Origin of the sequence: Nostoc flagelliforme FACHB-838, from assembly GCF_014698065.1 — a bacterium.
Classification (GTDB): domain Bacteria; phylum Cyanobacteriota; class Cyanobacteriia; order Cyanobacteriales; family Nostocaceae; genus Nostoc; species Nostoc flagelliforme_B.
On the sequence record NZ_JACJSI010000027.1, the window covers coordinates 1 to 84,824 of the forward strand.

70 protein-coding genes, 1 tRNA gene, 4 pseudogenes and 1 riboswitch are annotated in these 84,824 nt (G+C 40.7%); of the genes and pseudogenes, 37 read left to right on the top strand and 38 right to left on the bottom strand.

The window, feature by feature from the left end:
* From H6G97_RS15395 to H6G97_RS15425, 7 genes and pseudogenes are all read left to right on the top strand, one after another.
* Positions 1-144, top strand: a pseudogene (locus H6G97_RS15395) (photosystem II D2 protein (photosystem q(a) protein)); the annotation flags it as partial.
* 756 nt (positions 145-900) lie between these two features.
* The gene (locus H6G97_RS15400) at positions 901-1,182 is read left to right on the top strand and encodes a 4a-hydroxytetrahydrobiopterin dehydratase (RefSeq protein WP_190941613.1); all 282 of its coding nucleotides are present in this window, start codon (positions 901-903) and stop codon (positions 1,180-1,182) included.
* Positions 1,183-1,769: 587 nt separating this feature from the next.
* Positions 1,770-3,509, top strand: coding sequence for an iron uptake porin (locus tag H6G97_RS15405; RefSeq protein WP_190941615.1), 1,740 nt, complete (start codon positions 1,770-1,772; stop codon positions 3,507-3,509).
* Positions 3,510-3,896: 387 nt separating this feature from the next.
* Positions 3,897-4,334, top strand: a complete 438-nt coding sequence (locus H6G97_RS15410) for an Rrf2 family transcriptional regulator (protein ID WP_190941617.1) — start codon at positions 3,897-3,899, stop codon at positions 4,332-4,334.
* A 77-nt stretch (positions 4,335-4,411) separates the two neighbouring features.
* Positions 4,412-5,374: a cysteine synthase A gene (gene cysK / locus H6G97_RS15415; protein WP_190941618.1), complete on the top strand. Its 963-nt coding sequence runs from the start codon at positions 4,412-4,414 to the stop codon at positions 5,372-5,374.
* A 15-nt stretch (positions 5,375-5,389) separates the two neighbouring features.
* A complete protein-coding gene (locus H6G97_RS15420; RefSeq protein WP_190941619.1) occupies positions 5,390-6,091 on the top strand; it encodes a J domain-containing protein in 702 nt (233 codons plus the stop codon).
* 135 nt (positions 6,092-6,226) lie between these two features.
* Entirely contained in the window at positions 6,227-7,099 is an 873-nt protein-coding gene (locus H6G97_RS15425) for a 6-carboxytetrahydropterin synthase (protein WP_190941620.1), read from the top strand.
* A 226-nt stretch (positions 7,100-7,325) separates the two neighbouring features.
* Here the strand turns inward: H6G97_RS15425 and H6G97_RS15430 are convergent, their stop codons facing one another.
* From H6G97_RS15430 to H6G97_RS15445, 4 genes and pseudogenes are all read right to left on the bottom strand, one after another.
* Positions 7,326-7,883 carry a Uma2 family endonuclease gene (locus H6G97_RS15430; RefSeq protein ID WP_190941621.1) on the bottom strand — a complete coding sequence of 186 codons (558 nt, stop codon included), beginning with the start codon at positions 7,881-7,883 and terminating at the stop codon, positions 7,326-7,328.
* Between the two features lie 32 nt (positions 7,884-7,915).
* Positions 7,916-8,884: pseudogene (locus H6G97_RS15435) on the bottom strand (PrsW family intramembrane metalloprotease).
* Complete coding sequence (locus H6G97_RS15440; protein ID WP_190941622.1) at positions 8,877-9,800, bottom strand: class I SAM-dependent methyltransferase; 924 nt, start codon at positions 9,798-9,800, stop codon at positions 8,877-8,879. Before H6G97_RS15440 ends, H6G97_RS15435 begins: the two are co-directional and overlap by 8 nt.
* 139 nt (positions 9,801-9,939) lie before the next feature.
* Complete coding sequence (locus H6G97_RS15445; RefSeq protein ID WP_190941624.1) at positions 9,940-11,622, bottom strand: DUF3352 domain-containing protein; 1,683 nt, start codon at positions 11,620-11,622, stop codon at positions 9,940-9,942.
* Between the two features lie 550 nt (positions 11,623-12,172).
* Between H6G97_RS15445 and H6G97_RS15450 the strand changes: the two genes are divergently transcribed.
* The 4 genes from H6G97_RS15450 to H6G97_RS15465 all read left to right on the top strand — a co-directional run bounded on the left by H6G97_RS15450 (position 12,173) and on the right by H6G97_RS15465 (position 18,729).
* Positions 12,173-14,815 carry a M1 family metallopeptidase gene (locus H6G97_RS15450; RefSeq protein WP_190941626.1) on the top strand — a complete coding sequence of 881 codons (2,643 nt, stop codon included), beginning with the start codon at positions 12,173-12,175 and terminating at the stop codon, positions 14,813-14,815.
* Positions 14,816-15,371: 556 nt separating this feature from the next.
* The gene (locus H6G97_RS15455) at positions 15,372-17,096 is read left to right on the top strand and encodes a lipopolysaccharide core heptose(II) kinase RfaY (protein ID WP_190941628.1); all 1,725 of its coding nucleotides are present in this window, start codon (positions 15,372-15,374) and stop codon (positions 17,094-17,096) included.
* 26 nt (positions 17,097-17,122) lie between these two features.
* Positions 17,123-17,491 carry a hypothetical protein gene (locus H6G97_RS15460; protein ID WP_190941630.1) on the top strand — a complete coding sequence of 123 codons (369 nt, stop codon included), beginning with the start codon at positions 17,123-17,125 and terminating at the stop codon, positions 17,489-17,491.
* Between the two features lie 356 nt (positions 17,492-17,847).
* Positions 17,848-18,729 (top strand): hypothetical protein, encoded by an 882-nt coding sequence (locus tag H6G97_RS15465; protein ID WP_190941632.1) that lies wholly within the window; start codon positions 17,848-17,850, stop codon positions 18,727-18,729.
* A gap of 54 nt (positions 18,730-18,783) precedes the next feature.
* Here H6G97_RS15465 and H6G97_RS15470 read toward each other — a convergent pair whose 3' ends face one another.
* The 9 genes from H6G97_RS15470 to H6G97_RS15510 all read right to left on the bottom strand — a co-directional run bounded on the left by H6G97_RS15470 (position 18,784) and on the right by H6G97_RS15510 (position 29,699).
* Complete coding sequence (locus H6G97_RS15470) at positions 18,784-19,818, bottom strand: Npun_R2821/Npun_R2822 family protein (protein WP_190941634.1); 1,035 nt, start codon at positions 19,816-19,818, stop codon at positions 18,784-18,786.
* A gap of 17 nt (positions 19,819-19,835) precedes the next feature.
* Positions 19,836-20,726 carry an Npun_R2821/Npun_R2822 family protein gene (locus tag H6G97_RS15475; protein ID WP_190941636.1) on the bottom strand — a complete coding sequence of 297 codons (891 nt, stop codon included), beginning with the start codon at positions 20,724-20,726 and terminating at the stop codon, positions 19,836-19,838.
* A gap of 9 nt (positions 20,727-20,735) precedes the next feature.
* Positions 20,736-21,707 (bottom strand): Npun_R2821/Npun_R2822 family protein, encoded by a 972-nt coding sequence (locus H6G97_RS15480; protein ID WP_190941638.1) that lies wholly within the window; start codon positions 21,705-21,707, stop codon positions 20,736-20,738.
* A gap of 3 nt (positions 21,708-21,710) precedes the next feature.
* Positions 21,711-22,670, bottom strand: coding sequence for a glycosyltransferase family 10 domain-containing protein (locus H6G97_RS15485; RefSeq protein ID WP_190941640.1), 960 nt, complete (start codon positions 22,668-22,670; stop codon positions 21,711-21,713).
* Positions 22,671-22,715: 45 nt separating this feature from the next.
* Entirely contained in the window at positions 22,716-23,930 is a 1,215-nt protein-coding gene (locus H6G97_RS15490; protein ID WP_190941641.1) for a glycosyltransferase family 4 protein, read from the bottom strand.
* A gap of 65 nt (positions 23,931-23,995) precedes the next feature.
* The gene (locus H6G97_RS15495) at positions 23,996-26,236 is read right to left on the bottom strand and encodes an ATP-binding cassette domain-containing protein (RefSeq protein WP_190941643.1); all 2,241 of its coding nucleotides are present in this window, start codon (positions 26,234-26,236) and stop codon (positions 23,996-23,998) included.
* Between the two features lie 166 nt (positions 26,237-26,402).
* Positions 26,403-27,560 carry a glycosyltransferase family 4 protein gene (locus tag H6G97_RS15500; RefSeq protein ID WP_190941645.1) on the bottom strand — a complete coding sequence of 386 codons (1,158 nt, stop codon included), beginning with the start codon at positions 27,558-27,560 and terminating at the stop codon, positions 26,403-26,405.
* Between the two features lie 12 nt (positions 27,561-27,572).
* On the bottom strand, positions 27,573-28,616 hold the full coding sequence (locus H6G97_RS15505; RefSeq protein WP_190941646.1) for a glycosyltransferase family 2 protein: 1,044 nt from the start codon (positions 28,614-28,616) through the stop codon (positions 27,573-27,575).
* A gap of 75 nt (positions 28,617-28,691) precedes the next feature.
* Positions 28,692-29,699: an ATP-grasp domain-containing protein gene (locus tag H6G97_RS15510; protein ID WP_190941647.1), complete on the bottom strand. Its 1,008-nt coding sequence runs from the start codon at positions 29,697-29,699 to the stop codon at positions 28,692-28,694.
* Between the two features lie 375 nt (positions 29,700-30,074).
* On the opposite strand from H6G97_RS15510, the gene gloB reads away from it, so the two are divergent.
* The 3 genes from gloB to dnaB all read left to right on the top strand — a co-directional run bounded on the left by gloB (position 30,075) and on the right by dnaB (position 33,031).
* On the top strand, positions 30,075-30,848 hold the full coding sequence (gloB, locus tag H6G97_RS15515) for a hydroxyacylglutathione hydrolase (protein ID WP_190941648.1): 774 nt from the start codon (positions 30,075-30,077) through the stop codon (positions 30,846-30,848).
* 233 nt (positions 30,849-31,081) lie between these two features.
* Positions 31,082-31,540 carry a 50S ribosomal protein L9 gene (gene rplI / locus H6G97_RS15520; protein ID WP_190941649.1) on the top strand — a complete coding sequence of 153 codons (459 nt, stop codon included), beginning with the start codon at positions 31,082-31,084 and terminating at the stop codon, positions 31,538-31,540.
* 129 nt (positions 31,541-31,669) lie between these two features.
* Complete coding sequence (dnaB, locus tag H6G97_RS15525; RefSeq protein ID WP_190941650.1) at positions 31,670-33,031, top strand: replicative DNA helicase; 1,362 nt, start codon at positions 31,670-31,672, stop codon at positions 33,029-33,031.
* A gap of 54 nt (positions 33,032-33,085) precedes the next feature.
* On the opposite strand, the gene H6G97_RS15530 is transcribed toward dnaB, so the two are convergent.
* The 3 genes from H6G97_RS15530 to H6G97_RS15540 all read right to left on the bottom strand — a co-directional run bounded on the left by H6G97_RS15530 (position 33,086) and on the right by H6G97_RS15540 (position 34,762).
* Positions 33,086-33,607 (bottom strand): FKBP-type peptidyl-prolyl cis-trans isomerase, encoded by a 522-nt coding sequence (locus H6G97_RS15530; protein WP_190941651.1) that lies wholly within the window; start codon positions 33,605-33,607, stop codon positions 33,086-33,088.
* Positions 33,608-33,685: 78 nt separating this feature from the next.
* Positions 33,686-34,012, bottom strand: coding sequence for a phasin family protein (locus H6G97_RS15535; protein ID WP_190941652.1), 327 nt, complete (start codon positions 34,010-34,012; stop codon positions 33,686-33,688).
* Positions 34,013-34,351: 339 nt separating this feature from the next.
* On the bottom strand, positions 34,352-34,762 hold the full coding sequence (locus tag H6G97_RS15540) for a 2TM domain-containing protein (RefSeq protein ID WP_190941653.1): 411 nt from the start codon (positions 34,760-34,762) through the stop codon (positions 34,352-34,354).
* Positions 34,763-35,228: 466 nt separating this feature from the next.
* On the opposite strand from H6G97_RS15540, the gene H6G97_RS15545 reads away from it, so the two are divergent.
* Together H6G97_RS15545 and H6G97_RS15550 are read left to right on the top strand one after the other, a co-directional pair.
* Positions 35,229-36,113, top strand: coding sequence for a ParA family protein (locus H6G97_RS15545; protein WP_190941690.1), 885 nt, complete (start codon positions 35,229-35,231; stop codon positions 36,111-36,113).
* Positions 36,114-36,440: 327 nt separating this feature from the next.
* Complete coding sequence (locus H6G97_RS15550; protein ID WP_190941654.1) at positions 36,441-39,824, top strand: amino acid permease; 3,384 nt, start codon at positions 36,441-36,443, stop codon at positions 39,822-39,824.
* Between the two features lie 73 nt (positions 39,825-39,897).
* Here H6G97_RS15550 and H6G97_RS15555 read toward each other — a convergent pair whose 3' ends face one another.
* Both H6G97_RS15555 and ileS read right to left on the bottom strand, forming a co-directional pair.
* Positions 39,898-41,049, bottom strand: coding sequence for a histidine decarboxylase (locus H6G97_RS15555; RefSeq protein WP_190941655.1), 1,152 nt, complete (start codon positions 41,047-41,049; stop codon positions 39,898-39,900).
* A gap of 416 nt (positions 41,050-41,465) precedes the next feature.
* Positions 41,466-44,372, bottom strand: a complete 2,907-nt coding sequence (gene ileS, locus H6G97_RS15560) for an isoleucine--tRNA ligase (protein WP_190941656.1) — start codon at positions 44,370-44,372, stop codon at positions 41,466-41,468.
* Positions 44,373-44,725: 353 nt separating this feature from the next.
* Here ileS and H6G97_RS15565 point away from each other — a divergent pair, with 353 nt between their 5' ends.
* From H6G97_RS15565 to H6G97_RS15590, 6 genes are all read left to right on the top strand, one after another.
* Complete coding sequence (locus H6G97_RS15565; protein ID WP_190941657.1) at positions 44,726-45,094, top strand: Crp/Fnr family transcriptional regulator; 369 nt, start codon at positions 44,726-44,728, stop codon at positions 45,092-45,094.
* Between the two features lie 141 nt (positions 45,095-45,235).
* A complete protein-coding gene (locus H6G97_RS15570; protein WP_190941658.1) occupies positions 45,236-45,604 on the top strand; it encodes a Lin0512 family protein in 369 nt (122 codons plus the stop codon).
* A 694-nt stretch (positions 45,605-46,298) separates the two neighbouring features.
* Positions 46,299-46,637: a hypothetical protein gene (locus tag H6G97_RS15575; protein WP_190941659.1), complete on the top strand. Its 339-nt coding sequence runs from the start codon at positions 46,299-46,301 to the stop codon at positions 46,635-46,637.
* 462 nt (positions 46,638-47,099) lie between these two features.
* A complete protein-coding gene (locus H6G97_RS15580) occupies positions 47,100-48,284 on the top strand; it encodes an AbrB family transcriptional regulator (protein WP_190941660.1) in 1,185 nt (394 codons plus the stop codon).
* Between the two features lie 52 nt (positions 48,285-48,336).
* On the top strand, positions 48,337-48,996 hold the full coding sequence (locus H6G97_RS15585) for a phosphoribosylanthranilate isomerase (RefSeq protein WP_190941661.1): 660 nt from the start codon (positions 48,337-48,339) through the stop codon (positions 48,994-48,996).
* Between the two features lie 80 nt (positions 48,997-49,076).
* Entirely contained in the window at positions 49,077-49,892 is an 816-nt protein-coding gene (locus tag H6G97_RS15590) for a DUF1838 domain-containing protein (protein ID WP_190941662.1), read from the top strand.
* 100 nt (positions 49,893-49,992) lie between these two features.
* On the opposite strand, the gene glsA is transcribed toward H6G97_RS15590, so the two are convergent.
* The gene (glsA, locus tag H6G97_RS15595; protein ID WP_199349393.1) at positions 49,993-50,970 is read right to left on the bottom strand and encodes a glutaminase A; all 978 of its coding nucleotides are present in this window, start codon (positions 50,968-50,970) and stop codon (positions 49,993-49,995) included.
* A gap of 895 nt (positions 50,971-51,865) precedes the next feature.
* Here glsA and H6G97_RS15600 point away from each other — a divergent pair.
* The 6 genes from H6G97_RS15600 to H6G97_RS15625 all read left to right on the top strand — a co-directional run bounded on the left by H6G97_RS15600 (position 51,866) and on the right by H6G97_RS15625 (position 58,943).
* Positions 51,866-52,969 (top strand): septal ring lytic transglycosylase RlpA family protein, encoded by a 1,104-nt coding sequence (locus H6G97_RS15600; protein ID WP_190941663.1) that lies wholly within the window; start codon positions 51,866-51,868, stop codon positions 52,967-52,969.
* 172 nt (positions 52,970-53,141) lie between these two features.
* Positions 53,142-54,749, top strand: coding sequence for a bifunctional pantoate--beta-alanine ligase/(d)CMP kinase (locus H6G97_RS15605; RefSeq protein WP_190941664.1), 1,608 nt, complete (start codon positions 53,142-53,144; stop codon positions 54,747-54,749).
* 624 nt (positions 54,750-55,373) lie between these two features.
* Positions 55,374-55,976: a superoxide dismutase [Fe] gene (sodB, locus tag H6G97_RS15610; RefSeq protein WP_190941665.1), complete on the top strand. Its 603-nt coding sequence runs from the start codon at positions 55,374-55,376 to the stop codon at positions 55,974-55,976.
* Positions 55,977-56,369: 393 nt separating this feature from the next.
* Entirely contained in the window at positions 56,370-56,576 is a 207-nt protein-coding gene (locus tag H6G97_RS15615) for a hypothetical protein (protein ID WP_190941666.1), read from the top strand.
* A 264-nt stretch (positions 56,577-56,840) separates the two neighbouring features.
* Entirely contained in the window at positions 56,841-57,782 is a 942-nt protein-coding gene (locus H6G97_RS15620; protein ID WP_338421723.1) for an AIR synthase related protein, read from the top strand.
* A 474-nt stretch (positions 57,783-58,256) separates the two neighbouring features.
* The gene (locus tag H6G97_RS15625) at positions 58,257-58,943 is read left to right on the top strand and encodes a PHP domain-containing protein (protein ID WP_190941668.1); all 687 of its coding nucleotides are present in this window, start codon (positions 58,257-58,259) and stop codon (positions 58,941-58,943) included.
* A gap of 83 nt (positions 58,944-59,026) precedes the next feature.
* On the opposite strand, the gene arsH is transcribed toward H6G97_RS15625, so the two are convergent.
* From arsH to H6G97_RS15685, 12 genes and pseudogenes are all read right to left on the bottom strand, one after another.
* Positions 59,027-59,716 (bottom strand): arsenical resistance protein ArsH, encoded by a 690-nt coding sequence (gene arsH, locus H6G97_RS15630; protein ID WP_190941669.1) that lies wholly within the window; start codon positions 59,714-59,716, stop codon positions 59,027-59,029.
* Positions 59,713-60,183, bottom strand: a complete 471-nt coding sequence (locus tag H6G97_RS15635; RefSeq protein WP_190941670.1) for a phosphatase domain-containing putative toxin — start codon at positions 60,181-60,183, stop codon at positions 59,713-59,715. Before H6G97_RS15635 ends, arsH begins: the two co-directional genes overlap by 4 nt.
* Before the next feature lie 50 nt (positions 60,184-60,233).
* Positions 60,234-60,647 (bottom strand): arsenate reductase, glutathione/glutaredoxin type, encoded by a 414-nt coding sequence (gene arsC, locus H6G97_RS15640; RefSeq protein ID WP_190941671.1) that lies wholly within the window; start codon positions 60,645-60,647, stop codon positions 60,234-60,236.
* A gap of 173 nt (positions 60,648-60,820) precedes the next feature.
* Positions 60,821-61,972, bottom strand: coding sequence for an ACR3 family arsenite efflux transporter (arsB, locus tag H6G97_RS15645; protein ID WP_190941672.1), 1,152 nt, complete (start codon positions 61,970-61,972; stop codon positions 60,821-60,823).
* Positions 61,973-62,001: 29 nt separating this feature from the next.
* Positions 62,002-62,605, bottom strand: a pseudogene (locus H6G97_RS15650) (substrate-binding domain-containing protein).
* A gap of 239 nt (positions 62,606-62,844) precedes the next feature.
* On the bottom strand, positions 62,845-63,171 hold the full coding sequence (locus H6G97_RS15655) for an ArsR/SmtB family transcription factor (protein WP_190941692.1): 327 nt from the start codon (positions 63,169-63,171) through the stop codon (positions 62,845-62,847).
* A 280-nt stretch (positions 63,172-63,451) separates the two neighbouring features.
* The gene (locus H6G97_RS15660; RefSeq protein ID WP_190941673.1) at positions 63,452-64,156 is read right to left on the bottom strand and encodes a precorrin-2 C(20)-methyltransferase; all 705 of its coding nucleotides are present in this window, start codon (positions 64,154-64,156) and stop codon (positions 63,452-63,454) included.
* Positions 64,157-64,158: 2 nt separating this feature from the next.
* On the bottom strand, positions 64,159-64,785 hold the full coding sequence (locus tag H6G97_RS15665; RefSeq protein WP_190941674.1) for a precorrin-8X methylmutase: 627 nt from the start codon (positions 64,783-64,785) through the stop codon (positions 64,159-64,161).
* 126 nt (positions 64,786-64,911) lie between these two features.
* Complete coding sequence (cobG, locus tag H6G97_RS15670) at positions 64,912-66,498, bottom strand: precorrin-3B synthase (RefSeq protein WP_190941675.1); 1,587 nt, start codon at positions 66,496-66,498, stop codon at positions 64,912-64,914.
* A riboswitch (adenosylcobalamin-variant (AdoCbl-variant) riboswitch) is annotated at positions 66,485-66,567 on the bottom strand. Its footprint overlaps the gene before it by 14 nt.
* A gap of 499 nt (positions 66,568-67,066) precedes the next feature.
* A complete protein-coding gene (locus tag H6G97_RS15675; protein WP_190941676.1) occupies positions 67,067-67,552 on the bottom strand; it encodes a molybdenum cofactor biosynthesis protein MoaE in 486 nt (161 codons plus the stop codon).
* Positions 67,553-68,092: 540 nt separating this feature from the next.
* Positions 68,093-68,509, bottom strand: coding sequence for a KTSC domain-containing protein (locus H6G97_RS15680; protein WP_190941677.1), 417 nt, complete (start codon positions 68,507-68,509; stop codon positions 68,093-68,095).
* A gap of 308 nt (positions 68,510-68,817) precedes the next feature.
* Positions 68,818-69,783 (bottom strand): class I SAM-dependent methyltransferase, encoded by a 966-nt coding sequence (locus H6G97_RS15685; RefSeq protein ID WP_190941678.1) that lies wholly within the window; start codon positions 69,781-69,783, stop codon positions 68,818-68,820.
* Between the two features lie 427 nt (positions 69,784-70,210).
* On the opposite strand from H6G97_RS15685, the gene H6G97_RS15690 reads away from it, so the two are divergent.
* Complete coding sequence (locus H6G97_RS15690) at positions 70,211-71,191, top strand: aldo/keto reductase (protein ID WP_190941679.1); 981 nt, start codon at positions 70,211-70,213, stop codon at positions 71,189-71,191.
* 370 nt (positions 71,192-71,561) lie between these two features.
* Here the strand turns inward: H6G97_RS15690 and H6G97_RS15695 are convergent, their stop codons facing one another.
* Positions 71,562-71,957 (bottom strand): hypothetical protein, encoded by a 396-nt coding sequence (locus tag H6G97_RS15695; protein WP_190941680.1) that lies wholly within the window; start codon positions 71,955-71,957, stop codon positions 71,562-71,564.
* 666 nt (positions 71,958-72,623) lie between these two features.
* Between H6G97_RS15695 and H6G97_RS15700 the strand changes: the two genes are divergently transcribed.
* Together H6G97_RS15700 and H6G97_RS15705 are read left to right on the top strand one after the other, a co-directional pair.
* Complete coding sequence (locus tag H6G97_RS15700) at positions 72,624-72,878, top strand: type II toxin-antitoxin system ParD family antitoxin (protein ID WP_190941681.1); 255 nt, start codon at positions 72,624-72,626, stop codon at positions 72,876-72,878.
* Between the two features lie 17 nt (positions 72,879-72,895).
* A complete protein-coding gene (locus H6G97_RS15705) occupies positions 72,896-73,195 on the top strand; it encodes a type II toxin-antitoxin system RelE/ParE family toxin (protein ID WP_338421724.1) in 300 nt (99 codons plus the stop codon).
* Positions 73,196-73,300: 105 nt separating this feature from the next.
* On the opposite strand, the gene H6G97_RS15710 is transcribed toward H6G97_RS15705, so the two are convergent.
* Positions 73,301-74,047: a Uma2 family endonuclease gene (locus H6G97_RS15710; RefSeq protein ID WP_190941682.1), complete on the bottom strand. Its 747-nt coding sequence runs from the start codon at positions 74,045-74,047 to the stop codon at positions 73,301-73,303.
* A gap of 64 nt (positions 74,048-74,111) precedes the next feature.
* Positions 74,112-75,338: a tetratricopeptide repeat protein gene (locus H6G97_RS15715; protein WP_190941683.1), complete on the bottom strand. Its 1,227-nt coding sequence runs from the start codon at positions 75,336-75,338 to the stop codon at positions 74,112-74,114.
* Positions 75,339-75,550: 212 nt separating this feature from the next.
* On the opposite strand from H6G97_RS15715, the gene H6G97_RS15720 reads away from it, so the two are divergent.
* Positions 75,551-76,141 (top strand): chromophore lyase CpcT/CpeT, encoded by a 591-nt coding sequence (locus tag H6G97_RS15720; protein ID WP_190941684.1) that lies wholly within the window; start codon positions 75,551-75,553, stop codon positions 76,139-76,141.
* A 239-nt stretch (positions 76,142-76,380) separates the two neighbouring features.
* Positions 76,381-76,451: transfer RNA gene (locus tag H6G97_RS15725), tRNA-Cys, on the top strand.
* Positions 76,452-77,313: 862 nt separating this feature from the next.
* Here the strand turns inward: H6G97_RS15725 and cas12k are convergent.
* Positions 77,314-79,224, bottom strand: coding sequence for a type V CRISPR-associated protein Cas12k (cas12k, locus tag H6G97_RS15730; protein ID WP_190941685.1), 1,911 nt, complete (start codon positions 79,222-79,224; stop codon positions 77,314-77,316).
* A 70-nt stretch (positions 79,225-79,294) separates the two neighbouring features.
* Here cas12k and H6G97_RS15735 point away from each other — a divergent pair, with 70 nt between their 5' ends.
* The gene (locus tag H6G97_RS15735; protein WP_190941686.1) at positions 79,295-79,732 is read left to right on the top strand and encodes a MerR family transcriptional regulator; all 438 of its coding nucleotides are present in this window, start codon (positions 79,295-79,297) and stop codon (positions 79,730-79,732) included.
* A 149-nt stretch (positions 79,733-79,881) separates the two neighbouring features.
* On the opposite strand, the gene H6G97_RS15740 is transcribed toward H6G97_RS15735, so the two are convergent.
* On the bottom strand, positions 79,882-80,136 hold the full coding sequence (locus H6G97_RS15740; protein ID WP_190941687.1) for a helix-turn-helix domain-containing protein: 255 nt from the start codon (positions 80,134-80,136) through the stop codon (positions 79,882-79,884).
* A 102-nt stretch (positions 80,137-80,238) separates the two neighbouring features.
* Between H6G97_RS15740 and H6G97_RS15745 the strand changes: the two genes are divergently transcribed.
* The 3 genes and pseudogenes from H6G97_RS15745 to H6G97_RS51230 all read left to right on the top strand — a co-directional run.
* On the top strand, positions 80,239-81,174 hold the full coding sequence (locus H6G97_RS15745) for a pentapeptide repeat-containing protein (protein WP_190941688.1): 936 nt from the start codon (positions 80,239-80,241) through the stop codon (positions 81,172-81,174).
* A gap of 613 nt (positions 81,175-81,787) precedes the next feature.
* Positions 81,788-82,411 (top strand): type I restriction-modification system subunit M N-terminal domain-containing protein, encoded by a 624-nt coding sequence (locus H6G97_RS15750; protein WP_190941689.1) that lies wholly within the window; start codon positions 81,788-81,790, stop codon positions 82,409-82,411.
* Positions 82,401-83,408: pseudogene (locus tag H6G97_RS51230) on the top strand (restriction endonuclease subunit S); the annotation flags it as partial. The gene H6G97_RS15750 and the pseudogene H6G97_RS51230, both read left to right, overlap by 11 nt.
* A gap of 22 nt (positions 83,409-83,430) precedes the next feature.
* Here the strand turns inward: H6G97_RS51230 and H6G97_RS52465 are convergent.
* Together H6G97_RS52465 and H6G97_RS15765 are read right to left on the bottom strand one after the other, a co-directional pair.
* The gene (locus H6G97_RS52465; RefSeq protein ID WP_242054942.1) at positions 83,431-84,150 is read right to left on the bottom strand and encodes a TniB family NTP-binding protein; all 720 of its coding nucleotides are present in this window, start codon (positions 84,148-84,150) and stop codon (positions 83,431-83,433) included.
* Between the two features lie 114 nt (positions 84,151-84,264).
* Positions 84,265-84,666 carry a hypothetical protein gene (locus H6G97_RS15765; protein WP_242054943.1) on the bottom strand — a complete coding sequence of 134 codons (402 nt, stop codon included), beginning with the start codon at positions 84,664-84,666 and terminating at the stop codon, positions 84,265-84,267.
* Positions 84,667-84,824: the final 158 nt, after the last annotated feature.

The window sequence follows — 84,824 nt, forward strand, 5'->3', positions numbered from 1 at the left end:
GCGGAAGACCCTGAGTTTGAAACCTTCTATACCAAAAACATTTTGCTGAACGAGGGTATCCGCGCTTGGATGGCTCCTCAAGATCAACCCCACGAACAATTTGTATTCCCTGAAGAAGTTCTACCTCGCGGTAACGCTCTCTAAGTATTAAAAGGCACCACAACCTCAATAAGGGTTGTAGTTGCCGAAAATTGACATCACCCAGATTAAATAATCTCCTTGACATAAGCCAAGAAAGTGTCAATAATCCCCATTCTTTAGTCATCTCCCACCAAAAGGCGGGAGATTTTTTTATATATTTTCTATATGGTTAATATCTCTAAATTTATGTGTTATGTTAGATAAAGGTTATAAACCCGGAGTAAAAACTCTGCCCTTTTAAAACTAAGACCGCTTAGGCAATAAGGAGGTGATGCCCATGATAAAAAGTAGTAAATGCATGGGTCATCAGGTTGCAGTTAGCCGGCTGCGCGCCGGGGCTGTTCTCTAAAAGTTAGCCTTAGTTATCTTTGAGATACTAAGTTAGCTCAATTAGCTAGGCAAGCTCGGAGTTCCTTCCGGCAGTCTGGTTGCAACCTGAAGACCCGCTAGACCGCTCTGATTTAGATCGTCCGATCTAAATCAGAGCGGATAGTTTTTTAAGGGTAACTTTTATTTTACCAAAGGTTGCTTTTGAAAAATTAGATGGGAATTCTTATATTTTAGAGTTTGCTTAATAAAGAAGAATATCTTGCATCAAACCTTGGGGTTTGACCAAATGTAAGCAATAAAGTCTATTTACCACACACAGGATTTATGCCCTGGTTTATCCTCCCATCCTTTTTCTATGGAGAACAATAGGGGTTTAATTTTATTAAATACATAATGTAATCAAGACAACACAACTAGGAATTTTTTGATATGGCACAACGACTGACTGAAGCGGAAATTCAAGAAAGTGCAAAAGTTCTGTCAGGTTGGACTGTTGAAGGCTCCAAGTTGGAGATTACCCGTAAATTTAAAGATTTTATCCAAGCAATTGAGTTTGTCAATAAGTTGGTGGAGCCTGCTGAGTCGGCAGGACATCATCCAGATATAGAGATTTCCTACAACAAAGTGAAGATTACACTCACAACACATGATGCAGGCGGGCTAACGCAGGCTGACTTTGATGTAGCGCAGGCGATTTCTCAAATTAATTAAGTGATTTATTCTGACATCTTGCACGCAGTAACTGGAAGTCAGTGGAACAAAAGACATAGCGCGTAGCAATCTTTAAGAGGATAATTACGGGTTTTACTTTGAAGTGGATTTCAAAAGCCTTAATTCCTAAGATCGCAATAGCTGACAAACTTCCTTTGTATAGCCAAGCCAGTGTCTTTTAACTACTGTGCAATTTTTACTAGCGCAAGTGCAAGAAGTGATTTTTACTGACAAGTTGCTGAGTGTCTAAAGCTTTGAGTAATTTAGCCAAGTATGGAGCGAATGCCCTAAACCATACTCCCTGCTTAGATATATAGATAACTCTGTGTGACAGTTATTAAGGCGATCGCTCCAATCTTGCCATCTAAATCAGATGTTTTATAATGTTATGATATAAAGATATGTTTTTGCATAAGTTAATTAGATAAGTTTTTAACCCTAAGTTAATCGTTTATTAGCTTTGCAAAAACTAGAATTGTAGTAGTGGCTAATATGCCTCATCCACAGGTTTCAATGAGATGTCGCATTTTTGAAAATTAGGTGGATGAAACCAATTATCTAAATAAGGTGTGAGGAGTAAAGTGAAAATGTCTAATCTATTGTGGAAATCCTTAGTGGTTAGCCCAGCAGTTTTGGGAGCAACATTGTTAGTTTCGACAACAGCGATTGCGTCTCCAAACACAACCACTGAAGTATCGCCAGCGGAAAAAGCAAGTGTAGCTGAAGTTGTCCAACAGCCAGAAATATTGGCGCAAACAACGATAGATCAAGTTAATCGCTACAGCAACGAAGGCAACCAAAACAACTCTCAGTCTCAAGTAACATCGGTTTCTCAATTTTCCGACGTACAACCCACCGACTGGGCATTCCAAGCATTGCAGTCCTTGGTTGAGCGCTATGGTTGTATTGCAGGTTATCCGAATGCAACTTATCGCGGCAACCGTGCTTTGACCCGTTATGAGTTTGCGGCTGGTTTGAATGCCTGTTTAGATCGGGTTAACGAATTGATTGCTACAGCAACAGCTGACTTGGTGACTAAACAAGATTTAGCTACCTTACAAAGGTTGCAAGAAGAGTTCTCGGCAGAATTGGCAACTCTACGCGGTCGCGTAGATTCCCTAGAAGCGCGGACTGCTGAATTGGAAGCTAATCAGTTCTCCACAACCACAAAACTAGTCGGTGAAGCCATTTTTGCCGTGACTGATGCGTTTGGCGGAACTACTGGTGACAACAACAATACTGTCTTCCAAGATCGGGTACGTTTAGACCTACAAACCAGCTTCACTGGTAGAGATGTTTTGCATACCCGTCTTGCAGCCGGTAATGCACAAGCCTTTCTGCTAACGGATGATGCTGGTTTTGGTATCAATAGTGCCGAAGGTACACAAACCTTTGAAGTTAGTAGTACTGGTAATAACAGTGTCAGAATAGACCGATTGACCTATGAAGCTCCTATAGGGCCAGCCCAAGTTTACCTTGCAGCTAGTGGTGGACGACACAGCCATTATGCTGCTGTGAACAATCCTTACTTTTTTGACACCACTGATGGCGGTAACGGCGCTTTATCTACCTTTGCTTCTGAAAGCCCCATCTATCGGATTGGTGGTGGTGCTGGTATAGCGCTCAATGTACCTCTTGGTAGAGGTCAGGGTATTTTAGGAAATAGCTCAATCACTGCTGGTTACTTGGCGTCACAAGCTAATAATCCTGGTCTTGGTCAAGGTCTGACCAATGGCGACTATGCAGCTTTAGGGCAGTTGAACTTTAGTGTTGGCGATCGCTTGGCTTTAGCTGCTACCTATGTACATGGATATAGTGCCAGTGGTGCTTTATTCGACTCTGGTACAGATGGAGCAGTTGGTACTGCGGCAGTAGGTACTGGACAAGCTAACTTTTTAGGTAATGCAGCAGGTCTTGCTACAGGTGTTGCAACCCCATCTTCAAGCAATTCCTACGGTGTGTCGGCTGCGTTTAGACCCAGCGACAAACTATCCATTAGTGGCTTCATCTCTTACCATGACGTTGCAGGTGTTGGTGCAGGTGATGATTATGAAGCTTGGAGCTACGGTCTTGGGGTAGCCTTACCTGATTTCGGTAAAAAGGGTAACGTTTTAGGTGTTTTTGCTGGTGCAGAACCCTATTCCTTTAACCGCCCAGGTTTTGGCGGTAATAATGATATACCCTATCACTTTGAAGGCTTCTACAAGTATCGTGTGTCCGATAACATCTCTGTTACTCCTGGTGTAATCTGGTTGACCTCTCCTGGCCAAAACAGCGATAACGATGATGCTATTATCGGTACCCTGAGAACAACTTTCACCTTCTAGAGGGTTGACTATCCACTAACAATTTTTAACTCTATTTCTCCCCGCCATGAGGCGGGGCTTTTTGTTTTCAGTAGTAGCAATAGATAAACTCCTGTAGTTAACCGGAGTATACTAGAAAAGTTAGGAGTGGTGGCGGGTTTGATATGAATAGGCCAAAGTAGGCTAGTCATTGTAATGCCCACTCTACAAGTGGCTTACCCGTGAGCAACTTTTTATGAACAATCTTTTCTAATAGAGGTTGGCTGTATAAAGTTACAGATTGTGTAATATCCTAACTCTGCCAATTTTAGATTTTGAATTTGGGATTTTTAGATTTAAAGAAAAATCTGAAATCAAAATTGAATAACTTCTAACTCCTAACTTTTAACTCTTAACTTACTACTGCTTGTGGAACTATCGTGTAAATCAGAATACGCAATTTTGGCCTTATTAGAGATGGCCGCTCATTACGAAAGCGGCGAACCGCTGCAAATTCGACAAATTGCAGCACAACAAAACATACCTGACCGCTATCTGGAACAGCTATTAGCAACCTTAAGGCGTGGGGGCATAGTCAAGAGTCAGCGTGGGTCAAAAGGTGGCTATCTGTTAACGCGAGAACCCCGAAAAATTATCCTTTTTGAGATTTTAGAATGTTTAGAAGGCTTAGAGGTGCGGACTGGTGAAGAAAACGTTAATTCCAAAACAGTAGACAGTTCGGTTATAGAAGAAGTTTGGCAAGAAGCAAGTCATGCGGCAAATTCAGTGTTACAAAAATATACGCTCCAGGATCTTTGTGAAAAACGAAATTCCCGGCGGCAGTTGGATATCATGTACTACATTTAGTCAAGAGTCATTTGTCATTTGTTGATGACTAATGACCAATGACGAGTAACTAATAATTAATAACTAAGGACTAAATTATGCGAATAGCTCGTAACATTACAGAACTGGTTGGTCGTACTCCCCTGGTGCAATTAAACCGTATTCCTCAAGCAGAAGGATGTGTTGCGGAAATTGTGGTGAAACTGGAAAGTATGAACCCATCGGCATCAGTCAAAGACCGGATTGGAGTGAGTATGATTAACGCCGCAGAGGAAGAGGGGTTGATTACTCCTGGAAAGACAGTATTGGTAGAACCCACTTCTGGAAACACAGGAATTGCCTTAGCAATGGCAGCAGCAGCAAAGGGTTATAGATTAATTTTGACAATGCCAGAGACGATGAGTGGAGAGCGTCGGGCAATGTTGCGAGCATACGGGGCAGAACTGGAACTAACGCCAGGTATGGAAGGCATGAGTGGGGCAATTCAACGGGCGCAGCAAATAGTTAACACTACACCAAATACCTATATGTTGCAGCAGTTCCGCAATCCAGCTAATGCAAAAGTGCATCGAGAAACTACATCTCTTGAAATCTGGGAAGATACCGATGGACAAGTAGATATAATCGTCGCAGGGGTAGGCACAGGTGGTACGATCAGTGGTATAGCAGAAGTGATTAAAGCACGCAAGCCTAGTGCCAAAGCGATCGCAGTTGAACCAGCCAATAGTCCAGTCTTATCTGGGGGACGACCAGGGGCACACAAAATCCAGGGAATTGGTGCTGGGTTTATTCCCCAAGTTCTCAAGATAAAATTGATTGATGAAGTAATTACCGTCACCGATGAAGAAGCGATCGCCTATAGTCGGCGTTTGGCGAAAGAAGAAGGGCTACTATCTGGTATTTCTAGCGGAGCAGCTTTATGTGCAGCAATTCGCGTCGCCCAACGTCAAGAAAATAAGGGACGTTTAATTGTGATGATTCAGCCCAGCTTTGGTGAGAGATATTTGAGTACACCGTTGTTCCAAGACCTGGAAACAAGGTTAGCCGCTAGCATCAGCTAACGATAAATTGAATTAATGGTCAATTCTAAGCACGTTTCTAACCATTACGAAACTCTCAAAGTTAGTCCAAGTGCAAGCCAAGCGGAGATTAAACAAGCTTATCGCCGCTTGGTTAAGTTGTTTCATCCTGACAGCAATCAGGAAACAGCCGATCGCGAACAGATAATTAGCATTAATGCAGCCTATGAAGTCTTAGGCGACAACCAAAATCGCCGCAATTATGACCAACAACTGCAAGATGACTCTCAAAAATTAAATAGCGATCGCCAACAGCGTACAGCATCAGCGCAAAGTCATTACCAGACAAGACGAAAAACCGGACGGGATGTTGACGAGCAAGTTGAAGAATGGCTGCGCCAAGTTTACCAACCTGTAAATCGCTTGCTTTGTAACATTCTCTATTCGTTAGAAGAACAAATGGATCAATTAGCTGCTGATCCCTTTGATGATGAGTTGTTAGATGAGTTTCAGGAATACTTAAAGGCCTGTCGAGATGACCTTAAGCAGGCACAAATTACTTTTCGCTCTCTGCCAAATCCGCCTAGTTTAGCAAGAACCGCGGCTCACCTCTACTACAGCCTTGATCAAGTAGGAGATGGACTCGATGAATTAGGTTATTTTCCTTTGAACTACGATGAGCGTTATTTACACACAGGTCATGAACTATTCCGCATAGCTTCGAGATTGCACTGTGAAGCACAAGCATCTGTTACATAATTATTGGGCATAGGTCAATATCGCTGGATATCAAAGGATAGATGACTAATGACTAATGACACATAACTTAGGATTTAGTTTATGCTGGAAACAGAAAAAGATTAAGAAATTTTAAATTCTGCTCATAGTGTACTCATGCAATGTATTGTTAATCGCCGCGCCCAGTTTTCGGCAAGTCATCGCTATTGGTTGCCAGAACTGAGTGAAGCCGAAAATATTGAAAAATTTGGTGCTTGCTCTAGATTTCCTGGACACGGACATAACTATGTTGTATTTATCTCCCTTGCCGGGGAATTGGATGAATATGGCATGGTGCTGAACTTGTCTGATGTAAAACAGGTAATTAAACGGGAAGTTATAAGTCAATTGGACTTCTCTTATCTCAACGATGCGTGGGCAGAATTTCAAGAAACTCTGCCCACCACCGAGAATATTGCACGGATTATTTGGCAGCGACTAGCACCTCACTTACCTTTAGTCCGTGTGCAGTTATTTGAACATCCTGAACTTTGGGCAGATTATACGGGAAACGCAATGGAAGCCTACCTCACCATCAGTACTCACTTTAGCGCCGCCCATCGGCTAGCTCATCCTAACCTCAGTAACGAAGAAAACAATGAGATTTATGGTAAGTGCGCCCGTCCTCACGGTCACGGACACAACTATCATCTAGAAGTTACCGTGAAAGGGGAAATTGATCCACGCACTGGCATGATTGCCGATTTAGGGGCATTGAACCAAGTAATAGAAGATTATGTAGTAGAGCCATTTGATCACACCTTCTTAAACAAAGACATTTCTTACTTTGCTGAAGTTGTGCCCACTGCTGAGAATATCGCACTTTACATTAGTAATCTACTGCGATCGCCTATTCAAGAATTGGGAGCTAAACTTTACAAGGTGAAGCTTATTGAAAGTCCCAATAACTCCTGCGAAATTTACTGTACTGAATCTGAATCAAATTCAGTCAGCGCAGCCGCGAGTCAACCAGTATTAGCAAGGATTTAGGCAATTGAAAATTTAGGCATTTTTAATAATTCGCAATTCGTAATGACGCTCGATGACTCGCTAACGCTGCGCTAACGTAATTCGTAATTATTAAAATTAGTCCTTTCAAAGTGACTTGTAAAATTTATTTGATTCTGTCTGTGTCTTTGCGGTCTAAAAGTAATTTATTTAACCGCAGAGTCACAGAGGACACAGAGTAAAAAAGATGAGTGGAAAGAATCCAAGGCTAGAACAGTTTGCTGACTAAGCAGTTGAAACCAGGTAGCAAAGGACTTGTTAACTCATCTTGACTAAATAAAGTAGCTGCTAACTTTAATGCAGCTTGTTCACGGCGATAAACTTCAACTTTCTTCTGTATAGAATCGCAAATCCAATATTCTTGAACCCCTTGGACTGAGTACAGCTTTAGCTTTGTTTCTTTGTCACGTTTTTCGTTTTTTTCACCGGGGGATAAAACCTCTACAACTAACTCCGGTGCGCCCGTGAGATGTCCAGCTTCATCTAGCAAGTTTTTTAAGCGTTCATGACTTGCCCATACCACATCAGGGATCACATTGTCAGAATCTGAGAAAATAATTCCAGGTGCGATCGCAGCTTTACCTAAACCAGTTTCATCTGACCAATTGTTAAGAACTGTAACAATATTGCCACAACTTGATTGATGATCCCAACTAGGTGATTTGGTCACAAAGAGTTCTCCGTCTATAATCTCATAACGATTTTTGCGATCGCCAGCAAATAGTTCTAAATCAGCAGTCGTCCAACGCACTGGAGTTGTTTGCATAGAAACCCCCTAGCATTTTTCTAAATCATATTTTAAAAATACCGACGACGAGCGGAATGTCGCAAATAGCGATAAATGCCCCAAGCTAAAACTCCGAAAAAGAGATTTAGTAAAGAGCGATTAAATATAAACCACAAAATCTCAGGATCAAAAAGCTTCGACGGACTTAAGGGACTAAGAATCCTGGCTAAGAGAAACAGCCCAAAAATAGCATTTCCACCCAGCACGAGGGCAAACAGCACTAAACTCCTCTGCCAGTAACGGTGTTGGGGTGTATAACCTGAAATCAGGGTAATTGCGGCTTTGCCTTGCACTTTTCGCAGTAATTGCTCTAGTCGCCAAAACATCCACAAGAGAAACGGGAATAAACCATAACTTAGGAAACCTAAAGGTAGTGAGTAACGCCAAGCACTAGATAAGACATTAACTAGGGCATGACAGATTACAGAATTTAGCCAAGCCCTAAAAATGAACTTTTTGTCTCGATTTAAGCGACTATTAGAGGAAATATAGATTCCTAATGCATATCCCCAAGGTGCAGAGAACATGGCGTGGACTGGCATACCGATAGTACGGTCAAGAATTGATGCTGTACCGTGGAAAAGGTAAATCCAGTTCTCTTCGGCAGTGAATCCAAGGGCAACGGCTATGGTGAAGAGGAAAACGGTAGACTAAAGTAATCGATACGTGCGTTGCAGATAGTAGGTTGGGACAACAACCGCAGCGAACTTGCAACCTTCTTCAATTGGCCCTATTTCCACAAGCTGCCGCAAGGCTATACCAGGAAGCCAACGTTTCATCTGCTGCCAGTCTACAAACCAGTTGGCTACAATTTCAAAAACCCATTCGAGGCTAAGGGCTAAAATCCCAGATATTGCCCCGATGACAAAGAACATCAGCAACCTTAAAAGAGGTGGAGCAAATGGCACCCGAAAATAGTAGTAGCCTAGCAGCAGCAATGGTGGTATTGCTGCCCACAAAATTAGAGATAAATCAACCACTCACCTGAGCAATTACTGTACGGTGACGGTGGGTGTTGTTGGTGATAGTGGGAGTTTGGAAACCCGCCTCAACAATAGCTTGCTCAATGTCTAAAGCAAAATATTCATCTAAATACGGTTCAGTACTTTTGAGCAAAGTCAAAATGTAGGCTGGCATTTTTTTGTAAACTTCAGATTTAGGATTCATATCCATGATTGCCAAGTAGCCACCTGGACGCAGCAAGCGCCGCATTTCAGCTAAAATTTGTCGGGTTGCCGATTGTGGTAATTCGTGGCACATCAGGAAAATGGAAACTAAATCAAAAGAGGCATCAGGTAGCCCGGTAGATTCCGCTTGGGCATGAAGCCAGTTAATTTTGGCTTGACGTTGCCCAGCGCGATAATTGGCAACGGCTAAGAAGTAGGGAGATAAGTCCAAGCCTGTAATTTTGGCATGACGATAAACTGCTTGTAGGGCAAAACTACTCAAGCCAACACTACACCCTACATCTAAGATGTCTTGCGGCTCATTGGCGATTTGATTTTTCAGGATATCGTGGTAACTTTGGCGCAGCATGGCATCGCCTTGCGCTTCTTCAGTGCCCTGCAAAATCTTAGCGTGGACAGCGTAAGCAGCAGGTTCTACCTCAAAAGCGGCTTGCCAACTGAGATTTCCGGTTTCGTAGGCATGGAATGAAGTGACGTAGTAATCGGGGTAGGAAAGCTGAGGATTTTGTACTTGAGCGAGATCGTCCTTCCAATCAAGTGCCTGTAGTGTTTCGACTTCTTGCGTCCAAGACACACCAATTCTCTCGGCACGTTTAATCATCATTTGTCTAGCTTGATGCTTGGCTAGGTTAGCTAAAGGCTGGATTGCCAGTATGCCATTTACCAAGCGGGAAGCTAAATCAAGATTAGTGTTTACAGCAGCAGTCATAAATCAGTTCGCATTGAACAGCCTTTTCTACTTATGACATAGTTGCTGGAGGCCAGTCTAGATGTAAATTAAAAAACATTTTCGGGAATGGGGAGTAGGGGAGAGTTTTCCCCTCTGCCTCTTTTCAATGTCTAATGCCCTACTTTGCCGTAGGCTTGAGAGCTAACAGCATCTCCAATTTACTAGTTGATTTATCGGGGCTAGTGGCGGTAAAACCAAGACCACGAATGGAACTCAGGATGGTGATTGTATCGGCGTTAGATGAGATCAAACTATTGATCAGGGGCACACTTTTAGTTTTATCCATATCCAGGTAGAAATAGCCGCCGTTGGGCTTTTGCAAAGAACCAGTAACGGCTTTGAAAGCGTCGCTATTGTTGAGAGATGAATTCTTGCCATCGGCAACTGCGTCAGCAATTGGGCCACCAAGAGCTACAAATACGGTATCTTGATCGAGCCAACCATGTGCCAATAAAGCTCCTTGTCGGGGAATTTGCCATTCAGTTACGTCTTTACCACCAATATTTCTGTTGGCGACGTTGATTTGTTGGGTTTTGGCAAGGGTATCCAATTTTGTTAAGGTGGCTTCAGCAGTTTTGCGATCGCTAGTATCAAATACTAAAGCGCCTCCAAAACCAACACTCGCTAATACCCCTTGATTTGATGGAATCACACCAAAGGCGAATTCCCCATTCATCCAGCCAAAAATATCCTTATCTAGGTCTATATTGACAAATTTCAGTTGTCCTCGCGCTTGTTCCAGAGCTTGCTTCATTTCTGGATAATCTTTTGACTGTTCTAGTAGCACTTCCCAGCCACGGCTGATGCCATTTCCGCTAACCAGAGCAAAGGTATTAGTGGGAAATTGCCCGACTATATTTCCAGGACTTGATTGATACTGAAATTTATTTAGTTGTGGATCTAAATTAGCGATCGCTTTTACCCGCACTCCCGCATCATCAATACCAATACCCGCTACCACAGATTTTATCTGCTTGAGTTGCGTCAGGGTTTGTGGAGGTAACTGCTTTGCCTGCGGATTTCCCGCCGTTAATTGTTGTATCATCCCGGCATAGTCTGGTACATAAATTTGGGCGAGGCTGTTTTTAACATCCACTCCTTTAAGAATGCTGCTAGCACCTTCTTTACTAGCGAAAGAAGATTGTCCCTTAAATGTATCAATTGCTTTTTCTACAGCTTGCTTTTCGGGGGCTAATACCAACTGATTATTATTTAAAACTACGCTATAGGTAGGCTTGCCATTTTGTGTAGTTTCGATAATTTTTTGACCTTGATAGTCAGATTCTTGTAATTTCACCCCTTTTTGTGACTTCAATTTGTTAGCAAAATTCAAAGCGCTGAGTTTGTCCTTGATTCCTACCACGATCAGGATATTTGATTCCTGCTGTAAATTTGTTGGTATATTATTAGGTTCCCCAGCAGAAGGCAGGTTTAACTGTGCTGGTTTTAAAGGATTTGGTGGCAGTACAGCAATCATGACACTATCAGCCCAAGGCTTTATGTCTTTTTCATAAGAAACATTGCTGTCACTGAACATTTGCCTATTAAAATCTTCTAGATTTTTTGCCACTAACTTTTGTGCTTCTGGAGTGCCAAACTGCTGTAACTTTGCCCAAGCTTTAGGGTCAGTAGTAATATAAGTTGCCATCAATGCTGTTGAAGGTACTACTTTCGCACTGCCTAGAGCGTCTGAACTACCTCCTGATGGGCCTTTAAAATAGGTATAAGCCGCTATACTTCCTGCTACAACTACAGCAGCACCAACAGCAGGTATGAGAAATTTTGATTTACTTTCAGGCATTTTGTTATCCTCTTTTGCTCAGATTGTCACCGAGATTTATACAAGTGTCATTGTAGAGTTTTCGGATTTATTAATAATTTCCGCTCATTGATCGGTATTTACTGATAAAATTAGTAGTCCTATAAGTTAGCAGTCTAAAATTACTCTCAAAAATACTTCAAAGGGATAATGAGCAAATCCGTAAATGATATGCTGTTCATCTCAAACAAAATAGCCTGATCAGAAGCAGCAAGCTATCCTAAGTTATAAGAATAGTTAGGAGTATTTGTACTTAATGAGAATTTCCCGAGGTGCAAGAGGCTCTTGACTCAATGACAAAAAAGTGCAAAACATCAGGAAAAATAAATGCGGTAGGGATATGGAAAAAAGCTCCGGGATCGCCAGCCGATCTTCGGCAGTTCGGGTGAGATTAATTTCAATCCCCCAATCCCAAAGGTGAGTTATCACCTCCATAAAGCCCTATTGATTTGGGAAATACAGACACCGCTATTTAGCTTAACAACATCCAGCCAAGCCAGACTTTTCAGGATTACAAGGTCAGTAAGGATCAATGTCGAAGTCTTATTTTGATACAGATAATAACGGGCACAAACCTTTTGAGTTACCGGGAGCAAGACCACACTACAACCCCGATCGCCCCGGACAGGTAGAACATATTTTTCTCGATCTCAGCTTGGATATTCCCAAGCAAAGCTATCAGGGCAGTTGTAGCATTCGCCTCTTACCAATCCGTAATGGCATTGATCGTTTAACTTTGGATGCTGTCAACCTGAATATCGAATCTGTGCGGGTGGACGATGTGCCACAAAATTTTGACTACGACGGGGAACAGCTTTCCATTCAACTGTCTGAGACGACCCAGATCGGTAAACGCTTGCTGATTGCGATCGCCTACTCGGTGGCAAAACCGCAACGCGGTATTTATTTTATTCAACCAGACAAGCATTACCCGAACAAGCCTACTCAAGTTTGGACTCAGGGAGAAGACGAAGACTCTCGCTTTTGGTTCCCCTGCTTTGACTATCCAGGACAACTGTCTACTTCGGAAATTCGCGTCCGCGTTCCTAACCCTTTCGTGGCAATTTCCAACGGCGAATTGATTGACACCACAGAAGATGGTGATGACAAAATATACCACTGGTTACAGCAACAAGTTCATCCTACCTATTTGATGACTTTAGCAGTAGGCGATTTTGCTGAAATTCGGGATGAGTGGAAGGGAAAAGCAGTCACCTACTATGTAGAAAAGGGACGGGAAGAAGATGCCCAACGCAGCATGGGCAAAACTCCCCGGATGATCGAATTTTTGAGCCAAAAGTATGGTTATCCATACCCTTTTCCGAAATACGCCCAAGTTTGCGTTGATGACTTCATCTTTGGCGGGATGGAAAACACTTCCACAACCTTGTTAACAGATAGATGTTTGCTGGATGAACGCGCCGCCTTAGATAACCGCAACACCGAAAGCTTAGTCGTCCATGAACTAGCGCACCAGTGGTTTGGTGATTTGGTGGTGATTAAGCATTGGTCTCATGCTTGGATTAAAGAAGGGATGGCTTCTTACTCTGAAGTGATGTGGACAGAACAGGAATATAGTCTCCCAGAAGCAGCTTACTATCGTTTATTAGAAGCTCGTCGTTACTTAAGTGAAGATAGCAGTCGTTATCGCCGGCCGATGGTAACGCATATTTATCGAGAAGCAATTGAACTTTACGATCGCCACATCTACGAAAAAGGATCTTGTGTCTATCACATGATTCGAAGCCAATTGGGAGATGAATTATTTTGGCAGGCAATCCAAACATTTGTCCAAGATAATGCTCATAAAACTGTCGAAACAGTAGACTTACTCAGGGCGATTGAAAAAGCAACCGGGCGTAATCTTTTGTTTCTATTTGACCAATACGTTTATCGTGGTGGTCATCCCGATTTTAAAATAGCTTACTCTTGGGATGGGAATGCTAATTTAGCAAAAGTTACAATAACTCAAACCCAAGCTGCTGAAGGTACAAATGGCAGTAAAGATTTGTTTGATTTAAAAATACCTATTGGTTTTGGCTATACCCAACAGGAAGAACTCAAGAGTGAGGAGTTAGGAGTTAAAAACAATTCCAAACTCATAACTCCTAACTCACAACTCAAAATTTTTACTGTGCGGGTAAATGAACGCGAACAAAGCTTCTACTTTCCCCTAGAAAATAAGCCCCAATTTATCAGCTTTGATGTTGGAAATAATTACCTGAAAACAGTAGCTTTGGAGTATCCGATAGCAGAGTTAAAGGCACAGTTAGAAATTGATCCTGACCCGATTTCGCGTATTTATGCAGCAGTAGCTTTGGCAAAAAAAGGCGGGTTAGAAGCAACAAAAGCACTATCTGCGTCGCTGAAAAATGACTCATTGTGGGGTGTGCGTGTAGAAGTAGCGAAACAACTAGCCCAGATTAATTTAGATCAAGCCTTTGATGGCTTACTTGCTGGGTTAAAAGATAAAAATGCTTATGTGCGACGAGCTGTAGTAGAAGCACTTACTCAAATCAAAACTGCTGAAAGCTATAAAGTTGTAAGAGGGCTGTTGCAAAAGGGTGATCCCAGTTACTACGTGGAGGCAGCAGCTTCTCGTGTAATCGGGGCAATCGCCTCGGCAAACTTGGAAGAAAAACCCAAGGAAGACAAGGTATTAAAGCTGCTGAAATCCGTTTTAGAAGAAAAGGCGGGTTGGAATGAAATCGTGCGGAGTGGAGCGATCGCGGGTTTAGCTGAATTCAAAACTTCGGAAGCAGCTTTAAATCTACTAATCGAATACACCAAACTCGGTGTACCACAACCTTTACGTTTAGCCACAATTCGCGCTTTAGGAAAGATTTCTGTCGGTCAAAGTCCGGTTAATTTGGAACGGATTTTAAACAAATTAACAGAATTAGCCAAAGAAACCTTCTTTTTAACCCAAGTGGCAGTAGCCGCAGCATTAGGGCAAATGGAAACACCCAAAGCAGTGGGGATTTTGCAATCGCTAGTTGACCAAACAGCCGATGGGCGTGTACGTCGCTATGCTGAAGAAGAAATTTCCAAGGTGCAAAAGAATATTGGTTCAGAAAAAACCCTGCGTCAACTGCGTGAAGATTTCGACCAACTCAAACAACAAAACCAGGAATTGAGAAGCCGTTTAGAAAACTTGGAGGCCAAATCTAAATAGCACTAGATGATAATTCAAAGTAGGTAATTGGTAATAGTGGCAAAGCTATTACCAATTACCAAGGTTTTGGTTGACGCTGTAATTTTTATTGTGGACGCATAGAATATTTTATTTTCCACTTAAATTACAGGGTATAAATAAGCATAGTATTAAGATCCCCGGCTGCTCACAGAAGTCGGGGTTTTATGTTTAATTAACTTGATCTACTTAGTTTTGGTAGATTTAGTTGATACCAAACATGATTATTTGGTTGTCATATCCTCCTCAAATTTTCATATATAGGTAAATATTTATATTTATATAAATTAAAGTTAAGAAAAGATAAAATCATCTAAAGCTTGGATAATTAGTTGTAGTTTTATAAAGTATAATTAAGAAAAAGACAAATAAATCTAGGCAATAACATAGGCTGTAATCGCCTCGAACATTATCTCCAAAGGGTAAAGTTCTAATTGTTTTAGATAAAATGCTGACGCTATCCTGAACTTGCAATTAACTTGTCGGTCAGGAGAAAAGAATCGTTGTAAATTTTTCAGTTGAAGAGGCAAAAAAAGGCGTGGGTCAGTATCAACCTGCTCAACTAAAACTCTATAATCCAGATGCGATCGCTCGCTATTATAGTTACCGTCCTTGGCTAGCTTGGGGCCGACTACTGAGAATTATCTCCTCTTTTGTAGGATTTATATTCAGTCTGAAGTGGGATGAATGGCAAGATCAAGTTGAGCAGAACAAGGGTAAACGAGCTATCCAGTTGCGAGAACTGCTCACCCGCCTCGGCCCGACATTTATTAAAGTTGGTCAAGCCCTCTCCACTAGGCCTGACTTAATACGCAAAGATTTTTTAGAAGAACTGGTAAAGTTACAAGACCAGTTACCACCATTCGATAATGCGATCGCTTACCAGATTATCGAAACTGAACTAGGCCGTCCCATCCACGAAAGCTTTAGTGAACTGTCACCTAGACCAGTAGCTGCTGCTAGCTTGGGTCAAGTATACCGGGGTCGTCTTGTCACTGGTGAAGAAGTCGCGGTGAAAGTGCAACGCCCCAACTTACACCCGGTTATTACACGCGACTTATATTTAATGCGTTGGGCAGCAGGTTGGCTAGCTCCTTGGTTGCCTTTAAATCTCGGTCACGACCTAACTTTAATCGTGGATGAGTTTGGCACAAAGTTATTTGAGGAAATTGACTATATTAATGAAGGCCGCAACGCCGAAAAATTTGCTAGCAACTTCTACAACGACCCGCAAGTTAAAGTTCCAGGTATTTACTGGCGTTATACCAATACCCACGTTTTAACCCTGGAATGGATTGATGGCTTCAAGCTGACAGATACTCAGCGCATCCGCGAAGCAGGTTTAGACCCAGAAGAAATCATCCAAATTGGTGTAACATCAGGATTACAACAGCTTTTAGAACATGGTTTCTTCCATGCTGACCCCCATCCTGGCAATCTTTTTGCTGTGCCCGATGGTCGTATGGCTTACATCGACTTCGGCATGATGGATCAGTTAGAAGAAAACACCAAAGAAACACTGGTAGATGCGCTAGTGCATTTGGTGAATAAAGACTACACCGACTTAGCCGAAGACTTTGTAAAATTAGGGTTTCTGACTCCAGATACGGATATTTGTCCGATAGTGCCAGCATTAGAAGCAGTGCTAGGAAATGCTATTGGCAAAAATGTTAAGGATTTTAACTTCAAAACTATAACCGATGAGTTTTCGGAACTGATGTATGAATATCCTTTCCGAGTCCCGGCAAAGTTTGCTTTGATTATTCGTTCCTTGGTGACTCAAGAAGGTATTGCCCTTAGCCTCAACCCGAATTTCAAAATTATTGAAGTGGGTTATCCCTATATAGCACGGCGGTTGCTGACAGGGGAATCGCCAGAATTACGGCGACGATTATTGAATGTGTTGTTCAAAGATGGTAAATTTCAGTGGCAGCGATTAGAGAATTTGATTGCGATCGCTCGTACTGATAGCAACTTTGATGTATTGCCTACAGCCCAGATGGGGTTCCAATACTTAATGTCGGAAGAAGGCAAATTTCTGCGACGACAGCTTGTGCTTGCTCTCACCGAAGATGACCGCCTCCATACCGAAGATGTCCAACGCCTCTGGAACCTGGTTAAAGATGACTTAAAACCGGATCGTTTATTAAATGTAGCGATCGGTATTTTAACAGAGTTATCCAGGGAAGGCACGGCTGCTATCCTGCCAAAAGGGACATTACTTCGGTCTTTTACTGATAACCAGTCAACAAATAAAAAGTAAAAATTTAATATAAATCAGGAGTTTTCATGTACTATTATCCTCTGCAACCGCCTTATTTCCTCTTACTTGTTGGCTTTTTAACAGCATTAACATCTGGTTTAGCATTATCTGGCACTTTGAAAGTAATAGTGCAGAAATGGCCTAGCGAGCGCACAGAAACTACTAAACCGCGTTCCTCACTAAAACAACTACTTGTACCATTTATCGGTATAACTGGTGGTACCTGTCTATTTCTCTCTTCAGGCTTAGAAATATTTGGCTTTCCCTCATCTTTGGCTTTAGGAGTCGGTCTACCAGTTAGTCTGTTTACTTGCTTGCTAGTTTGGTTGCAGTTGGGAAGTATGATGACCTTTATAGAACGCGAAGGTATGCAATCTTTAGATTTAGATATTTAGATTCTTTTTCTTAGAAAAGAGTAAAAAATATAAAATTCACCACTAGCAATAATGTTCTACTGAAAAGAAGAGCATTAGTTAGTGGTGAATACTTATTTATTTGTTGTAAGTCCCTAAATCCAAAATTTAATCTCGTTAATATTAAATCCAAATACTGAAACTTGCATCCGCAGTATATAGCGTTTCTCTGCCTTTGTGAGGTACTGCAACTCCACCCCCCGCAAGCGATGAGCTTGCTCTGATGTACCTTGTATGATTAGGAAACGCTATATCTGGTAATGAGGTAACAACTATGGCTCCAGGTATAATCGACTTGGGTTAGTATTTTTATTTAATTAAAAGGAGCGTAAAAAGCTATGACTCAAGATATAAAAGGATTTTGTTTTTGTACTTTAGCCTGTGGTAAAAACTATCGCGATCTTGCATTATTATTAGCAAAAGATATCGAAAAATATTCGCCTAACAGTTATTTTGTTATTTTAACTGATTCTCCTAGCGACTTTAGCGAGCAGCCCAACGTTTTAGCATTTAAGCACAGACAACAAAGCGTTAAGCTTTACCATGACAAAAGATTTGCAATAGCCAAGGGTTTATCTCTATTTTATTCATGTATATTCATTGATGCAGATATGCGAATATTAGGGCCAGTTCCACAAAATCCGAAATGGATTTCAATACCAGGAATAACGGCAAGGGGTTGTGAAAATATGCCGAAAAAGTATGCAAAGGTTCTAGCTGGTAATCCTGATACCAAACTTCTGAAAGAGTTTAAAGTAGCTAAAAAGGCTGCTTCAAAGTTAAATTTAGAACTAGAAAATGAACAGATTAACTTTGTTTATGAATATTTATTTGCAGTTACAAAAGATTCTGGAAAGGAAATAGAATTTCTCAAACAGTGGGAAATTCTCGCATCTTATTGTGAGTTAAATGGACTGTATGACGCCGAAGGTAATGCAATAGGTTTAGCAGCGGCTAAAGCAGGTTTACCCGTTAGATGGAGTGCAATGGAGGGTATCTCTTTCTTTAAGAATAGAATTGAATTCGTCAGAATCAAAAAGGGAGAGTCGAAAATGGAGGATGTGGCAATATATTTTGAGCAACAAACAAAGCTAGAATATCCCAAACGCTTCATTGGGCAAAGAATTATTCTTAAAAGCAATAAAATTATTAAATATTTATATAATTTACTGCGCTTAAGAATTGTAACTTTGAAAGACTTTGATTTTTATTACCGATAAGTGGGCTATAGATAAGCTACAAATTAAACAACTTTTAAGTCTGACTTGGCTTTATTATTTAGTAGTTCTATCCTTGAAATTACGATAGTTCAGCTTAATATTGTTGACTTTTTGATTAAAAAAACTTGTAGTAGTCTTTTGCAGACGTATTAGTGGACTCTGACGCTTAAAGCTTGTGGGTCTTTGTTCTGGCGACTTTAAATATCTATAATGCAAAAACACATCTCGATATGGAATATTAACATCTTCACCAGCGCAAAGTTGAGTAAAGTTTGATGAATTGATACTCATATAATGCAGATATGTCAGCCGCCGTCCTTGGTCATAAAGGATGTTATCTACTACATCAAATTGAGAACTCCAGTGATTACCAGTTGATTGTTTGCAGTCATGAAAAGCAAAATTATAATATGCAATTCCACTTCTCAATACCATATAGTTAAATAAAGATTGGTCAGGGCCTAAACAACACATGACTTCAGCTTCACCCGCTATTAATTTCTCGAGAAAGTCGGCTCTTATAGCTGTGGAAAAAGTATTCTTTTTAGTGGCAAACCAACCAGCACAAAATACTTTAGATTGCAAGTTATCTGAGTTGAAAACTTGCTGCATCTGCTCTGAGGAACCATCAAAAACAAACTTTAAATCAGACTTATATTGAAAATCATTCACTACCCAATCATAGGCATCTAATTTTTCATATACATAATCTATAGGCCCCATTAACAAGGTATCTGCATCAAAATAAATAAATCTATCAAAGGGGCCATCCAGACCACATAATTTGCGGTGCATTGGTAGCCGATACAGTTCTGGAAAGCCCCACCCTCGCCAAGTTTTTTGTGCTCTAGGATAATTTTTCCATATCTGAGTAGCAAAGTCATCCCAGTAAGCTATGGAATCAGAATCTTCAAATAAGGTGACATTATCTCTAGATACAATTTCTGCTTTTACTTTGTCTAACTGCTCATTATATGGAATTATACAAACAGGAATTTCTCTACCAGCATTAGCTTCTATACTGTTGAGCAACGCAACTAATTGGTCATAGACGACATTATTGGCTAGGATGTAAATACCATCAATCATTGGGATACTCCTAATATTTAAGTACGGGCAGAAACAAAGGGAAATAAACGGCGAGTCAGTTTGGGGATAAAGGCGAATTTACCCTCATGGAGATAGCGGTAGTGTTCCCACAATTGCCAATAGGGACTACCAGTTTTCATGCGTGTGCCAGCCCAATGCAGATATTTTAGTCTTTGTCCTCGGTCATAGAGGGCGTAGTCTTGTTGTTGGAAATTTTGCGAACCGGCCCAACTACCAGGCCCTCCTCCAGGGATTTTGACAAGATTACCACGTTTGGAAATTAGTTTGAGAACAAGATAATTTAAAATGGGTTGGTCTGTAACTCCTTCAGAAAAATCAAAATATTCGTGATGTGCAGCACATTCGCGCAAAGCTTCATCCATCTGCTGTTCAGTGATAGTTCCTTTTCTAGAAGCCCAAAAACCGCTATTGAAAACGTCTTCAAGTTGGGCATCTGAAAAAATTTGCTGCTCTTTCACAAATGTAGAAAAGATATTTCGCAGCTTGTCATTGGCATAATGGTAATCACAACAGAAGAAATCAACTTCTGAAAGCTTGTCTAAATTGTCGGCAATTTTTTCAAAAACAACAATATCCGTATCAATATAAATAAACTCATCTAAAGGGCCAAACCAGACCACCAGTTTACGCATTTTATTAGGTAAAGCGAGAAAATCTCGATCAAAAATTTCTCCGATACGTTTGGTAAATTTATCAATAAGTTCTAAATCTGGGAAAACTTGGACGTTGTGTAAAGTAGCAAGCTGCTCTGCTACCTTATGATAATTTTCATTAAATGGTATGAGATAGATGGTTACATCTGGGTCATAGTGACGAATGCTATTGAGTAAAGCGATCGCATTATCGATAACCCGGTCATTGGCAACAATATAAATTCCCCTACTCATAAATTATCCTTAGTTAATTAACTTAAATTTTCGCAAAGCTTTTGTAAGCAAATTTGGTACTGGAGCGTCATTATAACTTTTGGGAGGATTGTTAAAAACTGGACGCTTTTCTGGTTCGTGTAAGTAGCGATAATAGAGAAATAAATCTCGATAGGGAAACTCAATGTTTTCTCCAGCACACACTGCTTGATTGATATTAGGAGGAATACCAATGTAATGGAGATAAGTTAGCCGATTACCTTTGTCATAAAGAATTTTATCTTTTTCTTCAAAATGATCAGAAGTAACAGAATTACCTGCAACTTCATGATTGGGTAAGTTATGGGCAAAGTTATAAACTGGTATGTCAGACCTCATAAACATATAGTTTAGAACTGGTTGATCTCCTGTAGGATAGAGTATTTCCCTCTCACCTGCTTTCAAATTAGCTAATAGCTTATTTAATTTATCTGGTTCAAATAAGCCTTTTTTAGAAGCGTAAAATCCTGAACAAAATATTTCTGTTCTGAACCGATTTTTATCAAAAGTTTTTAGTAGTTTAACTGAACTAATGTTATAAACTTTATCTGGATGTTTAAACTGGAAATCGTAGACAACACAGTTATATTCATCTAATTTCTGAAAAATCAAATCTAGTGAATTCATCACTAAAGTATCCGCATCCAAATAAACAAACCGATCAAAGGGGCCATCAAACGCACAAAATCGCCGATGACCACCATAAATTCTATATTTATTTTTGTTCATACTAGCAGGACTGGCCTCTAGCATAAATTGATCCCAACGGTTGATTGATTCTTGATTATCGTAAAGGAATACATTAGGGCGTTTAGCTATTTCGTCAGCAATTCGCTGTGTCTGATCATCAAAAGGATAGATACAAACAGGAGTTTTCGGCCCCAAGATAACATCAATACTGTTGAGCAAAGCTACCAGTTGATCGAAAACATAATCATTGCCAAGGGTACAAATACCATTCATAATTTATGAGTGTTGTTCAACAAAGTTTGACAACCAGTTGAGCAGGTTTAATTTGTGTAAAATGATTTGACGTGCTTCTGCGATCGCATCTTTGGCAGCATACCAAGCATCAGGTGTAGCTGTCACTTCTTGGATATACGCAATGCCTTTTTCATCTAAACTGGGTAATCTTAAAAAACTACCAGGCGGCAATAATTTATCAGCAGCCGGGCCACCGTAATAAATTGGTAGACACCAGGCAAGCAAAGAATCCCATAATTTTTCACTCACATACCAATTATTGTCTGCATAGTTTTCAATTGCCAGGTTGTAATAGTATGGTGCCATTCCATGCCATTTGTGGCCAAGTTCTCCTTTCGTTGCCGACCATTCAGGTAAGTCCCGCCCATATAAATCGAACTTAGTATCGCTGGCTTGCAATGATTTCAAAAAGTCTAAACGCTGGCGATGGTTAGCTGTTCGGCTAATTCCCGAAGTAATCCAACTGCATGGGGCAATTTTTTCTGGGACTGGCATCTCGTTTAAATCCTCAAATGATTTGGCATGATACCAAATAGCAGGCATATAATCGGGATTGGGCGCAAAGTCATCCGGCCCGGAAACATGACCACAATACTTTTGAGCCTCCTGATAATTCCGCTTATTTATTTCTACAATCTCATCTAAAGGCGGTTCACGGAGAAAATAAATAATCCGCTCTTTTGGCACACCACATAATAGAGATTCTATATTTATTTCTGGTTTTTGTTGTCGTTTACGAATAATATCTAACCAAGATGGTTGTGGGGATGGTTGGGGAAAATCAAACTGATATAGCAACATAAAGTCTGGCTTTTGGGCTATTTTCAACATTTGGATATTCTCCCAAACACCAAAGTGATGTGGAGTTTGTTGCCATAACCAATCTCTGGTTTTAGCAAGTCCTGAATAGCTACTAATCATGCCAACAGTTTTGAGAGTCATAAATCGTATTTGTTCGTAGTTAGTTTTAAGTTGATTTCTTTGTCATTACAACAGAATTGGTGGACGTTGAGCTTCTTCTACGTAACTTAATATTTTGGTAATTCTATTTTCCCAAGAAAATTGCTGGGCAAAATCTATACTAGCTGCATAACCCTCTATTTTGCGGGGATAGGTTTCTAAAGTATGTAGAATAGATTGGGCAAGTTTATGCGGGTTATCTGGTGTACACCAACTAGCAATTAAAGGTGATGCCTTGAATTCCATTAAAGGTGGAATCTCAGTTGCAACTATAGGAGTACCAGCAGCCATGTACTGAAAAAACTTAACTGGATTCGTGAAATCTGCTGATTTTCCAGCGCAGTGAGGATGAGCCAAAATATCAGCGGCTTGAAACAAGCTGACTAATCGTTCTCGTGGAAGTATCCAGCCTAAAAATTTAACGTTTTCTACATTTTTATCTCTAGCTAGCTGTTGATATGCTTGTACCTGTGCTTCTGTACCTCCTGTGATGACAAACTGAATTTCTGGCAATTCTTTAGCAGAATCAATTAAGAGATCGACTCCTTTGAAAGGATACAAAGCGCCTGAATAGACAACTAAATGCTTACGTCCATTTGTAAGCAATTCTTGACGCCATATTTCGGCTTCTTGGGGCTGTCTGATTAAAAATGATCCATTGAATCCGTTATGTAGCCAAACGGCTTTTTCGGGTGGCATTCCATATTCTATTAGGCTTTGCCTGATGGGTTCCGATTGAGTAACAGCTATTTTAAAATATGGATTGTGGACAATTTCTGGCTCAAATTTTTGGTCTTGATAGTAGTGACGTTCATAGATAGTAGGAATTTTATTTTTGACTGCGGCTTTGACAAAGTTCCAATCTCGTGTATGAACAAGTTGAGAATTAGGGCGGATATGAATCGGTAGAAAATACTTGGTTACTACTGTACTGGAGTTAGTAAACTTACCACCTATTTGATCAATGGGCCAAGGCATTGGCAATACAGCAATTTTGAGTTTTTCTTGAACATCATAAAATTCTATAAATTCTCTGTCAGGTCTTTTGGGTTGTTCAAGATAAATTAAAGATAGTAAATTAACAGAAGATTTTTTATCTGGATACATTAAAACTGAGGAGTAGCCTAAATTAGCCGCTGCGTTGGCACAAAGAACATCATGAATTTCGTGTGCTGTGTCTGGTTGCAGTGATAGCTCTCTGGTGTAAAAAATATATTGAGTTTTTTTTGAAAAATTTATCATTGTTTTGGATAATAGGTTTTTCAATATTCTGATACAAATACTTTTGTTAATTACATTAACTAAAATTAAACTTTATCCTCAAAAACCTTTAATGTCTCTAGTAGGTAAATAGCAGAGTTATAAAATTCTGTAATTAATTGATTTTGTTTTTGAGGATCGGATTCTAATTTATCGGTTAGCAAGCGCAGAGAGCTAATGAGGGGATAGAGACGTGTGCGAAACTCATTGGAGATATTAGTGAAGTTTTGATACTGCTTATTTCCATTTTGATTTTGATCTATATCTGACGATAACCGTGAGTTAATTTTCAAGTTAACCAGATCGTCGAAGACTTCAATGGCATTGAGAACTCTTAAGGCCGAATTGTATGATTCGTCAATTAATTCGTGCCGCTCTTGAGAATTGTCTACCAGATCATCAACTAAAATCCCGAGGAAACCAATCATTGAGTTAAGCCTTGTCCGCAGTTCGTGAGAAATTCGGTTAAAGCTGGGATTCGTTCTGGTAAAAACTTCAGCCCGATCAGCAAATTGCATTGAATAGAGCCGTGAGTAGTAACCACCTTTTTGTAAAAGTTCTTCATGGGTGCCGATTTCTACTACACTTCCTTGGTCTAAAACGGCGATTTGATGGGCTTTTTGGACTGTGGAAAGGCGGTGAGCGATTACTAGGGTTGTGCGATCGCGACTTAGTTCATCAAGTGCAGCTTGTACTAAGCGTTCAGAAACTGTATCTAAAGCACTGGTAGCTTCATCTAAAATTAGAATCTCGGGATTTTGCAGTAGTGCGCGAGCGATCGCTAATCTTTGCCTTTGTCCACCCGATAACATCACACCGCGATCGCCAATCTGCGTATCAAATCCCTGGGGTAATTTGCTAATAAACTCATAGGCATTTGCTCGCTTTGAGGCTGTGAAAATTTCGTCATCACTAGCCTCTGGTCGTCCATAAGCAATATTGTTCCGCACTGAATCATTAAAGAGAAACGTATCTTGACTAACAATTCCCATCGCCTTCCGCACCGATTTCAAATCGAAATCTCGCAAATCTATTCCGTCTAGGGTAATACAGCCAGATGTGGGGTCATAAAATCTCGGTAAGAGGTCTGCCATTGTTGATTTACCAGCACCAGAACTACCTACCAAAGCTAAAGTAGTACCACGTGGTAAATATAAATTTACGTCTTGAAGTACTATATTTTGATGATTAGGATAGGAAAAACAGAGATGCTTAAAATGCACTCCCTCTATTAATTTCTCGTAAGAAATTGTACCGTTTCCCATGAACGGCTTATTATCCTGCCGTAAAAAATCAGCGACAATATCCACGCTAGAAGCAGTATTAGCAAAGCTACTACGAAGAGTATTTAACTGAGAAATAAACGGCAGTAGTCGCAATAGCAACAATAAATATGTAATCAAAACGGCTGAGACTGAACTAATCTGGTCGGCAAATAAGGTGCGACCCAAAAAGACAATGAATATTAAGGCTATAATGCCCGTCACCTCACTAACTGGTGTAATAGCCTCAGAATTCACTTGCGACTGAAAATCTGCTTTTTCTCGGTCACGAATTAGCTTTTGAATCCGTTTATATTCTCTATCTTCATTTCCAGTTGACTTTACTAGGCGAATTCCATTTAGCATTTCCAACACAGAAATGGAATAAGCTTTAGACATCTCCGAAAGCTGGGCACCAAAATCTCTTGAGCGGTAAATTGCGTACTGATTTATTAACGTCACTAAAGTTAGCAATATTGTAGTGGCAATGGTCAACTGCCAGGAAATTGACAGCAACAAAGCCACAAAAACTAAAATTGTAATTGCCAGTATGATTAATCTGATGACGCTGCCTATAGCACTAGCAGCACGACTAATTTCTCCCCCAAGGCTGTTGATTAGATCACCAACTTTCATTTTGGTGTAATAATCTATGTCAATATCTAGTAATAGTTTTAAGCCGGCTTCTCGCATATCAGATGTCAACGTCCGCGTTAAAGAACTTGACACTAAACTACCGACATAGCCAGCTAAATTTTTTAAAATAATTATAAATATAATTGAGCCAGCCATCACCGCAAGACGGTAATTTTCTGGAATCTGATCAAAGGGAGAGATAATGGATTTAATAATTGGCGGAGCACCTGTCAAATCTACAGGTTGACCCACTATTTGAAGAATGACTGGCACAATTAGCGTCGTACCCACACCGTTAAATAAAGCGCCAGAAAATCCGAACAATATTGTAAAAAATATCCTTGCTGGATAAGGTTTAGCAAATTTTACTAGTAGCTTGCGGTTAGACATTGGGGATTTAGATTATAAATTTATAATTTTATAGTGGCAATAAAAATTACTATAGAATTTTTATCAATCTAGAGCTATTCTTACGTAGAGATATACTACGCTGGTTACGATATTTTTAATTGAGTTAAATCTAGATTAATCATAGATTTATAACCATACACCATCCTCATAAACGCGAAATCAACTCAGATAAAGTAGATGCCATAGCTTCTAAGCTGTATTTTCCTAAACATCTTTCTCTAGCCTTTCTACCTCGCTCCCTTGCTTGTTCTACATCGGCAAATATCAGTTGAATTTGTGCAGCAATTTGTTGGGGACAACTAGGATCAACTAAATAACCAGTTTCTGCTAAAATTTCGGGAATATCTCCCACTCTTGTGGATAACACAGGTTTAGCCATTGCCATCCCATCTGTTAACTTTAGAGGAAATTGGGCACGAGCAATCACGCTATCTCTTTGGGGAACAACTACAACGTGAGCAGCTGCTACAACCTCAGGCATAACCTCCACAGGACACTTTGGTAATTTGATAATCCAGCGTCCCCATTTTTGAATCAGTTGCTCATCATAATCATCGTAAGGGCTACCTCCCACAATGACTAATTTTAAATCTTGCTGATTCAACTGATCTAACGCTATTAAGACATCTTCAACTCCCTTATGAGGTCTTGGCGCACCAGGAAACATGAGAACTCGATACTTTGTTAAACCATAACGCTCTCTGCTGACCTCTGGATTATATTTCTCAGGGTCAAACATGGCAGTATCTTTGCCATTAGGCAAATAAACACCCCCAAAGCGGTTTTGAAGAAACTGAGTATCTATCGTAATCCCATCGGCACGAGATACTAAACTTTCTATCCACTGGAGATAAAGTGGATGATCGGGAAATCTCAATGCACCATCTTTTTTTAAAATGTCCCTGGCAAATTGTTTAAGATTAGGACGATACTTCCATTCAAAACCTCCATGCCAGCTAAGTTCCCAATCATCCATATCTAAAAGCAAAGGACGACGACTAGCTAATTTATGCAGTAGAGACACACCAAAACTTGTTGGTTTAGGTTTGACTGCATAGATAATGTCGCCATCTAGTTTTTGCCAAAGTTTTTTCGCTGAAGCAAAAAACTCAGGATAGTTTTTACCATCAACAGCAACTAACGGTATTCCTTTAGGAGGAATAGCATATAATTCCTGACCAAATAAAAATCCTACAATTTCAACTTTATAATTGATTTTTTTTAGAACTTGAGCTAGTAAAAAAGCTCGTACTGAGCCTCCACCAGACAAGTCGCTCACAACTAACGAAACTTTTCCTTTCATATATTAGTTGCTTTAGTCAGTGTTGATATAACTGCTTTTTGGCTTTTTGAACAAGTTGATAAACTGGGAAAAAATTGAGATGATTTTTTGCGATCGCGGGCCTCGGTATTTTTCATAGAGTAAAAAGCTGGGAATAATTAGCCTAGTTTGATAAATTAGCTTGAGTAAATAGCTATGATTAATCCTAATTTTTTTATTTAGTAAGTATAAAGGAGGAGAAAACATTTTAATTAGCCGAGCAAAATTATTTTGTTCTTTTTCTCTAATTGCTTCTTTAAGCAGAAAATCTATACCTACTTTGCATAAAGGGATTAAATCATGATGCTTACTGCACACTGTTTCGTATAACAAAATGTAATAAGCTTTCATATAAGACCAGTTATTAGTTCTATTAAACTGATGTTTTGTATAATATGCTCCTATCATAGGTGTGTAGACAAAATTAACATTGGCAAGTAGAAGGTCTATTGTAAAATCCCTATCTTGCAAAGCTTTTAAACTCTCATCAAATATTTTTTTCTCCTGCACATCTCTACTCATTAATAGACATTGCTGAAGTAAGGGAAATGGAGAATCAGCTAGAAAATCAGGTATGAGTAATCGTTCAACCAGTTGCTCTCTCGATAAAGAACCAACTATATTTTCTTGTCTGCTAATAATTTGCTGTTCTCTGTCTATAAACACCCGTTCATAATCTGTGTATAAAACAGTATTTTCTTGAACATTCAAGGTATTTAAATGTTCTAATTGAAATTTAATTTTATCTTGATGAATCCAATCATCTCCATCTAAAAACTGAATCCACTTACCTTGTGCCTGTTTAAAACCAAAATTCCGACTTGAGGATACTCCGCCATTTTCTTTATAGAAGTAGCTGACTCTTGAATCTAGGCTGATCAATTGTTGAGCAACTTCTTTTGTATTATCAGTAGAGCCATCATCTACCATAATACATTCAAGGTCAGTAAATGTTTGTGATAGTACGCTTTTAACTGAGCGTTCTAGGTAGTCAGCTTGATTAAAACAGGTAACAACAATTGAAACAAGTGGAGTCATTGATTAAACACCCTTCTTGTTGAAAAGGTATAGTTCAAAATTAACGCTGGAGAAAATTAAATATTGGTAAATAAACTAAGTTGGTATTTTGATTGAGATGTCGGCACGCTGCAAGTAATATTTCAGGAGTGCTGTATAGATGCGGTCTATTGATGGCAATGCATACTTTTTATCAGGATCACCGTCATGTGAACCCCAGATTACCGGGAAAGGATTTGGTTCCCAGACCATAAAGTTTCCCTGTTCGTCATAGCTATAATCAAAAGCCATAAAATCAAAACCTAATGCTTTGCGTGCCTGCTGTAAAAGTTCGTGATTGGGGTCTTCTCCACTGAAATAAGCAATCTCCTCTGCTATTATTGATTCATTAATTACGCGATTATGGTTGTCGCGTACCTCCCAAGATTTGGAAACCATTAAAGGGCCAGGGATACCTTCATCTCCCATAGCGAAGTAGCGATACTTACGATATAGTCCATCTTCTCCTTTAACATCCAGAAATTCTACTGCAATAGGGGCAATAAACTTTTCAAAAGGGACATTTGCCAAATCATCAAGATTTTGGACGAAAAAGATTTGGCAGCCATGCACCCAGTCTTCACGGATAAAGAAGGGAGTTGACAATCCTGCTTGTGTCTTTTTAAAAGCTTCTGGATCAGTAATGGGAACTGTTTTGGCAGTACGAATGCCTTTTATGCTACCAATCCGTTGTGCTGCCAGTGATTTAATTGAATTTGAGAGGTTATCAATAGGATTAACAATGGGAATGTTGCGTTTTTGACATTCTGCTTCTATTGGCTTGGCATATTGATAAATATGCGGAAATCTTTCTTTTAGGGGATCTTGTAGCCAAGGTAGAAATAGTGCATAGCGCTCCCAATCATTTATCTCACAAGGAAGATAATGGAGTTCAAACAGATGTGCTGCTTCCGGTACATTTTGATTTACCCAATAAAGAAAATAGTCATTGTATGTAGACTGGTGATCTTTCTGTCGCACCACAAGGATGCGCTTGGGATATCGGACGTTGTTCATTGCGTCCCGAATTGCTGAAATTACTTGTTGCCGAAATTCTTTGTACATAGAAGTTTTGTGTAACGTTAAGATAGTCTTGGATGAAATTTTGAGCAGATGTGGGCTATTCGGCGCTAAAAATCTTAGTTGATTTTTGTTGGCAAAACTTTGTCACTTTTATTCAATAACTAAGGTTTTCTAGACTAAAAATTGGTTTTAATAGAGGCTATATCTGACTTCTGAAGTTTTCAGTGCAAGGATGAATCAGCCTTTAGTTTGCCATAAATTATAGAAAAGCAGATATTTTTAGTTAACCTCAGATATCAAGGTTCAATAAAAGCCTAAATAAAGTTAACGCCAGATTTGCTAGTTCGTCTAGCGAAATTTTACATAAATACAGTATTTTTCTGTACTAAGTAGTAACTCATAAGGGAGGCAAAGGTAATGCAGATAATCCGTCTTGAAGCACTCTCAGACAACTATATATTTTTACTGTACGATCGCAAACAAAATATTGCTGCTGTTGTCGATCCAGCTGAGGCTCAACCAGTATTAAAGAAACTGGCAGAATTAAAAGCTGAGTTGGTAGCGATTTTTAACACCCATCACCATAACGATCATGTGGGTGGTAATAAAGAGTTGATAGAACAATTCCCTCAAGCGATAGTTTATGGAGGAGCCGAGGATCGTGGTAGAATTCCCGGACAGCAGGTATTTTTGCAACAAAGTGATCGCGTTCAATTTGCAGACCGCATAGCTGAAGTTATCTTCGTTCCTGGGCATACCCGCGCTCACATCGTTTACTACTTTCCTGCTGAAAAAGCTGGTGAGACAGGCGATTTGTTTTGCGGTGATACCTTATTTTCTGGCGGTTGCGGTCGTTTATTTGAAGGAACACCGACCCAAATGGTGGACTCTTTAAGCAAACTGCGCTCTCTACCCGATGATACACGCGTTTGGTGTGCCCACGAATACACCTTAAAAAACCTGCAATTTGCCTTAACTGTGGATAGTGATAACGCCGACTTACAAAAGCGCTTTAATGAAGTGAAGGCTTACCGTAGTCGAGGAGAAGCTACCATACCCTCGCTGCTAGGGGTGGAGAAGCGAACCAATCCCTTTTTACGTTGGGATGAGCCATCATTACAATTAACTGTTAAAAGTAGCGATGGAGTGCAAACCTTTACGCGTATACGGGAAATGAGAAATAATTTTTAGTCATTTGTCATTAATTATTCTTCCCCAGCTTCCCCTGCCTCCTTTGCTCACTTATTCCCCCAATCCTCATCTCCCCAACTTTCTAGCGCTAATAGTTGCGATCGCACCCTTCCTTTCGCTAGGATCTGTAAGCTTTAGGGTATTAGGCCAAGAAGCTTGGAATACAGCACTGACATTGTGAGCTTCTTACCTAAACCCAAATTAATCAGATTTTACAGGAAAAACGAAAAACGATGGCGAAACGTGTGCAGTTAGTTTTAAATCAGGATATCAGTAAGCTGGGAAAATCTGGCGACTTAGTGGAAGTCGCTCCTGGCTACGCTCGTAATTATCTGATTCCCCAAAAATTGGCAACCAATGCCACCCCTGGGATTCTCAAGCAAGTAGAACGCCGTCGGGAGCAAGAACGTCAACGGCAATTAGAACTTAGACAACAAGCTATTGAGCAAAAAGAATCTTTAGAAAAAATTAGCAGCTTGACAATTGCCAAGCCAGTTGGTGAAAACGAAGCAATTTTTGGTACTATCACCACCCAAGATGTTGTAGATGCAATTAAGGCAGCCACCGGTCAAGAAATCGATCGGCGTGGGATTACCATCCCGGATATTAACCACCTTGGTACTTATCAAGCCGAAATTAAGCTGCATTCTGAAGTAGCGGCGCAAGTCAATATTCAAGTAGTTGCTAGTTAACTCAGGAGGGGGATGCAGGCATGGGGGGAGCAAAGGAACTAAAAGTGAATTAATAACTCCTAACTCCTAACTCCTGTACAGACGCGATTAATCGCGTCTACTAGCAAAATATCAAAACTAAAATCGTTTATGGCTGAAGAACGAAATTTTCAAGGCGATGGTAACGATGCCTACGACGGTAAACTACGCCTCCCCCCACAAAATATTGAGGCGGAAGAAGCGATTTTGGGGGGTATTTTGCTAGATCCAGAAGCGATTAGTCGAGTTAGCGATCGCCTCCTTCCCGAAGCCTTTTACATTAGCGCTCACAAAGATATTTATCAAGCTGCTGTGAGGCTCCACACTCAAGGTAAACCCACAGACTTACTCTCAGTCACAAGTTGGCTGACTGACCACGATTTGCTAGCCCGCATTGGTGGTAGAAATAAATTAGCAACTCTGGTAGACCGTACAGTGTCAGCTGTGAATATTGACGCCTTAGCAGGGTTAGTTATGGAAAAATACCTGCGGCGACAGTTAATTAAAGCTGGCAATGAAATTGTACATCTTGGTTACGAAACAGAAACCGAGTTACCACAAGTTTTAGATCAAGCAGAACAGAAAGTATTTGGTGTTACTCAAGAGCGTCCTCAATCAGGTTTAGTGCACATTTCTGATACTCTAATTAATAATTTTCAAGATATTGAGGATCGAAATCAAGGCATCGCCTTACCAGGTATTCCCTGCGGATTTTATGATTTAGATGCTATGACCAGCGGCTTTCAGCGTTCTGATTTGATTATTGTCGCTGGCAGACCATCAATGGGGAAAACAGCATTTTGCTTAAACCTTGCTCATAATATTGCCGCTTCTTATAAATTACCAGTTGCTTTTTTCAGTTTGGAAATGTCAAAAGAGCAACTGACGCAACGGCTATTAGCTAGCGAAGCGCAAATTGAAAGTAGTTATTTGCGAACTGGCCGCCTCAGTCAAACACAATGGGAACCTTTAAGCCGTGCTATTGGTATCCTTTCCGAGATGCCAATTTATATTGATGACACGCCAAATATTACAGTTACACAAATGCGTAGTCAGTCAAGAAGACTGCAAGCTGAAATTGGAACTGAATTAGGATTAATTGTAATAGATTACCTGCAATTGATGGAAGGAGCAGGTGATAATCGCGTACAAGAATTATCAAAAATTACGCGTCAACTTAAAGGTTTAGCGCGTGAATTATCTGTACCAGTTATTGCTTTATCTCAGTTAAGCCGAGGAGTGGAAGCACGTACTAATAAACGCCCGATGTTATCTGATTTGAGAGAATCAGGTTCTATCGAACAAGACGCCGATTTAGTAATAATGTTATACCGCGACGAGTACTACTCTCCCGATACTCCCGATCGCGGCATTGCAGAAGTAATTATAGCTAAACACCGCAACGGCCCTACAGGGACTGCGAAACTTTTGTTTAATCCTCAGTTTACAAAGTTTCAAAATTTAAAAATTTAGCCCTTGAATTGGGAACTGGGGATTGGCGGAAACCAATACCCAATGCCCCAATCTTTATTTAACTCCCAGCAATTCCACTTCAAAAATTAGAGTTGCATTGGGTGGAATCACGCCACCAGCACCACGAGCGCCATAGCCTAACTCAGAGGGGATGATTAACTGACGAAGACCGCCTACTTTCATGGTGCTAAGTCCTTCATCCCAACCTTTGATTACCTGTCCAGCGCCAATTTTAAAGCTGAAGGGTTGACCGCGATCGCGTGAACTATCAAACTGAGTACCATTTTCTAAAGTGCCGACATAGTGAACTTCAACCGTTTGTCCAGGTTTAGGAGTCGCCCCAGTCCCCTCTTTTAACTCGACATACTTTAATCCAGAGGGGGTAGTTACGGCATTAGCATCAGACATAGTATTACTCGCAATTAAGATATTGTTTTCAGTTACAGTTGTGGACGCTGGCGGCGTTTGGGTTAACTCGGCAGCAATGGCAGTATTCTGTTTACTGCCTACTTGGCCGACAACCAAAAGCACAACACACGCCAGCATGAACGCCACACTGAGGAAAATTGGTTTCAAAATCAGTTCTCCTTACTTAGGTATCCTGGAAAAAAAATTACCAACAGGACACATTTAGTTTAAATCAGAAAGGGCATTCTAACGCCAAAGCTTATTTTCTAAATCGCGCAATTGCCGCTCTAAACGGTCAATTCTACCCCTCAGTTCGTCCACTTCTGACTGGCGAGCCACCCCCAAATCCTGCATCATATTTCGCATTTGGCGTTGCATTTGCACATCAAAGTTCCCCTGCTCCGACTTTAACTGCTGGGCAATATCATCTATTACTGCCTTGGCTTGCTCAGGATTGAGCTTACCGTCTTTGACTAAATCATCGCTGACTTGCCGCAGTTTTTCTGCGACTATAGACGTTGTGCCAAGACCCACCATCATTAACTGTTGCAACCAGTTGTTATTGTTGTCCATACTCCCTTCCTCTTACTTATTAACCAGCCGGCTCTTCCTGCTGAGTGTAGGCAATCAAGCTTCTTAAAGCGTAGTTCTTCTAGCCTACATCTCTATTTTGGCAAATTGGCAAGCACAAGGATAAGGATCAAAGGTCGTGATTATACAACTCCTCAAGTTTAAGGTTGCCCGAATTTACCTAATTTGCGATGTTAAAGGCAATTCCCTATAAGTTACAAAGCTCACACTCACCTCTGGCGGTGAATGTGAGTAGTTCATGGGAAGATTTTATCTAGAAGGAGGCACAAATTAGGATAATAGCGATCGCTGAATATCTAAGATTGATCGTTAAAGAAGAAGTTAAATTTGTGTACGCCATTTTTGAAAAGCGATCTCGTAATCCTCTGATTTACTCTGATAAACACTCCACCAATGAAAAAATATTCCTAATCCCCATCCTAATACTGGGAAAATAGCCCAAAAATAACTAGGACTAGTGATTAAATTTAAGAGAATGAGGAATAAATTTACCGCTAGGAAAGAAACAAAGTTTGACCAAAAAGCTCTACGTCGGAAAGTATTAAATCTGTGCCGGTAACGTTCCTCTTCTTGTTGAGCCAACCACTTTTGTTCAGTTGTTTCCAAAATATTAGAAGAAATGCCTAACTCAGATGCCATTTCTAAAAGCTGTTCTCGTGAAAATTCACCTTTGTCTTTACGAGCAAGTGCTTTTTGCAGAATTTGTTCTATATCTTCTGAATCGTAAGTCATTTTAACTACCTTATAAGTTTGTGTGTAAATGCGCCTTTGATTTACGAAATTATCGATCCGCTTCGTTCAATTCAATTAGCAAATGCATCCACATTTTGCACCCAATACTTAGTGATATTCACAACATTATTATTTTCTCACAATTGATTTAGGACTACTGTATTTGTCAATACCTCTATAATTGCTTTGATGAGTGCGATCACTCTTATGACTCTTTTGAATTACCAAAAATATTAAATTTAATGGAAGATTTAAGATATCAAGAGCGGTATACGCTACTTAGTAGTCGAGCAAGCTAACGAAAGTCAAGTTACCTTGACAGAGTACTAGAAAGTCGGTCAAGTTTAATTTGATAGGTTCGTAGTTTGTGCTTTAGCGCTAAAGCACGAACCACGAACAATCCACACCCCTCAATTATTTCTTGACAGACCAATCGATGGGAATGCGTCAACAGAGGACTCAATCAATGGGATATGTAATTGCTACTGCAAATATGAAAGGTGGTGTTGGTAAAACCACTCTCACCGTCAACTTAGCTACCTGTCTAGCTAAAAATCATGGCAAGCGGGTGCTTGTCCTTGATTTAGACAGCCAAATTAGCGCCACACTCAGTTTGATGTCGCCTTTAGATTTTGCCAAACGTCGTAAACAAAGTAAGACATTTAGGTATCTAATAGACGAAGTTATTAATCCAGTTCCACAAGCAAAACTCACAATTCAGGATATTATTCAATCCCAGGTTTGTAATCTTCCCGGGCTAGATTTATTACCGGGAGATATTGATTTGTATGATGAATTTGTTGTTTCAGAAATGCTGCATCAACAAGCAACTGCTTTGGGTGAGCAAGACTTTGAAACAATTTGGAATCGCTTTGAAAGAGTTTTAGTAAATAACATCTTAAAGCCAATACGTCAAGAATATGACTTTATCCTTCTCGATTGTGCCCCTGGCTATAATCTATTGACTCGTAGCGCTTTAGCTGCCAGCGATTTCTACATCCTTCCTGCTAAACCAGAACCCTTATCGGTAGTGGGTATTCAACTGCTAGAAAGACGGATTGCCCAATTAAAAGATAGTCATGGACATGAAACTAAGATAGATATAAAAATGCTAGGAATTGTATTTAGTATGTCCAGTGCTAACCTTCTCACTGGCAGATATTACAAACAAGTAATGCATCGTGTTGTTGAAGATTTTGGCGTAGAAAAAATTTGTAAGGTGCAAATACCAGTTGATGTCAACGTTGCTAAGGCTGTTGATAGTTTTATGCCAGCTGTTTTAAATGCTCCTCAATCAGCAGGTTCAAAAGCTTTCTTTCAGTTAACTCAAGAGTTGTTGCAAAAGCTATAGCCTTACTTAATCATTCATAACTAATACGATTTCCGACCTATTTAATAAGTCGGAAATCTGCAAATTGCTATGTTTATATATTTTTATAAAGGTTTGAATAAAAATAATTTATACTACTAGTTATGATAAGCAAGCTACGTAAAAAAGCTCAAATCTTTAATTTAAAATTATTTATCAAGGAAAAATCTTTAGGCATGAGTTAGTCTAAAATCTAAAATTCAGTAACAACTAAGTTATTCTTTTATAAAGTTCAGCAGTAATACTGAGGCTATAAACAGTGAGATTCAGCTATTGAGTGAAAAGGTCAGTAAATCTCACTAAGAAACAATGGTTAATAACGATTCTGCACGAGCAGAGAACAATCAGCACTTGCTAATGCGCTTACCGCAGACCCTGAGTTATCTCGAAACCTGGGGCTTTGGTTTAACGGGTCATGTTGGATGGATTGGTACTGCCCCTATCATTCATGCAGCGTTAGGGCCTAAAGCAATCTTAGTTTGGTTTTTCGGTACGATCATTTCCTTTTTACTTAACTTGCAGGTACAAAGTCTAGGTAGACACTGGTCAGATGTCGCAGGAGGTACACCAAACTACACCACAAGGCTATTAAAGAACTTTCCTGGCTTAGGGCGTTACGTAGCTTTAGGATACTTTTTTAGCTGGGCAGCAGCACCAGCTCTGTATGCGATTATTCTCACCAACCTAATTAAAGTCAATTTTGAAACATTAGGTATTTCTTGTCCAGAAACTTTCTTAAAAGTTTTATTTACAGCGATTCCTTTTATTTTGGCCTTCAGTGGCACTCGTGCTTTAGCTCTCCTGCATTTATTTTTTGTATTCCCAGCGATTTTATTACTGTTATTGTTTTGTGTTCAAGGCGTATTATGGTTAGCCTTTTCATCTGCTAGTTTTCAATTTTCCCCAACTAGCACACATAGCCTGAGTTTTGAAGAATGGGCAAAGTGGTTTTTTCTAGCTAGCTATTCAATTTATGCTTGTGAAACCACTTCTTCTTTTGTTGCTGATAGTCGTCACCCAAATAAAACTTTAAAGTTCTTAACTGTGGCTGCTTGGTTGATTCCTCTAGTGTTTTTAGGTGGTTCTTGGGTATTAATGTGTTCGGCTCCAAATCCCACGATAGGTGACGATACATTCTTAAATTTGGTAGCGGCTTCTAAGCCTTTTTGGGGTAAATCTGCCCCCTTTCTAGCAACACTTCTAATCACTATATCTTGCCTTCTAAGTTCTGCTACGGCAGTTTCCAACTCTCCTCGGATGTTATACCAGCTTGCCTTAGACAGACAGATTTCTCCCATATTTGCATTAGTTTCTCGTCAAGGTGTTCTTGGCCCTGCTATTTTAGTTACCTTTCTACTCAGTTTACTTTGTCTAAATTTGGGAAATGTATCTCAACTTGTTACAGTAGCAGGCACCTGTTATCTTATGTCCATTATGGGACTACATCTGGGATTATGGCTATGTCGGGGCAAACCACACGTGTTATGGCCTTGGTGGTCACTTGGTTTCTTTTTGGTAGAAGCAGTAGTTCTTATAGTAGGAGGTTTAGCTTGGAATTGGAGAGATTTCTTAATAGGATTATTATTACCTATTATTCTCATGAGCGCAGATGTAGCGTTACGTCGTTTAAGATTTGCGCCATTACACCCGAACTGGTGGACACAGCGTCATAATACTAACTCTAGTAGAAATAACCCTGATTTTGTAGTATTACAAGTGATTGTTTTAGTATCATTAATTTGTACTACTGCCACAATTAGTTGGGTGATCCGCGATTTTTTAGATAGACATTCTACTAATCCTCAAAACTCTTTGCTGGCTATTCTCTTAGTGACGCTTTCTTTTACAGGAGTAGCGATCGCTTGCTGGACTACTTTACCACAAATTATTGCTATTGATGAAGCACGCAAACAAGCAAGAAACCTATTTATTACTACTCTCGATACCGTTCCAGATACTGTTTTAGTCTTAGATGAAAACGGGACAATTTCTCAAACAAATGCTGCTGCTGAAGAATTATTTCAAACAAGTGTTCAGGAACTGCTTGGGCAAAACTTGAGTCAAATTCTGATATGCTATCACGGCAAACCAGAGCAATGGTCTATTAGAAGTGAGCAAACCTTAAAAACTAACCAAGGTTTACGAGTTGTTGAATCAACTATTTCACAACCATTTAATTCCCAGCTACGTGAGTATATTGTTATTATCCGTGACATAACTAAGCGGAAGCTAGCAGAGGAAGAATTAGGCCAGTACCGTTATCAACTTGAGCAGTTAGTGCTAGAACGCACTATTGAGCTTATTAGACTTAATCAACAACTTCAACAAGACATTATCAAGCGTCAAGAAGCACAAGAACAATTACTACATAATAGCCTTCATGACGGGCTAACTGGATTACCTAATCAACGATTATTTTTGGAGCGGGTGCAACAGGCAATAGAACATAGTAAACAGCAGAAGAATTATTTATTTGCCGTACTTTTCTTAGACCTAGACCGCTTTAAAGTTGTTAATGACAGCCTTGGACATTTGTTGGGAAATCAACTTTTGATTGCAATTTCTCATCGGCTAAAGTCAATTCTACGAACCGGAGACATCGTTGCTCGTTTTGGCGGAGACGAGTTCACAATTTTAATCGAGGAAATTGAAGATATCAGCACCGCCATACACGTAGCCGAGCGAATTAAAAAGATTTTAGCTTCGCCATTTCAATTAAATGAGCATCGGGTATTTACTAATGTTAGTATTGGCATCGCTTTAAGCAAACCAGATTATGAGCAAGCAGCGCAGATTCTACGCGATGCTGATGTGGCAATGTATTGTGCCAAAGCTCTTGGTAAGGCACGTTATGAAGTTTTTGATTCAAAGATGCACGAGGGTGCAGCTTTGCTCTTGGAGTTAGAAACTGCTTTACGTCATGCGTTGCTCAAGCAAGAAGAATTTCGCCTTGATTACCAGCCAATTATTTCACTAACAACTGGCAAAATTATTGGATTTGAGGCACTGATACGTTGGTATCATCCAGAACGAGGGCTTATTTCCCCTGAAGATTTTATTCCTCTGGCGGAGGAAACTGGAATGATTGTTAGTATCGGGCAATGGGTGCTTTATGAAGCCTGTCAGCAAATGCACTCATGGCATCAACAATTTCCTACCTCACTACCTCTGACAATTAGCGTAAATTTTTCTGGTAAACAAATCACGCAACCTGATGTGTTTCAAGAAGTTAAATATATTTTGCAGCAAACTGGACTGGAGCCAAGCTGTTTGAAATTGGAGATTACTGAAACCTTGTTGATGGATAATTTTGAATTAGCTACTACTGTGCTTTCCCAATTAACAACACTGAATGTTGAGTTACACATGGATGATTTTGGTACTGGCTATTCGTCCTTGAGTTATCTGCACCGCCTACCAATCAAAACCATTAAGATTGATCGCTCTTTTGTCACCAGTATAGGTAGCCGAGGAGAAAATTTAGAAATTATTCGAGCAATCGTGACATTGGCTCATAATTTAAATATGTCTGTAACAGCAGAAGGGATAGAAACTGTAGAGCAATTAGCACAATTGAAGGCTTTACAATGTGATTATGGACAAGGGTATTTTTTCTTACCACCTATGGGATGTGCAGAAGTAGAAATACTACTTGCTGCTAACTTGTGCGGAAAAAACTTTTTAAAGAGATAAAATCTTGGGAGCAAATTTTGTTTAGAGAAACAGCTTCTAATATCAGGCAATTAATTTTGCTTGAACATTTACATTAGTGTAGTACTCGCTGTAGCTGGAAATTTTCTACGTTATTAGCTAACCCTTCTTCTAATAAAAGTTCGTTAACAAAAGTATCGATTTTATCGCGGTTGATATTTTGCATGATTATAATGTGTACCCAATTTTCAAAAGTTGCTAACTGCCATTTTTTAATTAACTTTTGAGAAGGTTTTTGCAAGACTACGGTATTAGAGAACTTATTGAGCATACATGGATATTCTCTGATTTTAAGTTGTTGGAAAAGATATTGAGCATTATTAATACAGGTATTTGCTTCTCTAGCTAATCCATCATAACCTCTTGTTTGCATTGCATACCAGAGAATCAGAGGTGTATGACCGTTTCTCGATCCTAGAATTGTTGTATCTGATGAACCAATATATTCAATTGCTGTTTCAACTTTTTCTACCCATTTTTTCTTAGTTAAAACTACACCGCAAGGTAAGGGAGAACCAATGAATTTAGCAGAAATAGCTACACTATCTATAGGTTTTTGAAAGTTAATTTGCGGAGCGCCATCTAGAAAGGGCAATATTAATCCTGAAAGCGCGGCATCACAATGAATGTAATAATCTTTAATCTGATTGCGTTCTAAAATTTCTAGAACTTTGTCTAAGTCGTCAATTGCACCTTTGACAGTAGTCCCAATATTTAAATTTATGATCGCTGGATAATTCCGATTTTCGCTAATGACTTGTTCAAAATGTTCATAATTCATCTCTCCATTAATTTGTGAATTAACAACATTATGTTGGATGCGGAATAATTTTGCTGCTTTGGGTATTGAGTAATGAGAGTCTTGTGATGAGTAAAGAATGCCACTAGGGTAAATTTCTCTTGCTAAGAAGATTCCATATAAATTACCTTCAGTTCCGCCAGCAGTAACATAACCCCAGAACTGATTTTCTGGAATTTTATAGAGTTGAGCAAAAAAAGCTAATACTTCTTGCTCAAATTTACGAGAATGCAGACCAAAATCTGGCTCAATATATGGATCTCCAGCATTATTTAATAGATGATTAAAGAATTTAGCTATCAAACTATAATCACAACTTAAATTATATGGATAGCCTGCATGAAACTGCGATCGCTGTTCTATTTGCACCAAAAAATCTGCCAACTCTTTAGTAACTTTATTTGACATATCTTTGAATCCTTTAAATTTTGGCTTAATGGATGTTTTAATCTAAAATCTACGTATTAATCCATACCTTTATATTTTTTTAACAATGCTGTAGTTTGGCTCTATATTTGAAGAGCATACAGTGAGAATACTTAGAAAGCTTCAGTGAAAACACCCATTTTTTTTGCTCAAAAATATATTACCCTTAGACTTACGCACTATAGGAAATAACCATAATGTGTATTACGCAAAATATCTATTTCAGGCGCTGGCTGCAACGTGAATTCCACGGATGATGTAGTTTCTATCTAATTAGCTGAATGAAAAGACCGCTAAGAAGTTTTACTAGGCAAAAAATTCCCTCTCCGACTTGGAGAGGGAAAGACTTGAACTTTAATTGAAGATAGGGAGAGGTTTGTTGAACTAACGTATATTTACTAGAACTTTCCAGCTAAGGCTGCAACGCATCGTTCGCAAATTAAGGGATGTTCTGCTGATTCTCCTACATGAGTAGAATAGTTCCAACAGCGAATACACTTCGTGTAAGCTTTGCCAACGCATTTTTGCCCCTCTGCTTTCACTACGCCAATCCCCCAGTTTTCTGTCTGCGCTGTATATTCTAATCCTTGCAATCCTTCAGCAGAATCTAATAATTCCACTTGGGAAGTCAGCAATAAATATCGCAGTTCATCGATACCGTTACCCTTAACTGGGTTAAAGGCTTTGATAGCATCGCCTAACTGTTTGTGAGGTATATGAATCAAAGCTTTGGCTTCTAGGGAAGAACCAATCATTTTTTCAATCCTGGCTTGTTCCAACACCTTGTTAACATCAGTGCGGAGTTGTCGCAGCGTTCCCCAAAATTCTGCTAACTCTGGATTACGCCATTTTTCCTCAACTTGCACCCAACCGGCTTCAAACACTGATTTATAAGGTGTTTTGTAGGGGAGATATTGCCAGATATCTTCGGCGGTGTGGGATAGTACTGGTGCGATCGCTCGTGCTAAATTATCTAAAGCTATTTTCAGCACCGTTTGACAGCTGCGACGGCGGAAAGCATCTTTTGCACTGATGTACAGCCTATCTTTGGCCACATCTAAATAAAAGTTGGATAAATCCACCACGCAGAAATTCTGCACTGTTTGGAAAAAGCGGAAGAATTGGAAAGTCTCAAAGGCAACGGTTACTTCTTCAAATACCTCGGTGATGCGGTGCAGTATATAACGGTCAAGTTCTGGCAATTCCTCGAAGGGAACTGCATCTTTTTCTGGGTCAAAATCATCCAAGCTACCCAACAAAAACCGCGCCGTATTGCGAATCTTGCCTCTAACATCATTCATCTGCTTGATGATGTTTTTGCCAATGCGGACATCGCCAGAGTAGTCTACCGATGATACCCACAATCGCAATACATCTGCACCGTAAGGCGGTTCTACTTTTTGATTTTTTCCGCCTTCAATGATTGTATTGGGGTCAACCACATTTCCTTCTGACTTACTCATCTTTCGCCCTTGTTCGTCTAAGGCGAAGCCGTGAGTTAGCACAGTTTTGTAAGGTGCAATGTCATTTACCGCTACACTGGTGAGCAAACTTGACTGAAACCAGCCGCGATGTTGGTCGGAACCTTCCAAATATATATCAGCAGGGTAGCGTAACTCTGGACGCTGTTGGACAACAGCCGCCCAAGATGAACCAGAATCAAACCATACATCCATTGTGTCTGTACCTCTGCGGTAAGACTTGCCATTTTGACGATAAGATTCGGGTAATAACTCCTCTACTGAAAGTTCCCACCAAGCATCAGAACCTTTTTCAGCGATGATTCCTTGAATATGGTTGATAATTTCTTCATTCAGCAGTACTTCCCCCGTGGTTTCATCGTAGAAAACGGGAATGGGTACACCCCAAGCGCGTTGACGGGAGATACACCAATCGGAACGTTCCGCTACCATTGGCGTGATGCGATTTTCACCTTGGGCTGGAATCCATTTTACCGTGGCGATCGCTTTTAGTGCTTCTTCTCTAAATCCTTCCACGGAAGCAAACCATTGTTCAGTAGCGCGGAAAATCGTTGGTTTCTTCGTCCGCCAATCATAAGGATACTTGTGGGGGTATGGTTCTTCTTTCAACAAAGAACCAGCCCCCGCCAGTGCATCAATTACCGCCTGATTTCCATCACCCAGCACATTTAACCCAGCAAATTGTCCCGCTTCTTCGGTAAAATTGCCATTGTCATCCACTGGTGCAAGGATGGGTAAACCGTAGCGCTGACCAACAATGTAATCTTCCTGACCATGACCGGGGGCTGTGTGTACCAACCCAGTACCTGACTCAGTAGTGATGTAATCACCACCTACGACAATCGGACTTTCCCGGTCATATAGAGGATGACGGTAAGTAGTATGTTCTAAATCATTCCCCTTAAAGGTGGCTTTTAGAGTTAACTCAACTCCCAAGGTTGAAGATAAACGTTCTACTAAATCAGCAGCAACGATTAAGTATTTGAAATTACTTTGCGCCTCCGATTCTGAGCGGGAAACTTCCACCACTGCATAATTCAAATCTGCATTCACCGCTACAGCCAAATTTCCCGGAATTGTCCAAGGTGTAGTTGTCCAGATAGCCACACCTAAATCTGAGAGATATTCCGCCAATAGTGGTTTTACAGCTTCCGCCAAACTTGTGATTGCAAAAGCTGCATAGATACTACGAGAAACGTGACCTTCGGGATATTCCAACTCAGCTTCAGCCAAAGCGGTATGAGAACTGGGACTCCAGTGAACCGGCTTTAAACCGCGATAGATGTAGCCTTTTAAGAACATCTGACCAAACACGCCAATTTGAGCCGCTTCATATTCCGGCTTCAAAGTTAGATAAGGATTGTCCCAATCGCCCCAAATACCGTAGCGTTGAAAATTTTGGCGCTGGTTATCTACCGTAGCTAAACCAAATTCTTTCGCTTTCTGCCGCAGTTGTAAAGACGTTAAATTTTGCCGTTCTGCTGACTTCATGTTCTGCAAAACTTTTAACTCAATTGGCAATCCGTGACAATCCCAACCAGGGACGTAGCGAACTTTACGCCCTTGTAACATTTGGTAGCGGTTAATAATATCTTTGAGAATTTTATTTAAGGCATGACCAATATGGAGTGAGCCATTAGCGTAGGGAGGCCCATCGTGCAGTATAAATAATTCGCCGGGGTTATTTTCAAAGAGGCGATCGTAAATTTTATTTTCTTCCCAAAATTTTTGGATTTCAGGCTCACGCTTGATGGCGTTTGCCCGCATATCAAAGTTAGTCTTGGGTAAGTTGACAGTATCTTTGTAACTTCCTGATTCGGTCACAGTCTCATGCCTAGAATTAGGTGTGCAGGTTTTATCAATTATAGAAGATAGCCTGAAATCCAAAATTCCCTATTTGAACGTGGTTTGATAAGTATTATTTGACCTCTCCCCCAGCCCCTCTCCGGAGCGGAGAGGGGAGCAAAAAGCTGAATTTTTGTTCAGGTCTCTCCCTCTCCGAGTCGGAGAGGGACGGTTTTACTACATAAAACCAGGGGTTTCTAGGCGATTAGGGAACTAATCACGAATTTTGCGGAGTTGAGAGTTAATCAACAGAAAGTAGTATACTTTTGTGGGTTCGCGTCAAGCTATCCAAAAATTTCGTCTAAAAACCAATAATTTTGGGGTTGCTCTAAATGCTAAGTCCTGTCGTAACGGTAAGTATCTTTCAAAAACAACCCGATCCTCAAGCATTTTCAGCAGGCCAAGTCATCTTTGAAGAAGGGCAGTCTGGTGAGCAAATGTACGGGATTCTGGAAGGAACAGTAGATATATTAGTCAATGGCAAGGTTGTAGAAACCATTGACACAGGTGAAGTTTTTGGTGTCGGGGTACTTGTAGGAGTAAAAAATAGAACTTACACAGCTATTGCCAAGGTGGACAGCAAACTTGCTTTCGTTGATGAGAAAGCATTTCTCTTTGCCGTTCAGGAAACACCCATGTTTGCCCTCAAGGTGATGAAAAGTTACTCAGAGCGTCTAAGTCGCGTGCAGCGCATGGTGTGAGGCAGGGGGCAGGGGGCATATATACCTCTCATTGCAGGACTCTACGTGAAGGTTTTTGCAGAGAAGCGATGCAGTATTGCAAGTGAGCTACAGCCCTCTGCTTTTCTTGGTGAAAGGTGCAGAACTTACTGGAGGTTAGCAATGGCGCGTAAACGGTTGATTATTGAGATGGGTATGGGAATAGATCAGCATGGACAAGAACCAACAGTAGCAGCATCTAGAGCAGTACGTAATGCGATCGCTCATAATGCTTTACCTGGTGTTTGGGAAGTTGCAGGCTTAAGTCACCCCAATGAAATGATTATAGAGGTTCAGGTAGCAGTTCCATACCCCGAACAAGTTAGGGAAGAAGAGGTACTCGCTGTATTACCATTTGGTCAAAAAACTCTCACCGTAGAATCTGGGGGGATGATAGTTCAAGGGCGGGCGATTCCCGAACTCAATGATAAAAATGACGAAATGTTGATTGCGATCGCAGCTGTTACAGTTCTCATCGAAGATGGTAGCTGAGGTAATTCTTCTATAAAATCACTAAATTGAAAGATAGAGTAAATCGAGCAATCGTTGAAAATTAAGTGACATACAGCAGTTCTCAAGTAGGACTCCATTTGTGCAGGCGCTATTTTTAATCGTCAAGTATATTTGCCGAGTACTTTATCAAAAAGCCTAATTGCTTTACAGAAATACCTGTTTACTTTATCAAAATACTTAAATTACTTTCTCAAAAGCTGTGTTTGCTTACTCAAACCCCAGTTTGCTTACTCATTTTAGTGTTTTCCGCAAGCAAAAGCTGTGTTTGCTTACTCATTTTGGTGTTTTCCGCAAGTAAAAGCTATATTTGCTTACTCAAAAGCTGTGTTTGCTTACTCATTTTGGTGTTTTCCGCAAGCAAAAGCTGTGTTTGCTTACTCATTTTAGTGTTTTCCGCAAGCAAAAGCTGTGTTTGCTTACTCAAACTCCAGTTTGCTTTCTCATTGTTAATTGTTAGAAGTTTTACTTTAGAAATGTTTTATCTTTGGGACTAGTAAGCCACGGCGTAAATAGAGCAACCATTTAAAATCCCTTACTTTAAACAATTTGCTCAAATGCCTTGTGTGGTTAAATCATGATCAAGTTAGTGACTCTGCGCTAAAGTAAAAATATTGGGATAAAAATCTCTGGCAGTAAGTTCAATACACCACTAATCTTTACCACTGCGGCGATCATGTCTCAAGAGCATAACGAATCACTCCAAATTCAAGAAATCACTAAACTCAAACCGAAACACTTTGCTGATTTAGTCAGATCAGCACAGCTAGTTTTCGACCCCACAGCCGGAGTTTCGGGAAGACATATAACAGTTGACTGGGAACAATTCGGAATCCCCCGTGATGTAGCGGACAATCTCAAATCACTTGGTCAACAGTACCAATATGCGTCTCCTCACATTCCTGTTGAAGACATTTGGGGTAAATTAACTCCAGAAACTCGTATTTGGTTTGTTGAAAATAAAGATCGGTTGTGGCAGCTTGAAGAAGCTTTCCCAGCCCTTGACGAAGATTAAAGGACTTGCAAAAAAATAAATTATCCCAAATTATTTGTAGATTTGTCGAGGCGCAAGACTTTGCGCCCCGATGATGGGATGTTTTTTAATTGGAAGTCCCTAAACAGTGGAACCATTGAAAGGAATACAAATTATTTATAGGGGCACAACGATCATTGTGCCCCTATCATCTCTCTATAGGGGTTATTGTTTGAATGCAACACGCGGTAAATTTACACTTATACCATTTAACTTTAATAATGATACAAATACGCTGATAAGGGCATGGCATTGCCATGCCCCGACGATAAATATGTATCAGGATTTTCGTGAATTGGTATTAGTAGTCCACCAAACTAACTTTGATGGATAGATAAGTTCGTAATCAAGACTTAGCAAACTTGGCTTGACAGACTCTAGCTATCCTGGGCGATCGCGCTAGCTTGAGTACATCGCGTTAAATTAATAAAAAAGCTCATATCGATGAATCAAAGCGTAAGTGCTACTCCCAGCCTGGAAGAACACACTCATGAACATTCTGTCGTTACCAAACAACAGCTATTTGCAAAGCAACTAATTGTCCTTGTCTTAGAAATGCTTCTGGCATTACCTCTGGGTTTATTCCTCGCAAAGTTCCAAATTGGCAGGATTGCCTGGATATTTGGTGGAATTGCTGCTGGTACAATGGTTCTTCAAGGGTGTCGAATTCTTTATCAATATTCTCCCCAACCTAACCGCACTGCTAGAAAAGTAGGAATGGCACTTGTCGGCTTAACTGTCGGCGCTTCCAATGCTCACGGTAATCTAACTAGTGTTGCTTCTAGTATTCCTATATTTATTTTTCTTACCTTGTTTCTGCTGCTGAGTGGAAGCTGTATTGGTTACATTTACTCGCGCCTTAGCAAAACCAACCTATTAACAGCAATGCTGGCTACAGTTCCTGGTGGTGTAGGAATTATGGCAGCGATCGCTGCTGATTACAATAAAAATGTGAGCTTGGTTGCTCTAGTTCAGGCGATTCGCGTCACCTCAGTAGTTGTCCTAATTCCCCTAGTCGCTAAAACATCAACTGGTAATTACTATAGGCAAACACTCCCAATCAACGCTGCTTGGTTCAATTTCGATCCATCTCAACTACAATTACTTTTGTTAGTACTGGTAATTACTGGATTAGTAGTTTATCCAGCTATATTATTTAAAATTCCGGCTGGCGATTTCTTTGGTGCATTGTTGATTGGTATTGGGTTTAATCCTTTGCTACATTGGTTGCCTTTTGGGGGTGATATTAGCTTTAGTCCGCCGCCAATCATAAACTTATTGGGTCAAATGCTCCTGGGAATTACTATTGGTGAGTATTGGGGAGACAAACCCAACTTTAGAAAGCGGACTGTCGGCTATGCCTTGATGTCTGTGGCCATGACTCTGATAGCCGGAGCGATCGCTGCTGTACTTGCAATGCAATTAACCTCTTGGGATTGGTTAACCTGTCTTTTAGTCACAGCACCAGGAGGATCAGCAGAAATGATCCTGGTTTCTCTAGCATTGAATCATAATGTTGAAATTGTTACAACTGGTCATTTAGTGCGACTAATTGCGATTAACAGTTCCCTGCCTCTTTGGGTGTTTTTGTTTCGCCGTCTGGATCAGCAACTTCCTGAATCAGTTTAATTATTTTAAGGGATTGGAAATTGGGCATTGGCGCTTTCGGAGTTAGTAAAGAATGGAAAGAACAGCAAACCCAAGAGTCAAAATTTGCTGTATTAGCAGCATAGAAGAAGCATGGATTGCCATTCGCTGCGGTGCATCTGCCCTCGGTTTGGTTTCTCAGATGCCAAGTGGCCCCGGTGTCATCTCTGAAGAATTAATTGCGAAAATTGCTGCTTGTGTACCACCCCCGATCGCTACTTTTTTGCTTACTTCAAGTCAAGATGCTCAGGAGATTATTCAGCAACTAAGGTGCTGTCGGACAAATACTGTGCAAATCTGCGATCGCTTAGAATCAGGAAGCTATCAAGATATCCGAAATGCCTTACCTGGGATTTCCATTGTCCAAGTAATTCACGTCATTACAGAAAAATCTTTAGATGAGGCAATTAGCGTAGCACCATACATAGATGCAATTCTACTAGACTCCGGCAATCAATCACTACCGATTAAAGAGTTAGGCGGTACAGGACGCTTACACGACTGGAACTTGAGCGCTAAAATCCGTGAGCAAGTAAACGTGCCAATTTTCTTAGCTGGAGGGCTGAAACCTGAGAATGTTGCGATCGCAGTTCAGCAAGTTGCTCCTTTCGGACTAGATTTGTGTAGCGCGGTTCGCACCAATGGCAAATTAGATGAGAATAAGCTCCAGTTGTTCTTCCAACAATTGAAATAGGGCTAATGACAAATGACAAAGATGCAACTTGAATGCTCATAGCTTATTCTTTTGTTATCCAAATATTAAGGATGCTTCAGATGGTTGCCCAAATCCAAGAACTTGAAGCCCAGCACTGGGTTAAAACTCGTTCATCTCTCGACCCTAGCGAATCTACTTTCCTGATTTGGAAAGGTAAAATTTATGCTTTTATCCCCGGTGAAAAAAAACAACTCTTGTTTAAGATGCTGGGATTGAGTGTTAGCCGATGTATTCCCACAGATGAGGGTAGCTGGGATTTCACTTCCAGGGAACTGACTTACTACCTTAATCCACAAACAGATGAAGTCTTAGCCAAATGGGAGAATCCTTGGACAGGCGAGACAGTTCCAGTAATCCACGTTGCTAATAATCCAGTGCAGGGGAAGTTTAAAGGAAATTTCCTCGCACAAGTAGATGGTGACAGCACAACCTTTGTTTTTGATATATTTCCCTATTACCCCAATCCCTTAGCAGACGATCCCAAATTTGCCGAATACAGCCCAAATCCAATTTATCAGGCAGCAGAATTGTTTAAATTAACTGTGCCAACGGCAGACTTATTCAACACCGCCCTCTCTTCAGTCTCTGAACTCAAACTGAGTTGGGATAGAATTGGTCAATGGCTTCCCTGGATGAAAATGGGCGATCGCCCCGGTCAACTAATCTACAGTGCTGTTGGCAGCAAAGTAAATGGTTTAACAGAAGTTCCATCTGTGCTGCAAGACGAAATTAATAACCGTATTCCTTTATATAAAAAAGCCCCAAAAGCATTGCTAGATGTGGAAGATATGACTTCCTGGCTATACTTTCAAAAGCACTTTCCAGCTTACTTGGCTGGTGAAATCTTCCCACTTCCCCAAGCAGAAGAATTTTGACATACTCCCCCGAATTGAATTCGGGGGATTCTGAGATCAAACAGCGATTTCAGTTTCGTACCGTCTTACGTCGCCTAACTCAACCAGTAAATCCTTATTTCTAGTAATCTTTTTTTTGGCACTCAAATAGATGTAAACCTAAACGTTGGGAAAGTTCTTCACACACCTTTACCCCCCGCACACTATTACCACGTACATCAAGCAGTGGCGAAAAAACTCCAATGCCCATCTTATTGGGTACAACGGCGATAATCCCACCACAAATTCCGCTTTTCGCCGGAATCCCAATTTTATAAGCCCACTCACCTGCAAAGTTGTACATTCCACAGGTATACATAACACTCAAAATATCTTTGATATAACGTTTATCTACCGCCTGTTCTTTGGTAATCGGATTAATACCTGTGTTAGCAAGGGTAGCCGCCATCACTGCTAAGTCTTGGCAATTTACCATCACAGCACACTGCTGGAAATAAAGATCCAGCGACTCTTCAATATTCCGGTCGATCATGCCAAAGTTAAGCATCAGATGCGCCATTGCCCGGTTGCGATGCCCTGTACTACGTTCTGAGGTAAAAACTGAAATGTCAACGAACACATCGTGGCCAATATATCGGCGAAACATATCCAGCATCCGATTGAGGCGTTCGGTGGGGCCGGAACCTTTAATTAAGCTGGTGGTGGCGATCGCACCTGCATTTACCATTGGATTATAAGGTCGCTTCGATTGCTCATCCAAAATAATCGCGTTGAATGCATCCCCCGTTGGTTCCACCCCAACTCTAGTCAATACGTAATCCAGTCCATGATCTTCTAAAGCAAGTCCATAAGTAAATACTTTGGAAATTGACTGAATGGTGAAGAGGTGATCGTAATCGCCAACTTTGTAAACCTGACCATCTACTGTCACAATGCAAATGCTGAACAAGTCCGGGTTTGCCTTCGCCAGTTCGGGAATAAATTTCGTTACTGCACCCTCCCCTAATGACTTGTACTGGGAATGCAACTCATTGAGAAAAGCTGATAGTGGCGATGGATATATTTCTAAGTCTCCTTGATGTGCTTCGTTTGTAATCATGCTGATAGCATTCCCCAAAATACTCACTATATATAGTAGGGGTGCAGCTGTACATCCCTACAACCGCAAAGATTTTGTCAAACACAGCTGGCTCTAAAAAACCATCCTTGAGCAATTACTGAGGTTAAAAAACACTATTTGTTCTTTTTGATACTAATAAAGCTTTATTTACAAGCGATCGCAAAGATTTCTTAATTTTTTCATCATTAATCCTGATAAATATTAAGTTGAGTATCGTCCTTTTTTTTATACTCAGCAATACTAGTATTTGAAGTTATATTTATTACTACTGTCAGTCTAGTCATATAGAATAAAAGTTATGATTAATCTAAGTAGAACAAACTTTGAAAACAGATATTAAACTCAAACTGATTTGCATAATTATTTTAGATGTAACTCATATCACGACTTATTCATAGGTAAATCTAAAGATTTACTTAAATAAGCAATTTTAAGTATTTATGCAGTTGCTATTTAATAAAAGTTATATTACCTTCTTATAGGAAATGAGTTTAAAAGATGTAATATAGAATACACAAATAGTTACGAGCCTTTAGAACCAATGTGAACAGGGTATCGTCACTTTAGTGTGTAATCAGCGTAAAGTTTTTTAAGAAATTTTTGACTTGCAGAAAAAAGCGTTACATAGCCAAAGTCCGCTTTTGAGAAAGGTTTCACCCTTCAAATTTGAATTTTAATTTGATTGATTTGCCGATAGTTACGCTAAAACCCTGATCCCCAAGCTAAAAGGTTCGTGTTAGTCTGTTGCAGTTATAAAGAACAAAGTGAAAACGGAACGAGTTCGAGTTTTTCAAAAGGGTATTCACTATTCACTAGTGAAAAGTCCCGCAAGTTATAAAACTTAAGTTCTACAGTCGCTTTCAAAAACGGACGCATGAATCAAAGACATTTGTGGATTATTGTTACCCTGTCTATGGCTGTTTTGGGCATACCCTCAGTCGGTTGCACTCAAACCGCCAAGGGAAATGCCCTAGCTTCCCAGAAATCACCTGCCCCTGATGTAGTGAAGGTGGGAGAGTACCAATCCAGAGCAGGGAAACAAACCTTGGATGCTGTGATTACAGAAATTCATCCTCACGAGATTAGAGGACGTAAGGCGGCAACCCTGTTTATCCGAAATATACCTGTTTTCACTTTTTTGAGTCCTGTATCAAATACGAATTTTGAAAATAAAAAAGTTGGTGAAATTGGAAATACTGGGGGCGTGCAAGGGTACGCCCTTATTGCTAGCAATTCACCAAATGCGCTGAATACTGGTAACGCAACAGATGCAATTAACCAGATTAGCTCGGCTGACAATGACCCGATTCAGATAGCTGGTGTAATAGCAGCTAAGATCAACCAGTTGAATCGGGAAAATGTGGACGGTAGTAAGATTACCGTAAGTTGGAAAGCAGGGGAAAAATCTACTGCTAATCAAGCGCAAAATAAAAGCGTCCCAGTCCAACAAGATGGCGATCGCTATGTAATCAAAATTAATGGCGAAGAACTGGTCGAAATCAACGAAGGTACGCGACTAGCAGATAGTACCAACAATCTGGCGCAAGATGCATTGCAAGCAACCAATCGCTTACGGAGACTACTAGGCAATGCATCTCCTATAAAAGAGATTGCGAATTTACCAGTCCGTCAACAAATATCAATACCAAAGCTGCCTCAACAGGTTGCCGTTGGAGTAGTGCGATCCACCTTGAAAGGTATAGCTTCTTTTTATGGCTATGATTTTGCTGGTAATCGCACTGCTAGCGGACAGAGATTTAATCCAGAAGCAATGACTGCCGCTCATCGCAGTTTACCCTTTGGTACAAAAGTCCGTGTAACCAATACTCGTAATGGTCGTTCTGTAGTGCTGCGGATTAATGACCGAGGCCCATTCATTCGTGGTCGAATCATTGACGTGTCTACTGGCGCGGCTCGAGTTTTGGGAATGATGGGCAGTGGCATAGCACCAGTACGTGTTGAAGTTTTAGGGAAATAATACAGTAGGTTACAGGTTACAGGGAAAAGATTATTCCCTATCACCTATAACCTTTCCCCTAAACTCAATTTCCAGTTCCGTATCACTTAATTCCTCTAGTTTAATCATCTCTTCCCTCTATTTCAGATATAAACTAACGGGGGAGGGATCGATAAGAACTAGGGGTATTTTTGTGCGCCTGCTGACAACAGTCGCAGCTTTACGCTGCTATTTAACTAAACGCTGCTCAGAAAACAAGCTAATTGCAGTTACTGAGGATTTAAAACTAGATGAGATGACTGGCTGGTATCAGACGGCAGTCGGTCTAGTGCCAACTATGGGGAATTTACATCAAGGTCATTTAAGCTTGATCCAACGGGCGCGGCAGGAAAATTCTACGGTGATTGTGAGTATTTTCGTTAATCCCCTGCAATTTGCTCCTAATGAGGATTATCAACGCTATCCCCGCACTTTAGAGCAAGACCAACAATTTTGCGAACAAGCTGGGGTAGATGCCATTTTTGCACCAACTCCAGAAGAAATGGCAGTTCCCCACAAAAGTATACAAGAATCAAAGGTTACACAAGTTATCCCCCCATCTGCTATGATAACAGGCTTGTGTGGTCGTTCTCGGCAAGGTCATTTTCAGGGTGTCGCTACGATTGTTACCAAACTTTTCAACTTGGTACAGCCTGACCGTGCCTACTTTGGTGAAAAGGATGGTCAGCAACTAGCAATTATTAAACGCTTAGTAGCTGACTTAAATTTGCCAGTAGAAATTGTTGCTTGTCCAACAGTACGGGAAGCGTCGGGTCTTGCCTTCAGTTCTCGCAATCAATATTTGACTGCAACGGCAAAAGAGCAAGCAGCTGTGTTATACCGTGGCTTGCGACGAGCTGAAGCTGCATTCATTGCAGGCGATCGCAATAGCAACAAGTTGATAGCAGTGGTACAGCAAGAAGTGGCTATAGTCAGCACGATTTTAGTGGAATATATTGAATTGGTTGAACCGACTACGTTGATGTCTTTAGAAAAAGTTGAGGAGGAAGGAATGTTGGCGATCGCAGCTCGTCTTGGGTCTACACGTTTGATTGACAATATTATCTTGCGCGATCGTCAACCTATTATCGCCATTGATGGCCCAGCCGGTGCTGGAAAATCTACAGTGGCGCGTCAAGTGGCAGCAAACCTGAGTTTAGTGTATTTAGATACAGGGGCAATGTACCGTGCTGTCACTTGGTTAGTACTGCAAAAGGGTATTGCTATTAATGATGAGTGTGCGATCGCGGAATTAACTAACCAGTGTAAAATTGAACTCACTCCTAACCAGGATTTACAATCATCCGTGCGGGTTTGGATTGATGGTACCGATGTTACCCAGGCAATTCGCACGATTGAGGTAACTTCTCTTGTATCTGCGATCGCAGCACAAAGCGCTGTCCGTCAAGCACTGGTTAAACAACAGCAAAACTGGGGTAAAAAAGGTGGTTTAGTAGCTGAAGGTCGGGACATTGGTACTCATGTATTCCCCGATGCCGAAGTGAAAATCTTCTTAACCGCTTCTGTGAGTGAACGCGCACGTCGCCGCCAGGAAGACTTTACCAAACAAGGTCAGTCCGAAGTGAGCTTAGAGCAGCTAAAACACGACATTGCCGAACGTGACTGGAAAGATAGTACACGCAAAGTTTCCCCTTTGCAAAAAGCAGCCGATGCGATCGAAGTTCAAACCGATGGTTTGGACGTGTCTGAAGTCACGGCACAAATTGTTAACTACTACCAGCAGCGTTTATCTCAGCCGTAATCACCACTCTTTGCTGTTAGTTTTTTAGTTTTAAAGGGTGGTGAGTGAGTGATTATTCACTTACCATCCTCAAAACTGCATTTTAAAACAAAATAGATAATTTAATTATTAGCTATCTATATTGAAAATCAAGCCTTGTACCAAAAATATTAAATTATTAAAGTATTAAATCATCTCGCTTTAGACTGATTTATCATATTGCAACTAATCCTACCAAAGATAGAAGTATCAAAGCTTTAATTGCTAAATGCGAATTGATTAAGTAAGTCGGCAAAATAAAAGCAACCTATATCAAGAAAAGTCAACAAGGCTCAAACCCTTTTTCCCCCTGCTCCCTGCCTCCTGCCTTATCCCAACGATAATTATTTACGCCGACCTACTTATGCGTCTCTGGCTATGAAATATTAGCCATTTTTATTTATAGTCATTACTTCCTAGTAATTTGGCTTATTTTACTTATTAGAGAAGTACTTTGTTTTTATCTTCACTTTGGTAGTAAAATGACGATGTTAAGTTTTATGTTTCATGATTAAAGACATAAAACCTCAAAAATAAAAGCTGTTAATTTCCTAAGCTTCTGCAATAGCTTAAAACTGGAAACCGGTAAAGAGAGGATTTGACACGATGGCATTTGTACAAGACCCACTACCTTTCGATATTAATGCTCTAGAGCCACATGGCATGAAAGCTGAAACTTTTGAGTATCACTATGGTAAGCATCACAAAGCTTATGTAGACAACCTCAACAAGCTCACTGAAGGTACAGAACTTGCGAATAAGTCTCTGGAAGAGGTGATCAAAACTTCCTTCAACGACTCCTCTAAAGCGGGAATCTTCAACAACGCTGCCCAAGTTTGGAACCACACCTTCTTTTGGAATTCCTTGAAACCAGCAGGTGGCGGCGCACCCACTGGTGATCTCGCAACCAGAATTGATAAAGATTTTGGTAGCTTCGACAAATTCAAGGAAGAATTCTCGAACGCGGCCGCAACTCAATTCGGCAGTGGCTGGTCTTGGTTGATTGATGATGGTGGTACGCTGAAGGTGATCAAAACACCAAATGCAGAAAACCCTCTAGCTCATGGTAAGAAAGCACTCCTAACCTTGGATGTTTGGGAACATGCCTACTACATTGACTATAGAAACGCCCGTCCAGCATTCATCAAGAATTTTCTAGAAAACTTGGTAAACTGGGACTTTGCTGCTGAAAACTTGGCTAAAGCTTAATCAATTGACGCAATGTGCAACTTAATATTCTGACACTGCCATTTCTCTTTCCTTGTACGGGAGAGGATTTGAATTCTCTTTATTCCCTAATAGGAAAAGGGACTGGGGAGTTAGGTTTGTGTAAAAGTTGCACACAGCGTTAATTGGCAGTTTTGAACTGATTATAAGAAGCTTTTTCCTAGATTTGTGAAATAGAAGGAGGCAGTTTTGACTAAGATCAAAAGAATGCCATTCTGATAAAGGCTTCAACCTTGATTAATTGCAAGTCACCAAATCTGAGATTTGGCAGGGTAAGTTCAACTCTTGCTTGTTTGAATGGCAGTAGTTCTTGCTAAGGGCAGGATTTCTCCTCTTTCCTGTATCTTAAAAGTAATAAGATTAAAATCAAAATATATGGATAGTACAGAACTAGCTCAATATATCGAAGCGACGAATAGCATCACTAAACCTTGGGTATTGGTACAACTACGCCTCCAAAAATTGCAAGAGCGTCGAGCTACCCTTACAAACGATGTTTATATTAAAGAATTAGAAGATATTTACCAAGACTTAATGAATTTGGGGGAATGGTGGCGTGGTATTGAAGATGAGGTATTTTAAAGTGAGGAGTTAGGAGTTATGAGTTTTCTTAACTCCTAACTCCTCACTTTTAACTTAAAACGCAACCTGATGTCTCAAGCTCTCGATCAAGTCGATTATGATACTCTCGATGCCGCAAAACGACGCTTCATCGAAGCTGCAAAACGCACACTTGGCTTTGCAAGCGCTTATGGCATTGTGCCCGCGTCGGGTCTTGGAGCCAGCGCTAACGCTTTCAGCTTCAACCTCGCCCCCTTTGTAGAGGCGGGGGCTAGAGAACTTTCTATGACGCTTGTACCCGAAGGACTGGGCACCGCAGACGATACCCGGCCTGATGACCTCTGTGAAGAAGAGCTTCGACGATTCTGGTGGAACATTGGTATCAAGATCATTTCGTGTCTTACGAATGATGCCGCAACTTCCGGTATGCAGACTATACTTCTTGGTCTTTATCTGCCGTCGAGTACTCCTGAAACAATTTTTACTCCCGCTTTCCTTGATGGGTTTCTGGATGGAGTCGTTGAGGGGTGTAAACGAGTCGGGTGTGTTTATCTCTCAGGGGAAACTCCTCAACTAAAAACTAAGATGATTCCCGGTCGGCTCGACATCGCAGGCTCGGTTTTTGGGGTAATGCCGACTGGTGTCGCTCCTATTGATAGCTCACGTCTGAATGCCGGAAATACTATTGTTCTCATTGAGAGTTCGGGGCCTCATGAGAACGGCTTTACCCCACTGCGAAAGCTCGCTGAGTCCCTTCCTGATGGGTATAGAACAAAACTTGCAAGTGGGCAGGAGTTTTGGGAAGCGATGAATGTTGCATCATATCTCTACACGCCGCTTGTTCAGGCGGTACTTGGCGAAGGTATTCGTCCAACTGCGATGGAGAATATCACTGGTCATGGCTGGCAAAAGCTGATGCGGTCAGTGAAACCGCTCCGGTATGTCATCGAAACGATGCTTCCAGTACCGGAAATATTTACGTTTGTTGAGGGTCATCTTGAGGGCGGGGCCGAGACGATGCTTTCTGTGTTCAATTACGGTGCAGGATTTGCATTCTATACAGAGTCGGAGCAGGATGCAGAGAAAATTGTCAGACTTGCAAGAGAACATAAGCTTACGGCTGTGATTGCCGGAAGAGTTGAAGCATCCCTGACCCGCGAGGTGGTAATAGAACCCCTTGGAGTCACCCTGAAGGGAGATTCTTTTGGGATTGCGCGAGGCGTATAATTAGCCGTAAGCGTAGGCATAGCCCGTCGTAGACATCGCCAGTTTTTTTGGAGCTATTATAGACCCAGAAGATTTTCTTATTGATGTGATTGCTAAAGTTGTTATTACTTAGATAAAAGCTATAACTACTGAGATAAAGAATAAGTTTTACACACAATATAGAGTTGCATTTCCGGCTTATTAGAGATTATCGCTCTACTAAGCCTTTATTATGTAAGTCATTTGCCATAGATGCTATAAGTGTATTTATGAAAATTTGGATGCAATATTTGTTACCACTTAAATTTAAAGTAGTCTGAAATACCCATGACCACTGAGATTAAGATTTGCTAACGTAGTCTTAACATATTGAAAAATTTGCTGAGAAAGCTGAGAAAGTAGCAATCAATACTAATTATTAGTGCTGAATCTTTCTTATCTGTAGATGTGGCGTTTTAGTGTGTTGAGAATATATATTTTTGTTCAGAGGGAGTTATGGCTGTAAATTTGGCCCGTACTACTGCTTCGGCAGAACTTTTGAAGCAAGTATTCAAAAACATTGATGCACATAGTTGTCCAAGGTTATTCAACTTTCATATGCACACCGTCTTCTCAGATGGGAGGTTGCAGCCTAGTGCATTGATGGAGCAGGCGATGGCTATTGGTCTAAAAGGGCTAGCGATCACCGACCATCATGGTATTATCGGCTATCAAGCGGCCCTTGCTTGGTTGGAAGATTGGAAGTGGAGTAATCCTGGTGCAAGCACTCCTCACCTATGGAGTGGCGTGGAAATCAATGCTAACCTTTTGAATATAGAAGTTCACATTTTGGCTTACGCTTTTACACCAGACCACCCTAGCATCAAGCCTTATCTCCACAGAAGGCCGACTACAGGGCAAGAATATCAGGCAAGTAACGTGATTGCTGCTATTCATGAAGCTGGGGGATTGGCCGTTTTGGCTCATCCGGCTCGTTACAAGCGATCGCTTTTTGACTTAATTCCAGCTGCGTCCCAAAAGGGTATTGATGGTGTGGAAACTTTTTATGCCTACAACAACCCTAACCCCTGGAAACCCAGCGTAGTGGAATCAGAACAAGTACAAAAGTTGGCTGATGAATACTTTCTTTTCAATACTTGTGGTACTGATACTCACGGTTTGAGCCTGCTACAACGCTTGTAAAAATGAATCAATTTTTTGAACTCTCCTGGTTAAATCTGCCAGGAGGTTATTCTATTCTGGATTTTCGCTAATCAAGCCTGATATCAACCCACATTCGGCAGGTTGGTTTGAACCATATTAGAGTTAACTTCAAGAGCTTGAGAAGCTATTTTGATTGTCTCTTTAGTAGCTTTTTCTTTACGTTCACTGTAGCGGTCTGTGAGATAATCAACTTTGTCACGCAATAGCAAGGTAAATTTGTAAAGTTCTTCCATGACATCGACAACGCGATCGCGGTAGGGCGAATCTTTCATAGTCCCGTCTTCGTTAAACTCCTCGTATGCTTTAGCTACTGAAGATTGATTGGGGATAGTGAACATCCGCATCCAGCGTCCAAGAATTCTTAATGTGTTGACAGCGTTGAAAGACTGAGATCCGCCGCTTACTTGCATGACAGCTAAAGTTCTCCCTTGAGTCGGGCGAACGGCTCCAATACTGAGCGGAATCCAATCAATTTGGTTTTTCATAATGCCAGAAATCTGACCGTGCAGTTCTGGGCTAGACCAAACCTGCCCTTCTGACCACAAGCTTAATTGGCGCAACTCCTGCACCTTTGGGTGGCTATCAGGTACGCTGCCGTAAATCGGCAGCTCACGGGGATCGAAAAACTTTACCTCTGCGCCAAATTCTTCAATGATGCGTGCTGCTTCCTCTGCCAAGAGGCGGCTATAAGAACGCTCACGCAGAGAGCCATATAAAAACAAAATTCTGGGGGGATGGTCAAATGTCGTCATGATAATTTCTTATTCTCCTCCAACTCTCGCAAAAAGGTACTTTGGGCTTCTCGCAATTCAACATCAGGATTTGCGTGTTGGATTTTCTGTATTGCGTCGTTATAAGAAGAGCCAGTGTAAATTAGGTAAGAAGCCAGTATCGTTCCCGTTCGTCGCCTCCCACTGGTGCAATGAACTGCAACAGCGTTGCCAATGCCTTTTTGAATGTCAATAAAGTTTTGTAATTCCTGAAGCTGCTCTAGGCTGGGTGCAGTGCCACCTTTGATTGGCAACCAGAGATGAGGAATGTTTGCTTTTTGATACAAATCTAGGTTAGAGGGGTCATCCATAACGGAGGCGATCGCACCTACACCATTAGCCTGTAACTCTGTTAACTCTTCAGCCATTGGCTTACGAACACCTGCCAGTTTCCCTGGAATCACCCACCACAGGTTTTGTGAAATTGGTTGAATTGTTTCTTGCTCCATTGGTTCGAGCCTTAGTTTAATCTCAGTACTATAATTTGACGTTGCAATCTTTATGGAGCAGGTGTAAATTCTTTATTCACCGACTCAATCAATTGAGTTACCCGTTCTTTAACCTCATCGCGGACTCTAGGAAAAATTTCTGGTTGTTCTGCTGGATCGTCTAACTGCCAGTCTTCAAATACTTCTCGCACAACCCACTCTGGCGGCAAATTCACGCCACAGCCACACAAAGAAATCACTACATCAAAGTCTTGCGCTTGGAAATCACTTAGGGGTTTGGAGCATTGATTGGTAATATTGATACCAATTTCTTTCATGGTTGCGATCGCTTCTGGTCTAACCTGGCTTGCTTCTAAACCAGAGCTAATCACTTCAATTTTTCCCTTACCAAGGGTTTTGGCAAAGCCTTCTGCCATTTGAGAACGCGCAGAATTCTTTTTGCAAACAAACATCACTCGTTTCATGGTTCAATTCCCCTAATAATGTCGTTAAATTTATAAGCTGCGAGATTCGGGTGTTACGAAAAATTTGTAATTCGCGATCGCATTTTTGCCGTACTGTGCTTAGTAGAAGCAGTTCTATCAATGAAAATTAGGTATTACTTTGATTACGCAATCTTTAGAGTCAAAGATTGTGGTCATTTTAAGACACCAAAACAGCGCGGATCTTGCAATGTAGCTTTTTCCGGTTCCCGTGGAAACCAAGCTGCTGTGCGTTTACAAAGCTCAACCAGCATCAACATCACTGGCACTTCAATTAAAACCCCTACCACTGTAGCCAGTGCTGCACCTGAATTTAAGCCAAATAGCATCACAGCAGTCGCAATAGCAACTTCAAAATGATTACTTGCTCCAATTAATGCTGCGGGTGCGGCATCTTCGTAGGATAAATTCATCTTCAATGCTGCTACATAACTAATCAAGAAAATGAAATTAGTTTGGATAAATAGTGGTACGGCAATTAATAAGATATGCAAGGGATTTTTAACAATTAATTCGCCCTTGAATGCAAATAGTAGTACCAAAGTTAGCAATAGAGCAGTAATTGAAACTGGAGTCAAATACTTTAAGAATCGTCTTTCAAACCACTCTGTACCTTTGTATTTAAAAATCCAGTAACGGCTGTACATTCCCGCCACTAAGGGAAACCCAACATAAATTACTACTGACAAAACAATAGTTTGCCAAGGCACGGTTAAATCATTCGCCGCTAATAACCATCTACCCAATGGTGCGTATAAGAACAGCATCGCCAGAGAATTTACTGCGACCATTATTAAGGTATGTCCCTGGTTGCCATAGGAAAGATATCCCCACAACAGTACCATTGCTGTACAAGGAGCAATTCCTAGTAAGATAGTACCAGCAATATAAGAATTTGCCAGTGCTACTTCGCTACCGCCAATGATCTCAGTTCCAGTAATCAAAGGACGAAATAACCATCCTAAGAAAAATTGAGCAAATATTACCATCGTGAATGGTTTAATCAACCAGTTCACTACCAAGGTGAGAACAACGGGTTTTGGGGCGCGGATAGCATTTGCTGCTTGTGTGAAATCAATCTTCACCATGATTGGATACATCATGAAAAACAAACATACCGCGATGGGAATAGACACTTGATACACACTCATTGCATCAAGACCTACCGCTATCCCTGGAAACAATCTACCTAGTGCAATTCCGACAAAGATACACAAAAATACCCAAACGGTGAGATATTTCTCAAAAAAACTTAGATTGCTTCCTGCTTGTATCCGGGCTGTACTACCTTGTGAATTCTGACTCATTGGAATAAACCTAAAAATAAAAGAAATCGCTAAAACTTGCCTTCTTTCCGTAATAACTCACCAATTGTCAAGTTCATCTCTGCTTTGCCTTCAAATACTGTTCCCACTTTGCCTTGATGCAAGTGAACGTAATTGAGGTGTTTGCTTTCATTTGGTAAAGGTATATAGCCCACAGCATTTGCTATTGTTGGTGCTTTATCAATGTAAAATTCGACAAATTTGTTTACTAATCCCTTGTTTTGGTTATCCCGAAAATTAACGTAGATAACAAGCTTCCATCTCTGCCTTCATAATCGGTCGGGAAGCGTTGCTAATATCTGTTTCTCCAGCACAGAATTTTTCAAATCCGTCAGTAGTACCAGAAATGTTAACTGCAACCTGCACCCGATTTTTTGGCTCAACTTGATAATCTTTAGCGTAGGCGTAGACCGCCGCAGGCATCGCCTCTGTAATGGGATAGACCGTGCTGGAACCATCAATTTTAATTGTTGCTATTGCATTACCAGAATCTCTTACCTGAGTTACAGAAGGTGACTGCTGAGTTTGAGTAGATGTGTTGGATGCTGCTGTACAACTGGTCGTTAAAGCCAACATTCCGAGTGCAAGAGCCAATTCCTTTGTTGTTGTGTTCATTGACCCCACCCCTGTGAGTTATATCAAGAGTATATCTCTATCATTTCAAAAAAAATTGATTTGTCAATCCGTATATAACTAGAAGTAAAAAAAACATTACAAAAAAAATTGATGGATTTTTAGGCGTTGCATAGTTGCAGGATGATTTAGGAACTTCCAAAATTCTCCCCCTGCTTCCTGTGCATCCCCTGCCTCCCCTGCTTCTCTCAATTCATCCCACCGTTCTGCAACGCCAATTTTTAAGTTTCGCAGGGAGGACGAATAGGCAATATTGGGCTAAAGCGGCGGAATTCTGCTAAATACTGTTCTAAGGCAACAAATTGCGGCAGATTGAGGCTGTAGTAAATCCAGCGTCCTTCTTGACGAGCGCGAACTAAGCCAGCTTCTTTCAAGGTTTTGAGGTGAAAAGACAGTTTAGACTGAGTGGTTCCCAGGTGGTCGCATAAGTCACACACGCATAATTCCTGAGAACGCAGAAGTTCTAATACCTTAATCCGTAGGGGGTCAGACAGGGCATGAAAGCCAGCAGCGATCGTATCAGCAGTGAAGGTGCTATTAGAAGCCATCAACTTTTCTTGAAGTATTTCTTTATGGTAAAGTCTAAATGATGAGTTAACAATCTCTCTGTTCTTCCTTTTCATTTCTAAGTTTGCAAGATTGTACAACGATCTTAGATGATAGTTCTCTTGCTTGCCCTTGAGGATTCTTAGAATGAAGCTAAAGCAATGAAAAACGATTCCGGTTTCTTGCAAGCGTCTGGATTTTTATTCGCTTGAACTAGGGCAGAGTAAAAACTCCGTCTCAGTTTTTCCCCCAGAAAAGCGCCCCTTGCCTCTTTTGACAGGTTTATAGTCGATTCTTAGTTGGAATCACAATCATCGAGAAATAGGGTACTTCATCTGGATCAACTTCATCCAGGGGTATGATGCGTTGCTGTGATGTTGATGCCCGCTCAATATATCTTGCCCGTGATGCTAGCCCTAATTTATGCAGGATATCTCGTACTTTGGTAAAGTGACGACCTAGCTTCATAATTGCTGCTGCGTCGGTCATCAGCAGATGTGTAGTCAGTTCTTCTGCTGGCAATGGTGCGGGTAAGACTGTGAGAATATCGGTATAGTAGGTGAAAGGTACACCCAATGCTACCGGACAAGCCATCAGCGAGGAAACCCCGGGGACAACTTCTGTTTCATACTGGTCACATAACCGCGTGAACAGGTACATGAACGAACCATAGAAAAATGGATCGCCCTCACATAGCACTACGACATCTCGACCCGCCGCTAAATGGTCGGCGATTGGTTCAATTTCTTTATCATAAATAGACTTTGCCTTTTCTGGTTCCAAAGCGCGGGGGAGGTGAAATAATACCTCGATTTGATTACCCGGTAGATACTGCGCCACGATCGCTCTAGCAATACTTTCTTTATCTGTGGCTGATTGATAGGCTACCACAGGAGCCGCACGTAATAACCGCAGTGCTTTGAGAGTCAATAGTTCGGGATCGCCTGGGCCGACACCAATTCCATAAAGACGACCTTTGGTTTCCATATTCATTCTTCCTCCGTTGCCAGGGCGTTAACTGCTGCGGCTGCGATCGCACTCCCACCGCGCCGACCATGTAAGGTTAAAAATGGTACATTCCTGCTGTCTGCTGCCAGTGCTGCTTTCGATTCGGCTGCACCGACAAACCCCACTGGAAAGCCTAAGATAATAGCAGGTTTCGGCACTCCTTCATTGAGCATTTCTAACAGCCGGAATAGTGCTGTGGGCGCATTACCGATTGCAATCACCGATTCTTCAAGGTGCGATCGCCATAATTCTAAAGCTGCTGCCGACCTTGTAGTACCCAGACGCTGGGCAATTTCTGGCACTTCCGGCTCGTTGAGGGTACAGATAACTTGATTATTTGCAGATAACCGCCGCCTGGTAACGCCATCAGCAACCATCCGGCAATCGCACAGAATTGGCGCTCCTCCTGCTAGTGCTGCCCTTGCAGATTGCACTGCTGTTGGTGAATATCCCAAGTCAGTGACAATATCCGTCATTCCACAGGCATGAATGAGACGCACAGCAACTTTTGCTACATCTGGTGGCAGCACATCTAGGTTCGCTTCTGACCTGATGATTGCAAAAGAATTGCGGTAAATTTCGTTGGCATCTCGGATATAGTCGGGCATTCGATTTGGGATTTTAGATTTTGGATTGATTTGTTAATTAACCGCAGAGGCGCAGAGAACACAGAGGAAGAGAAGCAGATTTCTAAGTATTTATTAAAGGATTTATGCAAAATACCTCTCAAACTCTTATTTCTCCGTGTTCTCTGTGCCTCTGTGGTTCAATTTTTCTGCATATCGATTAGCAAATTCCCCAAAGGACTCATTAGAATTTAAACGTTGAATTTTATATACATATAGCATCCGCTCTATTAATGCCGATAGCTCGGCAAAAGTTACATTTTGATATAGTTCACGTCCGAATTTCTCCTTGCTGTCACCAACATAAACGTGATAGCCCTCCACAGTTCCATTGTCGGCCTCAATGCTGACACCGAGCAGAGTAATATCACTCTTGCTATGCTGGGCGCAGGATTTTTCGCAGCCGCTAAAGTGGATATTAACAGGGCAATCCAGAGGAACACGAGTTTCAAGATACTTTGCTAATGCCAAGGCATGACTTTTGGTATCCGTGGCAGAAGAGGCGCAACCTTTTTTTCCAGAACAGGCAACTAATGCACTCTTGATGTTGGTTGCTGAAGAATCTAATCCTAAGAAAGCAATTTCAGTTTGGACATCAGCAACCCATTGCTGAGGAATATCTGTTATCAGCAAATTTTGCCAGGGGGTTAACCGAAGAGTGCCGCTACCGTATTTCGTTGCTAAATCTGCTAAACCCCGCATCTGGTTACTCTCCAACCGTCCAAGGGGTAAGACGACACCAATGTAAAATAAGCCTTTCTGACGTTGGGGATGGATGCCAATATGCTGATACTTAGCATCTGACCGCTCCCCCAACCCCTCTCTTAGAAGGAGAGGGGAGAATTCCCCCCCCTTCCCTAATAGGGAAGGGGGTTGGGGGGTTAGGTCACTGCATAAAAGAGAAAAAGGTAGACGCTGCTGAACTTCTTGGAGATAATTTTCACAACCTAAAGTATTCAATAACTCTAATAGACGTAGCCGACGCTTACTTGTAGTATTACTATGAGCTAGATAGACCTCTGCCAAAGCTGCCAAGACGGGCAAACATTTTTCTGGTGGTAACAAAATTCCCATATCGCTGGGCGGTTGACCCTTTGCACCGACACTGAGATAGAGGCGGAAATAAATATTACCGTCAAATGATACAGCAGCAAATAGGATATCATTCAAGCGATCGCACACCCGAATTATCCCACCACCATCAAAGCAAACGCTAAATTTTGCCGACAGTCCCGAAAGCACCGGATGTGCAGCAATATAATCATCCCAATTTTGGACAAAAGGGCGGGTATCGATTAATTCTAGCGGGTCGATACCAGCAGTTGGACTGGTCATAATATTACGGATGTGGTCTACAACGCTATTGCAAGAACCCAATCCCATATCTTGTAAGTACTTCAGAACCTCAGCATTTATCCCCGTGCGGATTTCGCGGACTTGTAGATTAGCTCGATTAGTCACATCTACATAGCCGCCACCGTGCTGTTCTGCTATATCTGCGATCGCACGGCACTGCTGACTACTAATAATTCCACCTGGTATTCTAATGCGAGATAATATACCATCGGCGGCGGGTGTAGCATAAAACAAGCCAGGACAAGTGGCAAATTCAGAGAGCAAACTTGGAACTCCTTCCCCGTGCAACGCAGGGAGTAGACGGTGAGTGTGTCTTGAGGACATCTTGAGAGTTGGCATTCTGACTTGGGTAATCCCATCACAGCTGCGGCACAGTCCCGGAATTTCACCGAAGTTTCCCAACCCCAAGCTTTAGTAATCTAGCACGAGATTGATATAAGTTTCTTTAAATCAAGCCCAAGAAAACCGATTCAATTTTTCCTCTTCTCCTTGAAGCTAAACTTTATTCTTAGTCTAGTAGTCTACCAAAGGAACTATGCTAGATATCCACAAACTTGACAAAACGAAAAAACTTTTCCACCTTCACGCAGCAATTTTGGGTTGGTAGAGTACTAGAGCATCTGAAAACTTATACCGTTTCTTTGTGAAGTTGCGCCAAATCTCTTAATTTCTTATTTCTTCTCTTCGAGACGCTTCTCTACGAGAGGTTTCGCCAACGCGAAGGCGTAACTTGGCGCTCTTGGCGGTAGCCTGCGGCAAGCCGCTGACGCTCCTTCTCTGCGAGACGCTACGCGAACGCTAATGCGTCTACGTTCTTGATTTCTTGCAGCATAAGCGCATCTTCATACAGAATTGGTATTAGCTTGCTTTAGACAAAACACGAGCGTAGGCAATTGTCTCTGGAATCTTAACAATTTTCTTTTGATGTTTCACAAGCACCAATACTCACCCAACTGCTAGAACCATCTTCCCAATGCTCTTTTTTCCATATAGGGGCATTGTGTTTGAGCGTATCAATAGCATATTGGCAAGCTTCAAACGCCTCACGCCGATGAGGACAACCCACAGCGACTAAAACGCTAATTTCCCCAACTTGCAAACGTCCAATGCGATGATAAATCGCTACTCTATTCACATCAGACATAGATAAGCGAATATCAGCAGCGATTTGATAAAATATCCGCAATGCCATTGGTTCATAAGCTTGATACTCTAGAGCAATTACAGGTTTACCATCGGTTTTATTGCGAACCATGCCACTCATTACAACTACAGCACCATTGGCTGGATCATCCGACTTTGTGTAGATTTCTTCAAGAGATAATGGTGCAAAGGTAATGCTAAAACTATCTTCGGCTCTTGGTTTAACAGCAGATGCAAGTGTAGTCGTCATAACTGGGTAGATATTATGTAGGCTTTGTCTATTGTCTCTGAACAAAGGATTGCTGGACTATGTTTAATTGATTTTGTTAATACTTTTGAGCAAACATACAGCCTATTTCAGGTAAATGAAGTACATGGGTAGGGGCACAACATGTTGTGCCCCTACGATGATTACCTGTACCTTACCAAGTTGCAATCTGCTGAAATCCGCTATTGCCGATTATTGCTGTTTAGAGTGTTCCAAAAAATAAATGATCCAAAACCCGTCATTGCGAGCGAAGCAATCCCAGCCCTTGTCATTGCTTCGCTTCGCTCGCAATGACAATCGAGCATTTTTTTACTTGGAGTACTCTTAGTGGACTGGTAACAAATGAGCAAGTACCAATTGAACAAACGGCAGAGTATACAGCCTTTTTACCTAAACCCTATACAACGCAAGAATTATTGAAAACCCTAGACTTCTTGGATAAGTCGGGAAAAGATTGTGTATTATCCCCTTCCCCTTTAACCTTTACCCTTTTCCCCCTCTTGCACTATATGCAGCTATTACTCAATCTGCATTATCTAAACGATCGCAATCATATCTACCTTTAATCTCTTGATTGAAAAAGCTGCCTATTGAGTCAGAAGAATGTAAATCTTCCCAAGTATCCTCGTCTACGCCTAAATACTGATAAACAGATCCACTTTGAAATTCAACTTGCAAAATGTGTTCGTTGCGATCATAGCCTACAGCCATAGCCATTGAGGAGATAACTGGTAGCATGACAATTGGTTCTGCTTCAAAAGGCAATGCAGTCGTTTCGGCGATTACCTCGTTCAGTTCTTGCAATCCTTTGTAAGCTTGTATTGGCGCTGGAATTTCCAAAAACTCCAGTTCATTGCCTCGATCTAGCAACAACTGCAAATATCCGTCAGAGTGAGCGATCGCTACTAAACTGCTCAAGTCTACCTTAGATAGCTTCATTTCTTTTCTGCTCTTTTGTTGGCGTAGTCGGGAGTGTTAAAGTTTTATACAACACTTGATAGTTTTATAGTACAAATATACTGTAAAAGCATTTCGCCGTCAAGTTTTTTCACGAAGCGAGATTTTGCGGTAGATAAGACTTCTTGCAGAAGTGGGGAAAAGGGGAAGGTGGGGCCCTGTCTAGGGATAAGGGGCGGGGGTAAAGGGATGGAATTTTCCCTTTCCCTTTTACCTTTAACCTTTTCCCAACATCTTGGCATTTGTTACTTTTGCAAGATGTCTATAAACGAATACTGCTATTGTTAAAGCTAATCGTACTTAATACGTTTGCTTCTAGCGATCGCCTGTACTAACATTTTTGGCAGCCAAAAAAGATAAGAATATACTTGTTTTGCCTGACTATAAAGCGAGAACAGCTTTGCTTCACTCAATAAAGTATATGGGCGAACTGCTCTGAGAATTTCTCCAAACTTATCTTTATTCACGGTTTGAATTGAACCGCTAACAGGATAATCTTTTAAATGTGGAGGTAAGCGCCAGTCAATATTAGCATCAGGCTGATGTATTACAGGCTCAACATTTCCTCGCCATGCAACTCCCATAATTTGCATAGTATGGTACACCATTGTGTTCCATCCTTTCTCTTTTAAGTAGTCTAAGCCTTGACCGACATCGGGAGAAGCCAAATCATGAAATAAAATTAAAGCATCTGCTTCTGCAAGTTGTTCGCAGATAATTGTATCATTGAGCGGAGCAGGTGCTTCATGATTGCCATCTATAAATATCAATGACCATTTACGTTGAAATTTATTTGCAATTTCCTCTACTTTTTGAGGGCTAGATCCTGGTATTAAATTCACAGATTCTTTAACGCCTGCCCACTTCAACGAGTCTGTGACGCTTTCATTGAATAATTGTTCAGATAACATAGGATCGATTACATCTAGCTTTACTCCTCCCAGAGCTAAATGACAAGCTGACCAACCCATCCAGCAACCTATTTCTAAAGCTTTTTTACCACGAAATTTCAAGGCTGTATTGTATAAAATATGAGCTTCATCTCTGCTGACAAATCCTACACCCTGCTGTCGCTTATCCACGTACCAGTTATGAGTGATATCTCGCCGCAAGTATAACCAAAAGGAATCATATTTATTTCCCAAAATTATATTTGGGAAACACAAATCTGGTTGAATCGTGGAAAATCCTGGTGAAACATAATCCCCTTTTGGCAATAAATTTGCTTCAATCACTTTTACTGTTTTTTCATTCATAAATTACTCTCTAAGCGTTTAAAATGCAGTTTTTCACTCTCCCCTTGTATGCTATGGTGTACACACAAATCGTAAAATCTTTACCTTGTAAAATACAAGCCTTAGTAGGCAAGGTTCTGAGTTGAGCAAGCTTTTTCTCAATATTGTCAGCTTATTGATGTTATCGTAAGGTAAAATCAAGGATTTAAAAAATAATTTTCCGTTCTTTTCCTTGCAAAAGCCCCTTATTTTGGGGAATGCTGAGGGGATAAATGCAATTTTCTAATAAGATAAACCCAAAGAAAGCTGTAGGGGCGCAAGAACTTTGCGCCCCTAAAAATTGCATGAGTGCTTAAAGGTTCTCCGCATTGCCTGCTAATCATGGTACTCGCGCCTTAATACCTGCTATATGCCTGATAATTAATAAAGCAATTTACAGGGAGCAAAGATGCAGAGTCGCCAAAAACTTTTCCTCCCAATCATGGGCTGCGGCACTTGGGCCTGGGGCAACCAACTGCTGTGGGGATATAACGAAAGTATGGATGACCAGTTGCAAGCCGTTTTTGACCTTTGTGTGAGCAACGGTGTGACTTTATTTGATACAGGTGATTCTTACGGAACTGGGAGATTGAATGGTCGGAGTGAATTACTTTTGGGACGATTTAATCGACAATATGTCGGTTTAGGTAAAGAAAATATTTGTATTGCTACTAAGTTGGCTGCTTACCCGTGGAGATGGACACGCCAATCAATGGTTAATGCTTGCAAAGCATCTGCTCAACGGTTGGGAAAGAATGTAGATTTGGTACAGATGCATTGGTCTACAGCAAACTACGCTCTTTGGCAAGAAGAAGGGTTGTTAGATGGTCTTGCCGATGTCTATGAGCAAGGACTGGTAAAGGGAGTGGGACTATCCAATTATGGGCCGAAACGGCTTAAGCAAGTGCAGATAAAGTTTGCTGAACGAGGCGTTCCGATTAGTACTCTGCAAGTTCAATATTCTTTATCGTCTACATATCCTGTCACCCAACTAAAGCTCAAAGACTTTTGTGATGAGTTGGGAATTAAATTAATTGCCTACAGCCCGCTAGCTTTGGGACTACTGACAGGAAAATACTCTGAGCAAGGCCCTTGGCCTAAAGGCATCCGAGGTCTATTGTTTAGGCAGATATTACCAGGGATGCGATCGCTTTTGGGATGTTTGCAAGAGGTGGCACAGTTCAGAAATAAAACTATGTCACAGGTGGCAATTAATTGGTGCATCTGTAAAGGGACTATTCCCATCCCTGGAGCAAAGAGCGTTGAACAAGCGAGGGAGAATCTTGGTGCATTGGGTTGGCAATTAGACGCTGGTGAGATTGCAGAGTTGGACAAGGCGGCAGCAAATGCAGACAAAAAAATGGTGCAAAATATCTTTCAAACTAAGTGAAATTTTAACGTTGCTGAATTTAGTTGAAAAGTACTGTAAAACGAAGACTTTTGTAAGGGATTTCCAAGGAATAAATTATCCCAAAAAACGAACCACAGAGACAAGGCAGCGCGGTCTTGGGGTTTCCCCCATGAGCGACTGCCGCGCAGAGAACACAGAGAGAGGAGAGATTAAGAGGATTTTTGTGTCAGTTTTGGAATATTTTTTTATTTGGAAGTCCCTAATAACTTGAGTGATATCATGTCCGCTTAAATAATTGTCATTGCAAACGAAGTGAAGCAATCCCAAAAGCCTTGCGATTGCTTCGTTCCACTTCGTTGCACTCGCAATGACATATCACAAGTAATTTGCCTGACACGATATGATGAGACTATACGGTTTGGGTGTTATTAGTAGATACTTCTTCTGTACCAGTTTTTAAGCGGCTGACTAAGCTTCTGCGGACGCGAGTGCTTTTGCGAACACCACCCGCCATTTCATATTCATGACTATCTTTGCCGTATTTAAAGGCAACTCCCAGAAGCATTTTTTCTGTCAAGTCGCTCAAAGTTGTTTCCAACTCTCTCATCTCATTTTTGTAAGAGTCAATCACAGCCAGAGTAGTATTATAAGCTTCTATTTTGCTACGGTACTGCTGAATTACTTGTGTAATATTTTGCAAGCTGCGAGCATCGCCAAAATCCATACTCGGATCAATTGCTTTGAGTCCGGACATTCTCAATTCAGCTTTTTCTAGAGCGCGATATGTACGCTTTTGACGAGGCATAATTATGTTCTTTTTATTGTGTTCTAGAACTAGCTTGCCTTACTAAAGCTTAATTATGGTTGAGTAAAATCCACAAACTTGGTGTTTAATGTAACGATAGACTCAGCAATATCCACTAAAACTATGATGTTTGTAACGAAAATTGTAGTGGTGCTGACTAAACTTGTAACATTGTAACGAAAATTATGATGTTTGTAACAAAAATCGTAGCGGTGCTAACTAAACTCGTTATTTTATTAGCAAAATCGTAAGATTGTAACGAAAATTATGATGTTTGTAACAAAAATCGTAGTGGTGCTAACTAAACTCGTCATTTTAGTAACTTAAAGCGCGATGTTAGTGGCGATGTTTAGTAACGGCAACTAGTTTCAATTCAAAAAGCTTAGATATCACACGCAATATATAGAGAAAGTAATGCTGAACTCTGCAAAATCTGTAACGCTGAGTAAAATATGGGTTCTTTAAGTCAGTTACGGAATTTAGAACAAAAGCGGTGTGTTAATAAGTAAATAAGATACACATAGTCAAGGCAGGATATGATACTTGAAACTACGGAGATCGCTATTCTCTCATCAACCAAGGTGCGATCGTTAAACGTTTCCGCAAAGACAACGCCTAACAACCTTGATAAGATGGAAAAAATAGTTTAACCTCACTCCCAAGGTTATGAGTAACATTAATATTTCCTTGCCTGAGTCGATGAAAGCCTTTATTGAAGAACAAGTGGCTCAAAGTGGCTACGGTTCAGTTAGCGAATATCTGCAAGAATTAATTACTCAAGACCAAAAACGCAAGAAGCAAGAACATATAGAAGAACTTTTAATTGCAGGACTTGAAAGTGGAGAAGCAGTAGAAGTTAATGATGAATGGTGGCAGCAAAAACGCACACACTTGATTAACCAGATGCATCAAGAGAAATAATAACAAAGCGGATAGTCATTACACCCAAAGCCAGTTTAGATATTGATGAGTATTTTGCTTATATTGCCCAAGACAACCCCGACACGGCACTTTTATTTTTTGACTCTGTAAGAGAAACTTTTGCACAGTTAGCAAGAATGCGTGGAATGAGTAGCCGTTATCCTGTGGATAATCTTCGTTTACAAGGTTTACGTAAATGGGCTGTTAAAGGATTTAAAAAATATTTAATTTTTTACTTTGAGCGAGATGAAAGTATTGAAGTTGTCTGGATTCTCTATGCGGGGCAAGATATAGAAAAGATTTTAGAACAGGAGTGATATTGATTAGCGATCGCTTGTATGATTACTTTGGTTGAGCGATGTCTACGACGGGCTACGCCTAAGCTTTTCTCTCATCAATACAAATACTATATCTTCTGAGTTCTACGCTTCTATCTCAGATACATTCAAACCTATTAACCTAGCTACCTGTTCTACTGTCATTCCAGACTCAAGTAAATTGCGTGCAGTTTGTAATAACTGCGATTCTACTTTATCTGCCCTTTGGCGTTCCTTTTCTTCAGGAGTTGGCAGCAATTCTCCTGCCAAATTTGCCCAGCGTAACCAAGTAGCATCAATACCTTTATAACTTCCCTGCCACAACTGTAATGCTAACCCTAAAGATTGACTCACTAACTGATTTTGAGCATTGAATGCAATAGGTTGATAAGCTCCTTTTTCAATAGAAAAACCAGCCAAATCATTAGGGTTAAAAGGGTCATACCAGAAATATTCTGGCACACGCATTTGATTTTGATAAATCAGCTTTTTCTCATTTTTGTCTGCTTGGGCTGTGCTGTCAGAAAGCAACTCAATAACTACATCTGGTGCTTTCCCCTCTTCCCAAACTACCCAACTGCGACGTTCTCCTTTCGGGACTCCCAAGACAGCAAAAAAGTCTGGCCCTTTAAAGTCTTTGTTTCGCACCTGCGCCAGACTGTAATAAACGAACATATTACCGCCGATAAAACCATCTTCTCGTTCTTCCAACCAAGGTATCAAAGCATCTATCAGCAAATCCATCTGGGCTTTGTGTCGTGCGCTTTCCATCGGAATACCGTCATCGTCTGGTAATTCTGCTTGGGTGGGTGGGAGTTGAATATCTGGTGCAGCTAGGGTAGTTTCTGACATAGCTTTTCACCTTGTGGGTAGGCGTGACGGGTATTTTTATATTAAGCGATCGCAGAAATTACAGTTAATTTGCTTTCGACAGTTTTTCAATTTGTCCAGTAAAGTATGCTTCTTGATGTTTGAGTTGTTGCGCCAGTTGTAACCCTTTTTGAAAAGCTGTTAGTGCTTGAGGAAATTCTTTGCGTTCTAGATACAATTGCCCAATTTGGTCATAAGCTTCCATCATTCCGTAAAAGTTAGCAGCTTGCCCCTGTGTCTGCACAAGAATTTGGCTAGCCTGCAAAGCCTCGTCTGTTTGTCCTTGCGAACGATACAGCGCAATTAATTTCTGCAAAGCTTCACCAGCAGGAACAAACTCCTTTAATTGCCAAGCAGTAGTGTAAGCTTCTTGATAATTTTTAAACGCTTCTAGCAGTAAGTTAGGATCTTTCTTCGCTAGAGATTCGTAATCTGAAGCGATCGCTAGCTTTAATTCTGGTATTTTAGTAAGATCATTTGCATTGATGTAAATTTCTGCTAGTGTGCTAAGTACATTCAATGACTGCTGCGATTGGTTGGTCTGCTCGTAAATATAAGCCAGTCGTTGCAGATATGTAACCTCATTTACACCATCGCCAAAAGATGTAGCTAAACTCAACAATTCTTCGTAGATTGGCGCAGCTTTGCGATAATCAAACCAACTCAAATGCAGTTCTCCAATTGTTTTGAGGGTTTCTACTACTGCTGTTTGCTGTTTTTGTTCTCGCACCACTAACAAAACTTGGTTGTAAGCTTCTATGGCTAGTTTAGACGATCGCACATTTTTGTAAGCTTCACCTAGCGGTCGCCACAATTCTAGATCAATTGGGACAGTTTTTTTCTGAGATTGCGCCTGCTTTTGAATAGTTTGCAATCGTTCAGTAATATATTGTACTTCTTGTCCGTCGTTTTGCTGCCAAGCGATCGCGCCAACTCGTGATAATGCTTGCACCTCTCCTAATGAACCTAAAAAGCGCCGCAAACGCAATTCTCGATTCCAAATTTCAAACGCCGCTACCTGTTCACCTGCTTGCAGTTTCGCCGCCGCTTCTTGATTTAACGCATCCAACGCTGGTTCTAACTTTTGCTGTTCTTGGAGAGTTAACGGCTGTTTGTCGTTGGGCGAACGTGGTGACAGTGGATCGGGTGTGGTAATCTCTAGAGGATTGGGCGGAAATTTATCCGGTGGTTTGGGTTTGTTAGTCTGTGCCAGCGTTAAGGAACTACTAAAAAGTATAGTGGCAGTAGCGATCGCAATTAAGCGCCTGAGCATGGGTACTTTGCCTAGAATTAGTTACATAAGGTTATTCTACGATTCAACTAAAGCATCCTGATTTTCTCCTCCAGTTAGAGCATTCATCGTATATCTAATTTAAAAATTGCGTAGGCAAAGCCCACCAAAGGTATCGTAACCAGGATTTTTGAGTCTAGAAAGTGTCAAAATAATCCTAGATAATTTTTAAGCAATTAGTTAATCATCTTCTAATGACTCACTCTACTGATATCGCAACTCTAGCCCGTTGGATGGCAGCTGACTTTAGCAATCAAGAACAAGCCTTTGAAAATCCGCCTTTTTATGCCCATATCCGCGTGTGTATCCGTCCCCTTCCCTTAGAATTGTTCTCAGGCGTAAGTTTGTTTCTCGAACAAGCTTATGACTTTATGCTCAATCAACCTTACCGGATGCGGGTAATGAAGTTGATTCCGGCAGAAAACCACATTGCTATTGAACACTACACCGTTAAAGAAGAACAAAAATTTTACGGTGCATCTCGTCAACCCGAACGCCTCAAAGAGTTGTCTGTTGACCAATTGCAAAAAATGTCAGGTTGCAACATGATTGTAGAGTGGACAGGTAATAGCTTTAAAGGCAAAGTTGAACCTGGTAAAGGTTGCATAGTGGTTCGTGATGGCAAAAATACTTATCTAGATAACGAATTTGAAATTGACGCTAAAGAATTTTTCAGCCTCGACCGCGGAAGGGATTTAGACACCGATGAACATCTGTGGGGTTCTATCGCCGGGCCATTTCACTTTCTCCGTTGGGGCAATTTTGCCGATGAAGTGAAGGTGTAATAATTGAGGAGTGGGGAGTTATAACTCATAATTCAATCTGCCAAGAGTTGTTTGTGCTATATGTCAACCTGTGATTAGGATTTTCTAGCGATCGCCTAAATACTACCAGAAACATCCAGTTAACCCACTATCTCTACCTCAGAATCCTATGCTATCATGGTTTAACTAGCGTTCTATGGCTACAAAATGGTTACTAAGATACCTTAGAAACATCAAAGTAGTCCAGGGAATCTTGCTGTGGCGGCATAGCCAAGTGGTAAGGCAGAGGTCTGCAAAACCTCCACCCCCGGTTCAAATCCGGGTGCCGCCTTTTTGTACTGTACATTAACTAATTATTTGTCACTGTTAACAGATTGATGTCAATGTTAACAAATTAAATGTCACTGCTATATGTATGTGGCATTTTTTAATAGCAGACCTCTGCCTTACCTTTCAACCCACCATAAATAAATTCAGTAATGTTTGAACTGTTATATCCAAACATTATTTTTTAAGCTGATTTTGAGAACCAGCATTGAAATATTCCAATTCTTTCAACACGCCTCAAGCTAGGAGGGGCATTGAAACTCTTGAGGCTGAGAAAGGGTTTCAATAAAAGTTTCTTCTTTCAACCCGCCTCAAGCTAGGAGGGGCATTGAAACCTAAAGTTAAATTCCGCAATCTCTTTGTCTACAGCTTTCAACCCGCCTCAAGCTAGGAGGGGCATTGAAACTCCGCGCCTGAAACCCTTTATTTATTAAGTCTCCTAGAAGCACTTTTGACAGGACTACCAAAACCACTTGCTGGTTGACACTGAAAAAAGTAAATCAAGTGACAGCCCAAACTCTAGAAAGCATACGAACAAAGGGCTTTAAAGTTTTGGCAGGAGTACTAGGGAAATCGCCCCCGCTTTGCCATGCCAAAAAATAATTAAGGTGGGTTCCTCCTTGCTCGGAGGTGATTCAGTAGCCACCACTGCGGTAAACCCGCACCTCTATTACTGGGGGCGCACCTTATTCCTATCCACAAGGGACAGCAGCATCAAGGTGGGCAGCTACCAGGGTCAGAAAGCAAGACTGTTTAACAGCAGTCAAACTAACCCAAATTTACACAGCACAGAGGCTTATAACAAGCATGAACTGCGGCGCTGTTGAATTTTCTTATTTTATTATCAAGGTTCGGTGTTTTGTCAATCAGTTTATTTTGCGGGAATAGTAAACTGCGATCGCTAATTCTTTCGCCTTCTCTTGTGGACTACCTCGAATTGGCTGTTTTGACTCCTCTATCACAATTCCAGCTTTAACAGCCTTACTTTGGATGTTTGCCATCAACCTGCTGTAACTCCATTGATGAACGCTAACTCGGTACTGTTTGGCATATTTTTGTTGAACTTCTATTAAGTCTGATTTTTGTTCAGCTTTGGCTTGAATCTCAGTCTGAACTTGCTCTCGCATATTGTCCAACTTAGGTAGAACAATACTTCCAGCAGAGTAAGTTTGAGCGATCGCAATAATCTCTTTCGCTAGCAAGCTGTCTATATACTGACCTAACTCCGATTTTCCAAACTGATTTGGTACAGCAAGCATTTGAGCTATTTGGCGTTGGTGGAATAAGGAGTGCTTTTGCTGTCGCTGTCGATTTAGCAATTTGTAATTATCACCCAGTAGTTGTCTGATGCTGCGATACGTAATGACTTGACCTGTAGCGCCATCAACTACCGCTAGCATTGCAGGCTTTTCTAAGCCGAGGCTAACACCAACAAGAATATGAGATTGTCCTTTATATAAAGGTTTAGTGGGGCGAGGAAAAGGGTTATTAATTCTATCTAAGGTAGAGTTTTTCTGTTTTATATGGGCTTGCTGTTTTTCATTGAGGCCACCTTTGGCTTTTGCATTGGTGATAGTTTTAGCGATTTCTTTGGCTTTCTCTTCCCTTACTTGATTGGTTCCTTCAGCCGTCCATAGGCGGGTATCCACAGAACAGTAGAGGGTTAAGCGATTAATATTCCAAGGATCGCCTTTGCCTTCCTCTTCTTGCCAAGCAATACGCCCACTACGCAAGGTGAACAGGCTACTGGAGTGTTGGTTTTTGCTATTTTTCTTAATTTGTTGATCTTCTAGGAAGCGTTGAAACCAGTGAAGTTGGCGAGAATCACAATAGACTTGAAAGCTATACTCGCTCAAACCGTTGAACTTTACACAGATGCGTCCCAACTGGTTTTTAAACCAGGTCATATCTTCGTTGGTTTCGTAAGCTACCGGGAAAGGTAGTTTGCTAGATTGCCTTAAAAGGCTGTGTTGCCAAGATTTTGCCTCAGCTTCATTTTTTGGAACGTTATGAGTGGCAACGACAATAGTTTCTAACCATTTGGCAGCAGTTAAATCCCGACCTTTGGGAATTCGTGTTTCTAGCTGTTCTCTGAGGCGTCCAATCTGAATCTCAAGTTTACGGCGACGTTGAGCAAATTTTTTAGCGTCTTCCTCTTTTTCGTTAATTTTGCAACCATTTTTGAGCAAATAGCTGATGGCACAACGAGTCAAGTTATCTTCTGTATTGCTGTAAGCCCCAAATAAGTTCTTTGATAAACTGCGATCGCTATCTGAATTTTGATATTTTTTGTGTGTTTTAGCTTTTTTCCCATTCGTTGATTGAGTTTCAGCAGTATCAAGAGGAGTAAGTTGAGCCAAAACTTCAGCAGCTTTAGTGCGAAGACTATCTAAGTTGATGCCGCTGGCTTCTACCAATTCAACATCACTGTTAAGCATTTCCAACCAGCGTATTTTCCCTTCTAGTTGGAACTGCGATCGCTTCATCAACGCGAACCATGATTTATAGATGTAGTTAACCAATGTAGTTGCACTCGTGTAAAACCGTGCAGGCTGACCAATGAAGCGCGGGTCTGCTTTGAGCATTTCACACACTTGCTTAACTGTACTAATCGGGAATCTACCTTGATGCCGCCATGTCCCAAAGTCTGGATGTTCAGAAATATGAAGCAATAGTTCGTTAATTAGTGGCGTGTTTTTATCTGCCATTAACTGCCATAGCTGTTGGCGAGTATTGGCGTTGGCTACTAGACGACACTGAATTGTAATTTGGCTCATGCCACAGTTAAACAAATAAGTTCAATAAAAACATATATGTATAATAACTTGCTTCTGTAAGATAAATCTCATGCAGGAAGAATTTTTTACAAGCAAACAAGCTGCTGAGATTACAAACTGCACCCTCCGGCAGTTGCAGTATTGGCGAGAGAAAGAAGTAGTTGTCCCCGTGATTGGTGATACGGGAATTGGGCGAAGCATTTACTATTCGCGGTCTAACTTAATAGAACTGGCAGCAATGGCATATTGGCTGTCTATGGGGTTAAATTTTGACTTAGCCAGTCGAACCCTCAGACAGATCAAAGAACAAGAACCTGAGTTATTAAACTCAGGTCAAGGTGGGCGTTTTATGTTGTTGTGGAATTGGGAAATGCAATCGCTTGAGCTTGTAGAGTTTAACCGGGAACGGGCGATCTTAAACCTAAGTGATGGTCTACCAGTGATTCCTGTATGGCTTGACCTAATTTATAGTCGTGTGGAATCACGGCTATTAACTGGAGAAAATTAAGTCAACTGCTTTGACTTGTCAGACTTGACCAGAAATCCTGTGCCGTTAAGGATTACAAGAGACAAGCGATCTAAATGATTCACAAAATGATTAGGTGGTTGCCTTTTTGCATAAGTGAAATGAACTGAATATTTTTGACTAGATACTGATTACGTTACCTTTAAGTGATTTTCGTTTTCAGTCGTAAAGTCAACGAAATAGGTTAAGGGTTTTTTGTAAATCATCGCAAAGTCTGTTAACTCTACGTCTACTCTCCTCTCTCCTGATTCACACCTTGAAACATAGGACTGGGGCTGATTCAGCTTTTGTGCAACTTCTATTTGAGTTAGTCCAGCTTTAAGTCGCGCCTCGCGCAGGCGTGTGAGAAATGCTTTGTACCTAACCGAGTAGATTGAACCTCCCATGTTGGGAGGCTACAGCCGTTGCAAAAATATGCAAAATTAACATATTTATGTTACATAACTAATTACTGAAGGTTGGTGTGTTGTCTAAATAAAGGTTCTTCAATGCCACTACCAATGGATGCAGATGAATTTATGAGCGAGTTGTTAGATGGCAGAAAAAATTTCCGTGGAGAGAACTTATCAAAAGCTAATCTTCAAGGAGAAGATTTGAGAGGAGTCAATCTCTATGGTGCGAATTTGAAACGAGCTTGTCTTGTTAAAACAGATTTGCGTGGAGTTGACCTGCGTGAGGCTGATTTGAGTAACACCTATCTCTGCCAAACTAGATTAGAGAAGGCTAAATTACAAAATGCTTGTTTGGTTGCAGCGGATTTAAGCCTGGCGAGATTGCATCAAGCAAATTTAGATTCAGCGCATCTAAATAGTGCAATTCTATTTATTACTTTTTTAATAAAAGCGAACTTAAGTAATGCCGACCTCAGTTATACAATTCTTCGTGGGGCAGATTTGAGTAACGCCAAGCTAGCAGGTGCAAGCTTGAGAGGAGTTGACCTATCTCAGACAAAACTAGATGGAGTCAACCTGGAAGGAGTAGTGCTTGATGGAGCCAAAATGCCAGAGGTTTTACAGTCTCCTGACAAGGAGATCACCAATCAAGGGACTTTGTTCAATCCAAAATGGCGACTTTACACCTGGGAAGGACTGCGCTATCGCTCAAAATCTGAAATAGAAATTGCAAAAGCATTAGATCGCGCAGGAGTGCTGTTCATGCCAAATAGTCTAGCCCGGCTCAATTCACCAGAAGGTAGACGGAATCTAGAACCAGATTTTATAGTTTGCCACCAAGGTAAGTGGGGTATTCTCAAAGTTGACGGGCCTTGGCACACGCCTTCAAGACGAGTAGAGGAACAAGAACGAGAACGCTTGTTCCGATTTCATGGAATACGAGTGGTTGAACGTTTTGACTTTAAAAAGTGTGAGAAGCAGCCAAATGAAGTTGTGAAAGAATTTTTACAAATGATTGAGGGTATGTATTAGTTCATCGGGAAATGGATTGATATTAGTTTCAGGTAGCTGACTTCCCATAAATTATCTTTGGCAAAAGTTTAATTGTATGACTTTTAAGATGTGATCGCTCCGTGCATTATCTCTTTTAGATAAGCTTAAAGCTGTTATAGGAAAGAGTTAAACATTATATCCTTAATTGGCAATTATTTTTTAGATATATTTGACGATAAGCTTAATCATTATTAATTAGCTAATCGCTATTCAATTTTACATAGTAATTCGCTCTTAATAATTGATGAAATTCTATTTTTATATAAATTAAATGCTCATTAATGATAAATACTTTTATTTAAAGATAATATTATATTATTTTTTAAACTATATGTAAACTTGCTTGCCTGGATTTAATTTTTAAGAATATAATTTTTATTATCAAATAATAAAAATTATATTCTTAATATCATGTTCTAATTAAAAATTTAATACTATTTTGAGTTATATCTTAGCAAAAAAATGTTAGCAATATTGACTTTTTACCACTACGATGCTAACATAATTGCTAGAAATAATTAAATAAAATTATTTTTTTCGCGATAGTATTTGCTTTCGGAAATGGCATCTTCGGTATATTAAGTATGTATTTATGAGAAAAATAACACTACCTCAACTTGAACGCCATTTGTTTGCAGCAGCTGATATTTTGCGTGCAAAAATGGACGCTTCTGATTATAAAGAATATATTTTTGGAATGCTCTTTTTGAAACGTTGTTCTGATGTGTTTGATGAGCGATACGAGCAAATTATTAAAGAGAATATAGCTAAAGGACGCACTGAAGCAGAAGCAAAACAACGTGCTGAGTCACCTGCTTACTATGCTGATACTTTTTTTGGTGATGAGGAAAGTGAGGATGCAGAATTAGAGGATGAGGATAAATTAAGTGAGGCTGAGATTAAGAAACTTAAGCAAGAATTGACGCAAGTAAAGAAGATTTTGACTAGGCTTAAGGAAGAATTAGTTAAGCGTTTGGAGACTGCGAGACAGCAGTTGATTATGGAACAATGTCAGCGATTAGTGTTAGACATTGCTAAGAACAATTTAGAGAATCAATTAAATCGTTATGTTAATGCTCATCGTCAGCAGGTGATTGCTGCGCTTGAGAATTGGTGGGATAAGTATCGGGTGACGCTGCGAGATATTGAGGCGAAGAGAGATGAGGCTGCGAAGCGGTTAGATGAATTTTTGAAAGGGTTGGGATATGCCTACTAAAGAATGGATACAGACTACTTTAGGAGAAATACTTACGCTTGAATATGGGGTCAACTTACCAGAAGCGTCAAGAACGGGTGTAAGTTTTCCTGTGTATGGTTCTAATGGTATTGTTGGCAGACATCGTGATTATATTGTGGAATTTCCTAGCATTATAGTAGGTCGTAAAGGAACTGTTGGATCTGTTGTTTGGAGTCATGAACCATTTTGGCCGATTGATACGACTTACTATGTCAAGCTCAAGACTAATGTTAATTTACGATTTATTTTTTGGTACCTCAGTTATTTACCTCTCCGTAGTTTAGATAGTTCTACAGGTGTACCAGGAATTAACCGTAACGATGTTTATCGTCTTACTATTACAATTCCTTCTAATCCTGATGAACAGCGGCTTATCGCGAAAATTTTAGACACGCTAGATGAAACGATCGCACACACATCCTCGATTATCGCCAAACTCAAACAAATCAAGGCTGGACTGCTGCACGATTTGCTGACTCGCGGACTGGATGAAAATGGGGAATTGAGAGATGCGATCGCACATCCTAAACAGTTTCAAATTGAAAATTTAGCATCCATATGTCATCGAATTACTGATGGTTCGCACCAATCTGTCAAAACATCTGATATTGGTGTGCCATTTCTATACGTCTCATGTATAAGGGATGGACAGATACTTTGGGAACAGGCAGCAAAGATTTCTGAACAAACCTACACACAGATTTCAAAAGGACGAGAACCACTTCCTAGTGTTATTCTATACACAGCCGTTGGCTCTTATGGCTATGCTGCTTTAGTAAAAGAGGATTACCAGTTTAGTTTTCAACGGCACATAGCTTACATACTTCCTGATGCCGACAAGGTATCTCCTGAATACTTGGCTTGGTGGTTAAATAATCCAGAGTGCCGGAGGTATGCCGATATAGTCGCATTAGGAAATGCCCAAAAAACGATAACACTGGGAGAACTGTCTAAATTTCCTGTGCCATTACCAAAGTATGAAGAACAAAAACGTATTGCTACTGTTCTTGAAACTCATGATAATCGTAATCAACTTTCTGCAATCCTTTCTTTAATGCCCGAATTGCTGACTCTCGTAAAATCGTATCTATCAAACCCATATAACCACCTGTTGCTTCACCCAAAGTCTTCAGCATGGTTTTAGCAGAAAGATTAGAAGCCACTGGTAACTGCAAAATCATCTTTTCCCAAATCTCAACTGTCCGCTTAAACTCTTCTCCTGATAACTTACCAAAACGATGGCAGGAGCGAAAACGGTTGTAAACTTGCTCATCCCTTTTAATCACTGCGTCTAAGCGATCAGTTCCTACCAAAATCACTGCTATTTCTAACTTGTCAAAAATATCCCGCACTTCAGTAAAAGTCTTAGGTTTCAAGCGGTCAGCTTCATCAATGATAAGCATCTCAACCCCGCAACCTTTAAGAACCCGAAATGTGCGTTCTCTAATCTCAGCTACAGTTCCCTTACTCATCTGATACTTTAAATGCTTAAGAATCTCATTGAACAAACCCTTAGCAGTGCAATCTGAGGGGATGTCTTCGAGAAAAGCAACCGGTACTAATGGTGGTTTTCCTACTTCTTGCTTGGGTCTATGCCGCAGTCTGTAGGCATTACAACCCATTGTTTTACCTGTTCTGGACTCTCCTACAACACGACCAGACTGACGTGCTTGACGCTTTCCTTCCAGCCAATTATTAAGAATTTTAACTTGCTCCAAAAGGATACAATCCTTCCCGTTCAATCTTTGAATTTCTGCTTGTAATTTTTCATCATTTACCGGAATGTCACCTAATCGCTGGGCAACTGTTTAGGCTTGTTTTGAAGTCATTTTCTACCACCCGTAATCTTCACGCATTTGTTCATAATCGAAAACTTCTGGCATATCAAGCTGTAGCTCATCTTCAACAGATAATATGTCTATTTCTTCTAGTTCCTTTTGCAATGGCTGTTCAACTTTTTGAACTACAGCCTGTTCTGCTTTGTGACGTTCCTTCTTGGTTTTCTTTCGGGTTACAAAAGTGTCGCGATCGCGCACTTCTGCCAAAATGGAGCGATTACTGATGGTCTTTCCCATCTCCCTAATCTTGCGACTACTAGCTTTTGCCTCATCTAAAGACAATTGCTCAGTTTCCAAATCTTGAGCAAATGCCCTAGCGAGAAACTCTTCTTTATTACCCTCCTGGTGGTAAACCAAAACAGTTGTAATGTCTTTAGGGTCAAATCGTAGTATCACGTTTTCCCCTGCATAACCTGCCAAGCTGAAGGGGTGACAAAGGGACTAAAGCCGAGGAAATATAAGAGTGTGACCGTTTTGGGGTAAAAAAAGATAGGTCAGGTATTCTCAACAAGACCTATCAAATGATAATGTTACCTAAATTCTACCAAAACTGC

What these genes read in the sequence shown, in the direction of transcription:
- H6G97_RS15400 (WP_190941613.1), top strand. Translation starts at nt 901, where the DNA reads ATGGCACAACGACTGACTGAAGCGGAAATTCAAGAAAGTGCAAAAGTT.
- H6G97_RS15405 (WP_190941615.1), top strand. Translation starts at nt 1,770, where the DNA reads ATGTCTAATCTATTGTGGAAATCCTTAGTGGTTAGCCCAGCAGTTTTG.
- cysK (WP_190941618.1), top strand. Translation starts at nt 4,412, where the DNA reads ATGCGAATAGCTCGTAACATTACAGAACTGGTTGGTCGTACTCCCCTG.
- H6G97_RS15420 (WP_190941619.1), top strand. Translation starts at nt 5,390, where the DNA reads ATGGTCAATTCTAAGCACGTTTCTAACCATTACGAAACTCTCAAAGTT.
- H6G97_RS15425 (WP_190941620.1), top strand. Translation starts at nt 6,227, where the DNA reads ATGCAATGTATTGTTAATCGCCGCGCCCAGTTTTCGGCAAGTCATCGC.
- H6G97_RS15430 (WP_190941621.1), bottom strand. Translation starts at nt 7,883, where the DNA reads ATGCAAACAACTCCAGTGCGTTGGACGACTGCTGATTTAGAACTATTT.
- H6G97_RS15440 (WP_190941622.1), bottom strand. Translation starts at nt 9,800, where the DNA reads ATGACTGCTGCTGTAAACACTAATCTTGATTTAGCTTCCCGCTTGGTA.
- H6G97_RS15445 (WP_190941624.1), bottom strand. Translation starts at nt 11,622, where the DNA reads ATGCCTGAAAGTAAATCAAAATTTCTCATACCTGCTGTTGGTGCTGCT.
- H6G97_RS15450 (WP_190941626.1), top strand. Translation starts at nt 12,173, where the DNA reads ATGTCGAAGTCTTATTTTGATACAGATAATAACGGGCACAAACCTTTT.
- H6G97_RS15460 (WP_190941630.1), top strand. Translation starts at nt 17,123, where the DNA reads ATGTACTATTATCCTCTGCAACCGCCTTATTTCCTCTTACTTGTTGGC.
- H6G97_RS15465 (WP_190941632.1), top strand. Translation starts at nt 17,848, where the DNA reads ATGACTCAAGATATAAAAGGATTTTGTTTTTGTACTTTAGCCTGTGGT.
- H6G97_RS15470 (WP_190941634.1), bottom strand. Translation starts at nt 19,818, where the DNA reads ATGATTGATGGTATTTACATCCTAGCCAATAATGTCGTCTATGACCAA.
- H6G97_RS15475 (WP_190941636.1), bottom strand. Translation starts at nt 20,726, where the DNA reads ATGAGTAGGGGAATTTATATTGTTGCCAATGACCGGGTTATCGATAAT.
- H6G97_RS15480 (WP_190941638.1), bottom strand. Translation starts at nt 21,707, where the DNA reads ATGAATGGTATTTGTACCCTTGGCAATGATTATGTTTTCGATCAACTG.
- H6G97_RS15485 (WP_190941640.1), bottom strand. Translation starts at nt 22,670, where the DNA reads ATGACTCTCAAAACTGTTGGCATGATTAGTAGCTATTCAGGACTTGCT.
- H6G97_RS15490 (WP_190941641.1), bottom strand. Translation starts at nt 23,930, where the DNA reads ATGATAAATTTTTCAAAAAAAACTCAATATATTTTTTACACCAGAGAG.
- H6G97_RS15495 (WP_190941643.1), bottom strand. Translation starts at nt 26,236, where the DNA reads ATGTCTAACCGCAAGCTACTAGTAAAATTTGCTAAACCTTATCCAGCA.
- H6G97_RS15500 (WP_190941645.1), bottom strand. Translation starts at nt 27,560, where the DNA reads ATGAAAGGAAAAGTTTCGTTAGTTGTGAGCGACTTGTCTGGTGGAGGC.
- H6G97_RS15505 (WP_190941646.1), bottom strand. Translation starts at nt 28,616, where the DNA reads ATGACTCCACTTGTTTCAATTGTTGTTACCTGTTTTAATCAAGCTGAC.
- H6G97_RS15510 (WP_190941647.1), bottom strand. Translation starts at nt 29,699, where the DNA reads ATGTACAAAGAATTTCGGCAACAAGTAATTTCAGCAATTCGGGACGCA.
- gloB (WP_190941648.1), top strand. Translation starts at nt 30,075, where the DNA reads ATGCAGATAATCCGTCTTGAAGCACTCTCAGACAACTATATATTTTTA.
- rplI (WP_190941649.1), top strand. Translation starts at nt 31,082, where the DNA reads ATGGCGAAACGTGTGCAGTTAGTTTTAAATCAGGATATCAGTAAGCTG.
- dnaB (WP_190941650.1), top strand. Translation starts at nt 31,670, where the DNA reads ATGGCTGAAGAACGAAATTTTCAAGGCGATGGTAACGATGCCTACGAC.
- H6G97_RS15535 (WP_190941652.1), bottom strand. Translation starts at nt 34,012, where the DNA reads ATGGACAACAATAACAACTGGTTGCAACAGTTAATGATGGTGGGTCTT.
- H6G97_RS15540 (WP_190941653.1), bottom strand. Translation starts at nt 34,762, where the DNA reads ATGACTTACGATTCAGAAGATATAGAACAAATTCTGCAAAAAGCACTT.
- H6G97_RS15545 (WP_190941690.1), top strand. Translation starts at nt 35,229, where the DNA reads ATGGGATATGTAATTGCTACTGCAAATATGAAAGGTGGTGTTGGTAAA.
- H6G97_RS15550 (WP_190941654.1), top strand. Translation starts at nt 36,441, where the DNA reads ATGGTTAATAACGATTCTGCACGAGCAGAGAACAATCAGCACTTGCTA.
- H6G97_RS15555 (WP_190941655.1), bottom strand. Translation starts at nt 41,049, where the DNA reads ATGTCAAATAAAGTTACTAAAGAGTTGGCAGATTTTTTGGTGCAAATA.
- H6G97_RS15565 (WP_190941657.1), top strand. Translation starts at nt 44,726, where the DNA reads ATGCTAAGTCCTGTCGTAACGGTAAGTATCTTTCAAAAACAACCCGAT.
- H6G97_RS15570 (WP_190941658.1), top strand. Translation starts at nt 45,236, where the DNA reads ATGGCGCGTAAACGGTTGATTATTGAGATGGGTATGGGAATAGATCAG.
- H6G97_RS15575 (WP_190941659.1), top strand. Translation starts at nt 46,299, where the DNA reads ATGTCTCAAGAGCATAACGAATCACTCCAAATTCAAGAAATCACTAAA.
- H6G97_RS15580 (WP_190941660.1), top strand. Translation starts at nt 47,100, where the DNA reads ATGAATCAAAGCGTAAGTGCTACTCCCAGCCTGGAAGAACACACTCAT.
- H6G97_RS15585 (WP_190941661.1), top strand. Translation starts at nt 48,337, where the DNA reads ATGGAAAGAACAGCAAACCCAAGAGTCAAAATTTGCTGTATTAGCAGC.
- H6G97_RS15590 (WP_190941662.1), top strand. Translation starts at nt 49,077, where the DNA reads ATGGTTGCCCAAATCCAAGAACTTGAAGCCCAGCACTGGGTTAAAACT.
- glsA (WP_199349393.1), bottom strand. Translation starts at nt 50,970, where the DNA reads ATGATTACAAACGAAGCACATCAAGGAGACTTAGAAATATATCCATCG.
- H6G97_RS15600 (WP_190941663.1), top strand. Translation starts at nt 51,866, where the DNA reads ATGAATCAAAGACATTTGTGGATTATTGTTACCCTGTCTATGGCTGTT.
- sodB (WP_190941665.1), top strand. Translation starts at nt 55,374, where the DNA reads ATGGCATTTGTACAAGACCCACTACCTTTCGATATTAATGCTCTAGAG.
- H6G97_RS15615 (WP_190941666.1), top strand. Translation starts at nt 56,370, where the DNA reads ATGGATAGTACAGAACTAGCTCAATATATCGAAGCGACGAATAGCATC.
- H6G97_RS15620 (WP_338421723.1), top strand. Translation starts at nt 56,841, where the DNA reads ATGACGCTTGTACCCGAAGGACTGGGCACCGCAGACGATACCCGGCCT.
- H6G97_RS15625 (WP_190941668.1), top strand. Translation starts at nt 58,257, where the DNA reads ATGGCTGTAAATTTGGCCCGTACTACTGCTTCGGCAGAACTTTTGAAG.
- arsH (WP_190941669.1), bottom strand. Translation starts at nt 59,716, where the DNA reads ATGACGACATTTGACCATCCCCCCAGAATTTTGTTTTTATATGGCTCT.
- H6G97_RS15635 (WP_190941670.1), bottom strand. Translation starts at nt 60,183, where the DNA reads ATGGAGCAAGAAACAATTCAACCAATTTCACAAAACCTGTGGTGGGTG.
- arsC (WP_190941671.1), bottom strand. Translation starts at nt 60,647, where the DNA reads ATGAAACGAGTGATGTTTGTTTGCAAAAAGAATTCTGCGCGTTCTCAA.
- arsB (WP_190941672.1), bottom strand. Translation starts at nt 61,972, where the DNA reads ATGAGTCAGAATTCACAAGGTAGTACAGCCCGGATACAAGCAGGAAGC.
- H6G97_RS15655 (WP_190941692.1), bottom strand. Translation starts at nt 63,171, where the DNA reads ATGGCTTCTAATAGCACCTTCACTGCTGATACGATCGCTGCTGGCTTT.
- H6G97_RS15660 (WP_190941673.1), bottom strand. Translation starts at nt 64,156, where the DNA reads ATGGAAACCAAAGGTCGTCTTTATGGAATTGGTGTCGGCCCAGGCGAT.
- H6G97_RS15665 (WP_190941674.1), bottom strand. Translation starts at nt 64,785, where the DNA reads ATGCCCGACTATATCCGAGATGCCAACGAAATTTACCGCAATTCTTTT.
- cobG (WP_190941675.1), bottom strand. Translation starts at nt 66,498, where the DNA reads ATGCCAACTCTCAAGATGTCCTCAAGACACACTCACCGTCTACTCCCT.
- H6G97_RS15675 (WP_190941676.1), bottom strand. Translation starts at nt 67,552, where the DNA reads ATGACGACTACACTTGCATCTGCTGTTAAACCAAGAGCCGAAGATAGT.
- H6G97_RS15680 (WP_190941677.1), bottom strand. Translation starts at nt 68,509, where the DNA reads ATGAAGCTATCTAAGGTAGACTTGAGCAGTTTAGTAGCGATCGCTCAC.
- H6G97_RS15685 (WP_190941678.1), bottom strand. Translation starts at nt 69,783, where the DNA reads ATGAATGAAAAAACAGTAAAAGTGATTGAAGCAAATTTATTGCCAAAA.
- H6G97_RS15690 (WP_190941679.1), top strand. Translation starts at nt 70,211, where the DNA reads ATGCAGAGTCGCCAAAAACTTTTCCTCCCAATCATGGGCTGCGGCACT.
- H6G97_RS15695 (WP_190941680.1), bottom strand. Translation starts at nt 71,957, where the DNA reads ATGCCTCGTCAAAAGCGTACATATCGCGCTCTAGAAAAAGCTGAATTG.
- H6G97_RS15700 (WP_190941681.1), top strand. Translation starts at nt 72,624, where the DNA reads ATGAGTAACATTAATATTTCCTTGCCTGAGTCGATGAAAGCCTTTATT.
- H6G97_RS15710 (WP_190941682.1), bottom strand. Translation starts at nt 74,047, where the DNA reads ATGTCAGAAACTACCCTAGCTGCACCAGATATTCAACTCCCACCCACC.
- H6G97_RS15715 (WP_190941683.1), bottom strand. Translation starts at nt 75,338, where the DNA reads ATGCTCAGGCGCTTAATTGCGATCGCTACTGCCACTATACTTTTTAGT.
- H6G97_RS15720 (WP_190941684.1), top strand. Translation starts at nt 75,551, where the DNA reads ATGACTCACTCTACTGATATCGCAACTCTAGCCCGTTGGATGGCAGCT.
- cas12k (WP_190941685.1), bottom strand. Translation starts at nt 79,224, where the DNA reads ATGAGCCAAATTACAATTCAGTGTCGTCTAGTAGCCAACGCCAATACT.
- H6G97_RS15735 (WP_190941686.1), top strand. Translation starts at nt 79,295, where the DNA reads ATGCAGGAAGAATTTTTTACAAGCAAACAAGCTGCTGAGATTACAAAC.
- H6G97_RS15740 (WP_190941687.1), bottom strand. Translation starts at nt 80,136, where the DNA reads ATGGGAGGTTCAATCTACTCGGTTAGGTACAAAGCATTTCTCACACGC.
- H6G97_RS15745 (WP_190941688.1), top strand. Translation starts at nt 80,239, where the DNA reads ATGCCACTACCAATGGATGCAGATGAATTTATGAGCGAGTTGTTAGAT.
- H6G97_RS15750 (WP_190941689.1), top strand. Translation starts at nt 81,788, where the DNA reads ATGAGAAAAATAACACTACCTCAACTTGAACGCCATTTGTTTGCAGCA.